Source organism: Komagataeibacter sucrofermentans DSM 15973, from assembly GCF_040581405.1.
Lineage (GTDB): Bacteria > Pseudomonadota > Alphaproteobacteria > Acetobacterales > Acetobacteraceae > Komagataeibacter > Komagataeibacter sucrofermentans.
The window spans coordinates 80,001-192,723 of sequence record NZ_CP137157.1; the positions used below are offsets into that span (position 1 = coordinate 80,001).

At 61.3% G+C, this 112,723-nt stretch carries 105 protein-coding genes, 3 tRNA genes, 2 rRNA genes and 1 pseudogene (2 of these 111 only partly in view); 58 read left to right on the forward strand and 53 right to left on the reverse strand.

Features of this window, described 5'->3' with window-relative positions; translation table 11 throughout:
* The 4 genes from R5N89_RS00375 to R5N89_RS00390 form a co-directional block, all read left to right on the forward strand.
* A 23S ribosomal RNA gene (locus R5N89_RS00375) occupies positions 1–2,611 on the forward strand (it extends 130 nt beyond the left edge of the window).
* A gap of 116 nt (positions 2,612–2,727) precedes the next feature.
* A 5S ribosomal RNA gene (rrf, locus tag R5N89_RS00380) occupies positions 2,728–2,843 on the forward strand.
* Positions 2,844–2,863: 20 nt separating this feature from the next.
* A tRNA-Met gene (locus R5N89_RS00385) sits at positions 2,864–2,940 on the forward strand.
* A 248-nt stretch (positions 2,941–3,188) separates the two neighbouring features.
* Entirely contained in the window at positions 3,189–4,559 is a 1,371-nt protein-coding gene (locus tag R5N89_RS00390; protein ID WP_110570270.1) for a hypothetical protein, read from the forward strand.
* 542 nt (positions 4,560–5,101) lie between these two features.
* On the opposite strand, the gene R5N89_RS00395 is transcribed toward R5N89_RS00390, so the two are convergent.
* Entirely contained in the window at positions 5,102–5,911 is an 810-nt protein-coding gene (locus tag R5N89_RS00395; RefSeq protein ID WP_110570284.1) for an IS5 family transposase, read from the reverse strand.
* A gap of 392 nt (positions 5,912–6,303) precedes the next feature.
* Between R5N89_RS00395 and R5N89_RS00400 the strand changes: the two genes are divergently transcribed.
* The 5 genes from R5N89_RS00400 (at position 6,304) to R5N89_RS00420 (ending at position 11,531) form a co-directional block, all read left to right on the forward strand.
* Positions 6,304–7,185 (forward strand): hypothetical protein, encoded by an 882-nt coding sequence (locus tag R5N89_RS00400; protein WP_146220238.1) that lies wholly within the window; start codon positions 6,304–6,306, stop codon positions 7,183–7,185.
* A gap of 199 nt (positions 7,186–7,384) precedes the next feature.
* The gene (locus tag R5N89_RS00405; protein WP_110570248.1) at positions 7,385–7,804 is read left to right on the forward strand and encodes a hypothetical protein; all 420 of its coding nucleotides are present in this window, start codon (positions 7,385–7,387) and stop codon (positions 7,802–7,804) included.
* A 386-nt stretch (positions 7,805–8,190) separates the two neighbouring features.
* Positions 8,191–8,805, forward strand: coding sequence for a hypothetical protein (locus tag R5N89_RS00410; protein ID WP_110570247.1), 615 nt, complete (start codon positions 8,191–8,193; stop codon positions 8,803–8,805).
* Positions 8,806–9,372: 567 nt separating this feature from the next.
* Positions 9,373–10,203 carry a DUF3825 domain-containing protein gene (locus tag R5N89_RS00415; protein WP_167400925.1) on the forward strand — a complete coding sequence of 277 codons (831 nt, stop codon included), beginning with the start codon at positions 9,373–9,375 and terminating at the stop codon, positions 10,201–10,203.
* Positions 10,204–10,601: 398 nt separating this feature from the next.
* Complete coding sequence (locus tag R5N89_RS00420) at positions 10,602–11,531, forward strand: hypothetical protein (RefSeq protein WP_146220236.1); 930 nt, start codon at positions 10,602–10,604, stop codon at positions 11,529–11,531.
* A 237-nt stretch (positions 11,532–11,768) separates the two neighbouring features.
* On the opposite strand, the gene istB is transcribed toward R5N89_RS00420, so the two are convergent.
* Together istB and istA are read right to left on the reverse strand one after the other, a co-directional pair.
* Positions 11,769–12,548 carry an IS21-like element helper ATPase IstB gene (gene istB / locus R5N89_RS00425; protein ID WP_110570286.1) on the reverse strand — a complete coding sequence of 260 codons (780 nt, stop codon included), beginning with the start codon at positions 12,546–12,548 and terminating at the stop codon, positions 11,769–11,771.
* Entirely contained in the window at positions 12,538–14,061 is a 1,524-nt protein-coding gene (gene istA, locus R5N89_RS00430) for an IS21 family transposase (RefSeq protein ID WP_110570287.1), read from the reverse strand. Before istA ends, istB begins: the two co-directional genes overlap by 11 nt.
* Before the next feature lie 312 nt (positions 14,062–14,373).
* On the opposite strand from istA, the pseudogene R5N89_RS00435 reads away from it, so the two are divergent.
* The 3 genes and pseudogenes from R5N89_RS00435 to R5N89_RS00445 all read left to right on the forward strand — a co-directional run.
* Positions 14,374–14,544: pseudogene (locus R5N89_RS00435) on the forward strand (TrbG/VirB9 family P-type conjugative transfer protein); the annotation flags it as partial.
* On the forward strand, positions 14,541–15,749 hold the full coding sequence (locus R5N89_RS00440) for a TrbI/VirB10 family protein (protein WP_110570229.1): 1,209 nt from the start codon (positions 14,541–14,543) through the stop codon (positions 15,747–15,749). The pseudogene R5N89_RS00435 and the gene R5N89_RS00440, both read left to right, overlap by 4 nt.
* Complete coding sequence (locus tag R5N89_RS00445) at positions 15,746–15,994, forward strand: DUF2274 domain-containing protein (protein ID WP_110570228.1); 249 nt, start codon at positions 15,746–15,748, stop codon at positions 15,992–15,994. The genes R5N89_RS00440 and R5N89_RS00445 overlap by 4 nt, the downstream gene beginning before the upstream one ends.
* 120 nt (positions 15,995–16,114) lie before the next feature.
* Here R5N89_RS00445 and R5N89_RS00450 read toward each other — a convergent pair whose 3' ends face one another.
* Both R5N89_RS00450 and R5N89_RS00455 read right to left on the reverse strand, forming a co-directional pair.
* Positions 16,115–16,543, reverse strand: coding sequence for a hypothetical protein (locus tag R5N89_RS00450; RefSeq protein WP_110570231.1), 429 nt, complete (start codon positions 16,541–16,543; stop codon positions 16,115–16,117).
* Positions 16,544–16,633: 90 nt separating this feature from the next.
* Complete coding sequence (locus R5N89_RS00455) at positions 16,634–17,689, reverse strand: N-acetyltransferase (RefSeq protein ID WP_110570227.1); 1,056 nt, start codon at positions 17,687–17,689, stop codon at positions 16,634–16,636.
* Positions 17,690–17,933: 244 nt separating this feature from the next.
* On the opposite strand from R5N89_RS00455, the gene R5N89_RS00460 reads away from it, so the two are divergent.
* The 3 genes from R5N89_RS00460 to R5N89_RS00470 are packed head-to-tail and all read left to right on the forward strand — an operon-like array spanning position 17,934 to position 20,762.
* Entirely contained in the window at positions 17,934–18,725 is a 792-nt protein-coding gene (locus tag R5N89_RS00460; RefSeq protein WP_208624743.1) for a helix-turn-helix domain-containing protein, read from the forward strand.
* Entirely contained in the window at positions 18,700–20,226 is a 1,527-nt protein-coding gene (locus tag R5N89_RS00465) for a GNAT family N-acetyltransferase (RefSeq protein WP_110570226.1), read from the forward strand. The genes R5N89_RS00460 and R5N89_RS00465 overlap by 26 nt, the downstream gene beginning before the upstream one ends.
* On the forward strand, positions 20,223–20,762 hold the full coding sequence (locus tag R5N89_RS00470; protein WP_110570225.1) for an AAA family ATPase: 540 nt from the start codon (positions 20,223–20,225) through the stop codon (positions 20,760–20,762). The genes R5N89_RS00465 and R5N89_RS00470 overlap by 4 nt, the downstream gene beginning before the upstream one ends.
* A 268-nt stretch (positions 20,763–21,030) precedes the next feature.
* Here the strand turns inward: R5N89_RS00470 and R5N89_RS00475 are convergent, their stop codons facing one another.
* The 3 genes from R5N89_RS00475 to R5N89_RS00485 form a co-directional block, all read right to left on the reverse strand.
* Entirely contained in the window at positions 21,031–22,215 is a 1,185-nt protein-coding gene (locus R5N89_RS00475) for a hypothetical protein (protein WP_208624742.1), read from the reverse strand.
* 425 nt (positions 22,216–22,640) lie between these two features.
* Positions 22,641–23,827, reverse strand: a protein-coding gene (locus tag R5N89_RS00480; RefSeq protein WP_110570281.1) for an IS3 family transposase whose coding sequence is annotated in 2 segments (ribosomal slippage) — positions 22,641–23,557 and positions 23,557–23,827 — 1,188 coding nt in all. Because the reading frame shifts where the segments join, the coding sequence is not laid out codon by codon here.
* Between the two features lie 15 nt (positions 23,828–23,842).
* On the reverse strand, positions 23,843–24,541 hold the full coding sequence (locus R5N89_RS00485; RefSeq protein ID WP_354680688.1) for an integrase arm-type DNA-binding domain-containing protein: 699 nt from the start codon (positions 24,539–24,541) through the stop codon (positions 23,843–23,845).
* 675 nt (positions 24,542–25,216) lie between these two features.
* On the opposite strand from R5N89_RS00485, the gene R5N89_RS00490 reads away from it, so the two are divergent.
* The 4 genes from R5N89_RS00490 to R5N89_RS00505 all read left to right on the forward strand — a co-directional run bounded on the left by R5N89_RS00490 (position 25,217) and on the right by R5N89_RS00505 (position 30,361).
* Positions 25,217–26,854, forward strand: a complete 1,638-nt coding sequence (locus R5N89_RS00490) for an MFS transporter (protein ID WP_110567736.1) — start codon at positions 25,217–25,219, stop codon at positions 26,852–26,854.
* Positions 26,855–26,870: 16 nt separating this feature from the next.
* On the forward strand, positions 26,871–27,947 hold the full coding sequence (locus R5N89_RS00495; RefSeq protein WP_110567738.1) for an HlyD family secretion protein: 1,077 nt from the start codon (positions 26,871–26,873) through the stop codon (positions 27,945–27,947).
* 4 nt (positions 27,948–27,951) lie between these two features.
* Positions 27,952–29,478, forward strand: coding sequence for an efflux transporter outer membrane subunit (locus R5N89_RS00500; protein WP_110567740.1), 1,527 nt, complete (start codon positions 27,952–27,954; stop codon positions 29,476–29,478).
* Between the two features lie 151 nt (positions 29,479–29,629).
* Positions 29,630–30,361 carry a hypothetical protein gene (locus tag R5N89_RS00505; protein WP_110567741.1) on the forward strand — a complete coding sequence of 244 codons (732 nt, stop codon included), beginning with the start codon at positions 29,630–29,632 and terminating at the stop codon, positions 30,359–30,361.
* 21 nt (positions 30,362–30,382) lie between these two features.
* Here R5N89_RS00505 and R5N89_RS00510 read toward each other — a convergent pair whose 3' ends face one another.
* Positions 30,383–30,802, reverse strand: a complete 420-nt coding sequence (locus R5N89_RS00510; RefSeq protein ID WP_110567743.1) for a hypothetical protein — start codon at positions 30,800–30,802, stop codon at positions 30,383–30,385.
* Positions 30,803–31,252: 450 nt separating this feature from the next.
* On the opposite strand from R5N89_RS00510, the gene R5N89_RS00515 reads away from it, so the two are divergent.
* On the forward strand, positions 31,253–32,668 hold the full coding sequence (locus R5N89_RS00515) for a carbohydrate porin (RefSeq protein WP_244192087.1): 1,416 nt from the start codon (positions 31,253–31,255) through the stop codon (positions 32,666–32,668).
* A gap of 107 nt (positions 32,669–32,775) precedes the next feature.
* Here the strand turns inward: R5N89_RS00515 and R5N89_RS00520 are convergent, their stop codons facing one another.
* Both R5N89_RS00520 and R5N89_RS00525 read right to left on the reverse strand, forming a co-directional pair.
* The gene (locus tag R5N89_RS00520) at positions 32,776–32,997 is read right to left on the reverse strand and encodes a hypothetical protein (RefSeq protein ID WP_244192088.1); all 222 of its coding nucleotides are present in this window, start codon (positions 32,995–32,997) and stop codon (positions 32,776–32,778) included.
* A gap of 207 nt (positions 32,998–33,204) precedes the next feature.
* Positions 33,205–34,056 (reverse strand): 23S rRNA (adenine(2030)-N(6))-methyltransferase RlmJ, encoded by an 852-nt coding sequence (locus R5N89_RS00525; RefSeq protein WP_244192089.1) that lies wholly within the window; start codon positions 34,054–34,056, stop codon positions 33,205–33,207.
* A 977-nt stretch (positions 34,057–35,033) separates the two neighbouring features.
* Between R5N89_RS00525 and R5N89_RS00530 the strand changes: the two genes are divergently transcribed.
* The 4 genes from R5N89_RS00530 to R5N89_RS00545 all read left to right on the forward strand — a co-directional run bounded on the left by R5N89_RS00530 (position 35,034) and on the right by R5N89_RS00545 (position 38,235).
* Positions 35,034–36,326, forward strand: coding sequence for a glycoside hydrolase family 68 protein (locus tag R5N89_RS00530; RefSeq protein ID WP_110567746.1), 1,293 nt, complete (start codon positions 35,034–35,036; stop codon positions 36,324–36,326).
* Between the two features lie 57 nt (positions 36,327–36,383).
* Positions 36,384–36,626, forward strand: coding sequence for a hypothetical protein (locus R5N89_RS00535; RefSeq protein ID WP_110567748.1), 243 nt, complete (start codon positions 36,384–36,386; stop codon positions 36,624–36,626).
* Between the two features lie 108 nt (positions 36,627–36,734).
* Positions 36,735–37,541 (forward strand): hypothetical protein, encoded by an 807-nt coding sequence (locus R5N89_RS00540; RefSeq protein ID WP_110567750.1) that lies wholly within the window; start codon positions 36,735–36,737, stop codon positions 37,539–37,541.
* 79 nt (positions 37,542–37,620) lie between these two features.
* Entirely contained in the window at positions 37,621–38,235 is a 615-nt protein-coding gene (locus R5N89_RS00545) for a hypothetical protein (protein WP_110567752.1), read from the forward strand.
* A gap of 137 nt (positions 38,236–38,372) precedes the next feature.
* Here the strand turns inward: R5N89_RS00545 and R5N89_RS00550 are convergent.
* Both R5N89_RS00550 and R5N89_RS00555 read right to left on the reverse strand, forming a co-directional pair.
* A tRNA-Arg gene (locus tag R5N89_RS00550) sits at positions 38,373–38,449 on the reverse strand.
* 55 nt (positions 38,450–38,504) lie between these two features.
* Positions 38,505–39,587, reverse strand: a complete 1,083-nt coding sequence (locus tag R5N89_RS00555; RefSeq protein WP_167400840.1) for an alpha/beta fold hydrolase — start codon at positions 39,585–39,587, stop codon at positions 38,505–38,507.
* Positions 39,588–39,663: 76 nt separating this feature from the next.
* On the opposite strand from R5N89_RS00555, the gene R5N89_RS00560 reads away from it, so the two are divergent.
* The 4 genes from R5N89_RS00560 to R5N89_RS00575 are packed head-to-tail and all read left to right on the forward strand — an operon-like array spanning position 39,664 to position 44,994.
* Positions 39,664–39,879 (forward strand): zinc-finger domain-containing protein, encoded by a 216-nt coding sequence (locus R5N89_RS00560; protein ID WP_078527919.1) that lies wholly within the window; start codon positions 39,664–39,666, stop codon positions 39,877–39,879.
* Positions 39,880–39,893: 14 nt separating this feature from the next.
* The gene (polA, locus tag R5N89_RS00565) at positions 39,894–42,662 is read left to right on the forward strand and encodes a DNA polymerase I (RefSeq protein WP_110567756.1); all 2,769 of its coding nucleotides are present in this window, start codon (positions 39,894–39,896) and stop codon (positions 42,660–42,662) included.
* The gene (locus R5N89_RS00570; protein ID WP_110568028.1) at positions 42,662–43,291 is read left to right on the forward strand and encodes an SCO family protein; all 630 of its coding nucleotides are present in this window, start codon (positions 42,662–42,664) and stop codon (positions 43,289–43,291) included. The genes polA and R5N89_RS00570 overlap by 1 nt, the downstream gene beginning before the upstream one ends.
* 17 nt (positions 43,292–43,308) lie before the next feature.
* Positions 43,309–44,994 carry an ABC transporter substrate-binding protein gene (locus R5N89_RS00575; RefSeq protein ID WP_110568030.1) on the forward strand — a complete coding sequence of 562 codons (1,686 nt, stop codon included), beginning with the start codon at positions 43,309–43,311 and terminating at the stop codon, positions 44,992–44,994.
* Between the two features lie 120 nt (positions 44,995–45,114).
* Here R5N89_RS00575 and R5N89_RS00580 read toward each other — a convergent pair whose 3' ends face one another.
* The gene (locus tag R5N89_RS00580) at positions 45,115–45,564 is read right to left on the reverse strand and encodes a DUF2501 domain-containing protein (protein WP_110567758.1); all 450 of its coding nucleotides are present in this window, start codon (positions 45,562–45,564) and stop codon (positions 45,115–45,117) included.
* Positions 45,565–45,936: 372 nt separating this feature from the next.
* Here R5N89_RS00580 and R5N89_RS00585 point away from each other — a divergent pair, with 372 nt between their 5' ends.
* Complete coding sequence (locus R5N89_RS00585; RefSeq protein ID WP_208624639.1) at positions 45,937–47,700, forward strand: ABC transporter ATP-binding protein/permease; 1,764 nt, start codon at positions 45,937–45,939, stop codon at positions 47,698–47,700.
* Here the strand turns inward: R5N89_RS00585 and R5N89_RS00590 are convergent.
* Genes R5N89_RS00590 through R5N89_RS00605 form a run of 4 tightly spaced genes read right to left on the reverse strand, consistent with a single transcriptional unit; the run spans position 47,678 to position 50,367 of the window.
* Positions 47,678–48,574: a metal ABC transporter solute-binding protein, Zn/Mn family gene (locus tag R5N89_RS00590; RefSeq protein WP_110567760.1), complete on the reverse strand. Its 897-nt coding sequence runs from the start codon at positions 48,572–48,574 to the stop codon at positions 47,678–47,680. The genes R5N89_RS00585 and R5N89_RS00590 overlap by 23 nt on opposite strands.
* Before the next feature lies 1 nt (position 48,575).
* Positions 48,576–49,448, reverse strand: a complete 873-nt coding sequence (locus tag R5N89_RS00595) for a metal ABC transporter permease (RefSeq protein WP_110567762.1) — start codon at positions 49,446–49,448, stop codon at positions 48,576–48,578.
* Entirely contained in the window at positions 49,445–50,263 is an 819-nt protein-coding gene (locus R5N89_RS00600) for a metal ABC transporter ATP-binding protein (RefSeq protein WP_110567764.1), read from the reverse strand. Before R5N89_RS00600 ends, R5N89_RS00595 begins: the two co-directional genes overlap by 4 nt.
* Positions 50,167–50,367, reverse strand: coding sequence for a hypothetical protein (locus tag R5N89_RS00605; RefSeq protein WP_167400830.1), 201 nt, complete (start codon positions 50,365–50,367; stop codon positions 50,167–50,169). Before R5N89_RS00605 ends, R5N89_RS00600 begins: the two co-directional genes overlap by 97 nt.
* A gap of 112 nt (positions 50,368–50,479) precedes the next feature.
* On the opposite strand from R5N89_RS00605, the gene R5N89_RS00610 reads away from it, so the two are divergent.
* The 3 genes from R5N89_RS00610 to fumC all read left to right on the forward strand — a co-directional run bounded on the left by R5N89_RS00610 (position 50,480) and on the right by fumC (position 55,312).
* Positions 50,480–51,109 (forward strand): LysE family translocator, encoded by a 630-nt coding sequence (locus R5N89_RS00610; RefSeq protein ID WP_110568034.1) that lies wholly within the window; start codon positions 50,480–50,482, stop codon positions 51,107–51,109.
* A 297-nt stretch (positions 51,110–51,406) separates the two neighbouring features.
* A complete protein-coding gene (locus R5N89_RS00615) occupies positions 51,407–53,743 on the forward strand; it encodes a TonB-dependent siderophore receptor (RefSeq protein ID WP_244192091.1) in 2,337 nt (778 codons plus the stop codon).
* 114 nt (positions 53,744–53,857) lie between these two features.
* The gene (fumC, locus tag R5N89_RS00620; RefSeq protein WP_110567766.1) at positions 53,858–55,312 is read left to right on the forward strand and encodes a class II fumarate hydratase; all 1,455 of its coding nucleotides are present in this window, start codon (positions 53,858–53,860) and stop codon (positions 55,310–55,312) included.
* Between the two features lie 106 nt (positions 55,313–55,418).
* Here fumC and R5N89_RS00625 read toward each other — a convergent pair whose 3' ends face one another.
* From R5N89_RS00625 to R5N89_RS00650, 6 genes are all read right to left on the reverse strand, one after another.
* Positions 55,419–56,630, reverse strand: coding sequence for an SMP-30/gluconolactonase/LRE family protein (locus R5N89_RS00625; RefSeq protein ID WP_110567769.1), 1,212 nt, complete (start codon positions 56,628–56,630; stop codon positions 55,419–55,421).
* 117 nt (positions 56,631–56,747) lie between these two features.
* Entirely contained in the window at positions 56,748–57,062 is a 315-nt protein-coding gene (locus tag R5N89_RS00630) for an antibiotic biosynthesis monooxygenase (protein ID WP_110567771.1), read from the reverse strand.
* 194 nt (positions 57,063–57,256) lie between these two features.
* Positions 57,257–57,595, reverse strand: coding sequence for a hypothetical protein (locus R5N89_RS00635; protein ID WP_110567773.1), 339 nt, complete (start codon positions 57,593–57,595; stop codon positions 57,257–57,259).
* Between the two features lie 111 nt (positions 57,596–57,706).
* A complete protein-coding gene (locus R5N89_RS00640) occupies positions 57,707–58,681 on the reverse strand; it encodes a TrbI/VirB10 family protein (RefSeq protein ID WP_110567775.1) in 975 nt (324 codons plus the stop codon).
* Entirely contained in the window at positions 58,678–59,571 is an 894-nt protein-coding gene (locus R5N89_RS00645) for a TrbG/VirB9 family P-type conjugative transfer protein (protein WP_110567777.1), read from the reverse strand. The genes R5N89_RS00640 and R5N89_RS00645 overlap by 4 nt, the downstream gene beginning before the upstream one ends.
* A complete protein-coding gene (locus R5N89_RS00650; protein WP_146220184.1) occupies positions 59,568–59,798 on the reverse strand; it encodes a hypothetical protein in 231 nt (76 codons plus the stop codon). The genes R5N89_RS00645 and R5N89_RS00650 overlap by 4 nt, the downstream gene beginning before the upstream one ends.
* 122 nt (positions 59,799–59,920) lie before the next feature.
* Between R5N89_RS00650 and R5N89_RS00655 the strand changes: the two genes are divergently transcribed.
* The 3 genes from R5N89_RS00655 to R5N89_RS00665 all read left to right on the forward strand — a co-directional run bounded on the left by R5N89_RS00655 (position 59,921) and on the right by R5N89_RS00665 (position 62,704).
* Positions 59,921–60,655 (forward strand): lytic transglycosylase domain-containing protein, encoded by a 735-nt coding sequence (locus tag R5N89_RS00655; RefSeq protein ID WP_110567779.1) that lies wholly within the window; start codon positions 59,921–59,923, stop codon positions 60,653–60,655.
* A gap of 133 nt (positions 60,656–60,788) precedes the next feature.
* A complete protein-coding gene (locus R5N89_RS00660; protein WP_110567781.1) occupies positions 60,789–61,325 on the forward strand; it encodes a DUF1269 domain-containing protein in 537 nt (178 codons plus the stop codon).
* Positions 61,326–61,612: 287 nt separating this feature from the next.
* A complete protein-coding gene (locus R5N89_RS00665) occupies positions 61,613–62,704 on the forward strand; it encodes an L-dopachrome tautomerase-related protein (RefSeq protein WP_110567783.1) in 1,092 nt (363 codons plus the stop codon).
* Between the two features lie 62 nt (positions 62,705–62,766).
* Here R5N89_RS00665 and petA read toward each other — a convergent pair whose 3' ends face one another.
* A complete protein-coding gene (gene petA, locus R5N89_RS00670; protein ID WP_110568038.1) occupies positions 62,767–63,402 on the reverse strand; it encodes a ubiquinol-cytochrome c reductase iron-sulfur subunit in 636 nt (211 codons plus the stop codon).
* A gap of 160 nt (positions 63,403–63,562) precedes the next feature.
* On the opposite strand from petA, the gene R5N89_RS00675 reads away from it, so the two are divergent.
* The 3 genes from R5N89_RS00675 to R5N89_RS00685 are packed head-to-tail and all read left to right on the forward strand — an operon-like array spanning position 63,563 to position 64,731.
* Positions 63,563–63,748: a YqaE/Pmp3 family membrane protein gene (locus R5N89_RS00675; protein WP_110567785.1), complete on the forward strand. Its 186-nt coding sequence runs from the start codon at positions 63,563–63,565 to the stop codon at positions 63,746–63,748.
* A gap of 10 nt (positions 63,749–63,758) precedes the next feature.
* Entirely contained in the window at positions 63,759–64,403 is a 645-nt protein-coding gene (grxB, locus tag R5N89_RS00680; protein ID WP_110567787.1) for a glutaredoxin 2, read from the forward strand.
* Positions 64,404–64,449: 46 nt separating this feature from the next.
* Complete coding sequence (locus R5N89_RS00685) at positions 64,450–64,731, forward strand: hypothetical protein (RefSeq protein ID WP_354680953.1); 282 nt, start codon at positions 64,450–64,452, stop codon at positions 64,729–64,731.
* Between the two features lie 276 nt (positions 64,732–65,007).
* Here R5N89_RS00685 and R5N89_RS00690 read toward each other — a convergent pair whose 3' ends face one another.
* The 3 genes from R5N89_RS00690 to R5N89_RS00700 form a co-directional block, all read right to left on the reverse strand.
* Positions 65,008–65,652 (reverse strand): hypothetical protein, encoded by a 645-nt coding sequence (locus R5N89_RS00690; protein ID WP_110567789.1) that lies wholly within the window; start codon positions 65,650–65,652, stop codon positions 65,008–65,010.
* 274 nt (positions 65,653–65,926) lie between these two features.
* A complete protein-coding gene (locus tag R5N89_RS00695; RefSeq protein ID WP_110567791.1) occupies positions 65,927–67,339 on the reverse strand; it encodes a deoxyribodipyrimidine photo-lyase in 1,413 nt (470 codons plus the stop codon).
* 105 nt (positions 67,340–67,444) lie between these two features.
* Positions 67,445–67,756 carry a hypothetical protein gene (locus R5N89_RS00700; RefSeq protein ID WP_110567793.1) on the reverse strand — a complete coding sequence of 104 codons (312 nt, stop codon included), beginning with the start codon at positions 67,754–67,756 and terminating at the stop codon, positions 67,445–67,447.
* A 231-nt stretch (positions 67,757–67,987) separates the two neighbouring features.
* On the opposite strand from R5N89_RS00700, the gene R5N89_RS00705 reads away from it, so the two are divergent.
* Positions 67,988–68,344, forward strand: a complete 357-nt coding sequence (locus R5N89_RS00705; protein WP_110567795.1) for a YidB family protein — start codon at positions 67,988–67,990, stop codon at positions 68,342–68,344.
* A gap of 103 nt (positions 68,345–68,447) precedes the next feature.
* Positions 68,448–69,212 (forward strand): SDR family NAD(P)-dependent oxidoreductase, encoded by a 765-nt coding sequence (locus R5N89_RS00710; RefSeq protein WP_110567797.1) that lies wholly within the window; start codon positions 68,448–68,450, stop codon positions 69,210–69,212.
* Between the two features lie 123 nt (positions 69,213–69,335).
* On the opposite strand, the gene R5N89_RS00715 is transcribed toward R5N89_RS00710, so the two are convergent.
* Positions 69,336–69,545, reverse strand: a complete 210-nt coding sequence (locus R5N89_RS00715; protein ID WP_061274818.1) for a hypothetical protein — start codon at positions 69,543–69,545, stop codon at positions 69,336–69,338.
* Positions 69,546–69,700: 155 nt separating this feature from the next.
* Between R5N89_RS00715 and R5N89_RS00720 the strand changes: the two genes are divergently transcribed.
* A complete protein-coding gene (locus R5N89_RS00720) occupies positions 69,701–70,540 on the forward strand; it encodes a phosphatase PAP2 family protein (RefSeq protein WP_208624640.1) in 840 nt (279 codons plus the stop codon).
* Between the two features lie 98 nt (positions 70,541–70,638).
* Here the strand turns inward: R5N89_RS00720 and sodC are convergent, their stop codons facing one another.
* From sodC to R5N89_RS00735, 3 genes are all read right to left on the reverse strand, one after another.
* Positions 70,639–71,199 (reverse strand): superoxide dismutase[Cu-Zn], encoded by a 561-nt coding sequence (gene sodC / locus R5N89_RS00725; protein ID WP_110567801.1) that lies wholly within the window; start codon positions 71,197–71,199, stop codon positions 70,639–70,641.
* A 345-nt stretch (positions 71,200–71,544) separates the two neighbouring features.
* Positions 71,545–73,539, reverse strand: coding sequence for an AAA family ATPase (locus R5N89_RS00730; protein ID WP_110568040.1), 1,995 nt, complete (start codon positions 73,537–73,539; stop codon positions 71,545–71,547).
* 187 nt (positions 73,540–73,726) lie between these two features.
* A complete protein-coding gene (locus R5N89_RS00735; protein ID WP_110567803.1) occupies positions 73,727–74,722 on the reverse strand; it encodes a hypothetical protein in 996 nt (331 codons plus the stop codon).
* Between the two features lie 427 nt (positions 74,723–75,149).
* Here R5N89_RS00735 and panB point away from each other — a divergent pair, with 427 nt between their 5' ends.
* Entirely contained in the window at positions 75,150–75,980 is an 831-nt protein-coding gene (gene panB / locus R5N89_RS00740) for a 3-methyl-2-oxobutanoate hydroxymethyltransferase (protein WP_110568042.1), read from the forward strand.
* The gene (locus R5N89_RS00745; RefSeq protein WP_110567805.1) at positions 75,977–77,347 is read left to right on the forward strand and encodes an MFS transporter; all 1,371 of its coding nucleotides are present in this window, start codon (positions 75,977–75,979) and stop codon (positions 77,345–77,347) included. The genes panB and R5N89_RS00745 overlap by 4 nt, the downstream gene beginning before the upstream one ends.
* On the opposite strand, the gene R5N89_RS00750 is transcribed toward R5N89_RS00745, so the two are convergent.
* The gene (locus R5N89_RS00750; protein WP_110567807.1) at positions 77,296–79,623 is read right to left on the reverse strand and encodes a TonB-dependent receptor; all 2,328 of its coding nucleotides are present in this window, start codon (positions 79,621–79,623) and stop codon (positions 77,296–77,298) included. The two genes, R5N89_RS00745 and R5N89_RS00750, sit on opposite strands and share 52 nt — an antisense overlap.
* A 181-nt stretch (positions 79,624–79,804) precedes the next feature.
* Here R5N89_RS00750 and phoU point away from each other — a divergent pair, with 181 nt between their 5' ends.
* Complete coding sequence (phoU, locus tag R5N89_RS00755; RefSeq protein ID WP_110568044.1) at positions 79,805–80,509, forward strand: phosphate signaling complex protein PhoU; 705 nt, start codon at positions 79,805–79,807, stop codon at positions 80,507–80,509.
* Positions 80,510–80,578: 69 nt separating this feature from the next.
* A complete protein-coding gene (locus tag R5N89_RS00760; RefSeq protein WP_408887035.1) occupies positions 80,579–81,244 on the forward strand; it encodes a winged helix-turn-helix domain-containing protein in 666 nt (221 codons plus the stop codon).
* A gap of 90 nt (positions 81,245–81,334) precedes the next feature.
* Here R5N89_RS00760 and R5N89_RS00765 read toward each other — a convergent pair whose 3' ends face one another.
* The 17 genes from R5N89_RS00765 to R5N89_RS00845 form a co-directional block, all read right to left on the reverse strand.
* Positions 81,335–81,832 carry a peptide deformylase gene (locus R5N89_RS00765; RefSeq protein WP_110567811.1) on the reverse strand — a complete coding sequence of 166 codons (498 nt, stop codon included), beginning with the start codon at positions 81,830–81,832 and terminating at the stop codon, positions 81,335–81,337.
* 17 nt (positions 81,833–81,849) lie between these two features.
* A complete protein-coding gene (locus tag R5N89_RS00770; protein ID WP_244192093.1) occupies positions 81,850–82,482 on the reverse strand; it encodes a hypothetical protein in 633 nt (210 codons plus the stop codon).
* A gap of 166 nt (positions 82,483–82,648) precedes the next feature.
* Complete coding sequence (locus tag R5N89_RS00775; protein ID WP_110567815.1) at positions 82,649–83,230, reverse strand: hypothetical protein; 582 nt, start codon at positions 83,228–83,230, stop codon at positions 82,649–82,651.
* Between the two features lie 297 nt (positions 83,231–83,527).
* Positions 83,528–84,466 carry a ribokinase gene (locus tag R5N89_RS00780; RefSeq protein WP_110568046.1) on the reverse strand — a complete coding sequence of 313 codons (939 nt, stop codon included), beginning with the start codon at positions 84,464–84,466 and terminating at the stop codon, positions 83,528–83,530.
* A 223-nt stretch (positions 84,467–84,689) separates the two neighbouring features.
* Positions 84,690–87,218 carry an EAL domain-containing protein gene (locus R5N89_RS00785; protein WP_110568048.1) on the reverse strand — a complete coding sequence of 843 codons (2,529 nt, stop codon included), beginning with the start codon at positions 87,216–87,218 and terminating at the stop codon, positions 84,690–84,692.
* A gap of 220 nt (positions 87,219–87,438) precedes the next feature.
* Complete coding sequence (locus R5N89_RS00790) at positions 87,439–87,891, reverse strand: cupin domain-containing protein (RefSeq protein ID WP_110567817.1); 453 nt, start codon at positions 87,889–87,891, stop codon at positions 87,439–87,441.
* Between the two features lie 127 nt (positions 87,892–88,018).
* A complete protein-coding gene (locus R5N89_RS00795; RefSeq protein ID WP_146220186.1) occupies positions 88,019–89,332 on the reverse strand; it encodes a hypothetical protein in 1,314 nt (437 codons plus the stop codon).
* A 5-nt stretch (positions 89,333–89,337) separates the two neighbouring features.
* Positions 89,338–90,681, reverse strand: coding sequence for an NAD(P)/FAD-dependent oxidoreductase (locus R5N89_RS00800; RefSeq protein ID WP_244192094.1), 1,344 nt, complete (start codon positions 90,679–90,681; stop codon positions 89,338–89,340).
* Entirely contained in the window at positions 90,678–91,397 is a 720-nt protein-coding gene (fabG, locus tag R5N89_RS00805; protein ID WP_110567823.1) for a 3-oxoacyl-ACP reductase FabG, read from the reverse strand. The genes R5N89_RS00800 and fabG overlap by 4 nt, the downstream gene beginning before the upstream one ends.
* On the reverse strand, positions 91,394–91,837 hold the full coding sequence (locus R5N89_RS00810; RefSeq protein ID WP_110567825.1) for a phosphotransferase: 444 nt from the start codon (positions 91,835–91,837) through the stop codon (positions 91,394–91,396). The genes fabG and R5N89_RS00810 overlap by 4 nt, the downstream gene beginning before the upstream one ends.
* Positions 91,831–92,640: a beta-ketoacyl synthase chain length factor gene (locus R5N89_RS00815; RefSeq protein ID WP_110567828.1), complete on the reverse strand. Its 810-nt coding sequence runs from the start codon at positions 92,638–92,640 to the stop codon at positions 91,831–91,833. The genes R5N89_RS00810 and R5N89_RS00815 overlap by 7 nt, the downstream gene beginning before the upstream one ends.
* A complete protein-coding gene (locus tag R5N89_RS00820) occupies positions 92,640–93,854 on the reverse strand; it encodes a beta-ketoacyl-[acyl-carrier-protein] synthase family protein (RefSeq protein ID WP_244192095.1) in 1,215 nt (404 codons plus the stop codon). The genes R5N89_RS00815 and R5N89_RS00820 overlap by 1 nt, the downstream gene beginning before the upstream one ends.
* A complete protein-coding gene (locus tag R5N89_RS00825; protein ID WP_110567830.1) occupies positions 93,851–96,184 on the reverse strand; it encodes an MMPL family transporter in 2,334 nt (777 codons plus the stop codon). The genes R5N89_RS00820 and R5N89_RS00825 overlap by 4 nt, the downstream gene beginning before the upstream one ends.
* Complete coding sequence (locus R5N89_RS00830) at positions 96,181–96,786, reverse strand: LolA-related protein (protein WP_146220187.1); 606 nt, start codon at positions 96,784–96,786, stop codon at positions 96,181–96,183. Before R5N89_RS00830 ends, R5N89_RS00825 begins: the two co-directional genes overlap by 4 nt.
* Entirely contained in the window at positions 96,773–97,705 is a 933-nt protein-coding gene (locus R5N89_RS00835) for a lipid A biosynthesis acyltransferase (RefSeq protein WP_110568051.1), read from the reverse strand. The genes R5N89_RS00830 and R5N89_RS00835 overlap by 14 nt, the downstream gene beginning before the upstream one ends.
* Positions 97,698–99,341, reverse strand: coding sequence for an AMP-binding protein (locus tag R5N89_RS00840; RefSeq protein ID WP_110567833.1), 1,644 nt, complete (start codon positions 99,339–99,341; stop codon positions 97,698–97,700). Before R5N89_RS00840 ends, R5N89_RS00835 begins: the two co-directional genes overlap by 8 nt.
* Before the next feature lie 9 nt (positions 99,342–99,350).
* Complete coding sequence (locus R5N89_RS00845) at positions 99,351–99,551, reverse strand: phosphopantetheine-binding protein (protein WP_244192096.1); 201 nt, start codon at positions 99,549–99,551, stop codon at positions 99,351–99,353.
* A 239-nt stretch (positions 99,552–99,790) separates the two neighbouring features.
* Between R5N89_RS00845 and R5N89_RS00850 the strand changes: the two genes are divergently transcribed.
* Complete coding sequence (locus R5N89_RS00850; protein WP_110567837.1) at positions 99,791–100,402, forward strand: hypothetical protein; 612 nt, start codon at positions 99,791–99,793, stop codon at positions 100,400–100,402.
* A 12-nt stretch (positions 100,403–100,414) separates the two neighbouring features.
* Here R5N89_RS00850 and R5N89_RS00855 read toward each other — a convergent pair whose 3' ends face one another.
* From R5N89_RS00855 to R5N89_RS00865, 3 genes are all read right to left on the reverse strand, one after another.
* Positions 100,415–101,179 carry a glycosyltransferase family 2 protein gene (locus R5N89_RS00855; protein ID WP_110567839.1) on the reverse strand — a complete coding sequence of 255 codons (765 nt, stop codon included), beginning with the start codon at positions 101,177–101,179 and terminating at the stop codon, positions 100,415–100,417.
* On the reverse strand, positions 101,176–101,940 hold the full coding sequence (locus R5N89_RS00860; protein ID WP_167400831.1) for a 1-acyl-sn-glycerol-3-phosphate acyltransferase: 765 nt from the start codon (positions 101,938–101,940) through the stop codon (positions 101,176–101,178). The genes R5N89_RS00855 and R5N89_RS00860 overlap by 4 nt, the downstream gene beginning before the upstream one ends.
* Positions 101,941–102,155: 215 nt before the next feature.
* A tRNA-Tyr gene (locus R5N89_RS00865) sits at positions 102,156–102,241 on the reverse strand.
* Positions 102,242–102,358: 117 nt separating this feature from the next.
* Here R5N89_RS00865 and rlmB point away from each other — a divergent pair.
* The 12 genes from rlmB to R5N89_RS00925 all read left to right on the forward strand — a co-directional run.
* Entirely contained in the window at positions 102,359–103,189 is an 831-nt protein-coding gene (rlmB, locus tag R5N89_RS00870) for a 23S rRNA (guanosine(2251)-2'-O)-methyltransferase RlmB (protein ID WP_110567843.1), read from the forward strand.
* Positions 103,190–103,468: 279 nt separating this feature from the next.
* The gene (locus tag R5N89_RS00875) at positions 103,469–105,613 is read left to right on the forward strand and encodes an FUSC family protein (RefSeq protein WP_110568053.1); all 2,145 of its coding nucleotides are present in this window, start codon (positions 103,469–103,471) and stop codon (positions 105,611–105,613) included.
* Between the two features lie 122 nt (positions 105,614–105,735).
* Positions 105,736–106,086 carry a RidA family protein gene (locus R5N89_RS00880; RefSeq protein ID WP_110567845.1) on the forward strand — a complete coding sequence of 117 codons (351 nt, stop codon included), beginning with the start codon at positions 105,736–105,738 and terminating at the stop codon, positions 106,084–106,086.
* A gap of 212 nt (positions 106,087–106,298) precedes the next feature.
* Complete coding sequence (locus tag R5N89_RS00885) at positions 106,299–107,300, forward strand: SDR family oxidoreductase (RefSeq protein WP_279629365.1); 1,002 nt, start codon at positions 106,299–106,301, stop codon at positions 107,298–107,300.
* A 289-nt stretch (positions 107,301–107,589) separates the two neighbouring features.
* Positions 107,590–107,727 carry a hypothetical protein gene (locus R5N89_RS00890; RefSeq protein ID WP_167400832.1) on the forward strand — a complete coding sequence of 46 codons (138 nt, stop codon included), beginning with the start codon at positions 107,590–107,592 and terminating at the stop codon, positions 107,725–107,727.
* Between the two features lie 168 nt (positions 107,728–107,895).
* Positions 107,896–108,333 (forward strand): CHRD domain-containing protein, encoded by a 438-nt coding sequence (locus R5N89_RS00895; RefSeq protein WP_110567847.1) that lies wholly within the window; start codon positions 107,896–107,898, stop codon positions 108,331–108,333.
* A 143-nt stretch (positions 108,334–108,476) separates the two neighbouring features.
* Positions 108,477–109,019: a hypothetical protein gene (locus tag R5N89_RS00900; RefSeq protein ID WP_244192097.1), complete on the forward strand. Its 543-nt coding sequence runs from the start codon at positions 108,477–108,479 to the stop codon at positions 109,017–109,019.
* 60 nt (positions 109,020–109,079) lie between these two features.
* Complete coding sequence (locus R5N89_RS00905) at positions 109,080–109,949, forward strand: aldose 1-epimerase family protein (protein ID WP_110568057.1); 870 nt, start codon at positions 109,080–109,082, stop codon at positions 109,947–109,949.
* Positions 109,950–110,135: 186 nt separating this feature from the next.
* A complete protein-coding gene (locus tag R5N89_RS00910) occupies positions 110,136–110,363 on the forward strand; it encodes a hypothetical protein (RefSeq protein ID WP_208624641.1) in 228 nt (75 codons plus the stop codon).
* A gap of 114 nt (positions 110,364–110,477) precedes the next feature.
* On the forward strand, positions 110,478–111,116 hold the full coding sequence (locus tag R5N89_RS00915) for a hypothetical protein (RefSeq protein ID WP_244192098.1): 639 nt from the start codon (positions 110,478–110,480) through the stop codon (positions 111,114–111,116).
* Between the two features lie 13 nt (positions 111,117–111,129).
* Positions 111,130–111,777 carry a 5,6-dimethylbenzimidazole synthase gene (gene bluB, locus R5N89_RS00920; RefSeq protein ID WP_110567851.1) on the forward strand — a complete coding sequence of 216 codons (648 nt, stop codon included), beginning with the start codon at positions 111,130–111,132 and terminating at the stop codon, positions 111,775–111,777.
* 521 nt (positions 111,778–112,298) lie between these two features.
* A protein-coding gene (locus R5N89_RS00925) for a DedA family protein (protein WP_110567853.1) crosses the window boundary here: on the forward strand, positions 112,299–112,723 show its 5' portion. Its footprint extends 163 nt past the window's final position; only the first 425 of its 588 coding nucleotides appear in the window; the start codon lies at positions 112,299–112,301; the stop codon falls past the right edge of the window.

Below are 112,723 nucleotides of genomic sequence, written 5' to 3' on the forward strand. Positions count from 1 at the left end.
ACCCAGCGATGGGTATCATGTTCTGAATACATAGGGACATGAGGCGAACCCGGGGAACTGAAACATCTAAGTACCCGGAGGAAAAGACATCAATTGAGATTCTGCTAGTAGTGGCGAGCGAACGCGGAACAGGCCAGTGGCTGTTTTTGAAGAAGCAGAACGGAATGGAAAGTCCGGCCATAGCGGGTGATAGCCCCGTATGCGTAGTGTCAGGAACAGTCCTTGAGTAGGGCGGGACACGTGAAATCCTGTCTGAACATGGGGGGACCACCCTCCAAGCCTAAATACTCCCTGGTGACCGATAGTGAACAAGTACCGTGAGGGAAAGGTGAAAAGCACCCCGACGAGGGGAGTGAAATAGACCTGAAACCGAATGCCTACAAGCAGTCGGAGCCTCTTATGGGGTGACGGCGTACCTTTTGTATAATGGGTCAGCGAGTTTCTGTTTGCAGCAAGCTTAAGCCGTTAGGTGTAGGCGCAGCGAAAGCGAGTCTGAATAGGGCGACGAGTTGCTGGCAGAAGACCCGAAACCGAGTGATCTAGCCATGGCCAGGCTGAAGGTGCGGTAACACGCACTGGAGGGCCGAACCCACGCCTGTTGAAAAAGTCGGGGATGAGCTGTGGCTAGGGGTGAAAGGCCAATCAAACTCGGAAATAGCTGGTTCTCCGCGAAATCTATTGAGGTAGACCGTCGAGTATTACCCCGGGGGGTAGAGCACTGGATGGGCTAGGGGGGCCCAAAGCCTTACCAAACCTAACCAAACTCCGAATACCCGGAAGTATGAGCTCGGCAGACAGACAGTGGGTGCTAAGGTCCATTGTCGAGAGGGAAACAGCCCAGACCACCAGCTAAGGCCCCCAAATCGTGGCTAAGTGGGAAAGGATGTGAGGATTCCAAAACAACCAGGAGGTTGGCTTAGAAGCAGCCATCCTTTAAAGAAAGCGTAATAGCTCACTGGTCTAATAGAAACCTTGCGCCGAAAATGTAACGGGGCTCAAGCCACGTGCCGAAGCTGTGGGTGCATTCTATGAATGCGCGGTAGCGGAGCGTTCCGTAGGTCTGTGAAGGAGACGGGGTGACCCTCTCTGGAGATATCGGAAGTGCGAATGCTGACATGAGTAGCGACAAACAGTGCGAGAAACACTGTCGCCGAAAGTCCAAGGGTTCCTGCGCAAGGTTAATCCGCGCAGGGTGAGCCGGCCCCTAAGGCGAGGGCGAAAGCCGTAGTCGATGGAAACCGGGCAAATATTCCCGGGCCTGCCAGAAGTGACGAATACAATATGTTGTCGGGTCTTATCGGATTGATCCGGCTTTTGGAGTATTCCAGGAAATAGCTCTGGCATATAGACCGTACCCGAAACCGACACAGGTGGACTGGTAGAGAATACCAAGGCGCTTGAGAGAACGATGCTGAAGGAACTAGGCAAATTACTTGCGTAACTTCGGGATAAGCAAGACCCGTCAGTGGGCAACCATCGGCGGGTGGCACAGACCAGGGGGTAGCGACTGTTTAGTAAAAACACAGGGCTGTGCGAAGTCGAGAGACGACGTATACGGCCTGACGCCTGCCCGGTGCCGGAAGGTTAAGAGGAGGTGTGCAAGCACCGAATTGAAGCCCCGGTAAACGGCGGCCGTAACTATAACGGTCCTAAGGTAGCGAAATTCCTTGTCGGGTAAGTTCCGACCTGCACGAATGGCGTAACGACTTCCCCGCTGTCTCCAGCATCGGCTCAGCGAAATTGAATTCCCCGTGAAGATGCGGGGTACCCGCGGTCAGACGGAAAGACCCTATGAACCTTTACTGCAGCTTTGCAGTGGCATCAGAGACATTCTGTGTAGGATAGGTGGGAGGCTTTGAAACCGGGGCGCCAGTTCCGGTGGAGCCATCCTTGAAATACCACCCTGACTGTTTCTGATGTCTAACCGAGGCCTGTTAGCCAGGTCCGGGACCCTGCATGGTGGGCAGTTTGACTGGGGCGGTCGCCTCCCAAAGTGTAACGGAGGCGCGCGATGGTGGGCTCAGGCCGGTCGGAAACCGGCTGTCGAGTGCAATGGCATAAGCCCGCCTGACTGTGAGAGTGACAGCTCGATCAGAGACGAAAGTCGGCCATAGTGATCCGGTGGTCCCGCGTGGAAGGGCCATCGCTCAACGGATAAAAGGTACTCTAGGGATAACAGGCTGATCTCCCCCAAGAGTCCACATCGACGGGGAGGTTTGGCACCTCGATGTCGGCTCATCACATCCTGGGGCTGGAGCAGGTCCCAAGGGTTCGGCTGTTCGCCGATTAAAGTGGTACGTGAGCTGGGTTTAGAACGTCGTGAGACAGTTCGGTCCCTATCTGCCGTGGGTGTTGGAGACTTGAGAGGATTTGTCCCTAGTACGAGAGGACCGGGATGAACATACCTCTGGTGCACCGGTTGTCGCGCCAGCGGCACAGCCGGGTAGCTAAGTGTGGACGGGATAACCGCTGAAAGCATCTAAGCGGGAAACCCACCTCAAAACAAGGTCTCCCCAAGGGCCGTGATAGACCATCACGTCAATAGGCCAGGTGTGGAAGCGCAGTAATGCGTGCAGCTGACTGGTCCTAATCGCCCAATAGGCTCATTCCATCGCCACAATCGTGGCAACACACATGCACAGCAGTCATCCACTCTCAATACATAGTCATACAAAAAACACCAACCCATCCACATCAAGTCCAACCCCATACGGGGAGACTCGATGACCTGGTGGCCATGGCGGGGAATGATCCACCCGATCCCATCCCGAACTCGGCCGTGAAAACCCCCAGCGCCCATGATACTGTGCCTTAAGGCACGGGAAAGTCGGTCGCCGCCAGGTCTTCCAGTCTCCCCCACAACCGCGGGGTGGAGCAGCCCGGTAGCTCGTCAGGCTCATAACCTGAAGGTCATAGGTTCAAATCCTATCCCCGCAACCATCTGTATGTGTCTGAAAAGACTAAGAAAAAGCCACCCAATAGGGTGGCTTTTTTTGTGCCTAGAATCTCCCGCAGGAAACACATAGGAAACAGACGGAAAGGTGCCGGGGCGCATTTTTGTCCACTTTCACAAATGCGTGATTGAAGAGCGGGGCACCCTGTCGCCTGTTTCGGGGTATTATCCTTGCCTCATCGAGTCAGGACAGTCTGCCCCTTTGCTGTCCGTATCAGGAGACGCAGGAGCAGCCATGGCCGCAGACGAACTCACGGGACTGATCCGTTATCTCGGTCAGGAGGACTGGCAGGAGTGTTTTGGCGAAGTGCTCGGCGATCACATCGGTCCGGCGCTGGAAGTGGGTAACATCACGTTCGAGGATCTGGCGGAGATGATCGGTCCCGACGTCGCCATGACGCTATGGGGCTGCGCCTTCGAGGATTTTCTCGGGCAGGACTGGGATGACGGCCGGAACTTCGTGGACGTTTACCTCGAGCGTCGGGGCTGGAAGGAAGGGCCGCGTAACAGCGCCTATATGCGTGCCCTCAAGGCTTCGGTCATGAGCCTGTATGAAGTCTCGGACATCAAACCCGGCCAGAGCCTGATGGCGCGAGACCTGCTGCGGGGTGGTGATCCGGTTCTGGTGCATGAAGGCACGGCAACCCGGACACTGGAACAGTGGGACCGGATTGCAGCACGTCTCGTGCCGTCCGATGGAAAGACCATTCTGGCAGGCGGGCTGCTCGCCTATTCACGGGGTGCCTGTGAGGATCTGGCGAAGCACCTTTACAAGGTGCTTCGGAAGCGGCGGGGCACGGCGGAGTTTCCGAAAGTCGATACGCAGACGCTGCGTGAGCTTGCGCCGATGTTCACGCTGACCTGGCTGTTCCGGACACTGGAGGACATGGCCCAGCAGATGGAGGGGCCAGCTTTGTTCAATGGGGACGGGGAGGATCTGGTCTTCCACGAAGTGTGTTTCCCGCTGGCAAAGGGCGTGACGCAGAAGATGGTGGCGGATGTGCTTGACGGGATGGCAGCCCTGCGGGCAGAGAGCCGGTCGTTCTGGAACTGGCTGAAAGAGCCGATGAGCGATCCCGTGCGCAAGGCTGGACGGGATGAAAACGGGCGGTTCCTGCGCACGGAGATGGATGACGGCGCGATCGTGCTGGGCACGCTGGACCTGAAGGGGCGGCAGTTGCGGCTGCAGGTGAACTCGAAAGAGCGCGCCGAACGTGGCCGTGCCATGCTGCAGGTCGGTCTGGGAGATCTCGTGCGCGCTCCGCTCACGCAGATCATGACGCCGGCGCAGGCGACGGAAGACCGGGGGATGCAGGGACGGGAGGTCTCGCCAGAACTGCAGATCCCGCCCGAGGAGGAAGCCCGGATTATCGGGCAGATGCTGGAGCGGCACTATCGGCAGGTGCTTGATGAGCCAGTCCCGGCCTTGGGGGATATGACGCCGCGCCAGGCCGTCCAGACAGCTTCAGGACGGAAAAAGGTGGCCATCTGGTTGAAGGATATCGAAAACACTACGGTCCGCGCCCAAGGGAGTGGCGGTGCCATGGCTGCCTACGATTTCGGGTGGATGTGGCACGAACTCGGAATCATCAGGCTTAGGAAATAGTCCGCTTACGCCCTCATGTCAGACATTAAAGCGGCTGTGACCATTGCCCGAAAGCCGACATTGTCAAGCAGACCGCTATAGACAGAGTTTGGGACAAAGTCGTCGTCTCCGCTTCGCTGCTACGATGACGGTTTTCAGCGAAAGCAGAAGCTTCAGCCTCGTATAAAACTATCGTCGGTTGGCTGCGATTGGAGGCAGGAGTCGCGTGGTGCCTTTGGATCTCACAGTAGCGGATAGCGGTTATTCCTCCTCTCGCTTAATTGCCTTCTGTGTTCGTACGGACGATCAATTCCCACTGGATGGAACCGAGATTGGTCGCATGTTGGTGATGATTCTGAGGCGGGAGAGGATCGCCCTTGTTCGATGTAATCTCTTTCTTGCAGTGTCGGCACTTGTAGATTCCCGATATAGGAACTTCGCTCCCAGGATTGTAATAGTGAGTCCACCAAGTGTTTTGAGGCTTACCTGTCTTGTGAAGATCATTTAGATTTAAATACCAAGCCATCTCATGCTCCGTGGGAACCCAATTTCTCTAGAGGGTGTTATGCACCTTGGGCGAGCATAGCTGCATTTCTAAGCATGAAGCACGCGAACGCAATGACATGGAGACTTGCGAGTGTTGAAGCGTAACGCTCGTAATCTTTGACGAGCCTACGACAACGTGTTGCCCATGCGAAAGATCGCTCGACAACCCATCGGCGCGGCAGCAGCACAAAGCCGCGTTTGGCTTCGGACAACCTGACGACCTCAAGGGCGATCCCCTGGGCCCGTGCTGCCCTGGCAGGCTTCTCGCCGGTATATCCCTGATCGACATAGGCCAGTTCAACGCTCTCGTCCGTCGCGTCCTGAATGGCGGCGGCAAGACGTCCGACTTCGGCGCGATCATCCCGACTGGCTGGTGTGACATGCAGGGCCAGCAGATACCCCAATGTGTCCACGGCCATGTGCAGCTTTGATCCCCTTTTGCGCTTGGCTCCATCATATCCGGCGCGGGAACCGCTTTCCGGCGTCGAACGTAATGTCCGGCTGTCGATAATGGCTGCCGTTGGCTCCGCCCTGCGGCCAGAAGCGATACGCAGCACGGCACGCAGATCAGACACCAACGCGTCAAAACAGCCTGCCTCCATCCAGCGACGGGATTGCTGGTAGACCGCCGACCACGGCGGAAGGTCATTCGGCATGGCGCGCCAGGCAATTCCGTAGCGGATCACGTAACGCAATCCATTGAACAGTTCGCGCAATGCGTGATGTCGTTGGTGCGCATCCTCGCGCATCAGAACCAGATACGGGACAACCAGAGACCATTCTTCATCTGATACATCAGAGGGATACGGTTTGCGTGCAGGCGTCATCCCTCATTACTGCACCAATCAGGCACGAAAATACATAACACCCTCTAGGCATTCTACTACAAGCTACTATCCCGACAAATACTAATTATGCGAAAAAACACTTGTTCATTTTAGGATGGAAAATTATTGTTTTCTTATGGGAATCCAAGAAATTGCGACATTTTATCAATATAAATCATCAAATATAATTAGTATATGAATTTGATTTCGTGTAAAATTATATAAATAACTTACTATAAATTCTATTTTAACAGGGGAATGTCTTATATATTTACTTAATTAACACTTGCGCGGGTCCGAGAGGGCGGCATCAATCCGATTTTAGTGGCCATCGAAGCAGCTTGGTTTCGATGGCATTCCGCGTTTAATATCGACAAAACGGAGAGGATCAAATGTCACTTTCTGGTGTTATGAGTTCGCCTTACCAGCGTAAATTTTTCCTGTTTTCATCGATCTTAATTATCATTGTTTCCTGTTTTATCGTATGGATTCTTTATTGGTTCACATTGGACACTCGCGGCTGGAACCTGCTCATTAGTGTCTTAGTTTCGATTGTCACCAGCGCCATATTCTCCCTTGGGTCTGCGCTCTATCTTGCCTTTTTCTTCGAAGACCCCTTCGAACTTGCCTCTGCCCAAGAGCTGCTGCCTCAAGATGTTGGCCAAGCCCTTAGGCAGATAGCCGAGAATACGGCAGACTATAAGCTGTTCGTGCGCACTGGCCGCCATTTCAGGGCGGAAATTCTCCCTGTACTCGTGAATAGCGCCATAAAGTCCCGCAGGCCTGTCCAAATCGAAGTAGTGCTACTCAATTTTCGTAATGACGCTTTATGCGAGAAATACGCGGCTTACCGGAAAAGTACCTCCTTTGACGCCAAGGTGTGGACAAAGGAATATGTGCAGCAGGAAGTGTTGGCGACGATCTTGCGGCTGATCGATACCGTGGTGACCCACAGCAGCCTAGTGAAGGTTGATCTTTATTTGAGCGATCGACTTTCGATTTTCCGAATTGACGGATCATCAGACGAGCTTATCGTCACCCGGGAAGATCCCAAGGATACAGCGTCACGTTATCGCCGCGATGATAGGGCCTACTCAGCCTTCCTGACCGAATTCAATTGGACGCGCGATGATGCGATAAAGGTTAGGCCTGGAAGCAATGGCTTGTCACTACCGACAACATTGGAGGAAATGTTAGACGGATCTTCTTTGCTAGCAACTGTCGGCGCTGGTGCGGCGAAGGCAAAAACTGCCCCCTCACCATATGCCCGTTAAAATTCCTTTCCCACTCACGCTCGATTACGTCAGATCGGCTTCAACTTCTGCCCTATTTGCAAGCCTCCAGTCGTGGGTGAAGGCGTCAGATCCTACCTGTCTGGTTCACCCGCACGGCTTCGCCGTAGTCCTCCTCAGGTCCGGGTTCGAAGACTGGCGGCTTCATTGGTGGCCGAAAGGACCAAGAATTTTGACTGGCATGCCGGGGATGATCCACACCCACGACAAAATGATTGAGAGCCGAATTCTCACAGGGCAGATCAAGAACGTTCTTTATGACGTTTCGGCAGTAACGGCCGGAGGGCAGCCTGTGTACGAAGTGGCCTACGCTGGCAACAAATATGTTAGAAATACTGCGAACGTTTTGCAAAAAACTGCTGAGCGAGTGCGGGCAAGAGTGAGTAATATCCAAACCCTCAAGGCGGGTGACTGCTACCGCATAGAAAATCATGTTTATCATGAGGCCATCGTTCCAGACGACGCCGTAACGGCAACGATCGTATGTATGCACTCTCCGTCGCCGGGACCTATCAAGGTGATTGGCCTAGATGGTTATCCAGAACACCTCGAGTTTCAACGGATCGAACGCCGAGCAGCTGAGTACATGGGTTTCGTTTGAGCGCCAATCTTCACCTCAATCTATGAAAAGACGAGGCTGTCGCGGCGAACCGCGTTGAGCATCATGAAATGAATGACGGATTTTTGCCTACTATGGCGAATAGGAGACATTCCGCTCCCCCCCCAAAACCGTCTGTCTGCTCAACGGAAACAGAGCAGACAGACAGTAGCCGCCCTCATGGCAGACTTTCAAGCCGCTACATTGCTTTCCACATAGCGGACATAATTTGAACGCACCATTTTCTGCCAAAACCTAGTCAAAACGCTTTTTGAGTCAGGCTCTGAGAGAGCAAACCAGACTGCGATGAGGTAAAACGCCTAAAGGCGATAATTGCGTAATGTATCGAATCATCTAATAGTATCCGGCATAAAATGAGGTGATACCTGATGTCATTGACCGACACCCTTAAGACTGAATATTTAAAAATTCTTTCTGGATACGATATTAATTTCTTTGACCGTACCACGGTGGTTGAGGGTATCGCGGGATACTCCGATATCTTTCTTCCGGGTGCTCCCGCTGAATGGAAGTCTGGCCGAAGAGTTATGATCGTCGGGCGCGAAACGCGGGGGTGGAAACGACCAGCGTCCACCGGCTCTTATGATACGCTTGAGCGCCACATCGATGCGATGGTTGAGTGTCATACGAATTTCTCGGCGCGCCATGGCAGCAAAAAAAAGCAGAACCGAGGAGAAACTTTCTGGAACTTCATGCGGTCTGTAGGAGATATCGTTGGCGATGGGAACGTGGCCTGGTGCAACCTGTTTTGCATGGATTTCAAAGACACAATGCCTCAGCCAGGGCAGCCGCATTATGACACGGTCAAATCCCTGTCCGCGCAGCTACTGAAAGCCGAGATTAACGTTCTCCAGCCCGATGTTATCATCTTTGCCAATGGGGGGCATCTGTACTTGTCCGGCGAGAGTTTTTCCCACTCTCCGGCCCAGAAAGTGTGTGCACTGACTGGCGACCTGTTGGAAAGTTTGACAAGACAAAGCTAGAATGTTTCACTCTATATGGCTCAATTGACTGTTATCGAATCAATCACCCTTCCTCGATAAGCCGGGAAAACCGTGCAGCCCGAACGCTTTTGCTGGAGCATTTACGCTCTACCTTTGCGGCTTCCGTGTAACGTTCAGCCATCAGAAATTGAACCGCCCGAAGATTGGCAGTGACCAATCTTTGCACAGCATGTTGCTATGTCCGTTAATAGGAAGCGCATACCGCTTCACCCACGTTTGACAAGAAAGCGTAAGTGGATCTTCTGCTTACGCCTTCATCTCGGACCAACTTGCATAGATGTGGCTCTCTCGAAAGCAGACATTGCCGCGTGAACCGCGATAGACCTAATTGGTGACTGTCGGGCTCCGGATGAAGAACGGAAGAAAGCAGACGCTCAGGCCGGATTTTTGGTCGCCACAGGCTCTTGTGGAGGCCAATCCGCATGTGAGATCGGCTTTCCGTTACTTGCTGTTAGAGGAAAGTCCGGGACAAACGCGCCTGCCTCTATTAGGTATTTTTTGAATCATCTATTATATCCTATTTCTAACATGGAAGGGGGCAAAGGTATGACAATTAGACAGGAAGAAATACTTTCAGCATGGGGTGACCCCTACACTAACCGCGTAGTTGAGCGGTTAAATAATTTTGCCTTCATCCCACACGAGTTGCTCGATAAGTTAGCTGGTATGGCTCTTAACGAGAATTGGGGCGTTCATAACTATGTTCTGAAAAAATACCTCGCTGTTCAGGTCGCATGGAGCATTGAACAAGGCCAATTTACGCAAGGTGACAGACAGTTCTATGTTACCGCAGGTCATCTGCAAACTCGTTATGGAACGCCAATATATCTAGCATTTCAACGTAACCGGAATGCAGGTCGGGAGCCATTTTATCTAGTCGCGGTCGAATCAAACATGTCGGCACCTACATTGCCCGTTCCACCGGAAATCCCTGCCCCCACGGCTATTCCCAACGGCGTCGAGATTGTCATGATGCATGACCATATTTTAGACGATAACGCTGATCGCGCGCCTTTTCTGCAGAATACACCACGCGTTGCACAAATGTGCGCTGTTTCTGGGGCTATCCAGTGGTCTCTCAATCGTAGGCTCGAACTCCCTTATTGGTACTATGGCCGCATGAGTTACGTGGTTCCTCTTTATTTGAGTAGTCGAGAGGACATCACCCTCGCGCCGGACCTAATTGCACCAATTCAAGTCAATCCACAGAGTCTTTTGGTCAGGACTATTTTAAATCCTGTAATGCCGTTTGCGAACGCACGGGTTGCCGTTCAAAGGCATGACCAACTTCCTCATTGGCTTTTACAAGCGTGGAAAGAACATGCGGCAATTGCAACCGAATCAGAAATTGAGAATCCAGAAGATGCGTCCTCCTAAGTATATGGATCCACGATATTTCCTAATATCTTCGTCATTTCTTTGAAAATCTCGAAAGACTGGCCAAACATGATCGTTTCCGAACAGATATTGCGGGAAAATTATCCGCACGATTACACATTGAATCTTTCTATCAGTAGAATATGCCTAAACCGATATTAGCGTGGCTCACAAGGCGGAGCCAATAGCCTTCTTCTCCTGTCTATCCGTATAGGAAAATTTCTTAAATATTATAATCTAATATCCAGATTCTGTGTAGCCTAGAGCATTTCCACCGAAAACCGGTTCGGTGGAAATGCTCTAGTTTATTGTTTTTACGAGCATCTTTACCTGCTTGAATGCACGCATTCAAACAGGATCTGCTCTAGCCAACGTAAAAATTAGGAAATGTATTTAAAATGAATTTTGCAAACGCTCGAGTAGAAGCACATAATATTTGGCCAGCCAAGACGAGCTTCAAAGCTGAAGAAATGTTCATTCGTCGACTTTCCGAAATAAAGGATAAAGAACTATTCAAGCCTATCTCAATCGCACAAAATAGCAACGCTGATTATCAGCGCTGTGTTGGGCACCTTCTGGATGCTCTTGATCAAGTTCCACACCGTCCTGACTACGCTTTCGATAATTTTTTCCGGATTATCGATATTGCAGCCTCCCCTTGGTTCTCGCGTAGAGGGATCAAAGGAATTGTTCAGGGGACTTCATCACGCTTGTTCACAGCAGATAGTACGTCTTGGGAGCAGATAATTGATTCTCTTTGTCTGGCCATGCCGTTACGCACGTATGAACTTTTAGCAAAACGCTTATTGGCGGCAGCTTTAACCCAAGAAGGTGAGAACGACCCATTATATAAAAGGGCGTTGCACGCATTTGGACCAAAGTTTTATCCTGCTTTCGTTCGTAAATATGCTTTAGACAAGTCGGGAAACCTATGTCCTAATATAGCAGAAACCAATCGTGGCAATGCAGCGAGTCTTTTGAAGCTTTATATGTCTGGAAAGGCTGGAACGCGATCGAAACCCGCGTCTGACCCTGCGCTAGATCTCACTAAAAAGGAAAATTTGGGCAGTCCTAATCAACGATCTGAAGTGCTTCTTTCGCTTCTTCTCTTTACTATTCGCAATGAGCGTGCGCACGGCAATGTGCTTAGTCCTTTCCGAACGAGTAAGTCGACTTTAGAGCGCTATGAAAGCTATTATTTCATTATGCTTTTGTCATATATATACGCTCTCGGTGTATTAAGTCTTCGCTTCCAATGCATTTCTCCAAAGAATATTCTTAATGGATGCACTGAAAATATTCAGGCACAGAAAGCTTTTTTTAGTTAACAATATACAATCAGGAGGTTGGAGGCGAAGAAAATCCCTAACGTGTTGGTGCCGTCCGAAAACGGACATACCGCTTCCCCCCCTTTGCCGACATTTTTCTGCCGGGAAAGGGGAGAGCGTGCTGGCTCGGGTATAGCCTTCAGAGTCAGACTGTTGATTTTCACTGAGAACTGACCCGGGTTTTTCATCAGGAATTGACCCAGCCAGATGCTATTTCAGGCATAGTGAGGCGGGCGGTCAAGAAGAGGATCTGTCCTTTTTGTTTTTTGACGCGGCGGTGCTGGCGCGGAACCTGTAGCTGTCATTTCCTGTCTCGAGGATATGACAGTGATGGGTCAGCCGATCGAGGAGCGCCGTCGTCATCTTCGGGTCACCAAAGACATCACCCCATTCACTGAAGCTGAGATTGGTTGTGATGATGACACTGGTGCGCTCGTAGAGGCGGCTGAGCAGATGGAACAGCAGGGCGCCCCCTGATGCACTGAAGGGGAGATAACCGAGTTCATCAAGGATCACGAGATCCAGGCGGAGCAGCCTGTCGGCAATCTGCCCGGCCCGGTTGGTGATCTTTTCCTGTTCGAGCGCATTGACCAGGTCGACCGTTGACCAGAAGCGCGCCTTCTTGCGGTGATGGGTGATCGCCTGGATGGCCAGCGCGGTCGCCAGGTGGGTTTTCCCGGTTCCCGGGCCACCGATCAGCACGACATTTTCAGCACGCTCGATGAAGTCCCCGCCATGGAGCTGGCGGATCATGGGCTCGTTGACCTGCGTATCGGCAAAGGAGAACCCGGACAGGTCCTTGTAGGCGGGGAACCGGGCGGTCTTTGTCTGGTAGGCGATGGAGCGGACTTCGCGTTCGGCCAGTTCCGCCTTCAGGAGCTGCGAGAGGATGGGGATGGCCGCCTCGAAGGCGGGCGCGCCCTGCTCGATGAGGTCGGCCGTGGCCTGGGCCATGCCATACATCCGCAATCCACGGAGCATGACGACAAGTGAAGCAGCAGCAGGATCATGACGCATGGCGGCTGTCCCTTCGCAGGATGTCATACCGCCCTGTATCGGCGCACGGTTCGTGTGCGAGCACCAGGGCCTGTGGGGCATCAAGCCGGGGAACCACGGTTCTCTTGGCATCGATCAGGCGATGAAGCGTATTGAGAACATGGGTCTTGGTCGCCACGCCGTCTTCAAGTGCCAGTTCAACCGCGCAGAGGACAGCCTGCTCATCATGCTGCAGCACAAGGGCCAGGATTTCAGCCATTTCCCGGTCGCCTCCAGGCCGCCTGAGCAGTTGATCCTGCAGGGTCCGGAAGGCGGCTGGCAATTCGGTAAACGGCGCGCCATTGCGCAGGGCGCCCGGTTTGCGCTGGATGACCGCCAGATAATGCCGCCAGTCATACACCGTGCGGCCTGGCACACCATGCGAACGCGTGATGATCCGGTCATGCACGCACAGAACCTGCCCTTCGGCGATAATGCGTAGCCTGTCGGGATAAACCCGCAGGCTGACCGGACGATTGGCAAAGGAGGCCGGCACGCTGTAGCGATTGCCTTCGAACTGGATCAGGCAGGTTGGTGAGACGCGCTTGGTCTGTTCGACAAACCCGTCAAAGGGCCGCCCCGGGATCATGAGGTGGGGACGTTCGCTGGCATGGACCTCGGAGACGCTGTGCGGCAATTCAGCATGCTGCAGCCGTTCCCAACAGTCCAGGCAGCGGGCTTCCAGCCAGGCGTTCAGCGCCCCCAGATCAGGAAAGGCAGGCAGATCCTGCCAGATCTGGCGCCGGGCATCCTGCACGGTCTTCTCGATCTGCCCTTTCTCCCATCCGGCTGCCGGATTGCAGAAGGTCGCCTCGAACAGATAATGGCTGGCCAGGGCCATGAAGCGCAGATTGACCTGACGTGCCTTGCCCGACCCAATCCGGTCCACGGCGGTCTTCATGTTGTCAAAAATACCCCGCCGCGGCACGCCACCGAGCACGCGGAAGGCCTCGGTAAGCGCATCGAAAAGCATCTCGTGGGTCTGCAGGGGATAGGCCCTGAGTATGAAGGCCCGGCTGAAGGACAGTTTGGTGTGGGCAACCTGCAGCTTGACGCGATGCCCGGCAATCACCGCCCAGTCCTCGCCCCAGTCGAACTGGAAGGCTTCCCCGGGCTGGAAGCACAGGGGCACGAAAACACCCCGACCCGTTGTCTGGCGTGCCTGGCGCTGTTCGTGTTTCCACTGCCGGATGAAAGCGGCCACCCGTCCGTAGGACCCATCATAACCCAGCGCCACAAGGTCTTCATGCAGTCGTCGCGCCGTGCGCCGGTTCTTGCGGGGGCGAGCGGCTTCCAGGACCAGCCATCCCCTCAGCCTGTCAGCAAACGGGTCCAGTCGGCTGGGACGTTCGGGAACCTGAAACCGTGGTTCAATACTCTGTGCCCGGAGATATTTCCGGATCGTATTGCGTGACAGTCCCGTCCGGCGTTCGATCTCGCGGATCGGAAGATGATCCCGGCAGTGCCACCGACGGATCACACTCAGAAGCTCCATGTCAATCACTCCTCAAACCCCCAGCAGATGCTGCCGGGGAGTGTGAAGGCATGGGTCAAATCTCGATGAAAATTTCCGCCCTACCCGGGTCAGTTCTCAGTGAAAATCAACAGGCCAACAGCAACGCCGTCAGAAGGGCGGCATAACAACAACCGGGTATAGCTTATCAAGCCCGCAAAACTGTCCGAACGGACGGGACCACCTCAATCACTCCTCAAACCCCCAGCAGATGCTGCCGGGGAGTGTGAAGGCATGGGTCAAATCTCGATGAAAATTTCCGCCCTACCCGGGTCAGTTCTCAGTGAAAATCAACATCCCCTGTTCGTGCTGGGGGCCGATGGCGGCCCGGAACTGGTCAATTACCGGGTCCGGCAGAACTGGATGATCGTCGATCGCCTGTTTGTCGCTGCGGAACTGCGTCTGGGCGACAAACACTCCGAGCAGCGGGTGCGGATCGTACGCACCGACGGACGGCGGTCATGACGGACGGGCAGGAAGAACACCGGGACGAAAGAGGGGAAGGCGGCACAGAAAACGCATCCCCTGCGGTCCCGCCATCGCCGCCCGATCTGCGTCTGCGGGCGGAACGACCGCGTGTCGTGCGGCTGTCGCGCTATGTTGTCTGGGGGCTGGCGGGCACGGGTATGATCGGGATCGGTTTGGCGCTGGGCTATGCGCTGCAGAATTCCGCCCGGCAGAGACCAGCGTCCGCCATGCAGGATTCTGATGTGCGACCTTCGGCCGATGGGCTGGATGCCCTGCCAAAAGATTATACGGGCGTGCCCAGGCTGGGGCAGCCTTTGCCCGGTGATCTGGGCAAACCGATCCTGAAGGCACAGCAGGAAGGCAGGGCCGGACCGGTTTCGGGCATGGGTGACCAGCGGGCCGAACAGGAAGTCGAAGCAGCCATCGCCAGCAAGCTCTTCGTGCAGACGCAGGATGCCGGGCGGCAGGACAGCGTGCCTGTCCCTGCGTCGCCTTCAACCGGGAATGACGCTCCGGTTGCCCCTACGGGCACAAACGACCGGCAGGCCGCCAACCGTGCCTTTCTGGCGGGACAACCTGATCGCGTCACGGTCAGCCCGGATCGCCTGACGCCGCCTGTTTCCCCATACGTCATTCAGGCGGGAACGGTCGTCGCGGGCGCGCTTAACTCGAAAGTCAGTTCAGACCTGCCGGGGCAATTGATCGGGCACGTGACGCAGAACGTCTATGACAGTCCGACCGGACGCTATCTGCTTGTGCCGCAGGGCAGCACCCTTTTCGGCACCTATAACAGCAGCGTCTCGTTCGGGCAGCAGCGCACGCAGGTGATCTGGACCCGTCTCATCCGTCCCGATGGTGAGAGCATTGTGCTCGACAGGATCCCGGGCGCCGATGCGATCGGCCAGACCGGGCTCAAGGATCTGGTGGACCAGCATTGGGGCCAGCTTTTCAGGGCAGCACTGGTGACAACCATGCTGAGCGTCGGGTCCGAAGCCGGGACATCATGGGGTGAGAACAACCTGCTTCAGGCGATCCGCAGCGGCGCCAGCAACGGGTTTTCCATGGTGGGAAATCGCCTGATCGACCGCAGCATGGATGTTCAGCCCACGCTGACCGACCGGCCCGGCCTGCGGTTCACCCTGATCGTCAATCGCGATCTGGTCCTCAAACCTTGGCATCCGCATGAAGGAGCAGCGCCATGACAAAACTCCGTATCAGCACCATTCCTGACAGTCGACCGGTCAAGCTGACGATCGAACTGCCAGCCGAGATACATCGCGACCTGCTGCTGTATGCTGAACTGGTCTCGGGGAAAGCAGGTGAGGCGGCAGATGCCATCCCCGATGCGGCCAGGCTGGTGCCGCTCATGGTCGGGCGTTTCATGGAAACTGATCGGGCCTTCCAGAAACAGCGGCGCGGCAGACAGCGACCGATCAGAACATTGTAGTTTACGAGATAGCGAATATGGTGAGTTCGATTGCGGTAAGATTGCATCGGGAGGTTGAAGGTGTAGCCGCCAGCCTTGATGCGGCTCGAGTTTTTCCGGCCTCTTGCAATATAAATATACTCATATGAATTGATTTTCATAAATAGTTAATCTTAAAATTCTTTGTGCCAACTTTGCCCACCCTTCCAATTCTTTTTCGTAATTTTCTCCACTGTTTAAAACTTTCTCATCATTTTCCGGGGATGATATATGCACCCACTTATTTCTATATTTTCGTAGATTATGTATTTGATCACGAAGACTCTGATTTATTGGAGATTGATCTATTAAATCGGTAAGACGAATACGGTGATTACAGGCATATTCAGCACGCAGATATGTTTCAATTGCAGCGACGGCGGTTATAATCGTTGCGAGATTTGCGCCTGCTACGAACGCGTAGTCGCACTCACGGACTATAAGGACACACCACTCTGACATAGTTGCGCCGCCTTTTAACAACTCATCATCCAGCTCGTTTATGAACGCCCACTTCTCTGCTGTAGTCAATTTAGTGTTCATCCTATAATTATAAATATAAACTGATTATTGATGATTTTTTTGATAAATTAAAAGCTAAAATATTAATCGCTAAGTCCCTTACTTGATGATCAAGCGCGGATTGACTTCTCCGAGTTCCAAGATACGGTCGAGTTGTGTTTGGCTAAGCTGTTTAATATCGAGATGTTCTCGGTCTGAGATCACTCCCTCTTCGATGAGTCGCCCGCGTGTTGTTCGTTTTGTAAGCGCTACATTATAAGTTAATTTCACTACATAAAGTCGTCTCCATTCGTTCCAGTAATCTCGCAGCACTTGCTCAGGAAAAACGCTTCTTGGCTTAGCGTAATCAAGAAAATCATTAATATTTTTAAAATCTTTTTTTGATTTTACTTCTTCTGCTACACATATCGAACTAATTACCGAACGAAAATATGCCTCACCTTGCCTATCCGTAGTCCGATAAAAAACAACAATATCTCCGGGTGACATCCGGGTTAACGACAGTTTTGCTATGTAAATCTTATGGATTGTATTGGTGTGCGATACGTCTCGCACTAACTCGGCCGGTTCACCGCGCAAAATTGAGTCCGGTAAAAGTTCCGTGTGATAATCTGGGTAAATGGCTAGCAGCCATGCCTTTTGGCCCTTCGTGTGGATAAATGGATAGTCCTTTGTTCTGTCGCCACTAAAATCCCTGAGAGAACGAACTAGTACTAACTCTTTACCATTGTCGGTGACTTTTTTCCCTTTTTCGATAAAGCCATATCGTTTAAAAAGTTTTATAAGCTGGCTATGTAGTTCAAATACAGTAACGTAAATCCCATCGGCATCCAATGAGACTGCGGTATCAAATATCTTCTTGATAACCCGCTCACCGAGTTTTGTTCCTTTCCCCACAATTTTGAGTGTGCCTACCTTGAGCCATTTGCGGTCTGGTAAAGGGGGCTCAATATCGTTCACAGTCCCGTTCTCGCGCTTCAGATATATCATGCCGGTCAATTCACCGGATAAATCGTCCACGACTACATAGACTTCTTCGTCAGATTTTTTAGCAAACCAATTCGGGAATTCCGCATATCCTTGCTTTAGACTGTCAAAAAAAGGATCATCTAGGGATAATTCTTTAAATTTAACGAGCTTTAATCGTCGTGTCACGCTATCACCCTCTTGTCGTTCTTATCGCCCAAAGCTGTAACGTTAGATTACAATACGGAAAAGCTCTTTGCACGGAGATATTATGGCTCATGAGCACAGTTCCTGCCTGCATGGATCACCATGCATATTCAGAGAAATTGGCTTGCGCTTAAATTTATACACTCGACGGCACAATTCATTTGCCTTAATATGACTTACGTGTAATATTATAGGCGCAGATTTTAAAGGTATGCGAGAGGACAATATGAAGGTGGAAGGCAAAGTGTTCGAGCCTCTTTCGAACGGGGTTTCGGAAACAACGCCGCACATCGGCAAACGTCTGCGTGAGCTTCGCAAACTTGCCGGCCTCACTCAAAAAGAATTAGCGCAGCGGTTAAAGATAGGTCAGACGGCCCTTTCTCGAATGGAAGGGCGGCAGGATATTTTAATTTCGACATTGCGTCATTATCTGACCGGTCTGGGTGCCACATTGCGTGTTGATGCCAGATTCGACAATTCTCCACTGATTGTTAGTCACTTGCGGGAAGCCGATTTCCGCTTTCAGCAAGTTGATGAAAACCAGCTCTTACTACCGATTTTGGGTGATGATGTATTTCCGGCTCATCGAGACGTCGTTTTTAGTATAAAACCAGAATATTGTGACAAGATTGTTGAAGGAAAAAAAACAGTCGAACTTCGTCGCCGTTTTCCCATGTCAGTGCCAGCTGGTACAACTGCTCTTATTTACGCAACGAGCCCTACTCGTGCGTTGCTTGGCATTGCCGAGATCGGTGAGGTACATCGCCGAACACCAGGCGAAATATGGGAAAATTTCTCCGATCGTGCGTGCATTGCTCGGAAGGATTTCGATAGCTATTTCGACGGAGTAGAGCGTGGATTTGTCATCGAATTACGATATGCGCGGCGTCTCCGGCGTCCTCTGCACCTCAGTGAGTTACGTGAACGGTTTAGTTTTGAGCCGCCGCAGTCTTTCCTTTACGCAACGCAGCAGATGCTAGAAGCTCTTCGTGATGAGTGCACCGAAATATCTCATTGATACTAACGTTTTTATAGGGCTTGAAGACCATACAGAAGTCTCCCCCAATTTAGCGTCGCTGCAGCAACTCGCCGGGCGCTTTGGCGTGAGCTTGTATGTGCATGCGGCTGCCATAGACGACATAAAGCGTGATCGAAATGAACAGCGGCGTAATATCTCTCTAAGTAAAATTCGAAAATTTCCGACTATTAACAAAGTTATGGGCCTTAGTAAGGCTGAACTTGAAGCAAAGTATGGGACGCTCCGTCGTCCGAATGATGTTGTGGATGTCACTCTGCTTCACACCCTCGAAAGAGGAGTGGTGGACTTTCTTGTAACCGAAGATCAGGGATTACACGAACGAGCACGTCGCATTTCATCGACGCTGGCGGACCGGGTTCTTTTCGTTGCTGATGCAGTCCTTCTCCTGCGCACCAATTTTGAACCTGTTGAAGTCGTTCTTCCAGCAATCCGCGAAGTGGATGCCCATACCATAAGACAAGATGACCCCATTTTCACGAGTTTACGCAAAGATTATCCTCCTTTCGATGAGTGGTGGCGCGAAAAGTGTGTCGCGAAGATGCGTAAATGCTGGGTTGTATTAGATAATAATCAGATCGCTGGTCTCGTGGTTCGGAAAGACGAGCATCAAAGAGACACTGATGCGAAGCTGCCGGGAGAGAAAATCCTTAAGATTTGTACTTTCAAGGTGCGATCTGAAAATCGAGGCGTAAAACTTGGCGAACTTTTGTTAAAACAGGCGCTATGGTATGCTCGTTCCAATAAGTATGATGTCGTCTATCTAACTACTTTCCCTCGTCAAACTACACTGATATCGCTTCTCGAATATTATGGATTTAAACATACCCATGATAACGAGAGGGGAGAGATGATATATGAAAAGGCGCTACCTCGTGAAGAATTGTTACGGGATAATGAAATTTCTCTATTTGACTTAGCTCGCATTAATTATCCACGTTTTGCTACTGGGCAAGAGGTGAAAGCTTATGCCGTGCCGATCCGAGAAGATTTTCATGAAATTCTTTTTCCGGAATTAGCCAGCCGGTCTCAATTAACATTATTTGAAGAGCCTGGTTCGCGGACACCTGGCAATACAATTCGCAAGGTTTATCTTTGTCGAGCACAGGCCGATATTTCACAAGCAGGGTCTATTTTGTTCTTCTATAAAGGGAAATCGAATCTGCTTCCATCTCAAGCAATTACAACTGTAGGTATATTTGAGGAGATGACGATGGCGCACTCGACGGAGGAACTTCGCCAAATGGCAGGAAGCCGCTCAGTCTATACAGATGCACAACTCAAAGCGATGAGTGCGACTGTATCTCGTCCAATTAAAGTTATTAATTTTCTCCTTGCAGGTCATCTAGAGCCGCCGATGTGTCTGAAAATGCTTCAAAAAAATCATGTTTTCGGTACCCACCCGCCGCAGTCAATTATGAGCTTAACGACGATGCAAATGCGATCAATCTTAACTCAATTTGATCTTGGATATTCAATATGAACCGTCGTATTGCACTTCTTGGCCTCTCTGGTGCCGGGAAATCAACACTAATAGAGTCACTAAAAAAAATAACACCATTATGTCATTTGCAGGCAAGTAATCTAATCAAGGCAGAACAATTACTTCGAGTTGGGCAAAAAGCCTCGTCTGAGGAGCTTCGGACCGGGCCAATAGTGGACAACCAACAGTTACTTATTGCGGCCTTTAAAAGAGAAGCAGAAAATAGTAATATACCGATTATACTTGATGCGCACAGTGTAATAGATGGGAAAGATGGCTTGGTAGAAATCCCTAGCACCGTATTTGGGGCTTTGGGGCTTGACGCTATATGTTTCCTCCATGTGAATCCGGCTATAATAGTTCAGCGTCGTCAAGGTGATAAACAACGCGAACGTCCTTTGCGTGACGTAGAAAGCCTGACACGCCAACAACGTATCGCGTATAATGCTGCAAAACGAATTGCTGCTGACATAGGCTGTCCGCTTACGACCATTGAAGATAACAATGTTGAAAAACTTCGTTATTTAATACAATAAAGTGAAGGTGGATTTATTTATTAAAGTATTATTCTAATATACTTGCTTTGCAGAGGGAGTAGATAAAAGATATCTTTTCAAAATTTGACCTTAAGAAATTAACAGAGCAAAGCATCAAATCGTTTTGCGGGACCGCTGAAAAGTGGTTTTTGAACGCCTAACCTGTTGGATGACTTTGCTTATTAGCTTCGGTCTCAGACATAAAAGTGGGATCTACACGAAAGATAAGGTACGTAACCTTGATACCATTCAAAAATGCAGGAAAATATTAGTTTCGGTATTTAATTTTAATTTTTTCTATAAAATCACACAATTTTCTATGAAGAAATGAACTTGCTGTAGGAACGAATGATAGTGTGATAAGTATAATTAATGTATAAATATTATTTAGAACCTGCGACCAAGAACTTCCAGAACTCGGAGACCGCTTTTCGATCAGGGCGAGGATAACATTACATAGAGCACTACCAACCCCACCAACTGCAAACGCTGCAGCTACGTAGACATAAAGGCGAGATTTAGCGATACGAAAACTAGCATATGCTATGAAGTCGTCCATTCCTTTCGGATGGCCGGTATCTTTCTGAGGCTGTGAATCGGCGACTTCACGCCATTGGTAGATGATCATACCGTTCGGCTTAGCTCGAACTTTTTCAGACGCAGTCAAACCTATGTCTAGGTATTCTGCCCAAATGCCATCTTCAAGATTACGTATTTTTCGAAATGTCTGATGCTGGCTGGAGAGCTGATAATCTCGACTCCGGATCAGGAAGTAGTGAACTGATAGTAATCTTAACTCCCCTTTGGCCGCACGTTGAAGTATGGTTTGAGGATAGCTACGCCGCTCGTTAAGGCGGAACTCTGTGGTTTCCAAAAAATCCTGAGACAAAGAAAAGCCGATTCCGGCTGCGGAATCGATTGTTGTAAAAAGGTTGCGCGCATCGCCACGCAAAAAGACACGAATGCGAATATATTGGGATGCCGTCGGATGTTGATCAAATGCGTCGGTGATTCGGTCACAGCAAACGGATTTTACAGCAATAACCGTTCCATTTGGGTGCCCTGGATTTGTAATATGACTGATATCTAGGTCATTTTCTACATCTACGCGGTGGATAAGTTTCTGCTTTTTAGAGACGGTAGTTACGGTGAAATATTCATCTGTTTCCGGGCCAATTATATTAACGTCGTTAAAAACAGCATTCAGGGTATCTTGATCTTTTAGCGCATTGCTTAGATCGTAAATACATTCTCTTTCAATAGATGCCGGTAAATAAAGATATAACCGTCCGAGATTTTGAACGTCGGTTAGCAGGAAACCGAGATCCAAGAAGTTAAAATTTTCGTCTAAATCACGCCATAGGTTAACATGCAGTTGGAGAGTTGGGGTCGGCGGCTCACTCGTTATGTCCGCATTCTTCTCTTCAAACCATAAGGCTAACGTTCCGTCCATCGGTACATTTTATGAGTAAACTGAAAATGACGCTACCCTGAAAGGTCATCAAAAATGGAGAATTTCCTGATTTTGATTTCTGTATGTTGTCTTGACATTATTTTCAATTTTAATTGTTCGATCTCTCGATCAGGCCGCCTTAGAGAGTGTTTTGATTCCTCGTAGTAATTACCGATTTTTCCAATTTTCTTACTCTTAAGGGGGCGGTGATCACAGCGAATAGTGGTTTTATTCCCCGCATATCATGCGGATATAGCCTTGCAGTTTGCGGTGATTAAGCGCCATATTCCCTGCAAGGAGTGCAGGGATTATGGCGCGATATATTCACCAGCGTGAAGACTGGCCCGGCTTCCAGTGGGACAAGGTGAGGTGGTCCCGTCCGTTCGGACAGTTTTGCGGGCTTGATAAGCTATACCCGGTTGTTGTTATGCCGCCCTTCTGACGGCGTTGCTGTTGGCCCTCTGGTCCGGGGTTAACCCCGGACCAGAGGGCGTCGGCACGTTATGATACGCCTCATCGGGCGTTCGTCCAGCCAGCGCCGCATGCAGACGCCTTTCGTTATAATGGGCGATCCATCTGCCAAGCCCGGCCCTCAGTTCTGATCCGGTCTCGAACGCGTGCAGGTAGACGCATTCATATTTCAGCGACCGCCACAGACGCTCGATGAACACGTTATCCAGCCATCGCCCACGCCCGTCCATACTGATGCGGATCTGACGCTCTTCCAGTATCCCGGTGAAACGGGGTGTCGTAAATTGCGACCCCTGGTCAGTATTGAAAATGTCCGGGGCGCCATAGCGCATGAGGGCATCCTGTAGCGCCTCGATACAGAACGCCACGTCCATCGTGTTCGACAGACGCCAGGACAGGACCTTGCGCGTGAACCAGTCCATGATCGCCACAAGATAGAGAAATCCCCGTTTCATGGGAATATATGTGATATCGGAACACCAGACCTGGTCAGGCCGATTGATGACCAGATCCCGTAGCAGATATGGATATTTCCGATGTTCCGGATGGGGCACGGTCGTGCGCGGCTTCTGGTAGATCGCCCGCAGGCCCATGATCGCCATGAGCCGCCGGACCCGCTTGCGGCCCACTTCATGTCCCAGGCGGCGCAGATACCATGTCATCTGCCGTGAGCCATAATACGGCGTTTCCAGGAACTGGGCGTCGATCAGCCGCATCAGCTCCAGATTGGCCTCGCTCTGTGGCACAGGTCGATAGTAGACGCCCGACCGGTTGAGTTGCAGCAGCGTGCATTGCCGGATTATCGGCAGGCGCGCTCGCTTCGGGTCAATCATCTGCCGCCTCTGATCACGCCCAACCGAGCAGAGGCATCCCGCAAAAAATCCCGTTCCACCAGCAACTGGCCGATCTTGGCGTGCAGTTTCTCTACATCAGCAGGGCTGACTGAAGGTTCCGTTACTGACTTACCAGAAAAAAGGCTTGCCATGCCTTCGATCGCCTGGCGCTTCCATTGGGCGATCATCGTCTGATGCACGCCATGTTTCGACGCCAGTTCCGCCAGCGTCAGTTCGCCACGGATCGCCTCCAGGGCAACCCGTGATTTGAACTCCGCCGCATACCGTTTCCGCGTAACCTTGCCCATAAAACCCGTCCTCGTTCAGGTCAGATGATAGCTTATCGCCCTGTCCGAAAAATGGGGACCACTTCTGATACCCCATAGATCGGCAAGGCTGAACATCTTTGACAGAACGCCCAGCGTTCGGTTGGCCTGATAGGGGATATGCCGGAAACTGCCATGGAATTCGACGACTTCAGCCCGCGAAAGGTCAGCCATCCGCCAGCTTCCGAATTTCGGCACAATGAACAGTTCCACCGAGCGCCTGTATTCCCCCCGTGTTCTGGGTTTCAGGTGGACATCGACATATTCGTCGAGAAAGCGTCTGGAGAAACTCGCGACAGTCATGGCCTTGCGGTCATCGGACCGTTTATCCGCCGGATTTTCCCCGGTATGAACCCGCGCGAGGATCCTGATGGCTTCATCACGGGCGAGATCCGCCGTCCACGGGCTTCCATGCTGGCCAATCGTGTAACGCCTCAGCCTTCCGCTAGAGCGGTAGTGAATGACGTAGACCTTGCGGCCCGATGGCCAGACCCGGACCGCAAAGGCCGGGATGCTGTCATCCCACAGGAAGTAATCTTTTGCTTCGGGCGTTGCCGCCGTGACGGTTTTCTTGTTGAGCCGGGCCATTCTCGCCTCCGCCGCAGGAAACACATAGGAAACAGATGAAAGCGCAACCGAGCGTAGTCGGTGAACGAATGACGTATCCCGACGGGGCAATTTTTCAAGGAAAAACAAAGGGTTTTCGTGGTCCGGCGCTATTCTGTCGGCACGGGCGCTGGCCAGCGTAGGCTAAAAAATCTTTCTCATAACCTGAAGGCCGCAGGTTCAAATCCTGCCCCCGCAACCAGACCAAACATCATAATGCCAAACAAAAAACCCGCCCCTCAAAGGCGGGGTTTTTGCGTTCTGAAAATAATCCTCATGCAGGGGGCGTGGTACTTCATTACTGCCTGGAAACAGACGGTATATTTCTGGACGTACTAACAGGAAAATCCAGATCAGAGGCAGCAGGCGCGACCCCTGAATGTGATAATATGAAGACCCCTTGCGCTCAGGTTCATGGGTAATCGGGTTATTACATGCAAACCATGTCTGATCCAGACTGATACTGATTTCTGTAACGCGCACTATCTGTCCGTTACTTGTATAGTGTCGGTCTGTATAGACAAGGTCGCCTGAAAACCATTAAAAGCTTCAAAAAACGCTGCATTTTTCAAAAAGGCAGTACCTAAAAACTTTTATCATTTTTATCAACCTGCATGTGCATGGGGAAACCGTGCAGGGTGGCAGCGGGCATGACAAGGGGGCGGGGCATGAAAACCGCCAGACCCGTCCCTTCCGTAAATCGAAGTCATTACCTGCGGGAAATGGGGGTTGCCCGCCACCTGCGTCTGAGGATCATGTGGCGGCATGAACACTGTCGCTCCTGCACAGGCGGCGGGTGGGCCGGTTATCCATGCCGCGCCGCCACGGCCTTCCTATATTCCGCCTTTTGGCCTGCGCACGGTCATTGGCTGCCTGGGCATGCTGCTGGCCGTGCATGTGGCGGGGTTTAACGAGCATGTGACCGAGATCGGCCTGTCCGACATCCGGGGTGCGATGCATATCGGCCACGATGAGGGCACGTGGGTCATCGCCATCTACGAGGCATTCAACATCGCCGCCATGGCCTTTACGCCATGGTTTTACATGACGTTCTCGATCTACCGCTTTTCCATTTTCATGACGGCGGCGCTCGCCCTGTTTTCCATCCCCGCGCCGTTCATGCCCGATGTGACATCGCTGTGCATCCTGCGTGCCTTTCAGGGGCTGGCAGGGGGGTGCCTGCCGCCGGTGCTCATGACCGTCATGCTCAAATACCTGCCACCCCAGATTCGCGTGTTCGGCATCGGGGGGTATGCCATGAGTGCGACTTTTGGCCCCAATCTGGGCCTGCCGCTCGAGGCCTTCTGGTTCGAGCATGTCGGCTGGCACTGGCTGTACTGGGAGATCATTCCCACCGCCGCCCTGGCCATTGCCATGATGGCCTATGGCCTGCCGCGCGACCCGATGCATTTCGAGCGGTTCGAGAAGTTCAACTGGCTTGGCATTCTCGTGGGGCTGCCAGCCATCTGCTCGCTGGTGATCGTGCTGTACCAGGGAGACCGGCTGGACTGGTTCCGCTCGCCTGTCATTACCGACCTGAGTTTCTGGGGCGGGGCGGCGTTCATCGTGTTCGTCATCAACGAGGCCTATCACCCCAGCCCGTATTTCAGGATTCAGTACTGGCGCTCGCGCAACATTCAGGCGTCGCTTTTGTCGCTGGTGGGTATTCTGGCCATCTGTTCCATCATGGGCAACATTCCCGCCACCTATCTTGAGGCCGTGCGAGGCTACCGGCCCATCCAGGCGGCTCCGGTCTCGCTGGTGGTGGCGCTACCACAACTGATCATGCTGCCGCTGATCGCGGCCATCTGCAACAACCGCCGGGTGGACTGCCGCTTCGTGCTGGCAGGCGGCATGCTGTGCCTGGCCATGGCCGCGTGGCTGGGCACGTGGCTGACGGTGGACTGGGTGCGCGACAATTTTTACCTGATCCAGATCCTGCAGGTCTTTGGCCAGCCCATGACCGTCATCCCCACGCTCATGCTGGCCACCATGGCCATGGGGCCAGCCGATGGTCCGTTCATTTCGGGCATGGTCAACATGCTCAAGGGGTTGGCCAATGCCGTGGCCTTCGCCCTGTTTGGCGCGCTGACCCGGCGGCGCGAGCAGTATCATTCCACCATGCTGCTCGACCACCACGGCACGCACCAGCTTGCCCTGCAGGGCATGGGTGACCCCATAAACGGCCAGCTTGCCACCACTTCGCCCGATAGCGCCCATGTAGCCCGCAACACGCTGCAGGTCTTCCACACTTACGTGCATGAGCAGGCGCTCGTGCTGGCGCTGAACGATATCTACTACATCCTGATCTGGGTCTGCCTTGGCTATGCGGTCATGAATCTCGTGCTGCCGCGCCGCGTCTATCCGCCGCAGGCTCCCTCACCCGATACTCCTGCCCGTTAATCCGGAATTACTGATCATGATTTACAAGAAACCACTGCTTTACGCAGGTTGCGCCGCAGCCGTGCTGGCCTTTGTGGCATGGGGGGGCGCGCGCCTGGTCAATGGCGATGGCATCAACCAGTACACCAACGATGCTTACGTGACGGCGGACTTCCCCACGGTGGCGCCCAAGGTTTCGGGCCGTATCGACCGGGTGATCGCGCAGGATAACGAGCAGGTGCATGCAGGCGAGGAACTCGCCCATATCGAGGATGACGACTACCGCGCTGCCCTTGAGGTGGCACGCGGCAACAGGCAGGCGGCGCAGGGTGATGTCGCCAATCTTGAAGCTGAAATCGCGCGTCAGGAGTCCGTCATTGCACAGGCGCGTGCCGCCGTGCTGGCCGATCAGGCGGACCTGATGTTCGCGCGCCAGAACGCCACGCGCTATCGCAACCTGTCCTCAGGGGGTGCGGGCACGATCGAGCAGAAGCAGCATTCCGAGGCGCAGGAAAAGGAAGAAGAGGCCGCCATTGCCCGCGACCAGGCCGGGGTGGATGCCGCGACAAGGCAGGTGGCGGTGCTGCAGGGTCAGCTTGAACGGGCTCGCGGCGTGCTGGTGCGCACGCAGGGCGAGGAGAAGCAGGCCGAACTCAACCTGTCCTACTGCACCATTCCGGCGCCGATGGATGGCGTGGTGGGCGAGCGTGGCGTGCGCGTGGGTAACTATGTGCATCCGGGCACGGGCATCCTGGCCGTGGTGCCCGTGCACGCAGCCTACGTGCTGGCCAATTTTCAGGAAACGCAGCTGACAAAGGTGCAGGCCGGCCAGCGCGCGACCATCTGGGTCGATACGTTTCCCGGCCACCCGCTCAAGGCGCATGTTGACTCATTGGCTCCCGCCACCGGCGTGGCGTTTGCGCCCATCCAGCCTGATAATGCGACCGGCAACTTCACCAAGGTGGTGCAGCGCATTCCGGTCAAGCTGACATTTGACCCTGACCAGCCTTTAGCTGATAAGGTGCGCGTTGGCATGTCGGTCGAAGCGAATATCGATACGTCTTCAGTACCCGAAGGCCCGCATGCCAATGATGCCCGTTATGTCTGGCAGTAAGGCCATGAAGCGCTTCCTTCTCGTGGGGCTTTCGGCACTGGCGATGGCAGGCTGCACGGTCGGCCCCAACTACCACAAGCCGCAGGTCAAGGCGCCCGCGCAGTGGCGCACGACCCAGCCACCGGCGGAAAGTCAGGTCACCATGGCCATGACCGGTCCGCAGTGGTGGACGCTGTTCAACGACCCTATCCTGACCCGGCTGGAAAACGAGGTGGCCAGCGCCAACCTTGACCTCAGGGCGGCAAGCCTGCGGCTGATGCAGAGCGTTGCCGAGCGGCGCATTGCCAGTGCCGCCCAGCTGCCGCATGCCGAGGCCAATGCCTCCTACGCGCGCGAGCGTGCCTCCACCAACGGCGTGCTGGGGCTGCTGGGCACGATGGAGCGCGAGGGTGCGGGGTCCATCGCATCGGGCACGCAGGGTTTTGGCCCCACGGCAATGCCCGGCAGTGTGGGCAACCCGTCCTTCAACCTGCCGCAATATGGCATGAATGCCTCGTGGGAGGTGGATCTGTGGGGGCATGTGCGCCGACAGGTGGAGGCCGCCACGGCGGCCATGCACGCCACCGAGGAAATGCGGCGTGATACCCTCGTCTCGCTCATGGCCGAGACCGCGCAGGACTATATCGACCTGCGGGCCACGCAGGTGCAGCTTGGCATCCTTGAACATAACATCGCGGTGGCTGAAAACAGCGTGCGGCTGACCACCCTGCGCTTTGAGCAAGGCGCCGCGACCCGGCTGGACGTGGCGGAGGCCACCGGCCAGCTTCATACCTTTACCTCCCGCCTCGCCCCGCTCAAGGCGCAGGTTACGCACCGGCTCAATGCGCTGAGCTTTCTCGTGGCGCGTGAACCCGGCGCGCTTGACGCCGCACTCGGGCCGCCGGGCATGATTCCCGTCGTGCCGTCCACCATTCCCGTGGGGCTGCCCTCCCAGCTTGCCGAGCGCAGGCCCGATATCCGCATGGCCGCCGACCGGCTGCATGCGGCAACGGCCAGCATCGGGGTTGCGATTGCCGATTTTTTCCCCCGCATCACCCTTTCGGGCAGCCTGGACGTGCAGGCCCTGCAGTTCAGCGGGCTGGGGTCATGGGCCTCGCGCCAGTATGGCTTTGGCCCCACCGCAACACTGCCCATCTTTGAAGGTGGCCGCCTGACCGGGCAACTGCACCTGCGCCGCGCCCAGCAGAAGGAGGCGGCCACCATGTTCCAGCGTACGGTGCTCAAGGCGTGGCAGGAGATTGATGATGCCATGGCCGATTTCACCGCAGCGCAGCGCCGCCGCGATGAACTGACCGAAGCCGTGCATGAGAACGAGATCGCGGTCGATACCGCCAAAGCGCAGTACGTGCAGGGATCATCCGACTTCCTCAACGTGCTGACATTGCAGAACGCGCTTCTGTCCTCACAGAGCGCGGAAGCGGATGCCACCGCCCATGTGGCGCTGTCGGTGACCAATCTCTACCGCGCGGTTGGTGGCGGGTGGGAGAGCCTTTATCCTGAAAAACAGAAGAAGACCCGCAAGCATGCCTAATTGATCAAGAACAGGAAAAGTTTTTGGGTGTCGCCTTTTTTCAAAAAGGCGACGTCTTCCGAAGCTTTTTGAAAAAAGCTTCACCAAAAACTTTTATCATTTCAGGGTATTATTGGCCCTGCCGTTTCAAACAATCTTTTAAGGGGCGCACATGATCACGATCCGGCACGCAGCCAGCCTTGGCACGGCCCATGATGGCGGGCAGGTGCTGCGCTGCCATTTCGCCTTTGCCGATTATGCTGACCCGGCGCATGGTCATGAGGGCCGCCTGCGCGCGGTCAATGCCTGCACGCTGCCTGCGGGCGCGGCCTACCGCATTGGCCCGGAAGCGGCGGTGGATATCGTGACATGGGTGGCAGACGGCACGCTCACCACAGCCATGGATGGCTTTGAACCCGATGTGCTCAGTGCAGGCGGACTGCACCTGGCCAGCACTGGCAGGGGCTGTGCGCAACTGGCATGGCGGGCGGGCGGGCAGGGGGCCAGCTGCATCCAGTTCTGGTTCCTGGCGGACACGCAGGGCATGACGCCTGCGCAGGAGATGCGCCCGGCCCTGCCGGAACTGGAGGATGGCGGCTTTCGCATCCTTGCATCGGGCTTCCCCGAAGATGACCCCGAGGAAGGCGAAAGCGTGGAAGATGGCGCGCCCGTCACCCTTGCCGCGCGCGCGCGGCTGCTGCATGCGGCCCTTCCGGCAGGGGAGGGGGCGGCTTACGGCACCGCGCCGGGGCGGGTGCTGTATTTGCTCGTGGTGTCGGGTGCCGTGCGGATTGGCATGCAGGGGGTGCGCGCGGGCGATGCCGCGGCCATCAGCGGGCAGACCGACATTACGGTCATGGCTGATGAAGCGGCCGTGCTGCTGCTCGCGGATGTCGCGGCCTGAGGCCTGTAACCCGAACAGCGTTCACGGCGTGCGGGCCAGTATGTAATGAAAGTCCACATCCGCTACATAATAATCGGTTGTGAGGCGCGGGTTGGTTGGCAGGCGTGTGGACCTGTAGGACATCATGTATGCGTTCGCATCGAGGTAATAAAAGCCGGTCGTTCTGGTCAGCCTGTGGCCTGTCACCACGCCATCGCTGTTGCGCACAACGACATGGACAGAAGCGATGCCCTGTTCTCCAAACCTGAAAGATTCTTCAGGATAATATGTGACCTTGTTAATCGCATTGGCGATTTTACGGTTGAAAGCGGGACCATAAGGCGAGGTCACGGTGACCTGTATATCAGCTTGCAGGTTGCCTGCGATGGCAGTGCGCGGAAGGCTGACCCAGCCTGACATGGCCAGGAACAACGCGGCGCCAATGGGGTGATTGAGCTTCATTCTGTCCTGTGTGGCATCTGTTTTTGCACCGCATGGTACATTTAACCTGTTTGTGGCCTGCTGTCTGCCCGGCCGGGTCTGTTGCGCCATCCTCAAAAAAGACTTCCCCGAAAACTGCCGCACAGGTCCATGCAGGTAGCAGATCGCAACACGGCTGCATGACGGTAAAGCGGTAATAATATTTACGACATTTAAAGTATTCATAAAGTGGCATTTACATAATCCGTATGACTCTATTTTTGATTTTCTTTAGGTCACGAAGGCGTTAATACCAATTTCGTGTGTTGATGTCAGGGAAGAATCAATCTTACAAACCATTTCATGTTCTGCCTTGATAAAATAAAAAGGCATGCCTTTTCCGGTGTATTATATGAAATTTACAAAGCGGGATGGATTTCTATATTTTTCCTGTCCTGTTTTTTTCATCATTCATCGCTGGCACAACAGCCTGTGGCCAATCATGACACGGCGCAGGTAACGCCTGTAGCGGTCACGCGGCCACCCCCGGCGCACAGGCCACAGGTTTCGGTCTCGACGCGGCTCAATACCATTTTCCGCACGGAGGGGCTGTCCATCCTGCTCACCAACCGCGACGACGCGCTGCGCGTGCGTGACCTCTCTGCGGGGTATTATGCGTCATCCGAGGCGCCGGGGCATCTGCTGCCCCAGATCGGCGCTTTCCGCTCCCGCCTTGAGCGCCGGGGGGTGACATTCGCCTTTACCTACAAGGGCGAGGCCATGGCCGATGTGGGCGGCGGCATATCACGTGGCATCGATTACGTGCATGAACTGACATTGCAGATGCAGTTCGATCTTGGCCGCCTGCTGGGGTTGCAGGGGTGGACGGTCCACACCCTGCTGATGGAACGCGTGGGCCGCGAGGTCTCGCATGACCGGGTGGGCGACTACAATATCAGCCTGATGGAGGTGTACAGCCTGTCCGGTCATTCGGTTGCGCACCTGACCGACATGTACGCGCAGAAATCCTTTCTGCACAATACGGTTGACCTCGCCTTCGGGCGTATGGCGCTGACCCATGTGTTCGCCACCTCGCCGCTGCTGTGCAGTTTCATGATGACGTGCTCCGCCCCGGTGGCGCTCAAGCTTGATGCGGGCTTCAGTGTCTACCCCAAGGCCACATGGGGTGGCCGCGTGCGGCTGCGCCCCACGCGCGATACGATCGTGCAGGTGGGCGCCTACAATGTCAGCCCGCTCAATGAGGACATAAGCGGCTGGGCCTGGGCGGGCGAGAAAAGCACCGGGCTCATGCTGCCGGTCGAATTTGCCTGGCAGCCGTTTTTCGGGCGGCGCAGGCTGCCCGGCCATTATGTGCTTGGCTATGCGCATGACACCACCGGCTATGCCGACAATATCGGCACGCTGCCTGCCAGCAGCACCGTGCGCCGCCATGCAGGCGAGGCGCGTGATACCTTCTACCTCGAAGCGGACCAGATGCTGTACCGCAAGGGCGGCCATAACCAGATGGCAGGTGGCTATGTGCTGGGTGGTTATATTCACAATACGCCCGATGTGTCGGTCATATCGGATGAATTCTATATCGGTTCTTCCCTGCTGGGCATCATTCCCCATCGCCCGCATGATCGTTTTGGCGTGATGTATTCCTATTACCGCATGAGCCCGCGCACCGAACTTGGCCAGGAACTGCGCCTGGCGGCAGGCCAGCCGCTAGGCGCGCATGTCAACGGCCCGCAGACCCATGCCGCCGTGTTTGAGGCCTATTATGGCGTGCCGATCTATCCCGGCCTGCTGGTGCAACCGGAATTCCAGTACATGATGCGCCCTGGCGAGACATCCCATATCCCCAATGCCGAGGTGGTGGGGCTGAAGGTCATTGGCACCCTGTAATAAAAAACAGGATTTTCTGATGCAGATGTTTTCAGAAAACCTTGTGAAATCAGGTCTTTTTTAAAAAAGCGTCATGCCCCCGCTCCGATGGCGCGTACGCGGAGGCATTACGGGCGCGCGGAAGCCGGGTGGGTCACAACGGCAGCAGGCACGGCTTTTGACGCATTGCGGTGCTGGAAATGGGTGGCAAGGCCCACCAGTCCCAGCCCGACCAGTGCAAAGCACGCCGAGAGCACCGGCAGCCCGGCATAGGACCACTGCGTTACCACCATATGGCTGCCCGCCCATGCGCCAATGGCGTTGCCGAAGTTGAAGGAACTCTGGTTCATGGCCGCCGCGATATTGGGGGCCGAATCTGTGCACGATCGTCATGCCGATGCCGCACAAAAGTATGATTGTGGCCAGTAACAATTCCCACCGCTGGCGTAAAAGCGCAGGATCATGTCAGATGGGCATATTGGCCACGGAGTGACTGATGGCAGGCAACATGGTGGCGTGATTTCAACCACTGGGTCTGACATTCCACGGCCCGCGGTTTATTCCCCCACGATCCATTCCACGCTGCCTTCAGCCTGCCCGTCACCGAGGTAGGGGCACAGGGCTGCAAGAATGGCCTGCGCCTCGTCTTCGAAGCGGAAAGGTGGGTTGGCGATCAGCAGCCCGCTACCATTGAGGCGGGTCGGGTCAAGCGGAGGGCGCAGGGTCAGCTCAACCGCCAGCAGCTTGCGCTGGCCTGCATCCTTCAGCTCATTCATGAAGGCCCGCACCGGTGCGCGGTGCTTGATGGGATACCACGCGGCCACGATCCCGGCTGAAAAGCGCTGGCGCGCCGTCATGATGGCCCGGGCCAGGCGGGCGAATTCATCCCGGTCCTCAAAGGGCGGGTCCATCAGCACCAGTCCGCGCTTTGCCTGCCGGGGCGGCAGCAGCGCGGTAATGGCCCCGTAGCCATCGCGGCCATGCACCGATACCTGTGGATTATGGCGGAACAGCCGTCGCAGGTCGTGCTGGTCCTCGGGGTGGTGTTCGCAACAGGTCAGTGAATCATCGGGGCGCAGCATGTGGGCGATGAGTTCGGGCGAGCCGGGATAGAACAGCCGCCCCTCATGCGCGCGCATGACTTCATGCACGATGTCGAGCCAGGGGCCGAGGCTGGCCTGCTGCGCAACACTCAGCGGGGCGTCGAGCAGGCGGCCGATGCCATCGCGCCACTCGCCCGTGGCCTGGGCCTGCGGGCCGGACAGGTCATACAGCCCGATACCGGCATGTGTATCGAGCACGGAAAAAGCCGAAGGCTTGCGGCACAGTGCCTTGATGAGCGCCACAAGCAGGGCGTGTTTCATGACATCGGCAAAGTTGCCGGCATGATAGCTGTGTCTGTAATTCAAGTCCGTCCTGCCAGGATGCGCTCACGGGGCCGTTTCCCGGCAAGCGTTATCGTGCTTTTGGCATGGCTGTCCATCCCGGCCGGAAGCCGTGATGGCCTAGCGCAGGAAAAAAGCCACCAGCGCCCATAGGGGCAGGGCCATCAGCAGGCTGAAAAAGATGCCACTCGCAGCGGAATACCGGCGGCGGACAGGGGCAGGCACTGGCTGGGCAACAGGTTGGGAAACCGTCCGGGTCAGAGCGATACCATCAAACGACATGCGCTTAGGGCCTTAAAAAACTGAAGGAAAGGGAAAAAGCACTCCCCAATTGTGGAGCAGGACCACAATCCTGCCTTAAAAATAACATGATCTCCTGTCAATCAATTTCACTTAAAGTACCACCATTATCGCTGCCTGACATCAGTGCAGGAAGCGGAAAAACCTGGCATTAACAGGCGTTTCCACAAAATCCATGGGGTTTGCCACCTGCCCGGCAGCAGCCGGCGCAGCCGGTTTTGTGCCGCAGGGCGCGGACCTGTGACCCGAATGCCCTGTGTTGCGCCACGATTCCTGCCCAACTGGCGGAATAATGACAGAGGACCTGCAATGTGGGCACCATCTGCCACAGGGCCGCGCGCTGCGTTTTGTCGCGGCCATTCAGGACCGGCGGGTTTTCTTCAGCTTCGTATCCGATGTATTTTGACGTAAGGGCACGGGGGTCAATACGAAAGCGCAGCATTCTTTGCCGACATCTATTTATCTTAAATGAATGGCTTACGTTTCCCTGTCGTGCGGATGGGGTTTCGCAAACGATTTCTTTTGCTGCCTGCATGTCTGCGCCCTATATTTCATCATGTCAGGAGCGGAAAGACAGTAAAACTGCTCTGACACGTAAAAGTATAAATGCATAAACATGCATTATACGAAAAGAATACTGTAAATATCCGCATATAAACAGACAGAGGCATGCCCGCATGCCCTGCTGAGAGGATCAGAACATGGTTTCCTCCAATGCACGCCTTCCGTCCGCCTGGACCATCGCCGATGCGCTGAAAGTGCGCGCCGATGACCCCACCACCACCATGCCCGTCATCGCCCAGAATTTTCCGGTCATGGATGATGCCCTGTGGCAGTGGGATACGGGTGCCCTGCGCCGCATCACGGGCGAGACGGTGACCTTCAAGGGTTGGTACGTCATGTGGTCGCTCGTAGCCGAACGCGCCCAGACAGGCGATGACGCTGCCGGCTGGCACAACCGCAATGCTTTCGCCTTTATTGGTTATTACTACAGCCGCAATGGTATTGACTGGACCTTTGGCGGTCGCCTGCTCAACACAAGCGCCGATCTGCGGCCCGATGAATGGTCGGGCAGCCTGATCATGCGCCGCGGCAGCGAGAACGTGGTCGACATGTTCTACACTTCCGTCAACACGGATGTGAACCAGAGCGTGCCGTCCGTTTCTTCCGGCACGATCCATGCCGATGACAGCGGTGTGTGGTTCGAGGGCTTTACGGCCACGACCGAGATGTTCTCGGCCGACGGGCTGCATTACGCCAATGCTTCCCAGGATCCGTATTTCGACTTCCGTGACCCGCATCCCTTCATCAACCCCGCCGATGGGCAGGTCTACTGCCTGTTTGAAGGCAACGTGCCCGGCATGCGTGGCGATTTCGTCATCACCGACCGCGAGGCGGGCCACCTGCCGCCGGGCTACACCGTGGGCGAAGGCGCGGGCTATGGCGCTGCTGCCATCGGCATTGCGCGGCTGGTTTCCTCCTATGCGCAGGGTGATTTCTCGCGCTGGGAAATGCTGCCTGCCCTGGTCACCGCCCTTGGGGTGAACGACCAGACCGAACGGCCGCATGTGGTGTTCAGTAACGGGCTGACCTACCTGTTCACCATCAGCCACCACTCCACCTATACCGGCGGGCTGGCCGGGCCGGACGGGGTGTACGGGTTCGTGTCGCGCCACGGTATTTTTGGCCCTTACACGCCGCTGAACAGCTCGGGGCTGGTGCTGGGCAATCCGTCCTCCGCACCCTACGAGACCTACAGCCACTTTGTTGACCCGCTGGGCTACGTGCAGTCCTTCATCGACACGCTGCCTGCGCCCGGCACCGACCCGCAGGCCCCCGCAACCTACCGCATCGGCGGCACGCTTGCCCCCACCGTGCGCATCGCCCTGGAGGATGATCGCACCTTCCTGACCGAGGTGCATGATTACGGGCAGATCTTCGCCTTTGACGAATGGGCTGCAAGCAACCAGCCCGACCCGCGCCCCGCCACCTGACATCAGCCAGAGGGGAGGCCGCCTGACACGGCGGCCTCCCTGCCGGAACCATCTGTCATGGATACCATGCTCACGACCCAGACCATCCTCTCCCTCCTGCCAGCCCAATATGCCGCGGATGCGGTTGTCATCTTCTCCTTCCTCATTTCAGGCTGCGCGGTGGTCGCGCGTTTCTGGCGGCCGCCCGCAGCAGGGTCGAAATGGATGGTCGTGTGGACCCTCGTTACCGCCATGGCGCAACTGCGTGGCTGGAACAGGCCTGCTGACAGGAAAGGTGATGTAACGGACAAGAAACCGTAAAGAGTTTTTGGTAAAGTCTGTTTAAAAAAAGCTTCAGAAGACTACAGCCTTTTCCAGGGAAAGGCATCATCCGTAAATTTTATCATTTTTCATCAATGCAGGGCGAAAATGATGCTGCGTAAACTTGGCTGCGGCCCCGCCCGGAGGCGTGCGCGCCAGCCCATGCTCGCAACCATGCGGGGCTTCATGACCCGGCGGGCGCCCGCACGCCTGATCCGCGACAGTATCGACCCCGCCCCCCTCATGCTGGGCAATGATGTGCTGGGCAACTGCACGGCGGCGGGCATAGGCAACCATATCCGCGCCACCGCAGCGCTTGCGGGCTATCAGGTGGTGGTGGATACGCCCGATGCCGTGCGGTTCTATGCGCTTTCCACCGGCTATGTGCCGGGCAATCCGGCCACGGATCATGGCGGAGTGGAAGTGGATGTGCTGACCACCGCCCTGCAACAGGGCTACGCGCTGGCACGCCAGACCCTGTTCCCGCTTTGGGGCACACTGGAGCCTGCGGACCTCAATGCAGTCCGTAACGTAACGGCGGGGCTGTCGGCGGCCTATCTGGGCGTGCAGCTTGCCGTGGCGGATATGTGGACCGATACCGCAGGCAATCCGCCGCCGTTATGGGATACGCCCACACCTGTCGGGCGCGGCGACCCCACCCCCGGCAGCGCGGGCGGCCACTGCCTGCTGTTGTGGGACTATACCGGCACAACCGACACCGATGTGGTGACGCTGCTGACATGGGGCACGCGGCAGAAGGCGACGTGGCGCTGGGTGCGCTCGCGCATCATGGAAGCGCATGGCCTGGCGTGGCGGCAACTGCTGCCCGCGGGCGCGCTCAACCCCACCCATCAGGACTGGGATGCGCTGGTCAGCGCCAATGAAGCCTATCTGGCGGGGGCTGATGTGGTGTGAACCAAAAACTTTTATTTGTTAAGTCATGTTTTTTAAATGCTTTCAAAAAGTATTTATAATTTATGGAAACATAAAAATCATGAAATCACTTCCAATTGCACTTCTGGCATTGGTGTGCCTGTGGGGTTGCGCGCATGACAGGCCCGTGCAGACCACCATCCCCGCTGCCATGGCCGGACTTGAAACCACGCTGGGGCAGGCGGGCATTGTGTCCGTCTCGCATCCCGCCGACTGGTCACAGCCGCAGGCCGCGCGCTTTACCGCCGCCATTCGCGCCGCCCAGTGCCGCCAGCACGTGGCAGACCCCGTTATTGGCGCGATTGTGGGGGATGTGACGCTCCAGCTATCAGGCAGTTTTACGCATGGGGGGCAGTTTACCGTGGGCGCGCTGACCACTTCACCCACTTTTGGCCTTGCGGCAGATGCAAGCCGGACGACCACCCAGCAGGTCAGCCTGCCGGTTTCCTACGCGTCGCTTTCATCCATGCCGGAGGTGGAAATGGCGCGGCAGGCGACTTATGAAACCACCCTGCTGGGCCAGAACGACGCCATACGCCACACCGAGGCCACGCGGCTGCTGGCCGGGCGCGATGCCTTGCGGCAAATCACCAACGGACTGATCCAGTCATGGCGCGCGGATGACTGTGCGCCTGCCCCGCAGCCGCTCCGGCCTTTTGCCACGCTGCGGCGATAAAAGGCAGGCTCAGGATTGCCCTGAAAGTATAGAAGGTTCTGGTGAAGCTTTTTGAAAAAAGGCGACACCCGAAAACGTTTATCTGATGGCAGAATGACCGGAACAGGTCACAGCTTTTCATGATTTTATGAAGTAAATGGCGGACTCGAAAGGATTCGAACCTTCGACCTTCGCCTTCGGAGGGCGACGCTCTATCCAGCTGAGCTACGAGTCCACTCACGCCTGCATACATCGCCACAGGGCGGAATGCCAGCCCCAATCGGGAAAAATCATCGCGGCGCGATCGCGTCCATCCGTCCGGGCAGGATGGGCAGCGGGGCGTCGTGGCCAGCGGGTTCGGCCATCCATGCCGCCGCTGCCGCATCCCCGCCCGAGGGCAGGAAGCGCTCGGGGTGCACGATCCAGCCGGTCATGTCCGCTGTCACCTTCTCGCCTGCCCGCCCGCGGGTCAGCAGGTGGTAGCCGTTGGGGATGTAATCCAGCCTTGTGCCCGCTGGCATGTGCCGCCACGCCCGCGCCATGGCGGCAGCGGGCACGATCTGGTCGCACCCGCCATATATCACCAGCACGGGGCCATGCATGTGGGCGCTGGCATGGGTGGCCTGGTGCATGAGGTCGGTCAGCCCGGCCAGGGCGGTGGTTGAGGTGTCGCGCAGGGTCAACGGGTCGTAATACAGGCGGGCCAGGGCCAGTTGGTCGTCGGCTGCGGTCACATGCACGGGCAGTTCGCGCCCGCTCAGCCGCCAGCGCGGGGCCATGGCTGCCATGAGGTGGGTGGTCAGGCGCGTGCCTGCATCCAGATCCCACAGCGCAGGCGCGAGCAGGATCGTGCCCGCCACCGGCGGGGCATCGGGTCGGGCCACCAGCACGGCGGCAAGTGCTCCGCCCATGCTCTCGCCCATGATGTAAAGCGGCACGCCGGGGTGTTCGTGGCCAATGGTGGTGGCCAGAGTGCTGACCGTGCGGCGCAGCACATCCGTGCCCACCCAGCCTCCGCGTGCCTGTGTCTGGCCAAAGCCGGGCAGGTCGGGTGCGATCACGCTCAGCCCCACCGCATTCAGCGTGGGCGCCGGGCGCTCCCACGCATCGCGGCTGTCATTGAAGCCATGCAGTGCCAGAATCACCGCGCGTTCCGGCCCATGGGCGGACCAGATGCGCAGCGGCACCGCGCCCACGCCCTCAACATTCACCACGCGGTCAGGCGGTATGAGGCGGGCCAGTTCCGCATGGCGCGCGGGTGGGGCGGGGGCCGGGGCCTCGTGCGTGGCGCAGGCGGTCAACATCACAAAAAGCGCTGGATAAAGCAGGCGTGACAGGCGAATGTTTGAAAGCACGGCAATCCTGCGTATCATCATGGGCCAGCGCATGGCCCACCCATCGGGCACGCCATGCAAATTCAAGCCGGACAACAACCCGAGGCCGATCAGAATGCAAGCCCTGTCCCCCGATCCCGCACCGCACCCCCGCCTGGGCACGATTGAAACCATCGTGGTCGATTCGCGCACCCTGTCCTGTGATGGCGGCCTCGGCGCGCTTGGCCATCCGCGCGTGTTCCTGCGCATCGGCCATCACCAGACCTTCTGCCCCTACTGCTCCCGCCTGTTCGTGCTCAACCCTGATGCACCGGCGGGTGACGCGCACTGACTGCCTCTAAATCCATGTCCAGCGACACGCCGCTTCACCTGATTCTGGTGGATGGCTCGGGATATATCTTCCGCGCCTTCCACGCCCTGCCACCCATGACCAGCCCTGATGGCACGCCCGTCAACGCGGTCTATGGTTTTACGAACATGCTCTCGCGGCTTTTGCGCGAGCATGCGGGCACCCACCTTGCGGTCATATTCGATGCGGGGCGCCATACCTTCCGCAATGACCTGTATGGTGAATACAAGGCCCACCGCCCCGAACCACCCGAGGAACTGCGCCCGCAGTTCAGCCTCGTGCGTGATGCCACCGCGGCCTTTGGCGTGCCCGCCATCGAGGCGGCAGGGTGGGAAGCCGATGACCTGATCGCCGCCTACGCCCGCAAGGCTACCGATGCGGGCGGGCAGTGCACCATCTATTCGTCGGACAAGGATCTGATGCAGCTCATCCGCCCCGGCGTGATGATGATGGACCCGATCAAGAACCGGCCGATCGGCCCCAGGGAAGTCGAGGCCAAATTCGGCGTCACCCCCGACCGGGTGGCGCAGGTGCAGGCCCTGATCGGCGACCCGGTGGACAATGTGCCCGGCGTGCCCGGAATCGGCCCCAAGACCGCCTCCGCCCTGATGGCGGAATACGGCTCGCTCGATGCCATTCTGGCAGGTGCCGAGGGCATGAAGCCGTCCAAGCGGCGCGAGAACCTGCTGGCCCATGCCGACATGGCCCGCCTGTCCTACAGGCTCGTCACGCTGTGCGAGGATGCACCCTGCCCCGAACCGCTGGCCGATCTGGGCTGTTGCGATGTGGACATGGAGCGGCTGGGCGCATGGCTGTCGGATATGGGGTTTTCATCGCTGCTGCAGCGCATGGGGATCAAGGCAAAGCCGCGCCCGCGCATTTCGGCGCATGACACGCTGGCGGCAGCGCCAGTGGCCGAGCGCCCGCCCTTTCCGCCCGAGCCTTATGGGCCCTACATCACCGTAACCGACCCCGAAGTATTGCGGGAATGGGTCAGCGAGGCCCGCACGGGCGGCGTCTGCGCGGTGGATACGGAAACCGACGGGCTCGACCCGCTCACCGCGCCACTGGTCGGCATCTCGCTTGCGCCGCGTTGCGGGCGGGCGTGCTATATTCCGCTTGCCCACCAGATCGACCTGATGGACAGCGCGGGCACGCCCCAGATGCCGGTGAACACCGCGCTGGAAATTCTTGAGCCGCTTTTTGCCGACCCCACGGTGCTCAAGGTGTTCCAGAACGCCAAGTTCGACCTGCTGGTGCTGACACAGGCAGGTAGCGTGCAGCCTGCGCCCATTGATGACACCATGCTGATCTCCTACGCGCAGTCAGCCGGGCAGCACGGGCAGGGTATGGACGAGCTTTCGCGCCTTACCCTCGACCACACGCCCATTCCCTATGATGAAGTGACCGGCACGGGCCGCAAGCGGGTCGTGTTCTCGCAGGTGGCGATTGACCGCGCCACGCCGTACGCGGCGGAAGACGCGGATGTGACCCTGCGCCTGTGGCAGGTGCTCAGGCCCCAGCTCCGCACCAGCAAGGCCCTGGCATTATATGAGGAAATGGAGCGCCCGCTGGTGCCCATCCTGGCTGATATGGAACGGGCGGGCATCAAGGTCGATGCCGATGACCTGCGCGCCATGTCCACCGAATTCGCAGGCCGCATGGAAGTGATCGAGGCCGAGATTCACAAGCTGGCCGGACGTGACTTCAATGTCGGGTCCCCCAAGCAACTCGGCGAGATCCTGTTTGACGAGATGGGCCTGCCCGGCGGCAAGCGCACCAAGGCGGGTGCGTGGGGCACGGATTCGGCGGTGTTGCAGGATCTGGCCGATCAGGGCCACGACCTGCCCGCGCGCATTCTGGCCTGGCGGCAGCTGGCCAAGCTGAAAAGCACCTATGCCGATGCGCTGCTCAACCAGATCAATCCCGCCACGGGGCGCGTGCACACCTCCTTCCAGATGGCGGTGACGACAACGGGCCGCCTGTCGTCGAACGATCCCAACCTGCAGAACATTCCCATCCGCACGGAGGAAGGCGGGCGCATCCGCCGCGCCTTTGTGGCCGAACCCGGCCGTGTTCTGGTCTCGGCGGATTATTCACAGATCGAACTGCGGCTTCTGGCCGACGTGGCGGATATTCCCGCCCTGCGCGAGGCGTTCGCACTTGGTCAGGACATCCATGCCCGGACGGCCTCCGAAGTGTTCGGCATCCCGCTTGAAGGTATGGACCCGCTTACGCGCAGGCGCGCCAAGGCCATCAATTTCGGCATCATCTACGGCATCAGCGCCTTTGGCCTGAGCCGCCAGCTTGGCATCTCCCCCGGTGAGGCGCGGGGTTATATCGACGCCTATTTCGCCCGTTATCCCGGCATCCGCGATTACATGGAGCGGGTGAAGGCGGAGGCGCGCAGGCACGGCTATGTCACCACGCCCTTCGGTCGCCGCTGCTTTGTGCCGGGCATTGCCGAGAAGAGCGCCGTGCGCCGCAACTATGCCGAGCGGCAGGCCATCAACGCGCCGCTGCAGGGGGGGGCTGCCGACATCATCAAACGCGCCATGGTGCGAATTCCTGCTGCCCTGTCGGATGCGGGGCTTGACGGACGTATGCTCCTTCAGGTCCATGACGAACTTGTGTTCGAGGTGCGCAAGGATGATGCCGATCGTCTGGCAGCCCTCGTCAAACAGGTCATGGAATCCGCGGCGGCCCTGTCTGTGCCTCTGGTCGTGGAAACCGGGACCGGAACGAACTGGGCGGATGCACATTGATAATGCGAAATGAACGGGACCGGTTTTTCGTGCTGGTCGGGTTTGTCATACTGGTGGTCTCCTCCATCGCGGGGTATTTCGGCTACCGTTATTCCGACAGCGCGCCCGTGCCGCTGACCTCCTATGGCAACCCGGTTGGCGGGTCGTTCAGGCTGATCAACGGGGCGGATGGCTCGGTGCTCGATACCGACTTCCGTGGCCGGTGGATGCTGATCTATTTTGGCGATACCCACTGCCCCGATGACGTGTGCGGCGCCACCGTCAAGGCCATGGCCGAGGGCGTGGAGGCGCTGGGCCATGACCGCGCGCGCCTTGCGGTGCCCATTTTCATCACGCTCGATCCCATGCGCGACAACTCTGATGTGCTGCGCACCTATGCCCTGCGCTATGGCTCGCATGTTACGGTCATGACCGGCTCGCCCAAGATGATCCAGGCCGTGGCCAAGGAGTATCATGCCCCATACGTGCGGCGTGATGGCGCCAATGGGGATTACAGCATGGAGCCTGCCAGCCAGATCGTGATCATGTCGCCCACCGGGCGTTATGAGGGCAGCCTGCCCGCGACCGCCACGGCGGCCGACATCACGGCCCGCATGACGGAACTCATGCCGCCTGCGGCGCATAACTGAACCGGGTGGGGCAGCGCATGCGGGCATTGTGCCATCGGCTGGGCCTCACGCTGCTCATGCTCGGTGGCCTGCACGCGCTGCCTGTTGCAGGCTTTGCACAGGGCACGCAAGGCAGCCCCCATCGCGGCGGCACCCTGCGGCTGACGGCGGCGAGTGCGTCTGGCACGCTTGACCCGCAGATCAGTTACGCCAGCCAGTACATGCAGCTTGCCACCGTTATTTATGACGGGCTGCTCACCTACCCCAAGCTGCAGGGACCGGCAGGCAACCAGGTGGTGCCTGACCTGGCCGAGGCCATGCCCGAGCAGCGTGATGGCGGGCGCACATGGGTGTTCACCCTGCGCGAAGGCATCCGCTTTTCCGATGGCGCGCCGGTTACGGTGGAAGATGTGGCGGCGTCGCTGCGGCGCATCTTCAGGGTGGGCACGCCCACGGCAGGCTCGTTTTACGGCACCATACGCGGGGCGGATGCCTGCCTGCGCGATGGTGCGCACTGCACGCTGCAAGGCGGCGTGGAGACCGACCCTGCCACCCGCCGCATCACCATCCACCTGACCCAGCCTGACTCGGAATTCCCGCAAAAACTCGCCTTTGGCCATGCCTCCATCCTGCCAGCTTCCATGCCCGCGCATGATCTGGGCAATGTGGCGGCACCGGGCACGGGGCCGTACCATATCGTGTCATCCGACCCCGAGCGCGGGCTGGTGCTCGAGCGCAATCCCTATTTTCATGAATGGAGCGAGGCGGCCCAGCCCGATGGGTACGTGGATCGCATCGTTTATGATTTTGGCCTGTCGGAAGAAGATGCGGTGACCGCTGTCGAGCGCGGGCAGTATGACTGGATGGCGGGCCTCAAGCCGCTCGACCGGCTGGGCGAGATCGGCAGCCGCTATACGGCGCAGGTGCATGTTTCCCCACTTTATGGCCTGATCTTCCTGCCGATGAACGTCAACATCCCGCCCTTTGACCAGATCAAGGCGCGCGAGGCCGTAAACTACGCGCTTGACCGTCGCGCCATGACCATTCTGTACGGCGGGTCGGGCATTGCCACGCCGCTGTGCCGCATGGTGCCGCCGGGCCTGCTGCCCGGCGATAGCGCGTGCGCCTGGACACGTGGTGCCGACCCTGACCACCCGGCTCCCGTCTGGGCGCACCCCGACCTGCAACGCGCCCGCCAACTCGTGCATGAAAGCGGCACGGAGGGCATGGACGTGACCCTGATCGTGCCCGCTACCGCCATGTATGTGAGCATGGGCACCTATCTGCGCGACATGCTTGATGCGATGGGCTACCACGCGCGCCTGCACCCGCTCTCGCCCGCCATGGAGGGCAATTACGCCGCCAACACCGCCAACCATGTGCAGATCAGCCTGCTGGGGTGGTATGCGGATTACGCCTCGCCCTCCAATTTTCTCGACACATTGTTTGGCTGCGAAAACTTCCATCCCGGTTCCGACAGTTCCATCAACATGTCCGGCCTGTGCGACCCGGTGATGCAGGGGCTTGTGTCGCGTATCCGCAGCGAACCCGACCCGCAGGCGGCCCTGGCCTTGTGGGAGCAGGTTGATGACCGCATCACCCGGCTGGCCCCCGCAGCCCCCCTGATCAGCACGCGGTATGTCGATCTCGTCTCGCCCCGGCTGGGCAATTATTTTGTGACCAGCCTGTACCACATGACGTTTTCACGCGTGTGGGTGCAGTAGCAGGTAATAAAAGGTTTTGGGCGCTGCCTTTTTTCAAAAAGGCGGCGTTCTTCCTTAAAACACAAAACCCCGCCGGATTAACCGGCGGGGCCTGTAAAACGGGGCGTCAGGCCGCGTTGATCAGAGCATGGACTTCGCGCGGGCCTCGACCTTGGCGCATGCCTGCTTGCGGATGTCGCTCGAGGCATCCTCGAGCGAGATGGGGGCCTTGCCACCCACTTTCAGCAGGCCGGTCGAACCATCAGCATAGGACATGTTGCCCTTCTGGTTGGACGGCACGTCGTTGGTCTTTTTGTTGAAGGCGGCCAGCACCGGCCATGCCTCGGCTGCGGTCAGGTAGTTGGACTGGATGCAGTAGTTCATGATGCCGCCAAGATCAGCGGGCTTGGCGGAGGCGACGGCGGCATACACCGTATCCGCCGAGAGCGAACCCGGCTTGATCTGCTCGACCTGGTTGGCAACGCCTGCACCCGTGGGCGGCGAAACTTCAGCGGCATGGGCCGCAAGCGGTGCTGCGGCCAGCAGGGTTGCGAAGGCACTGGCGGACAGAATGCGACCGAACGACACCATTTTCATTATTCCTTGCACTGTTCATCAGGCGGCCACGGCGGGTGCCCACCCAATTGTGAATCTATGTGTCAGGCATAACACGATGCGCGCGCACCACACCCCTGCGGCGGATATGTCAGGCATTCGTCTTTTCGATATATAGCGCCCTTGTCATGCGCTTTATGCGCCATAAACCCCTGTTGTCAGCCGGTATTGCCCGGCCCGCAGGTGGCGTGCGCAAATGGGGCGCGGGGTCAATAAGTTGTGATAACGCTTGATGCTCCCGGCTTTCTCCCCGGAAAACGGGCGCGTGCTGCAATCATGATTGAGTCCGCCCCCACTTCGTGGGAATGCTGTGGGTTCCTGCTTCTCACCCCACTGCACGGGATCAACATGCAGCATTTGCGCCTTCTCCTGAAAGATGTCTGGTACCTGACCCGCCCCTATTTCGTGTCAGAGGACAAAAAATGGGCCTGGGGCCTACTCGTGGCCGTTCTGGTGCTGACCTTCTCCATAGTGGGGATGGACCTGCTCCAGTCCTTCTCGCGCAATGTGTATTACACGGCGCTGCAGCAGCGTGATGCCACCACCTTCCTGCGCGGGCTGTTCTGGTATGTGCATAACGAGAGCGGGTATGTGCCCGGCTTTTTCATCATCACCATCCCGGCCATCCTGTTCAGTGTCTATGCAACCTACCTGCAGCAGATGCTCGGCCTGCGCTGGCGGCGGTGGCTGACCGCGCGCATGACGCGGCAGTGGATGGAGCACCAGACCTATTTCCGCATCGCCATCACCACGTCGGGCCTCGAGGCCGGGGCCGACAACCCCGATCAGCGCATACAGGAAGACCTGAACAAATTCGTAACCGATACCCTCGCGCAGTTCATTGACCTGCTTTCCAATATCGTAACGCTGTTCAGCTATGTCGGGCTGTTGTGGGTGCTGTCCGGCCCGCTGGAAATATGGGGCATGTCCATACCGGGCTATTTCTTCTGGGCGGCGCTGATCTATTCCGTGGTGGCGACATGGGTGACGCATCTGGCAGGGCGCAAGCTGGCGGGGCTGCAGTTCTTCCAGCAGCGCGCCGAGGCCGATTTCCGCTACAGCCTGGTCCATGTGCGCAGCAACACGGAAGGCATCGCGCTCTATCGGGGCGAGGCGGAGGAAAAGGCCGGGCTGGATCGTTCTTTTTCCGCCGTTTACACCAATTTCCTCTCCATCATGCGCCGGACCAAATGGCTGGGCCTGCTGACCACGGGGCTGGATGTGGTATCGGGCAACTTCGCGCTGCTGGTGGGCTCGATCCGCTATTTCGCGGGCAAGATGAGCTTCGGCACGCTCATGCAGCTTGTCATGGCGTTCTCTCGCGTGCAGGGCGCGATGGCGTGGCTGTCGAACTCTTACGGCGCCCTGACCATATGGCACGCGGAGGTGGCGCGTCTGGCCACCTTCCAGCGCGTGATGGACCGCGCGCAGGCCATGAAGAGCGAGGTCAGCCTCATTGCAGCCCCCGCCGGGGCAGGCATGCAGGTCAGCGGGCTGGACGTGTTCCGCCCTGATGGCACGGCGCTGCTCAGGGATGTGAACTTTACGCTGCCCCAGGGGCAGATGACGGTGGTGACCGGCCCCTCGGGCACCGGCAAGTCCACGCTGTTCCGGGTGCTGGCGGGCATCTGGCCTTTTGCCAAAGGCACGATCACGCGCCCTGACGTGCCGATGATGTTCGTGCCCCAGCGCCCCTACATGCCCACTGGCACGCTGCGCCGGGCCGTGGCCTATCCGGTGGACAGCACGGCGTATTCCGCAACGCAGGTGGCGCAGGCGCTGCAGCAGGTGGGCCTTGGCGCGCTGGTGCCGCGCCTTGAAAACGAGGAGCCGTGGGGGCAGATCCTCTCGCCCGGCGAACTCCAGCGCCTCGCCTTTGCCCGCATTCTGCTGGCGCGGCCGGGCTGGGTGTTCCTTGATGAGTCGACCTCGAACCTCGACGCGGCATCCGAGGCCGCCCTTTACGCCCTGCTGGCGCAGGCCTGCCCGGGCATGACGGTGGTGTCGATTACGCACCGGCAGTCGGTGGTGGGCATGCATGAAAATGCCATTGACCTCACCCCCTTTGCCGCCCGCCCGGCAGAAGTGGTCAGTGCGGACGCATCGCCCTGACCATCAGTTCGGTATTGTGGCGCATCATGCTGATGTAGTCAGGCGCGGGGCCGCCCGCGGTGGAGAGGGCCTCGGCATAAAGCTCGCCGCCGGGCTGCGCCCCGGTAGCGTGGGCGACCTGCTGCACAAGGCGCGGGTCGGTCGCGTTTTCAAGGAAATAGGTGGTCATGCCGGTCTCGCGGATCTGCGCGATCAGCCTGCCCACATCGGCGGCGGAGGCTTCGGTCTCGGTAGAGAGGCCCTGCGGCGCCATGAAGGTCACGCCATAGGCGCGGCCAAAATAGCCAAAGGCATCATGGCTGGTCAGCACGCGCCGCCGCGCGGGCGGGATCGTGTCGATCTCGGCGCGGATGTCATGGTCAAGCGCCTGCAACTGCGCGGTATAGGCTGCGGCCGAGGCACGGAAATCATCGGCATCCGCCGGGTCGGCCGCGATCAGTGCATCGCGGATGTTGTTGGTCCAGACAATCACGTTGGGCACGCTGTTCCATACATGCGGGTCGGTTTCCACCTGCGGGCCGTCGTGTTCGGTATGGATGTCGATCCCGTTCGATACGATGACCGGCCTGCCCTGATAGCCCGCCGCGTGGGCAAGGCGGGCAAACCAGCTTTCCAGCCCCTCGCCACTCATGAACACGACATCGGCCTGCCGCAGGGCGCGGGCGTCATCGGGGGCGGGTTCGAATTCATGCGGGTCGCCATCGGGCGGCACCAGCGAGGTGACGGCAACATGCGCGCCGCCCACATGCGACACCACATCGGCCAGCACGGTAAAGCTCGCAACGGCATGCACGACATGCGGCGCAGGCGCGGCACGGGCAGGCAGGATGGACAGGAAACCGCAGAAGCCCAGAAGGCAGGTGAGGCGGCGCATGTCAGTGACTCCGAAAAGGGGATGAACCACCCCCCGCGCGGATGCCGGCGGGGGAGGCGAGAAGGGAAAACAGATAGGCCGCGGAGCAGGTCAGGATGATGCACGGCCCCGCCGCCAGCCTGAAATGGTAGGACACGAGCAGCCCCGTGAAGCCCGCCAGCATGCCCACCGTGGCCGAGAGCGCCATCATGGGCACGAGGCGGCGCGTCCACAGCCGGGCGGTTGCGGCGGGCACCATCATCATGCCGACCGACATGAGCGTGCCCAAAGCTTCAAACCCGGCCACGAGGTTGATGACCACAAGGAACAGGAACACCATGTGGTACAGCGCCCCCCGGCTGCCGGTCATGCGCATGAAGCCGGGATCGACGCATTCCATGACCAGTGGCCGCCAGATGAGCGACAGCAGGAACAGGCTGAGCGTGGTGATGCCCGCCATCAGGTACAGGGCAGGCCCGTCAATGGCGAGAATGGTGCCAAACAGCACGTGCAGCAGGTCGATATTCGACCCCCGCGCCGAAACGATCAGCACGCCAAGCGCCAGCGAGGTCAGGTAGAAACTGGCAAAGCTCGCATCTTCCGCCAGGTGCGTGCGGCGGCTGACCAGCCCCGCCAGCAGCGCCACTCCCAGCCCCGCCGCGATGCCGCCCAGCCCCATGGCCGTAAGCGACAGCCCGCCCGCCGCCAGAAAGCCTACGGCGGCGCCGGGCAGGATGGCATGGCTCATCGCATCGCCAATCAGGCTCATGCGGCGCAGTTGCAGCAGCACGCCCACCGGCCCCGCCCCCATGCCCAGCGTGATGGAGGCCACCAGCGCGCGGCGCATGAAGCCAAAGGTTGCGAACGGCTCCCATAACCCGGCCAGCACGCTCATGCCGGGCCACCTGTCCATGTGGGCTGCGTGTAATAGGCGCGTTGCAGCGTGCCCGGCGTCAGGATGCGCCCGGTCTCGCCCCAGATGGCCTGCCCGCCTGACAGCAGCACGACATGGGGAAAGCAGGTGCGGATCTGGTGCATGTCATGCAGCACGGCGATGATGGTGCGGCCCTGCGCGTGCCATTCACGCACCAGCGCCAGCAGATCCTGCGTGGTGGGGGCATCAAGCGCTGTGAACGGCTCATCAAGCATGATGACGGTGGCATCGGTCATGAGCAGGCGCGCGAACAGCAGGCGCTGGAACTGCCCCGCCGAGAGCGCGTCGATCATGCGCCCGGCCTGTTTCTCCAGCCCCACGCGGCGCAGCGCATCGGCTGCGCGCTGGCGCACGGCAGGGCTGGCGGCGCCAAAGGCCCCGGTCTGGCGCCATGCGCCACTGAGCACCATGTCCGTCACACTGATGGGAAAGGCGCGGTCAATGATGCGGGCTTGCGGCAGGTAGCCAAAATCCTGCGCGCGCAACCCGCCAAGTGTAATTTTGCCCGCCGCAAGCGGCACCTCGCCGAGTATGGCGCGCAACAGGGTGGACTTGCCCGCGCCATTGGCGCCTGCGATGGCGGTCATGCTGCCTGGCGCGAAGCTGCCGGTGACATGCTGCCACACCGGCGTGCCGTTGAGTGCGACACCCGCATCATCCAGCCCGATGGCGCCATGGCTCATGGCTGGGCTACGGCCCAGGCCACCAGCCCCCATAACACGCCACAGGGCAGCGCCATGCACACCAGCCGCTGCCACCCTGCGCGGGCCATCCATGTCAGTGGCAGGGGCGTTGCTGCCCCGGGGGCGGCGGGGTGGGGCATTGTCGTGTTGCTGTCCTGCGGGGCATGGCGGGCGGCAGACGGGGACGGGAATGGCATGGGAACGCCCAAAGTGTTATAATATAACATCCGTTTACAGCACAGACTTGCCATCCGTCAAGCGAAGGCTGCATTGTTACGCCATGCGCATGGCATGATCGGGGTGGAACGGGTGAGCTTTCATACATGGCTGTTGTTTGCCGCCACTGCCTTCCTGCTCTCGGCCATGCCAGGGCCAAACATGATGCATGTCATGTCCATCAGCGTGCGTCAGGGCCTGCTGCGCAGCACGGGGGTCATGGCAGGGTGCATGCTGGCCATCGTGCTCGTGGTGTGCGCATCCCTTGCGGGCATGGCGGGTGTGCTGGCAACGTCGCCCCGGCTGTTTGCGGTGCTGCGCGTGGTGGGGGCGGCGTATCTGGTGTTTCTGGGCGTGCGCGTGTGGATGGCGCGCGACACGGAAGGCGAGGGCGCGCAGGCTGCGGATGAATGCCCGCCCGCTGCATGGCATGACCTGTTTCGTGACGGATTCCTGACCGGCATCAGCAACCCCAAGCTGCTGCTGTTTGCGGCCGCCTTCCTGCCGCAGTTCGTCAACCCTGCCGCCCCGCACATGCCGCAATACGGGCTGCTGGTCACCACCTTCGTGTTTGTGGAGGCGTTCTGGTACCTGGTTTACGCGGGGGGCGGGCGCATGCTGTCGGCCTGGCTGCGCACGCCGGTGGTGCGGCGGGTCTTTGCCATCGTGACCGGGCTGGTGTTCATGGGGTTCGGGGCCATGCTGCTGCTGGCGCGCGTCTAGCAAGCCTGTTTGAAAACAGCTGCGCCAAAAACTTTCTGACTGATGGCGTCCGGGCCGGATGGGCAGGGTCCATGTTCCACCCGGCTGTGCGGGCTATGAAAGCCGGGTCATACAGGGCGATTGGTCAAGCAGGCGTCTTTGACTGACATACACATATAGACATCTGTATCCATAAGGACACAGTCATGCGCTATATGACGATGACGCGATTAATATATTTATACGGATATAGACGCTGCTTCAGGTGGGTTATATACGGCCATGCATGTTCAAAATGGCTAACGAAATGGAATCAGCATGGCCAGAATGACCGCAGGGATGGCGTGGATGCTTTCGGCCAGTCTTGGCGCCCTGCTCATCCCCTCGGCCCATGCACGGGGCACGGATGCGGACAGGGGCAAAAAAGCCCTTTCGACCGCCCAAAGCACCCCTGCCCCCGATGATGCCGTAGGCTCCGCCAATGCGGAGGAAATGACCGTGATCGGCCACCACCGCATGGTGGCGGGTGCCGCGGCCAACTATAATAAAAAGATGGCCAATCTCGGCCCGCTGGGTACGCGCCGCACGCTTGATACGCCCATGTCGATCATGACCGTGCCGCATGACGTGATCGTCAACCAGCAGGCGCGCAACATCAACGACCTGATGCAGTACATCCCCTCGGTGCAGCTTGAAACGCGCGGCGACCCCGGCACCAGCCGCCCGCAGTCGCGCGGGTTCGAGGCGGATGTGATCTCAAACAGCCGCATCGACGGGCTGAACGCCTTTACGGTCACGCCCTACGCCGCCGAGCAGTTCGATAACGTGCAGGTGCTCAACGGCCTTGCGGGCGCCCTGTACGGACCCCAGAACCCGGCGGGCACGTTTGAATACGGCCTCAAGCGCCCGACCGACGAGCGCATCAACCGCCTGGTGGTGGGTGTTGATTCCGTCGGCACGCTGATGGAAAACGTCGATGCATCGGGCCGCGCGGGCAAGCATGGCTGGTTTGGCTACCGCATCAACCTGCTGCATGGCGATGGCACGTCCTATGTGCAGGATAGCTGGGTGCGCCGTAACATGGTCAGCGCCGATTTCGATATCCATTTCGACCGCGATACCGTGCTGGAACTCGATGCCAGCCATTACACCTTCGATGAGCGCGGCATGCCCGCGGGCGTCAACCTCAAGGGCTATAACCTGCCCACGGCCCCTGACCTGGGCAAGCCCCATATGGGGCAGGACTATGCGGGCTACAATTCCGAGAACAACGTCTTCCTCGCCAAGCTCAGGCACCGCATCAATGATGACTGGAGCTTTGTCATTGGCGGGCTGTATCAGGATTCCGGGCGGCAGGTGTTTGAATCAGCCGATTCGCTGACCAATAATTCCGGTGGCTACAGCCAGTCCCTTTCGGCCGCCACCACGGTCAATGACTTCAAGGTTGGCAGTAACATGGCCTATATCAACGGCCATGTGCGTACCGGCTTCATCAAACATGATCTGGTCATTGGCACCAATGGCTACATGGAAGGCGGCTATAACCCGCTGAGCGGGCAGAGCTATACCGCGGTCAAATCAGGCTCGCTGTACAACCCCACCGTGGCGCCCAATGGCCCGCAGCCCTATTACAGCGGCAGGTATCAATCGCAGTACGTGCGCTACCAGTCGATGATTCTGGGTGACACGCTGCATTTCAACAGGCACTGGTCGGTCATGGGCACGCTGGCATGGAGCTGGCTGGATCAGGACAGCACCGCGACGGTCGCGGGCGCTTCAACCAAAAGCATCGAGAACGGCTACACCGTCACCACCACCCATCTGGCCAGGGGCAAGACCACCAACAGCCGGGCCGATGCAGCCTTCAGCCCCATGGCCAGCCTGGTCTACAAGCCGACCGATAACCAGACCGCCTATTTCACCTATGGCCGTTCGCTGCAGGCGGGCACGACCGCCCCGGCCGATGCGCTCAATGCCAATGGCCTCACCTCCCCCGTGCATAGCGAGGAATATGAGGTGGGCTACAAGATGCAGTGGCGCCAGATGCAGTTCAACGTGGCGGGTTTTCGCGCCACGCGCAGCTATGCCTTCTATGAAGGCAGCAACACGCTGTATGGCAATTTCGGCACGCAGCGCAATTATGGCGTGGAGTTTCAGGCCATGGGCCACATCACGCCCCGCCTGTCGGTTATTGGCGGCATGACGTGGATCGATGCCGAAGTGACCCATGCAGCCTTTGCCGCCCTCAACAACAAGGAAGTCGTGGGCGTGGCCCCCCTGCAGGCCAATGCGCTGATGGATTACCGCATTCCGTTCCCGCGTGGCTTCGCGCTCAATGGCCTGGCGGTCAATGCCAATGTGCATTACACGGGCCGCCGCGCGGCGGATATTACGAATTCGACCTATGCCGGTTCCTACGTAACACTGGATATGGGCCTGCGTTATCCGTTCCGTGCGGCAAAGCACCCGTGGATGGCGCGCTTTGGCGTAACGAACGTGGCCAATGAGCGGTACTGGTCCTCGGTCTATAATGGCACGGTCTCGAGTGCGGGTGTCACGACCAGGGACCCGACGGCGAAATCGCTCAACGCTGGCAGCGCCGCCTATGCCGGCATGCCGCGTGCCTTCCACTTCACGCTGGAAGCCGACTTCTGAAAACGCGGCGTTTTTTTGCAAGGTCCCGCGCACCCGCTTGTGATGCCGCGCGGGGGCGCGAAAGGCGGGTGGCAGTCCCATATTTCCTTCAACCATAAGGGAAGGAACGCCACCATGACCGAACCCACGATCCCGACATTGAAGGACTGCCCCATCGGGCTCGATGCCACCGGCACACGGCGCGAGAAGGACTCGATGGGCGAAATCGATGTACCCGCCAGCCATTACTGGGGCGCGCAGACCCAGCGCAGCCTCGTGCATTTCTCGATCGGGCGCGACCATATGCCCATCGAGGTATGCCATGCCTATGGCATCGTGAAAAAGGCGGCGGCCCAGGTGAATGCGGCTGACGGGCGCATGCCGCAATGGAAGGCCGACGCCATCAGCCGCGTGGCCGATGAGGTGATCGCGGGCAGGCTGGATTCCGAATTCCCGCTTTTTGTCTGGCAGACCGGCTCGGGCACCCAGACGAACATGAACGTGAACGAGGTGATCGCCAACCGCGCCATCCAGCTTCTCGGCGGTGTCATCGGCTCCAAAAGCCCCGTCCACCCCAATGATGACGTGAACATGGGCCAGTCGAGCAATGACTCGTTCCCCACGGCCATGCATGTCGCAACCCTGCTGGAAATCGACACCCGCCTGCTGCCACGCGTGCGTGAACTGATTGAAAGCCTGCGCAGCAAGGCGGAGGAGTGGATGCAGGTGGTCAAGATCGGCCGCACCCACCTGCAGGATGCCGTGCCGCTCACGGTGGGGCAGGAGTGGTCAGGCTGGGCCCAGCAGCTTGAAGATGCGCTCGAGGCGGTCGAGGCCGCGCGCCCCGGCCTGCTGCAGCTTGCGGCAGGCGGCACGGCGGTGGGCACGGGGCTGAACGCCCCGCCGGGTTTCAGCCGTGCCATTGCCAAGCGCATTGCCGCGCTGACCGATAAACCCTTTGTCACGGCACCCAACAAATTCGCGGCCCTTGGCGGGCTTGATGCCATGGTGCGGGCCTCGGCGGGGTTGCGCGGGGTTGCGGTCAGCCTGCTCAAGATTGCCAATGACATGCGCCTGCTTGGCTCCGGCCCGCGTTGTGGACTGGGTGAACTACACCTGCCGGAAAACGAACCCGGCTCCTCCATCATGCCCGGCAAGGTCAACCCGACCCAGTGCGAGGCGATGGTGATGATCTGCACGCAGGTGCTGGGCAACGATGCAACGGTGGCGTTTGCGGGCAGTCAGGGCCAGCTTGACCTGAACGTGATGCGCCCGGTGATCGTGGCCAATGTGCTGCATGCCATCCGCATCCTTGCCGATGGATGCCATAATTTCCGTGTGTTTTCGGTGGAGGGCACCACGCTCAACCGCAAGCGCATTGATGCGTATGTGGCAGGCTCGGTCATGCTGGTGACCGCCCTCAGCCCCGAGATTGGCTATGACCGGGCCTCGGCCATCGCCCATCAGGCCATGGAACACGACATCAGCCTGCGCGAGGCGGCGCTGGCATCGGGTTTTGTTGATGGCGCGACCTTTGACCGGCTTGTGCGCCCGCTTGATATGGTGGGCAAGGGCGTGGGCGGGGCCTGAGAAGTTAAAAGTTTCTGGGTGCCGCCTTTTTTCAAAAAGGCGGCGTTCCCTGAAGCTTTCTGAAAAAAGCTTCACCAAAAAAACGTCTGTTTTTTAAGGCAGGTTTTTATGAGGGCGCACCACCCTGCGTATTGACCTGCAACGTGAACAGCGTATCGCCCGCGCACATGAACACCACATCGCGCTTGGGGCCGCCAAAGGTCAGGTTCGACACCCCGCGCGGCAGGCGGATGCGCCCGATCATGTGGCCATGGGGGTTGTACACCACAACGCCACACAGCCCCAGCGGCCCGTTGGCCCCGCACCACAGGTTGCCGAAAATATCGGTGCGCATGCCATCGGGAATCATCGCGTGCCCGTTCAGCATCATATCAGCAAACGGGCGGAGGTTGCGTATTTCGCCGCCTGCCACGTCGGCTGCATGGATGCGCCCGTCGCCGCCCGGGCCATCCTGCCCCGGCCCCGGCCCGCCGGTGATGACATAGACAATCCGGCCATCAGGCGAGAACGCAATGCCGTTGGGGTCGGGCAACTGTTTTTCGGTCAGCACGGCTTTCACCTCGCCGGTTGCCGGGTCGATGCGGAAGACATGGTCCTCCTGCCGCCTGCTGCCGCCAAACTCGGTCATGACCTCGCCATCAAGGGTCCAGCGTTCCACGCCCTCGCGGTTGGCGGGGTTGCCCGGCGCATCGGGGTGGCCTTCCACGATCGTGTCGCCATAGCCGGGATCGGTAAACCAGATGCTGCCATCAGGGTGGATGGCAAGGTCGTTGGGCGAGTTCAGCGGCGCGCCATTGTAGCGGTCGGCCAGCACGTGGCATGAGCCGTCATGCTCCCAGCGCACCACGCGGCGCAGGCCGTGCTCGCAACTGACCAGGCGGCCTTCATTGTCAAAGATGTTGCCGTTGCTGTGGTAGGACGGGCTGCGGAAAAGGGAGACGGCTCCGTTCTCCCACAAATAACGGTACTGCACGCCGCGAATGGTGTCACTGAGCAGTAGGAAGCGCCCTTCGCTGCACCAGGCAGGCCCCTCCAGCCAGCCGCCGCCGCGCCATGCCAGTTTCAGGCCGGCATTGCTGTAGGCCAGATTGCCGAAGCTGGGGTCAAGCACCACAATATCCGGGTCGGGCAGGGGCGTGATGGGGGCATCAGCGCCCCATTGCCGTGGCGGGTTCGACACCACGCTGGGCGGCTGGGGCAGGGCATCGGGGCTGGCAGCCCGGGCGGATTGCCCGATGGTCCAGAGTCCACCTGCGGCCAGCCCTCCGGCAAGCATGGCCCGTCGGCCAGGATTGAACGGCTGGGTGACTGGCGGCATGGAGGCCTCCTTTTGATGATGATGGATCGCGACACGAAAATCCGGCCCCGGAAGGGCCGGATGAATATTGATCCTGAAAGTTTATGAAAAAATAAGGGTTTTTTTAAAAATATGGCTTCAGTTCCGGATGTCCTGAAGCACTTCGAAGCCTTCAAATACCGGCGGCCCCGCCATGAGCGGCTTGCGGTTGCCCGCATGGGCGTGCGCTGCGCGGAACTGCTCGGACTGGGTCCAGCCTACAAACGCCTCATAGGATTCCCATACGGTATGCGAAGCGTAGAGGATGTAATCCTCATGCACGGGGCCCTTGAGGAACTGGAAGCTGACAAAACCGGGCACGGTGCGCAGGTGCACCTCGCGGCCGAGCCAGCGCTCACGGAACTCAGCCTCGTTCTCGGGCGGGATGCGGAAACGGTTCATGGCGATATACATGTCTGGCTTCTCCTCAAAAGCTGTGCTGAAAGCCTGCCTGCGCTCCCGCTGCCGGGGGCCGTAGGGGCAGGGTAGCGCATGGCGCGCGTCTTTTCACCCACCTTGCAGGGCATGACGTGGCAGCGCCTGAAAATAATCACCTGATAAAAAATGATAAAAGTTTTGGGTGCCGCCTTTTTCAAAAAGGTGGCGTTTCAGCGCCGCTCCGAGTCCGCGCCGCTGCCTTCATCGGTAATACCGGCGCGTGAGGGCGCGTCCGCGCCGGGTTCCACCGTCCGGCTCATGCGGGCGACACCTGCATCATCGCCAAATCCCCGGGCCGAGATACGGCGGTGGGGGGCGGGGTTTTCCATCAGCACGTTGGCCAGTGCCTCGGGGTCGGTGCGTTCGGCTTCATCAAACAGTTCATCGGCACGGGCCTGATCGCCCGCGCGTTCGGCGCGCAGGCCCGCCTCGGCCAGATGGCGGGCGGTGGCGTGCTTGTTGCCGCCATCATCATCGGGGCGGTCAGCATCATTCATCGAACGGGGCATGGGCCTGCCTTTCCTGTCATGTTGCGGGCCGGGTGGCCCATGGGCAGACAACACGCGGGGCGGGGTCATGGTTCACCAGGGCTTTCACTCCCTGCCACATGGCAGCCATGGTTACTGCTCGGCCAGGGTATAGACGCTGCTGAAGTCGAGATCGCGCGCCACATAGATCTGCACCATGTTGCCCTGCTGCACATACAGGCTGGGCGGCACGTTGCTGGTCTGGTTGAGGATGATCTTTTCCACCTGGCTGACGACGGAGTTGGTGTCGTCGCTGCTGGTGGTGATGCTGGTGGTGCCGGGCTTGGAGGCGAGGTTGGTGATGGCCTGCACCATCATCTGCCCCACATTGGTGATGATCGACACCATGATCGCATCGCCAAAGCGTGCCCAGAAATGCGTGTTGACCTTGCCCTTCACCCCGCTGCCGCCAAGCGGCGTGGTGCCGGGGCTGAGCAGGTCGATGCTCACGCCCTCGGGGTTGCGCAGGCGCAGCCAGTTCACGAAAATACGGTTCTGGCCATATTGCAGGGCGGATGTCACCTCGCCTTCCGCCACGGCTCCCTTGTCGATCAGGCGCACCTTGCCGTTGATGGAATAGACATCATGGCTGACCCGGCAGGTGACCAGCCCGGGCAGGGTGGTGTTGATCTCGTTGATCGTGCCGCACGGAATCAGCGTGCCCTTGCCCACGATCAGGTTTTGGCCGCGCATCAGGCTGGCATGGGTGGTGGGCGTGCTTTCGGGCTGCAGGCGGGTCAGGAGCGGGTTGTCGGTCTTGGCCGCCGGGGTGGCGGCTGCGGGCGTTGCCGCCGGGGCCGCAGTGGTATCGGCCACGGGGGTGGCGAAGGTAAAGTCATGGCCGAGCCTGCGCTTCATGGCGGCATCTTCCGCGCTGTCCACCGTGGCCGCAGGGGCCGCGACCGGGGCGGGCGGCGTGGCTGACGGGCACGAGGCCTGTCCCTGCCCATCCACCATGACGGTGCTGCCGGGGCATTTCAGGGTCAGGTGGGCTGTATCCTGCGCGCGGGCGGGGCTGGTGGCCAGCGCGCACAGCGCCAGCGCACAGGCGGGGGCCACGCGCTTCATGAGGCCCCATCACGCACGACCCGGCGCACCATGGGCGAGATGGTGCCGCCCGGCGCACTGCCCAGCGAGGGATTGAACCCGTCATTGACCACGCCAATCACCAGGCTCCCGTAGCGGATGCGCCATTGCCGGGCGGTCATCTGGGCGGCGAGGATATTGTGGTCACGCCCCAGCACCACGGCGTTGACCACCGTTTCCTGCCCGCTTTCGTTCATGACATACAGCGTGGGCAGCACCCCGTTTTCAGGGAAGCGGAAATAGGTGAAGCGATAGTCATCCCACACGTTCAGGGGCGCTATGGCCCGGTCCTGCGTGCCATCCGAGCGGCGATAGGCGGTATTGTGCGGCCCGTCGCCATACGGGTCGGCCAGTTTGGCCTCGATGTGGCTGGCACGCGCGGCGGCGGCCTTTTTGCCGTCATCCGCATCGGGGTAGAGATAGGTCAGTTCCACCGTGGCCTGCGCCAGCGCCCACGGCGTGGGGGCAAAGACGGTGCGCATGTGGCCATCCGGCCCCTTTTCCTGCTGGCCGCCCACGTAATGCAGCAGGATATGGTAGGTGCGGCGGTCGGTCACGATGGCCAGGTTGGTGTCGCTTTCCTGCGCCTTGGGGCGGATGAAGCAGTGGTTCTCGCGGCAGGCGAAGGACCAGCCGCCTTCCTCGCCAAAGGCGTGGGTGATGTAATGCTCGTCAGGGGCAAGGGTGATGTCGGTCGCGACTCCCACTACGCCATCGACTTCCACCGTATCACGCGCATTATAGATGACCGATTTGATGCGGTAGTCATAGGGCGAGGCGCTTTTGCGCCCTGTTGCCCCGGCAGGCGGGGGGCACAGGACCGGCGCCATGAGGGCCGCCACCATTGCCATGCGCCATGGGGTGCGGGTCATGGGCGTGCATCCTGCGCGACGGGGGGAGGCGTGGTGGCGGGCGTGGCCACGCGGCCCGAGAGTTCAGGCGGCGGGGTGCGGTTGACCTGCATCAGATGCCACATGTTGGGCTGCGTGACACGGCCCGGCCGGGGCGTGCAGCCCGCGAGCAGCAGGCCCATCGCCACGATGCCCAGACGCGACCCGACAGGCCACAAACCCGAAAACGTGCGGACGGACTGACTCACAGACCGGGTGGCCCGACCCTGAACAGGATTGCTGCTGATTGCTTAAATCCGTCTCTTGACACCGTTCGCATGCGGAAAGGATAAAAAAGCCCCCTGTTATTGGCAAGTCCGGGAAGGAAGAAATGCTGCGCCCGTTCCTTCTCGCGCTTCTGGCGTGGCTTTCGTGCGGCCTGACCGGGCCGGCAGGGGCGGCGGCGCTCCCTCTGGCCACGCTTGCGCAGCGCTGCGCGCCCGATACCGCGCCGCGCACGCTCATGCTGGTTGCGGCCCAGGAATCAGCGGGCGTGCCGTGGGCCATTCATGTCAACGGCCCGTACCGTCTGCCCCGGCCCCCTGCGAACATGGCCGAAGCCACCGCCACCGTGCGCTGGCTGGCAGCTCACGGGCATGATTTTGATACGGGGCTGCTGCAGGTCAACAGCCGCAACGCCACGCGGCTGGGGCTGGACCCCGCCGCCCTGCTCGAGCCATGCCGCAACCTGCGCGTGGCCAGCCTGATCATGCATGAATGCTACCGCGCGGCCCTGCCTGATGCGGCAGGCCCGCAGGCCGCGCTGCGCCATGCGCTGAGCTGTTACAATACCGGCAGCCCCACGCGCGGGCTGCGCAATGGCTATGTTGATGGCCTGCTGGCGCGCGCGGCCCAGCCCACGGCCCCCGCAACGCTGATGATCCCCGCGCTTGAGGCCCCGCCCGCGCCGCCCGCGCCGCCCGAGGGCGCACAGGCCCCCCCGCCGCCGCAGCCACCCCCCGCAAACCCGCCGGGCCATGACCCGCAGGGCAATGGGCAGGGCAATGGCGTGCCGGGGCAGGATGCCTTTACACATGCGCCGCGCGATGTGTTCACTCCACCCTAGAACCCTGGGCACAGACCTGCATCGTGCAGGCGGCGGCCATGCCCAAAACCACCACGGCGGATGGGCAGCTTGCATGTAATATCAAAACCATCATCCGCCACCACCGTGGCGGTAGCATGCAACGGAGTATCCCATGTCCGATCTGATCGTTATCGGCTTTGACACCCAGGACGAAGCCACGGCCGCGCTGACCGAATGCAAGAAGCTGGAAAAGGAATACCTGCTTGACCTCGAGGACGCGGTTGTCGTGGTCCGTGGGGCGGACGGTAAGCTGCACCTGCAGCAGAGCATCAACCTTGAAAAGGTCGGTGCCTCCTATGGCCTGTTCTCGGGCGGGTTCTGGGGCGCGCTGGTCGGCCTTCTGTGCCTGAACCCGCTGGCAGGCTTTGTTGCGGGCAGCATCGTGGGCGCTGGCGCCGGGGCGATTGCGGGCAAGATGTCCGATTACGGCATTGATGACAATTTCATCAAGTCGCTCGGCTCGACCATTCCCGCCAACACGTCTGCCCTGTTCGTGCTGGTGCGCAAGTCGCAGCCCGACAAGGTGCTGGCTGACCTGAGCCAGTTCAAGGGCCACGCCCGCGTGCTCCAGACCTCGCTTTCGCCCGCCAATGAAAGCAAGCTGCGCGAAGCCCTGGGCCAGATGGCCGCAGCCACCCCTGCTGCTTGAAGACCCGTTCCCCGCAGGGCCGTGGCGCCTGCGGGGAACCGCCCTGCCAGAAAGCCTTTGGTAAAGCTTTTTTCAAAAAGCTTTGAAAAAACGCTGCCTTTTGAAAAACGCGGCACCTGGAAGCTCTTATGACTTAATGGTTTTCAGGCACTTTACTGCACGATACCCCAAGTTGAACCCTCACGCGCGGCATGCCTTTTTCACACGCAGCCGTGAACCGTCTGCGCAGTGGAGGGTGATAGGGTGGGGGCATGCACTTTCCCGGTTTTTCCCTTTCCCTGCGCGGCATGGCCGTGGCGGGCGCGGTGTTTGCCCTTGGCCTTGCCAGCCAGCCGGTGCCAGCGCGCGCACGTGCGGCGCTGCACACGGCCTGGACCTCGCAGCGTGTGCTCAATGCCGTAGCCGTGGCGGATGACGGGCGCATGTTCGTCTCGTTCCCATATTGGGGCGGGGGCGGCAGCGGCCCGAGTGTGGCCGAGATCGATGCGCAGGGCGTGCCCCATGCCTTCCCCGATGTGCGCTGGAACCACGTGGACGGCACAAAAGGCGACATGCAGCCCTTCGTGCGGGTCAACGCCCTGCGCATCGGGCCGGACGGGCTGTTATGGGTGGTGGATTCGGGTGATGCCAATGTGGGCGGTCCGCCCAACCCCATGGGGGGCGCGCCCGCGCGGCTTCTGGCCTTTGACATCACGACCGGGCAGCCCGTGCATGTCATCTCGTTGCGGGCCAGCAGCACGCAGCACAGTTATATTGATGACATCCGCTTTCATAACGATACGATCTTCGTCACCGATGCGGGCGATCCGGCCCTGATCGTGGTCAACCTGCGCACGGGCCAGCAGCGCCGCGTGCTGGCCCATGACCGTTCCACCACCGATGAGCGCCCGATGTATGCCGAGGGCCGACTGCTGACCACCGGCGGTCACCCCGCCCGCGTGCATGCCGACCAGCTCGAGGTCTCGCCAGATGGGTCGAAACTCTATTTTCAGCCCAGTTCCGGCCCGCTCTGGGTGGCCCCCACCGCCGCGCTGGAAAACCCGGACCTGCCCGCGCAGGATCTCGCCCGGACCGTGCGGCTGTTCTACAACACGCCCACCACCGGCGGCACGGCCATTGATGGCGATGGCAACCTGTATGTATCGGATGTGAACCGGCTGCGTATCCTGCGCCTGACCCCGCAGGGCAGGGCCACCACGCTGGTGCGCGACAGGCGGCTGGTCTGGGCCGATGCCATGTGGATCGACAGCCACGGCACGTTATGGATTCCCGCAGTCCAGCTCAACCGCACCGCCAGCTTCCAGCCTGATGGAAAATCACGCCTGCGCCTGCCGGTTGCGATCTATACCATGGACCTGCACCTCAAGCCGGTGCGCTGAAGTCATGTGATGAAAGATAAAAGTTTTTGGGTGCCGCCTTTTTTCAAAAAGGCGGCGTTCTTTCAGAGCTGGAGAATGCTCGAGAAGTCAAAATCCTGCCCAACAGGGTTCTCGCCCAGCCGGATGACGCCAGGCGAGGGCATGCTGTACGGCGGCACGGGCAGGTTGTAGGGCGCGGGCGCGCCACGGAATACCCGGCCCGCAAGGTCGAATTTGGAGCCATGGCACGGGCAGGCATAGCCGCCGGGCCAACTGGCCTCGCCCTTGCCTTCCGGCAGGGGCTTATAGGCGGGCACGCAGCCCAGATGGGTGCAGATGCCCACCACCACGCCGTAGCGCGGGTCAAGCGAGCGGTGCCAGTTCGTGGCATAGGGCGGCTGCTGGTTGTCGTGTGATGGCCCGTCGCGCAGGCGGGCGGTCTGGGCTGCATCCTGCAGCACGGCCAGCGCCTCGGGCGTGCGGTGGGTAATGAAAACCGGCTTGCCCTGCCAGGTCACGACAATCTGCTGCCCCGGCGGCAGGGCGGATATGTCCACATCCACCGGCAGGTGAGCGGCGGCGCTGTCACGCGGGGCAAGACTCTGCAGGAACGGCCACAGGCATGCCCCCGCCCCCGCAGCAGCCGTGGCGGTGGTGACAAGCCCGAGGAAATTCCGGCGCCCCCGGGGGGCGGGTTGTATGTCCGACGCGTTTTCCATCATCATGTTTTTACTGCGCTCCCCTGCCAAAAGGAAGAGGATACAGTGCGCATGCGTCATGTTACGCTGGCCGCACCCCACTGGCAGGAATGTGGGGCCAACCCACCCGCGCACGGTGGCATGCCCGCTGCCCTGCCGGACCACAAGAAAGGTATTGTTGATGCGCCTGATCCTGGCCCTCCTGCTGCCCTGGCTACAGTTTTTTACCATCGGGCGGCCCTTCGCGGGCATTGTGTGCCTGATCTTGCAGGTAACCGTCATTGGCTGGATTCCCGCCGCCATCTGGTCGGTCTATGCGCTGAGCCAGTTCACCACGGATCGCAAGATTGCGGCCATGCGACGCTGACGGGGCCGGCATGAAGCTCTATATCTACGATCACTGCCCCTTCTGCGTGAAGCCGCGCATGATTTTTGGCCTCAAGCACATGCCGGTGACCGATGTCGTGCTGCTCAATGATGACGTGGAAACCCCAACCCGCATGATTGGCCGCAAGATGGTGCCGATTCTGGAGCAGGACGGCCATTTCATGGGGGAAAGCATGGACATCGTCGCCCATGTCGATGCCATGGATGGCAGGCCCCTGCTGACCGGCCCCACGCGCCCCGAAATTACCGCATGGATGAAAGAGATCCAGGCCCCCTACCTGAACCTGACATTGCCGCGCGCGGCGGCAACGCCCCTGCCGGAATTCGCCACCACGGCGGCGCGGCTGTATTTCATCCGCAACAAGGAGGAGATGGTCGGCCCGTTTTATCAGCGCCTGGCCGAAAGCCCGGCCCTGATCGCGCGCATCAACGCGGCACTTCCCCGCCTGGCCGAACTGATCCGCAGTCCTGACGCGGTCAATGGCCAGCTTTCAACCGATGACATCCATCTCTTTCCCTTCCTGCGCAACCTGACGCTGGTGGCGGGGCTTGTATGGCCCGCGCCGGTGCGGGCGTATTGCATGGGCATGGCGCAGACCACCGGCATTCCGCTGCTCGACTCCATGGCGGCCTGAGCGGGAACGGCGGGCGCGCGCGCATGGCAGCCCCGCCGGAGCACGGATGGAGGAAACTGTCAGCGTGGCCAGGCCGTTTGCGGTGCATGACACGCCCGGCATCACAGGGAGGGACACCATGCCAGCATTCCACGATACGCCGCTCCTCCCCGCCAGGCGCGGTGGCGGCACGCCATTCGAGGTCTGGGTCCGTCAGTCGCTACATGCGCGATTCGACCGGGTCTTTACCGAAAATCTGCCTCATGAAATTCTGGCTCATCTCGCCCAACCCGACCATGGGCCCCCCGCCCTTGCGGAACATGACGACGCAGCGGGACGCAATGGCTGAGTCCCTGATGGAACGCGGCGGTCAGGTGTGGATTTTTTTCACCGTCATCCAGCCGAGTCCCCTGCACAGGAAACTGCGGACGTAAAGCAGGGCACAAAAAGAATCCTGATTATGGCGGAAAATAGCCATTTATTGTCGCTTTGCCGCAACAGGAAACAGGATTCGCAAGATGGAATCTTTTGCGCAGACCTGTGGATAAGTCTGTTGACGCTTGAGGAGATCAGGCGTCGGAATGCAGAGTCCTCTTTTTTTCGTGATTTGTTCTGACGCCCTTTTTCAGCCCGGCAGGCTCAGGGTTACATGTGGCTGTCCGTCGGCCCGCCACTCACGGCGCAACTGGGGCAGGGGCGTGCCTTCCATGGCCGTGGGGCAGACGATGCGCCACGGGTTGCCATCAAGCCGCAGGGCAACCCAGCCCTCGATGGTGTCGCTGCCGGGTGCCAGCCCGACAAGGGTCATGTCCATCATGGGGTCGTAGGCTGCAAACTGCTGCTCATGCCCTTCAAAAATCAGGTTCAGCGTAGCGTGGGAGTCGCACATGCGCTTGAGGTCAACGAGCAGCTTGCCGCTATTTTTCGTGCTCCTGTCAAACATCAGGGTGCCGCCACCCGCCTGTATGTTCACCGGCAGCAGGGTCACGTTCGTGCTGTGGGCATGGCCCATGATGATCGTGCCCCCATCAAGGTTCAGGGCGCCCGCATTCCATCCGTCAAGCTCGGTCAGGGTCGCGCTCAGCCAGGCGCCGCTACGCGCCACGATGGGGCATGTATTGCCCTGGCAGGTGGACATGTGGCCTTCCCTGCGGTGCTGGGCCATGGCCTGCCGGAGCGAATCCATATCGAAATGACCGGAGACAAGGGCAAACTGTCCGTTCTCACAGGACACTGCCTGTACGGAGCCATATCTGTTTTTGCTACCCATTAAATCCTGCCTCCAGGTGCTGCGTGCATGTCGCCAGCACGGGAGACATGATTAAAATAGGGCCGTTTTTGAGATGTTGATGAGTCTCAAATGAAAAAATGCCGCGATCAGTCGTTGCAAAGGCGTGGTAAGGTCAGGAACTGCACGCCTTTCGGGAAATCGCGGAAATAGTTTCATATAATAATTAATACATAATATTTGTTATCGTGGCGAAAATCCCTAACATCATATGACACGGCTGTCTACTTAAGGGGGATGTGGTTTATAATCGGGGCTACAGCGCTTTCCATGCGGCCAGCGCACGCGCCCGCCCGCCTGCCAGATCCACCATCGGCATGGGGTAGCCTGTGCCCGCGGGCAGATCGGCTTTCCATGGCGTATGGATGGCGCGCCCGGGCAGACGCGCGATTTCGGGCACCCAGTGCCGCACATATGCGCCTTCGGGGTCGAATTTCTCACCTTGCAGCACCGGGTTGAAAATACGGAAATACGGGGCCGCATCCAGCCCGCACCCGGCCACCCACTGCCAGTTGAACGGGTTGCTCGCCACATCGGCATCCACCAGCGTATCGGCAAACCACTGTTCGCCCACCCGCCAGTCCAGCAGCAGGTGCTTGGTCAGGAAAGACGCCACGATCATGCGCACGCGGTTATGCATGCAGCCCGTGTGCCACAATTCGCGCATGCCTGCATCGATGATGGGGTAGCCGGTGCGTCCGCGTTGCCAGGCCCGCAGCCCGGCAGGGTCGGTGCGCCAGGGCATGGCGTCGAATTCAGGCCGCAGGCTGCGCGTTGCCATATCGGGAAACTCGAACAGGGTGGAATGGGCGAAATCCCGCCACCCCAACTCACTCAGGAAGCTCGCGCTGTCGCGGTCGCCCGTGCCGCGCGCCTCAACCGCATGCCAGACCTGCCGGGGCGAGACATGACCAAAGCGCAGGCATGGCGACAGGCCCGATGTGGCGGGCTGGGCGGGCAGGTCGCGCGTGGCGGCATAGCCGGGCAGGCGCTCCGCCACGAATGTATCAAGCCGCTCGCGGGCCGCCGCCTCGCCCGGTTGCCATGTGGCGCGCAGGCCCGCCGCCCAGTCGGGCGTAGTGGAACGGAGCGACAGGTCGGCCAGCTTCACGAGCCGTTCGGTTACGGCATCTGGCACCGGAGCGGCGGCCAGGGCGGCATTCAGCCCATGTGGCACGGGCAGCGGCGGCAGCGGCGTGCCCATGGCCTGCACCGCCCGCCACCACGGCGTGAAAACGCGAAAGGCGCCGCCCTGTTTCGTGCGCACCTGCCACGGCTCATGCAGCATGTTGCCGGGGTGGCTCTGGGCTGTCAGGCCCCCGGCTTTCAGCGCGGTCTTGATCGCGGCATCACGCGTGCGGGCTGGCCCTGCGTAACGGCGGTTCCATTCCACGCCGCGCGCGCCCAGGGCGTGCGCAAGCCATGTAAGGCAGTCCTGTTCGGCTCCCGCCATGAGGCATAGCTGCCCGCCCCGCGCGCGCAGGTCGGCATCAAGGGCTTCAAGCGCGCCATGCAGCCACCATTTCTCGGCCCCGCCGCGCTTCAGCGCGGGGTCATGGATATACACGCACACCACCGGCCCCGCCGCCACCGCGGCAGACAGGGCCGGGTTATCCGCCAGGCGCAGATCATCACGAAACCACATGATGGTGGGAGCATAATCAGGCATGACAACCCTGTTCCAGAAAATACGGGCTGTTTGTGTGGGGTACAAATGGCGGGCCGTCAAATAACCGCCCGCCGTCACCGGCCGGTTTCAGCGCTCGCCATGTCTTCAGCGTGGCGCAGGGGCTGCGGGTGGCGGCGCGGGCGTGCCCGTGGCCTGGGGTGGGTCATCATCCTCGAACATGGCCCGGCATCTGGGCGAGAGCTGATCGAGCTTGCTTTCCAGGCATTCCGTCATCAGCTTTTCGTTCGGAATGTCGAGAAAGCAGAGCCTGAATACATCGCTCTTGCATGCGCTGGCCTGATCGCCGCGTTCGGCCGCATGGGCGGGTGGCGTGGCGCAGGCAACCCCCGTGGCAACACAGACGAGCGTAAGAAGCCCATGCATGGTGGAACGCCGGGCATCGGGCAGGCGTCGCATTATGTTTCTCCTCTGCTTTTCGGGGTTGCGTGGCTCCTGTCTGCATCACAGCGCATTGCAGTTTGCTACAGCTGTCAACCTTTTTTGTCATAACAGGAGCATGAGGCGCGCGCTCCGAAAGTTCCCTGAAAAATACAGGACAGTCTTCATAAATCCGTGATGGCACGAATGGCGGCCTGCGTTCGTTGGCCTGTCATAACCACAACGTCAGATCACAAAGGAGCATATACCATGGCTACCACCCGTACTGATCAGATCGGACAGGCTGCAGGCAAGGTTGCTGATGTGCTGACCGGCGCCCGCACCGATACATCGGGCCTGATGAGCGCGGTCATTGCCTATATGGGCAATGCCAACAGCCCTGGCCGCAAGGATCTGCACGCCCGCGCCCGCAAGGCCGGGCTGGAAGAGCAGGTCATCCGCTGGGAAAACCACCCCACCAACACATCGGTTGATGAAAACGTGGTGACAACCCTGATCCCCGAGCCCGTCATTGGCCGGTTCTCGGATGAAACGGGGCTGTCGCGTCCTGCCACCATCAAGGGGCTGAGCGACCTGCTGCCCCACCTTGCACGGCTGGATGGCTGATATACGCTGCCCGCCTGCAAACGGGCATGTTTTCCTGTTTGCAGGCGGGGGCAGGGGTCTATGATCCCCTTATCGGACACCCCACAGCAGGCAGGACAGCTTCATGAACAGCGCCAGTTCCCCCACCCCGGCCCAGACCCCCGGCGTCGTGATCGTAACGGGGGGCAGCCGGGGCATTGGCCATGCCATCAGCACCCTGCTGGCGCGTGAAGGGCATGCGGTAGCCATCAATTACGCCACCAACGCCGCCCCGGCCGAGGCCCTGGCCCGCGCCATTACCGAACGCGGTGGCCGCGCGATGGCCATCAAAGCCGACCTTTCCCAGCCGGGCGAGATCCGCACCCTGTTCACGCGCGCGCATGAACTCGGGCCGCTATGGGGTCTGGTCAACAACGCTGGCGTAACCGGCACCAAGGTGCGGGTAGACGAGCAGAGCGCGGATACGCTCGATGCGCTGTTCAACATCAATATCCGCGCCACCATGCTGGCCGCGGGCGAGGCGGTGCGCCGCATGTCCACCCGGCATGGCGGCAGGGGCGGCGTGATCGTGAACCTGTCTTCCGTTGCGGCGCGGCTGGGCGGGTTGCCGGGGCTTGTGCCCTATGCCGCCACCAAGGCGGCGGTCGAGACCTTTACGCGCGGCCTGGCCAATGAGGTTGCGCGCGAGGGCATTCGCGTCAATGCGGTGGCACCCGGCCTGACCGCGACCGACATGGTCCCCCCCGAGACCGCGAAACTGGCTGAGACCGTGGTGCCCATGGGCCGCGTGGGCCATGTGGACGAGATTGCGCAGGCGGTGGCGTTCCTGCTTTCGCCCGCATCATCGTACATGACGGGCAGCGTCATGACGGTATCGGGCGGGCGCTGAAAATATAAAGGTTTTGGGTGTCGTCTTTTTTCAAGAAGGCGGCATTCTTCTTTGAAGCTTTTTGCAAATAAGCTTCACTAAAAACTTTTATTATTTTTCAATGATTTACATTGATGGCTTTATTTAAAGCGAAGGTCCCCACATGCCCGCCACGAACACGATGGCGCCAAGGGCCAGCATGGCGATATGGAACATGACCTGACCCGGCATGGCATCGGGGCTGATGTTCAGCCCATGAATGAACTGGACAAGCACCAGCGTCAGCCCGATCACGCACAGCCCGATCCGCACGGGGCTGACGGTGGTGGGCCATATCGGGTTTCTGCGGTTCATCGGGGCGTGCCTCCAGCTTGTCGGGCCAGCATGCCATAAAACCCGCCGAGGCAGAAGATGCGTCTGGCGCGCGCGGCATTTGCCCCTTCCGCGCCCCATGCTATGGGCAGGGTGTGGCCGTGGCCTGCGGCAAAAGGTGAACTGACAGGAACAAGATGCGTCTCGATCGTTCTGCCATGGCGCGCAGGCTGGCCGCCTGTGCCGTAACGGGGCTGCTGGCCATGCCGCCGGTCATAGCCTTTGCGCACCCGCATCATCATGCCGCTCATGCCCATCCTGCCGCGCAGGCCGATGTGCCTGCTGGCCCGCCCTTGCCTGACGGGCAGGTGTTCCTGCCGCCGCCGCCTGGCCCGGACACGGCGCAGCGCGCGGCTGATGCTTCCATCTTTGCCGCGACCCGCGCCCTTGAAGGCACGCCACGGTGGAAACTCGCGCAGGACGATAACCGTGATACGCCCGCGCATATGGTCTCGGCCTTTTCGTGTGCGGCGGGCTTTACCCTGCCGCCCGGGCAGTTGCCCGAACTCGTTGGTCTGGTCGCGCGGATCGAAAAGCGCCTGACACCTGCCGTCAATGCCGAGAAAGCGCTGTGGAATCGCCCCCGCCCCTTTACCGAGGCCGAACTCCCCACCTGCATCCCGCTCCGCGCCGACCTCAAGCGTGATCCGTCCTATCCCTCGCTCCATGCAACCCTGGGCTGGGTCACGGGGTTGATCCTGTCCGATATCTTGCCCGATCGCACGGCTGCGATCATGCAGCGTGCCCGCGTGTTTGGTGAGAGCCGCGTGGTGTGTGGCGTGCAGTGGCAGACCGATGTCGCGGCGGGCTGGCTCAATGGCGGCGTGCTGTATTCGGCCATGGAGCAGGATGATGGCTTCCGGCAGGAAATGGATGCCGCGCGGGCGGAGGTCACGGCGCTGCACGCCACCATGGCAGCCCCCCCTGCCGCCGAATGCGCCATCGAGGCCGATGCCGCTTCCCATCCGCCACAATAACCTGTCATTTCCGGGTGGCGCCTTTTTTATACAAGGCGCCACCCGGAAGCTTTTATTGTCTGATTATGGTGGACTGCGTCCCAACAGTCCCTGATCGGTCACCCGCCCTGATGGATGACGGCGCAGGCCACGCGGTCGCCCGCCCCGCCAATCGGCTGCGTGCGGTAATCATCGGGGTTGGCGTGGATGACAAGGGCGGACCCATCGGAATCGAGCAGCCCCGGGTGGCCGTCCGTGCCGTTAAGGGTCACCAGCGTCGAATACAGTTCGACCGTCGCGTTGCCGTCCTGTCCAACGAAGATGTTGGGCAGGTCTCCCGCATCGTTCGCATTGGCGTTCAGCAGGCCATGAACCACCGGCGTCGCGGCATGGACATGCGCGCCTGCATCGGTGAATTTCGGCGGGCCGCAGATGCCTTTTTCATGGAAATGCACGCCGTGCCAGCCGGGAATCAGCCCGGTGGCCTCGATACGCAGCAGCACCCCCTTTGGCGCCGCTGTTACATGGATCGCCCCCCGCGCCGTGCCGTCCGTGCCCATCAGGGCGCCCGATGCCGTATCGGCCGCCCGGGCAGGGGTGGCGAACGCCGCGTAACCGCTGGCAAGGGAAAGCAGGCCAAGGGAAAACAGGCCAGAAAGTCGGAGACGTCGTGTGGGCATGGAGTGGATTTCCTTTTCGACGGCGGCGCACTGTCGCGCTCGGGCATGGAATGGCGGGGCCACGATGCATCGGCCGGTTTGCCCGGATGCTGCCCCCGCCCGCCATGACCCGGATGCCATGGGACGGGCATGCAGTCTCGACCCATGCGCGGGGAACCGGAATCCAACTCTTTGTGAAGGAGGGGCACCCGCAAGGAAAAACGGCATCGCCGTGTTGCAGGCGAGGCTGGACATGTCCACACTCTTGCAGGACACGACGCCCTTGCCCAACGGCACCTGATGGATGGCGACCTGCGACAGCAGGCGTGCAAAGCAGGTGGTGAAGTTTTTGGGTGCCGCCTTTTTTCAGGAAAGAAAACCGATCTTGCGGTTGCCCTCGCGCCCTGCGGTTTCCGTGCGCAGGCGTTCGAGCAGTTCCTCCGGCGTTGGGTTTTCATCCAGCAGTCGCGCCCGGCGCAGCACCAGCGCGAAGTCCGATGGCACGAGCGTGTGCAGATGCCGCAGGCCCGCAGGTGCCGCCTGCCCGAAAAAACGCGAGAACGCATGGGCCGCCTGCTCTGCGTTCAGGTAGCCAAAGCGCGCGCGGAACAGGAAGCGGCGCATGCTGGCCGGGTCCAGCTTTTCGACAAGGTTGGTGGTGCAGGCAAACGGTAGCGGGTGCTGCTCCATCCAGGTCAGCATCTCGTTGACCTGGCTGATCTCCCATGACCGCTCGGCGGAGCGGCGGTCGCCCAGCAGGCTGTCGGCTTCATCAATGATCAGGAAGGCCCCGCTGTCGCACGCCTCGGCAAAGGCTGCGGCGATCTGCTGCTCGCTCTGGCCTACATATTTGTCCAAAAGGTCGGAGGCCCGCTTCTGCAGCACCGGCATGTCCATCTCGGCCGCGAGGTGGCGGGCATAGGCACTCTTGCCCGAGCCCGGTGGCCCGGACAGCAGCAGCGAGACCGCACGGGGGGCTCCGGGGCGGGCAAGGCGCCGGGTCAGTGCCTGCAGGTCGCAATCGGCGTTGATGAGGGTCGCGTCATAATCCGTTACGTCGGGCTGCGATGGCATGGGCATCTGCCCGCCCGCGGCAGCGCGTGCAATGCCGGTGGCGATCAGGCTGGCCATGGCCGAATCGCCGCCGGCAAGGTGGGTGGAGCGCAGCGCGTTGCGAAAGATGCCGGGTGCGGCCGGTATCGTGCGGGCAAGATCAGCCGCATCCTGCGGGGCGAGGGCTACTTTCTCCTCACGCGCCATGTCCTGCCACAGTCGCGTGCGCACGCCGATGCCGGGCTGGCGCACCTCGATGCACAGCGCCATGCGCCGGGCGATGGCGGGGCCGAGGGTATCGAGGTCGTTGGCGGTCCAGATCACCGGCGTGCCACCCTGCTCGAGCAGGCGGTGGAAGAACACGCGGCTGTAGGATTGCGGCGCGTCGAACAGGCTGGAGGTGAACAGATCCTCCGCCTCATCGAACAGGAGGATGGACTCGGTGTTGCGCAGCAGGCGCGTGCTGCACCGCAGGTCGGCCAGGCGTTCATGGCGCGAGGGTTCATCGCCCGCGCTGTCGGCCTCGCCCACGGGGTAGAGCGTGGCCCCGATATGCCGCGCAAGGGTGGCGGCGAATTCGGTCTTGCCGGTGCCCGGCGGGCCATAAAGCAGGATATTGATGCCGCTGGCATGGGTGGCTACTGCCGCCTTGAGCAGCTTTGCCGCAATCTCGGCCTGCTGGCCCAGATGGGCGAAGGCCTCCCACGGCAGGGTGGCCGTGCGGGGCTGGCCAAGCAGCATGGAGCGGATATCGCCCACCACGCTGGCGCGGCGGTTCATCAGCGCCATAAGCCGGGGCAGGAGCGTGATGTCGCCATCCTCGTCCACGGTCATCAGTCCGCTCATGCGCAGCTGGCCGTCGGGGGCGAGGGCCGTGGCAATCGCGTCCTCCTCCTGGCCGAGCAGCAGGTGCAGCAGCGGAATGTCCTCGCACAGGAACGGCCCGCGCGAGCGGTTTTCGCACAAATCATCCCATAACTGCTCGAAATGCCCGTTCAGGCGGTAGCACATGGCAAGGCCGAGCACCTCGCTGGCAACGCTGCCAAGGCCGGTGGCGTGGCTGAGTTCATCCAGCCAGGCATCCACGTAGCCCCGGTCATTTGCGTGCTGGAGGCGAATTTCCTCAAGCGCGTGGCCAAGGCGCTTCCACTCCGTGGCGGTGGGCGGGTTCTCGCCATCATGGCGGGGGGCGGCGGGCAGGTCCTTGTCGGGCAGGGCCAGATCGGGCTGGGCCTGCACCACGCAGCGCACGAGGGCACCGGCATCACGCGATCCGCGATGGATCGAACCATGCAGTACGCACAGCATTTCCAGCAGGCGGCGGGTCTCGCCGCGTACGCGCGGCGAGCGGGGCTGTACCGTCCTGCGGCGGGGTGCCGGTCGTCTGCTTTTGGCCAATGCCATATATCGGGTCTCCTGCTATTCCTGCTGAATATAGGTATTGCAGGCCCGGATGTCGTGGGGGGAGAAGAATATGTTTTCTTCTCCCCCTGTCTTATCGCCCGTCAGAGAGGGCGAAGCCGGTTTCAACCCGGTTGAGCATGGCCACGAGTTCCGGCTGGCGCAGCGGGTCGGTGCCGGTGGTGACGTGGGCGTGGGCGCGCCTTTTCAGGCTGTCGACCATGTTGGGGCTGACCGGACGCCCGTCGCCCCGGCGCAGGAGTTCGGCAAGGCTCAGGCCCTGCTCATGGGCGGCATGGGCCACGGCAAAGGCCATGTGGTTGACGATGTTCTCGAACGCAGACCGCCCGAAACGCGACTGGCACCGGCTGAACTGCTCAAGGGCCGTGGCATAGCGCGCCACGGGGTCAGCCTGCCCCACGATGTGGAAGTGCCGGGCATGGTGGCGCGTGGCCTGGATGTGCTCCTCGCGCGCCTGGTCCCATTCGCCAATGGCGGCGCATTCCGTCTCGATCAGGCAGTGCAGCGCGCGGGCGTTGAGGCTGGCGGCAATGAAATCCGCGTGGGTGATGTCGTTCCACGCCAGCGGCTGGCCGGGGCGCTGCATGGCGAAGCGGAAGCCCCGATGCCCGTCAATGCCGTACACGATGGTGGTTTTGCCGCGATAGAGCGGATCGGTGCCGGTCACCATGATGTGGCCGCTATCGGCGCGGTGCATGTAATGCTGCCATGTCATGACATCGAGCATCGTTTCATCATCCACGTGCCGCGCGGTATGACGGTGGGCGTGCTCCATGAAATGCGGCGCCGACAGCCCCGTTACGGCGCGGGGCGAGAAATCGACCTGCCACCACACGCATGCCTTGAGCAGGTGAAAGGCCAGCGAATCACGTAGCTGCGCCAGCGCGTCATCCTCGGTGGCGAGGTTGTCGCGCTCGTTGTCGCACAGGGCTTTTACGGCCTGGAAGCGGTTGGCAAGCAGGTCGAGCTGCCGTGCTACGGGCTGCCAGGGGTCAAAGTAGCTTACCAGGCATTCCGGGCGGGAATGCTGCAGATGCCAGGCAGCCAGGGCGGTACGTGTTTCACGCATCGGACGGTCCTTGAAGTATCTGTGGCCAGAACGGGCGGTACTGGTGGTGGAGCGGGCAGAACGGGCCTGCACCGCGCGGAGCCATGCGCCACAGGGATGGGGGCAGGGTCACATGGGAGGGGTGGCATGCGCCTTGTTATGGGGCTGGGGCTTGCATGCAGGATCGTTGAGCGCCGTATTGATGTATATCATAGGCATATTATGTGATAATAGTAATTAATATCACATTAAATCCACGACAGGTTTCCCCTGGCTGAACGGATAGGTCTCTTTCAGTCCTGCAAGACAACGACGTGGCGAGCGCGGTGGTTTCCACCCAATTGCGCCTGCCCGCCTGTTATGGTGGCCAGCGGATTTGCCAAGACCGATGGGCTGCAATATCCAGATATCATCGTAACGCAATGGATATGGCAGGAAAATGGCAGGCATGGGCAAGGGCGAGCAGCCCCGGCGGCGGACCATCCGCGATGTGCGCAAGGGCGCGGAACCCGGTGTATGGCTTACGGCCTATACCGCGCCCATGGCCCGCAGGCTCGATGCGCATGTCGATGTGATGCTGGTGGGGGATTCGCTGGGTATGGTGGTGTACGGCATGCCCGATACGCTGGCCGTGAGCATGGACATGATGATTGCCCATGGCGCGGCCGTGGTCCGGGCCTCGCAGCGTGCGCTGGTGGTGGTGGACATGCCCTTTGGTTCCTATCAGGAATCGCCGCGGCAGGCCTTTCGCAACGCCGCCCGCCTCATGGCTGAAACCGGCTGCGGCGCGGTCAAGCTGGAGGGTGGGGTGGAAATGGCCGAAACCGTGCGCTTTCTGGCCGAGCGCGGCATTCCCGTCTGCGGGCACGTGGGGCTGATGCCGCAGGCGGTCAACGCCACGGGCGGCTTTCGCACGCAGGGGCGTGACGAGGCGCAGGCGCGCAAGGTGCGTGATGATGCCCATGCCATCGCGGATGCGGGTGCCTTTGCCGTGGTGCTCGAGGGCACGGTCGAATCCGTCTCGCGTGAGATCGTGGCCGCCGTGCCGGTGCCGGTGATCGGCATCGGGGCCTCGCCTGCGTGTGATGGGCAGGTGCTGGTTGTTGATGACATGCTGGGCGTGTTCGGCACGGCCACCCCGCGCTTCGTGCGCCGCTATGCCGATGTGGGCGATGTGATTGACGGCGCCGTGGCCCGGTATGCCGAGGATGTGCGCACCCGCCGCTTTCCGGGGCCGGAAGAATGTTTTGGCATCCGCCGCGCGGTCACGCCGGGATGACGCGCCCGCCCGCGCCGGTGCCGCCTCCTTCCCCCCGCGTGGGCCTGAAGGAGATCGTGGCATTTGGCGCGGGTGATGCGGGCTTCAACATCATCTGGGGGCTGATGCTCAGCTACCTGGCGTATTTCTATACCGAAATCTGCTTTTTTCCCGCCCGCATGGTGGGGTTCATGCTGCTTGCCGCCCGCGCGGCCAGCCTCGTGACCGATCCGGCGGTGGGGCTGTGGATCGACCGCAGGCCCGCGGGCCATCAGGCCTTGCCGCTGCTGCGCGGCGGGCTTGTGCCGTTCATGGTGCTGGTGGTGCTGACCTTCGTGCCGCTGCCCCATGGCTGGCCCATCGTGGCGCGCGGGCTGTGCGCGGGCGTGGCCTATATGGGGCTGTGCGTGAGCTATGGGGTGGTCAATACCGCCTATGGGGTCATGACCAGCCTGATTTCATCCGATCCCGCCATCCGCCTGCGCCTGGCCACGAGCCGCATGGTGGGGGCCACGCTTGGCGGGCTTGTGGTCAGCATGGCCACCCTGCCTGCCGTGGATTTTCTGGGTCATGGCAACCGGCAGGCGGGCTTTGCCCTGTTCATGACGGGAGTGGCGTGCGTGGTGGGGCTGCTGGTGTGGCTGCCTGCGCGGCTGTGCCATGAGCGCGTGGCGACGGATGGCGGCAATGTGGCGCCCCGGCAGCTTGTCGTGTCGCTGCTGGCCAACCGGGCATGGCGGCGGCTGACGGGCGCCATGCTGCTGACCATGCTGGGCAGCACCTTCCTGTTCGGCGCGCTGGTGTATGACGTGCGTTACGTTTTGCACGCGGGCGACCACATGGCGGGCTGGCTGCTGGGCATGATGAGCGTGATGGTGCTGGCCGGGTGCGGCCTGTCCCTGCCTTTGTGCGCGCGGTGGGGCCCGGGCGCGGTCATGCGGCGCGGCACGGTTGCGGCGGGGGGCATCCTGCTGCTGGCCTACGGGCTGCCCGCGCGGCTGGATGTGACCGTGGTGGGGCTGGCGCTGTTCGGGCTGTGCGTGGGCGTGTGCAACCCGGCCTGTTTCACCCTGCTGGCCCACGCCATGCGGCATGAAGGGGGTGCGGAGGGCCTGCACGCGGTGGGGCTGGGCTGGGCGCTCAATTCCATGGCGTCAAAAATGGCGTTCGACATTGGCGGCAGCCTGCTGGCGGGCGTGCTGGCGGCGGCGGGCCTGGTCAGTGGCGCGGGCGGGCAGACGGCGCATGCGCAGGCGGGCCTTCATGCAGGTTTCCTGCTGGTGCCCGCCGTGCTGTACCTGCTGGCGGGCGGGGTGGTGCTGCGCGGGCTTGCGGCTCAGAACCCCGTGGCGGCGGTAAACAGAACGGCCAGCCCGCCACCCACGTAATATTGCGGCCCATCGGCCTTGGTGAGCGTGGGTGTGGCCACGCCGGAGAGGTAATGCTGGTTGGTGATGTTGATGAAGTTCATGCGGAATTCGGGGTGCGAGAGGAAGGCATGGTCATCCATGCGGTAACCGATGGCGAGGTTGCCCGTAGTGTGGTCGGGCATGCGCTCGTCATTCATGAAGGTTGAATACTGCCGCCCGGTATAGTGCACCGAGGCCAGCCCGAAGAAATGCCCGTCATCATAGCTCAGCCCTGCCGAGGCCTGGAGTGTCGGGCTTTCCACCGCCATTTTGCCGCGCGTGGCCAGCATGCCGGTGGCGGACGGGATGTCGCTGTCGATGGTGGCGTGCAGGTATTCGCCCGACAGGTAGGGTGCCCAATGGTGCCACGGCTTGAGCCCGATCTCCACATCCACCCCGCGTGAGGTCTGGCCACCACCGTTGATGGTGGAATCGACCTGCGCGCCATTTACGTTGAGCAGGGTCTGGATTTCGCGGTTGGTGAAATTGTAATTGAACAGCGTCAGGCTGCCCACGATCAGGTCGCCATTGTAGCGGTAGCCCAACTCCTCGGACACGGAATATTCGTTTTTAAGCTGCGTTGCGGTGCCGCTGGCCGTTACCCCGCCAAACAGCGCGCTTTCATCAGGCGTGCGGAAATTGGTGGTGGTGTTGAAGAACACCATGTGCCGCGGCGTGATCTGGTAGCGGATGGCGATGCGCGGCAGCGGTGTGGCGCTGTTGCTGCCCGCCGCCGTCTGCACTCCACCCGATGTGGTGGTGCCGGTGCGGTCGAGCATGACCTCCTTGAAGCCCACATCTACCATCAGCTTCTTGCGCAGGAAATGCATCCGGTCGCCGATATAGAGCGCATTGGTCTGCGAGATCATGTGGTAGCTGCCCGCGTCAACCTGCTGGCCGCTGGCATCAAGCAGGGTGCGGCTGATGCGGTCCACCCAGATATCGGGGGCGTAGCCCTGCGCGTTGACCGGGGTGAAGGGCTGGTGCTCGCTGTCGTCGGAGTAGTCGTACCAGTAGCCAAACACGAGGTCATGGTTGCCAAGCTGCCAGTCGAGGGTTGCGTTGAAGCCCGAGCGGTAGCTGGTCTGGGTCCAGTTCGAGCGCACCACCGTGCCCGCATCCGCCCCGCCTGAAAGCCCGGCATCGCCCAGCGTCGTGCCGCCGGGGTCGTTGCCGTAGCTCCACTGGGCATAGGGCGTGACCTTGAGGTGCAGCCCGCGCGCCAGCGTAAAGCGCGCGGGGGCGGCAAGATAGGCAATGCGCTCGGGCTGGCGGTACAGCGCCCAGTAATCGGTGCCGCCTGCGGCGTTGTTCGGGTTGTAGGTGGCGGCAAGGTTGTTGGCCGCGCCATGCACGCCCTGGGCCTGCCAGCCGGACTTGTCGACCGGCGGGTAGTAGCTGGCCACCATGGTGTTCCATGTGCCGATCAGCGAGACCCGGTTGCCCTGCCCCCATTCGCGCAGGAACTTGAAGTCGATATGCTGGCGCTCGTCATGCCCAGGCCCGCGCCAGTTATCGGTATAGCCATGCGAGTAGGACACGAAGCCACGCAGGCCGGTATGCCCGATCTGCCCGGTTTCCAGCCGCAGGAACTGGCGGTTGGTGTTGTAGGAGCCATAAGAGACATCCGCATACCCCCCCGCCCGCATGGACGGGTCGCGGAAGGTCATGCTCATCAGCCCGCCAGCCGCGTTGAGCACGGGGGAGTCGAGATCGGCTGACCCCTGCGCAAGCGAAACGCTCTGGTAATTCTCGGTATCGGCGAACTGGCCGGGATAGCCGTTATAATAGGCAATATCGTTGAGCGGCATGCCCTCGAGCACATAACCCAGCGAATCCCCGCCCAGCCCCCGCACGCTGATATTGCTCTGCGGTGAAAAGCCCAGCGCGTCGGATGAGGAGACATTGGCGCCGGGCAGCAGGCTGACCATGTCGAACGCGGTGGCGCTTGGCGCCTGCTTGCGCATGAAATCCGTGCCGATGGTGCTGACCGATTTTGCCGCATTCTCCACCCGGATCAGCCCGCCACCGGGCTCGGTGCCCACCACGCGCTGGCTGGTTACGGTCAGCGTTTCCACCTTGCCGGTAGCGGGCGGGCGGGGCGGCTTTGCCGGGGTGGGCTGCGTGGTGCTGTCATCGGCCACCGCCATGCCCGGCCCGAGGCCGAGCAGCGTGCTGAGCGCCACCGTGAGTACATGCAGGCGGCCAGCTGATGGTGCGGAGAACACGACGGGGCGGCAGGGCGGGCGCGGCATGGGGGCGTTCCTGAAAAAAAATCTTTTTATTTCATTATTCTGTCTCATCCGGGTGGGATATGACATCGTCTTGAACAAATCGGGGACCGATATAGTATAGCCCCATAAGGCATTGTAAGCCCTGTTATCGGGCGGATCGTGCATAATTGCGCGGGCAGGCAGGCAAAAAAGGGTGCAGGTGGTGGGACAGGAATCAGCACATATCGTACGCAGTTACGAGCAGGACCTCGAACAGTTGCGTTCCATGATGGCGCGCATGGGCGGACTGGTGGAACGCCAGACCTCGCAGGCCATTGCCGCCATCGCCGACCGTGACGAGAACGCCGCCGGCATCGCAGCCGACCTCGACCCGCAGGTTGATGCGCTTGAGCGCGATGTCGAGGCGATGGTGATCCGCATCCTCGCCCTGCGCTCGCCCGTGGCGGGCGACCTGCGCGAGGTGGTTTCGGCACTCAAGATCACCGGCGACATGGAACGCATCGGCGATTGCGCCGCCTCCATCGCACGGCGTTCGCTGCGGGCCGAGCTGCTGGCCTCGCGCATTTCGCTTAGCGGCCTGCGCAGCATGGGCCGCCTGGTGCAGGACAATTTGCGCCGCGCCATCGATGCCATGAGCCAGCGCGACCCCGATCTCGCGCGGGAGGTGTGGCAGTCCGATACGGCGGTGGATGAACTTTACAACGCCATGTTCCGCGAGCTCGTGACCTACATGATGGAAGACCCGCGCAATATCGGGCCATGCACTCACCTGCTGTTCATTGCCAAGAACCTTGAGCGCATCGGCGACCACGCCACCAACATTGCCGAGCGCGTGTATTACACCGCCACCGGCGAGATCCTGCCCGTGGTGCGGCCGCGCGGCGGGTTCTCGGGCCAGGGAGGCTAGACCCTGTCCGTGCAGGCAGATCAACAGCTCCGCATCCTTGTTGCGGAAGACGACGCCGCTCTGTCCGTCATGCTCACCTATAACCTCGAGGCAGCGGGGCATACGGTCATGCCGGTCGATAACGGGCTTGATGCCCTGACCGGCGTGAGCAGCTGGAAACCCGACCTTGTGCTGCTGGACTGGATGATGCCGGGCCTTTCGGGCGTGGATCTGTGCCGCAGGCTGCGCATGGCGGCGGCCACGCGCTACCTGCCCATCATCATGCTCACCGCGCGCGGCGAGGAACAGGATTCCATTCACGCGCTCGATACCGGGGCGGATGACTACCTCGTCAAACCCTGTGGCATGGACGTGCTGCAGGCCCGCGTGCGCGCGGTAATGCGGCGCAGCGCGGGCCGGGCTACGGCTGCCACCGTGGCGGAAGGGGATGTCCTGACCTTTGCCGATGTCACGATCGACCATGGGGGCCGCCGCGTGTCGCGCGCGGGCGGCACCATTGCGCTGGGGCCGACCGAATACCGCATTCTGCTGCATCTCATGCGCCATCCGCGTCGGGTGTTTTCGCGGGCTGAAATTCTGGCCGCCGCGTGGGATGACCGCATCCATGTGGAGGAACGCACGGTGGATGTGCATATCCGCCGCCTGCGCCTTGCGCTCAACGCCACGGGCGGGGCCGACCTGATCCGCACCGTGCGCTCAAGTGGCTACATGCTTGATGATGGCCAGGCAGACTGATGAAGAATGATGCACGTTTTTGGTGAAGCTTTTTTCAAAAAGCTTCATAAAGACGCGGCCTTTTTGAAAAAAGGCCGCGTCTGAAAACGTTTATCCCCGCTCCAGCCTGGCATACCGCCTGAGTGCGCGCTCGCGCCGCAGGCGTGACAGGCGCCGGGTCCAGAACAGGCCATTGGTCTGGTCGATCTCGTGCTGCAGGCACGCACTCAGCAGGCCATCCGCCTCGTCTTCCGCCACGGTGCCGTCGGGGCGGTCGTAGCGCACCCGCACGCGGGCAGGCCGGGTGACGGGCGCGTGGATGCCGGGCATGGACAGGCTGCCTTCCTCCATCGTGGCGGTGTCATCGGAGTGCCAGATGATCTCGGGGTTGGCATAGACATGCGCGCCCGCGCCCTCATGCAGGTCGATCACCACCAGCCGCAGGGGCTGGCCCACATGGCTGGCGGTTATGCCCAGCCCCGGTGCCGCGCGCAGGGTGTCGAGCAGGTCGCGGGCCAGTCGGGCCGTTTCGGCGCTGGTGGCGTCAACGGGGCGGGCGACCTGTTCGAGGCATGCATGCGGGTAGCGGATGATCGGCACGATGGCCATGGCGGGTGTTCCGGGCTTCAGTACAGGAAGGGACCGTTATCATCCGCGTTGAGGTTGGTGTAGTAGGGAATGTAGAAATTCAGGCCGAACGGGCTGTAGGTATGCTCCACGCCCGAGACGGGGCGCAGCGGCTTGACGTTATGCTCGGCAAGGCAGTCATACAGCGTCTCGCGCAGGTGGTCGGTTTCCTTGTCCGATTTCGGGGCGCCATAGAACAGGTCATGCGCGTAGGGCTTGCAGGCCTGCGGCGTGTGTTCATAATAATTGGCGTAACGGTCCTGCTGGTTGCGGGCGATATCGGCATCCGACAGCCACTGGTGGGTTGCGGTCGTGGTGTTCCACAGGGCTTTCCAGTCCGTGTGCATGTGCGACAGGCGGGCGATGGCCACGCCATCCTCGCGCGTGCCATCGCCGCGCACGAGGGCGCCATGGCAGGCCAGCACCTGCACGTGGTCGTTATAGACCGAACTTTTGACCGTGCCCCCCTCGAAACGGATGGCGGGCGAAGCTGCGGGCGTGCCCTGGTTTGCCGTGCGCACGATGGCCGCGCCAATGGCGGGCTGGCTGCAGTAATTGACCATGGGGCGGGGCGAATGCTGCGCGCAGGCGGCCATGGCGAGCGGAAGACAGAGAGCAACAAGACGGCGCAACGGTTTTTTCCTTTTTGGTGGGGCGCGTCAACCCGTCATGCGGCGGGTTGTCCGGGCCGGAGCATCAAGGGTCCATATAATGCAAAAAGAAGGCGTGAAACTGTTTTTTGCCTGATGGCTGCGATGTTTTTTCAAGATAGCTGTGCGCCCGCGCGGGTGGGCGGCATCATGGCGCGTCTTTCATGCCGCTGGCCTTCGGCGGCGTGAAGAACCATTTCACCAGCCCGAGGAAGCCACGGCGCCTGCGCCTGTCTGGCCTGCTGCGTGAATAGGTAGGGTTATAGCGCAGGGTAATGCTGGCGTAGTCATAGACGATGCATACAGGCGTGGGCGGGCGGGCATACAGGTCATATGTTGCGCAGTGGATGATGCTGCACACCTCATAGGCCCGGCCCGGCCGCCGCCCGCGTGAGGGCGCGCCCGCGCCGAGCACTTCATAATCCTCAAGCTCATGCAGCACGAGGTAATCCGGCTGCATGATGTGCGTGATGGCTTTTACGCCAAGCCTGCCTGCAAGTTCATGGATGGAACCATCAAAGGCGTGCAGGGGGTAGCGTTCGGCATCGCCGATGTTCTGGTACAGGGTCGCGCCATCATATTCCAGCTTCAGCTGGATGATGTTGCAGATGTCGAGAAGGATGAAGGTGGTCCTGCCCTTGCGGTCGGTGGGGGAACATTCCAGCCATCGGTTGTTTGCTACCGTGCGCATGATGGTCCGGACATCATCAAATCTGTCGTAGTAAGACATGGATTCCTCCCCTGTTATTTATAGGGCGGGGGGAGGACGTAACAATAATACAAATCTTCAATACGGCCCTGTGCGTTTTTTCCTTTACCGGGGGCATTGTTGCGGGGGTGGAGGCATCAACCCGTCCGGACGCCAGGGGCAGCAGCCCGATAGCGCCCGCGTGCGCGACAGGGGCTGCCGACGCGGTAGGAGAGTAGGCAGTTCCATGGTGGAAACATCCCGTCAGGATGGGTCTGGCCCCACGGGAGCATTGACCTGTCGGGCAGGCCCATAGCGTGCACGGATCAATGCACGGGTTCAGCCCGACCGGGCATCGAGCAGGATGGCGACTTCATCTGCCGTGGGCGCGGCTTCGGCGGCGCCTGCGCGCGTGGTGGCCAGTGCGCCGCAGCCTGCGGCAAAACGCACGGCTTCGGCCATATCCGCCCCGCGCGCCAGCGCCGTGGCCAGACCGGCATTGAAGCAGTCACCCGCCGCCACCGTGTCGATGGCCTTGACGCGGAAGGGAGGTACAAACCCCTGTGCCACCGGCGTGGACCACACCACACCCCGATGCCCCAGCTTGATGATGGCCGTGCGCGTGCCGCGTGCGTGCAGGATGCGCGCGGCGGCAAGGGCCGTGGCCTCATCGGTGGGGGTGATGCCGGTCAGGGCCTGTGTTTCGGTCTCGTTGGGGGTGATGATGTCGGCTACGGCGTACAGCGCCTCGGGCAGGCCGGCATCCGGCACGGGGGCGGGGTCGAGCATGACGGGTATGCCGCGCTCATGGGCCGCGCGGGCCATGGCCAGCACAAGATGCGGGTCCATCTCCAGTTGCAGCATGATCATTGCGGCATTGTCCAGCACCGGGGCAAGGATTGCGGCGCACGGGCCGCCATGTGCCATGTTGGCCCCGCCATCGACCAGGATCTGGTTCTGGCCCGCATGGTTGATGGTAATGAAGGCACGCCCGGTTCCCGCCGTTGCATCGGCCATGAGGTAGCGCGTGTTGACGCCAGCTTCCGCCAGGGTGGCGCGTGCCATGTCCGCCAGCATGTCCTGTCCGGTCCAGCCCGCAAGGGCCACGTCCTGGCCCAGCCGTGCCACGGCAATGGCCTGGTTGGCTCCCTTGCCACCGAGCCCGGTGCTGGAGCCATGCACATGCAGCGTCTCGCCCGGCTGGGCAAAACGCGCGACATGCACGACAAAATCAATATTCGTGCTGCCAATGACGGCAATGGCGGACGGCGTGGACATGCTGGCCCCTGTGGTGGTGAATCCGGGCCACAGACATACCAGCATGCCCATGGGATGTGGGATGAAACATGCGGAAGTTTGGGTGAAGTTTTTGAAAACAGGGCGAAAGACCAGCCAGTCCGCAAGGCTTTCCCCGCGCCATCCATTTCAAGGGAAATACACGGACCCGGCCGGCCGTTTTTAAAACCGCCCGCCCGGAACATCCCTGTGCTTTCAGGCCGTGTCAGGCAACCGGCACGCTTTCGGCCCGGCGTTCTTTTATCCATGTATCAAGGGCTGCGGTATCCATCGGGCGGCCAAAGTAATAGCCCTGTATAACGTCGCAGTCGATGTTGCGCAGCTGGGCGCACTGGGTGGCGTCCTCCACCCCTTCGGCCACCACGGTCATGCCCAGCGTATGGCCGATGCGGATGATGGCGGTCACCACCTGCCGCACGTTGCCGGTGCTGCCAAAGCCGTTCATGAAGCTGCGGTCGATCTTGACCTCGCTTATGGGCAGGCTGGCAAGGTTGGACAGGCTGGAATACCCGGTGCCGAAATCATCCATCGACAGGCCGATGCCCAGTTCGCGGATGGCCCTGGCGGTGGCGACCGTCTGCTCGAAATTCTCGATCATGGCGGTCTCGGTCAGTTCCACGATCAGGCGTTCGGGCGGCACGCCGGTCTCGTGCAGGATGGTGGCAAGCTGTGCCACCAGTTCGGGGTCCTGAAACTGGATGGCCGAGACATTGACCGATACGGTCGGCACGGGAATGCCATGCGCGATCCATTGCGCCATCTGCGCGCACGCCGCCCGCAGCGACCACATGCCGATGGCGCGGATCTGCCCGGTTTCCTCCGCCACGGGAATGAACCGCCCCGGCGAGACCATGCCCAGTACCGCATCGTTCCAGCGTGATAGCGCCTCCACGCCATGCAGTTCGCCCGTGCTCAGGTCAACCTGGGGCTGGTAGACAAGGGTCAGCCGGTTATCGGCAATGGCCTCGCGCAGGGCGGAAGCGAGGATGATGTGGTCCTCGGCCTGCCGGTTCATGGAGGGGTGGAAGAAGCGGTAGCAGCACCGCCCCGCCTTCTTGGCCTGCGCCAGCGCGGTATAGGCCTGGCGCAGCGTTTCTTCCACGGCCTGCCCGTCCTGATGGGTGCTGATGCCAATGCTGCCAGAAATGTTGATGGGAATGCCATCGACCGTAAATGGCTCTTCAAGCGTGTGGAGGATGCGCTCGGCCAGATGCGTGATGTCGGTGGCATCCTGCGTGGTCAGCACCACGAATTCATCGCCCTCCGTGCGCACCAGCACGTCGCGGCCCACAATGCCGTGGCGCAGGCGGCCCGCGAGTTCGAGCAGCATCTGGTCGGCCCGGCCCTGGCCGAGCGCCTGCACGATCTTGCGGAAACGGTCGAGGTCGATGACCATGATGCTCAGCGCTGTGGCAGGCGGCCGGGCCACGAGTTCGTTGAGGCGGCGGTTGAGCCACAGGCGGTTGGGCAGGCTGGTCAGCCGGTCGGTATAGGACAGGCGGATGATGGATTCACGGCTGCGCTGCTGCTCGATGGCCAGCATGGCCAGATGCACGCAGGCCTGCACAATGCGCCGGTGCCACGCCCCCGGCTGGCCAGGCGTGCGGAAATAGAGCGAGAAGCTGCCCGCAACCTCGCCATTGCGCAAAATGATGGGCACCGCCCATTCCGCCGCCAGCGCGTGCTCCGCCACCACCGTGCGCAGGGCAGGCCAGCGGTCTTCCGCCGCAAGGTCGGGCACCACGACTTCCTTCGCCGTGGCGATGGCCGTGCCGCATGCGCCCCCCGCGGTGCTGGCCTCCAGCCCCTCGAACGCCTGCAGCACGGGCAGGGGCATGGCGCCGTGGCCACCGGCATGCAGCACGCCGCCGGTGCTGAGCATGACCACGGCCATGCAGTCCGGCGCGATGAGTTCGATGCGGCGGCACATGAAATCGAGCATCTCGCGCAGCGAGAACTGGTCCGTCAGCGCCTCGACCACGTCACGCTGCAGGTTGCGCAACTGCCGGTCGTGCGTGATGTCGTGAATGATGATGATGATATCATCCAGCGTGCCATCATCCGCATAATGTGGCGTGACCGCGCAGCGCAGCCACAGCGCCACGCCCTGCGGGCCACGGGCCTGCACATCCACCTCGAAGCCGGTGCGGCGCGCAAGGTGCGCGCGGAACTGGCGCAGGGTGCCAATATCGTTTTCCGCTCCCGCCAGCAGCGTGCCAAACGGCGCGCCGTGCAGCGCGTCGCGCTCCACGCCAAGCATGGTGGCGATGGCGGCATTGGCGTGGGTGATGCGGTACTGCGCATCGAGCACCACAATGCCCCGGTCGGTCGCCTGCACGATCATGGCGCTGATCTCGGCCTGTTCGCGCATCAGTTCTTCATGCGTGCGGTCATGCAGGGCGATCAGCTCATAGGGCACGCCATCCCATTCCAGGTTTTCGCGGTACAGGCGCACGGGCAGGCCCAGCCCGTCCCTGCGGCGCAGCGTGGTGGTGCATGATGGCGTGGCCCCGTGTTCTGGCAGGGCCTGCGTGGTTGCTGCATCCACAGCGGGCAGCATGCCCCGGGTAAACAGGCGGCCCATGCGTGTGGCGGCGAGTTCCGCCGCGCTGTAGCCGGTCATGGCGCAGGCGCGCGCGTTGCCATAGAGCACGTGGCCTGCCCTGTCCGCCATCATGAGTGCCAGCGGCAGTTTCTCCAGAAGCGGGGAAGAAATCTGTGTAATGTCTGGCATGATGGCGTCTTTCCACAAGGTCTTGGCCCACCGTTGCAGCACAGGCCCATGAGGGCGGGGCGTAAAGCGCACGGTTTTTTCAGGCGATAAGGGGCATAAGCGTATCTTTAACTCTATTGCGGCAGCTTTATGGCCTGCTGCTGTATTGTGTTTACCGATCCGCTTTTGTGTTTTGACTGTTCCGCCACCTGTGCATACGTGGCCATGGTGCTGCGGTGGATCAGTATTCAGGCTTTTCTCCCCTGGCGGGAACGGAGGTGGGCGTGCCCGGCGTGCCGGCATAGGTCAGCAGCACGATGGTGCGGGTATCGCCCGTTTCCCCGCGATGCGTGTCATTTACGGATTCGGCAAACGCTTCGCCCTGATGGAAAGTTTCCTTTCTGCCACTATCACGATCATGAATCGTCAACTGCCCTTCCAGCACGTAGCCCGCGTTGGGCACGGGGTGGGTGTGCCACGGCAGCGCGGTATGGGCGGGAATGGTCAGGCGGATCATGGTCAGTTCGGGGCGCGTGGTGGGGTAGGGCGCATACGCCACGCCATTCCATGAATGATCGGCCTGCAGCAGGATATCACGATGGCCGGAGGCGACCGTCTGGGCATGGGCTGCTGTCGTGGCAAGGCTGGCAATGCACAGGCAGGCGGCGGCCAGGCGGGCAGGGTGCAGGGGCATGATGGGTCTTTCCGCTTGGGTTCGTTTCTTTCCCTAGCGTTTCATTTCCCGCTGCGTTGCCATGCGGCGCGCTCACATGGCTTTGAGTGCGCGGGCCAGGACCATGTGGTCCTGGCCCGGCGCGGTTTTACCGGCTTGTGGGGGCCTCGGTGGTGTGCAGCAGGTCAAGGGCCTGCTGCACCTTGGCCTGCTGGGCCGCAATATAGTCGTAGTAACGCTGGTAGAACGCCGGGAACGCCCCCGATTCCCGTGCAAGCGCGGGGTGGTGCGCCTGCCACCATGAAAGCGGCTGGCGATCCTGCATGATGCGGGCATAGCGCCCGGCAAAATATTCAAGATTGGTGCGCAGGTCGTAATAATGCGCGTTCTTGAGGTAATGGGCGAAATTGCGGTGATATGACCCCAGCACCGGATCATCGTAGAAGATGAGTGACAGCGAGGTGTTGTAAACCTCGTTGGGTGTATGCACCGGTTCTGATTCCAGCAGCACGCCCGGCTCATCGGCCAGCCAGTCATATTGCATGAAGGTCTGGTAGGTCAGTTTATCGTTGAATATGGCCTGAATGTTGTCCACCGGCACCGCATCCGTGCGGTGGATCAGGTTGACGAGTTCATTCTTGGGCACGGGAAAGCTCAGCGCCGCGAGCACGACAAAGCGGTTGATCGGCCATTCGCTCCAGAACCCCGCCGCCGCCAGCGCATTATGGGTCAGGTGGTTGCAGTTGTCCTGCAACACGTTGGAATCATAGGTTTTGGGCCCGTTGCGATAGACGGCGTTGCGCTCGTTGAGGAAATCCATGATCTTGCGCATCTGTGGCGCGGTCACGGGCAGGCGGGCACAGAAGCGCGCGCGCCCCAGCGTGGTGGCGTAATCGGTGCCGACCGACATTTCATATTTCCAGTCCACGGCGGACATGTTGGCAGGCTTGCCGTTGAACACTTCCTTGTGGAAGATCACGCCATCATAGATGCCGCGCCGCTTGGCCTCATCCTGCGTTGCCACGTAGCCTGCGCGCGTCAGCCCCTGGCCGGGTGCGAGCGTGCCATCAAAGTAAAAGGCGCTGCTTTCCGCTCCGGTCCAGTTGGCGTTGCTGTAATGCGAGTTCATGCTGAAGCCCACGCCATCGGGCCGGTCGGCGGTACGGGTGGCATCGCATTCGGTCAGCACCGGGTAGCCCGCCTTGCGGTCAAGGCACACGCCACCAAGGAACATGACCGCATGCCCGCCCGCGCCGCCGCTGATATCCGCGCCAAAGCCGGGTTTTTTCGATATCTGCGAGACCGCGCACAACTCGGCGTAATACGGAAAGGCCTGGTTGTACACATCGGGCCTGCTCACCTGGCCAGGATGGTTGAAATTGGTCGGCGCGCAGGCGGCCAGCAGGGCGGTGCCCGCCAGCAGGCCCGCACAGGCCATGCGGCGCAAAAGGTGGTGTGTCATGCCCATTACCGCCGCCCCCGCTCAAGCTCGGGGCACGATTGTGGCCTGTCGCGCTCCAGCCACAGCTTGGCCGAGACCAAGTAATACGCCGCCTTGAACACGGCCATCGGCAGGCGCGTTCTGAGCTTGCCCCTGAAGTCGCCCGCGAGCAGCGAGATCACCCCATCGCGCATGCGGAACGCGTTGCGTGGGTTCATGAACAGGTGGCGGATGACCGGCGTGTTGATGCGGTAGATCAGCCACGCGACCCGCTTCATGGCGGCACGGGTTTCCTGCTCCGCCCGGTGGGCCGCCCGCCGCCCTGCCTTGGGGGATTTGAGCCACGCATCCGCAACCGACACGCCCCGCTCGGCGCTGCTCATGGCCAGCAGCACGCCCGAGGAGAACACGGGGTCGAGAAAGCCGAAGGCATCGCCAATCATGTAATAGCCTTCTCCCCATGACTGCCCGGCGTGATAGGAGTAATTGCCCGTGGCCATTATGTCGCGCAGCGGCGTTGCGTTGCGCATGCGCGCGCTTACGCTCGGGCTTGCCCTGACCTTGCTCCAGAACAGGTCGGCCGGGCTGCCCTTGCGGCCTTCAAACGCCACGCGGTCACCCACGAAGCCCACGCTCATCAGCCCGTCGGGCAGGGGGATCATCCAGAACCAGCCATTATCCACCAGATGGATGGAAATATAGCCTTCCCTGTCGCCATCGCGGAATTCGACACCGCTGAAATGACCGAACAGGGCGGCGGTGGAATTGTATTTGTTGCTGGTCTTGTTGCCCGCGCGGCTGGCGAGGAAGGTATCGCGCCCCGAGGCATCGAGTATGAAGCGCGGCGCGAAGGCCTGCTTTATGCCATCCGGCCCCACGGCCTCGACATGGCCGCGCGCGCCGTCCTGCCCCGGTTCCACGCTGGTGACGCGGGTGTTTTCCAGCAGCGTCGCGCCTTCCCTGCCCGCGTGGCGAAACAGCATTTCATCGAATTCGGAGCGCACGACCTGGTAGCTGTTGGTGTAGCTTTTGTCGATGCCATAGGCGAACGGAAAGGCGACGCTGCGCCCGGTCACGTCTGATACGAACTCGGCACCCGGCTTGAACACCCCGAACGCGCGCACCCGGTCCATCAGGCCAAGGCGCTCGAGAATGGGCAGGTTCCAGGCCAGTAGGGATTCACCAATATGAAAACGTGGATGGCTGTCCTTTTCCACCACGATCACCCTGCGCCCCTGCCCGGCCAGCAGGGCGGCGGCGGTTGACCCCGCGGGGCCACCGCCGATGACGAGGACATCGCATTCCTGCGCGGAGCTGCCGTCGGTGGGGGGTGTCATGGGGCGTTCTTTCGTGCTGGGGTCCGGGGTCATGCCATGCCACCATTGATCGAGATGGTCTGGCCGTTGATGTAGGCGGCGCGGCTTGAGGTGAGGAAGGCGACAAGATCGGCCACTTCCTCCGGCTGGCCCGCGCGTTTGGCGGGCACGAGGTCGGCAATCTGGCGCGGGGTCATTACCGCGTCGATGGCCGGCGAGGCAATGACGCCAGGGGCCACGACATTGACCGTAATGCCCCGGCTGGCCACTTCACGCGCAAGCGCGCGCGCGGCCCCGCTCAACCCGGCCTTGGCCGCCGCGTAATTGGCCTGCCCCCGGTTGCCCATGATGGCCGCGACCGAGGAAATGCCGACAATGCGCCCCCATCGCGTGCCGATCATGGGCAGCAGGAGCGGCTGGAGGGTGGCAAAGAACCCGTCAAGCGATACGGACACGACCGAGCGCCACTGCTGCGCGCTCATGCCCGCCATGGGCGCGTCATCATGAATGCCGGCGTTATGCACCACCACCTGTACCACGCCTTCGGCCAGCAGGGTTTCAAGCGCCGTGGCGGTGGCGGCCATGTCCGACAGGTCGCACTGCCACGCCTGCGCCGAGCCACCCGTGGCGCAAATTCCGGCGGCAATGTCGCGCGCCTTGTCGATGGCGTTATGCGCATGGACGATAACGTGCAGCCCATCGCGTGCGAGGCGCTGGCAGATGGCCTGGCCGAGCGGGCTGGCGCCCCCGGTTACGAGTGCGCGTTTCATGCCTGTTGTCCTTGTGGTTGCAGCACGACAAAACCATGGCCCGTGACCAGAGCGGCCCCGGCTTCGCTTTCCACGCGAAAGTGGTAGCGCATGCCCTGTTCATCGGTCTGTTCGCATGTCGCCCTGACCTGCAATGTGCCCCATTGCGGCTGGTCCAGCCGCCCCGGCGCAAGGTGGATCTGGCGCAGGGTGGTCAGGTAGCCGATGCGCGGGGTAGCTCCTTGCGCGTGCAGCCCCCCATGCAGGGCGGCCGCCTGCATGCCGATTTCAACCCCGCACACCATATCGAGCCGCCCGTTGCGGCGCAGCGGGTTGGCGGGATCAAGATGCGCGCGGGTGGTGCAGTGGATCGTCTGCACATCATGCGCGATGACGCGCTCGAGCATGCAGCTTGCCCCGGCATGGGGCATGCGTGCCTCAATATCTGCCCGGGTCAGCATGGCGTTACCTTTATGGCTACATGCCCCACATCGCCTGCCACGCGGATCTCATGCATGCCGCCCTGGGCTATGGCGGCCAGAAGCGGCAGGCAGCGGGCCGCCGGGTTGTCGTGGCACAGCGCGCGCAGCGCTGCCGTGGTCTGCGCATCGGGCAGGGTCAGTGCGGTGTCGGCAGCACCCTCCGGCCCGTATTCCATATCCAGAACGGCAGGCGCATGCGGCACGGGGTGGGGGGAGAGCACGAGCCCCACGCCAAACGTGCCCTGCGTGGGCCGTTTCTGGGCCAGCGGCTGCGGCATGGTCATGTCATAGACACACAGGAGAACGGTCTTTTCTTCCACTACCGCCTCGGCTGCGGCCTGCAGCAGGGAAAAGCCCCAACTCCAGTCATATCCGCCAAAACAGGCCACGGGCTGGTGGGACTGGCTGCCAATGGTCCAGTACCCCGCCGCCGCGTTATGCACGGAATTATGGAACTGCGTGGGCGATACGCCCGCCGTGGGGTCGGCCAGTGCCTGCAGGATGGTGTTGACCACCATGCCATCGCCATTGGAACTGCCAAACACATTATGCACTTTAGCCGGGTCACAGCCTGCCGCGGCACAGGCTTCGCCGGCCACGGTCATGGCCAGGCGCACGATGGGGCTGGTGCGCCGCCGTTCGTTGGGGGCCAGGGTGGCGGGTGGCGGCAGGGCGCACGGCGTGGGCTGCCATGCGGCTTCCCCGCGCAGGATGGCGCGGGCGGGCTCCCATCCCGCCATGCCATCGGCCAGCACGGCCAGGCCCGAAATCCATACGCGCATCAGGCGGCCTTTCCAAAAATCAGGCTGCAGTTTGCCCCGCCAAAGCCAAAGGCGTTGCTCATGACATGGTGCACGGGCCGGGTTACGTTGCCGGTCAGCACATCCGTGCGGAAAGCGGGGTCCACTTCATCCACGCCAAGGCAGCCGGGCATGAACCCGTGCTCGATGGCTAGGGCGCAGATCATCGCCTCCAGCACGCCGCACGCCCCCAGCGTGTGCCCCGTCCAGCCCTTGGTGGAGGAGCACGGAACCTGCGCGCCAAACAGGGTGCCGACGGCCTTGTCCTCCATGGCGTCATTGGCGCGGGTGCCGGTGCCGTGCAGGTTGATGTAATCAATGGCGTCCACCGGCAGGCGCGCGCTTTGCAGCGCACGCTGCATGGCCAGCACCGCGCCCGCGCCGTGGGGGTGCGGGGTGGACATGTGGTGCCCGTCGCTGCTCGCCCCATAGCCGAGCACGGCGGCGCGAAACCCGGCCGGAGGGCCGCTGACAGCGCGGCCATCAGCGCGTTCGAGCAGCACGATGCCCGCAGCCTCCCCGATCGAGATGCCATCGCGCGATGCATCGCACGGGCGGCAGGGTTGGGCCGAGACCAGTTCAAGGGCGGCGAACCCGCGCAGCGTCATGCGGCACAGGCTGTCGGCTCCCCCCACCACCACCGCATCGCAGAGACCCGCGCGGATCAGGTAGGCCGCATCCATGAACGCGCGCGAGGAGGAGGCGCACGCCATCGACACGCAAAGTGCCGGGCCACCAAGATCAAGTGCGGCCCGCACATACCGCGCGAGCGAGAACAGGTCCTGCGTATGTTCATAATCAAAGTGCGCAGGCAGCCTGCCCTGCGCATCCATGGCGCAGAAGGCGTCCTCGCTGGCTAGAACGCCCGATGTGCTGGTGCCCATGACCACGCCAATGCGCCCCGCGCCATAATGCGCGCGGGCGGACATGATGGCATCGGCCACGCCATCGGTGCGCAGGGCCATGTCGATCAGGCGGTTGTTGCGGCAGTCATAGGCCGCCAGCGCCGGGGGCAGGGCATGGGTTTGCACGCCTGCAACGCTGCCCGCATAGCCGTGGGTGATGCCGGCAAAATCGCACCGCTCCAGCCCCGTGCGCCGGTCGCGCAGGGCGGCCAGCGTCTGTGCCACCCCAAGGCCAATGGCGCTTATGCCGGTGCCCGCGGTCACGTGCAGGGCGGTCATGGCGGCGGTCATGAACGGGCCTGCCGCGCGGTGTCGGCTACGGGTGCCGCCATCATGAAACTGAACAGCATGGCCAGAAACGCTCCTATCGCGACGGTTGAGCCAATATCACGCAAAAGCGGGGTGCGGCAGCATGCAAGGATGCCAAAGGTCAGAAGGGTCATTGTATTGCAGGTGAGCAGGGTGCGTAAGGTGCGGGCGCGCTCGGCGCGGTCGATCTGGGGGCGGGCGAAGAACAGGGCATAATCCAGCCCCACCCCCATTACGAACTGGAGCGAAATGACATGGATGAGCGACAGCCTGACCCCCAGCACCGCCATTGCCGCCATGATTACGATGCCCGCGCTCCCCACCGCCACGCACACGCGCGCCAGCCGCCGCCCGTTGCGCAGGCCGAGTGCCAGCACGATTATCGCCATGAGCGTGCCAGCCACCGTCCACCACAGGGCCTGGTGCATGTGGTCAGCCACGATGGCGTTTGTTTCGTTGCGCATGTTCAGCACCATGATGCCGGGCTGCGTTGCGAAGGCCGTGGCAAGGGCTGCCGTATCGCGCACGGTTTCGGGCAGGATGATGCCAAACCACTGGCCCTGGCGTGCAAACAGCAGCGGGGCAAGGCGGGTGGCCACGAGCGGGGATGTCATGTCGCCCGGCTGTAACGGCGCCATGGCGCGTGTCACGGCTACATCATGCACGAAGGGGGCAAAGGCATCGGGCTGGAAAGGCAGGTCGGCGCGGGCTTCATCAAGCCTGCGGGCCAGTTCCGCCGTATCGGGCAGGCGCGCGATCCGGGCGCGTTGCAGGGTCATGCTGGGCAGGAAGCGGGCGGCATATTCCGCATCGCCCATCACGCCGCGTGCCTGCAGCGCGTCGAGCACGGGCATGAGCCGTTCCTCGCGTTCCAGCACGCCCTGCACGCTGGGCGCCTGCACGATAATGGCCTGCCCGGCATCAGGCGCGCCGATTTCGTGGCGCAGTTCCGCATCGAGCGCGCGCAGCGCAGGCGGCACAGGGCTGAGGGAGGCGATATCCGTCTCGCGCTGAGGGGGATGGACCAGCAGCACGCCTGCGCCAATCACCGGCACGATCAGGAACCACAGGCGGTAGCGCCGCCAGGATTCAATGCGCAGGATGCCATCTGCATGGGTTGCGACGCCGGGGGAAAGATCGGCCTTCTCGATCAGGCGCGGCAGGAGCCACAGGGTCGTGGCCGCGGCGCTCACAAGCCCCGCAACCGAAAACACGCCAAGCTGCGCCAGCCCCGGCAGCCCGCAGAACACCATGCCCGTCAGCCCCAGGCACGCGCTGGTCACCGCAAGGCGCAGGCTGGTGCCGATCCGGCGCAGGGGGGCTGCGGCGTCCTCGCCCTGGTCGCGGTGGCCGATGAGCAGCACGGGATAGTCGAGCGAGACGCCAAGCATGGTCATGCCAAAACCGAACGAGATGCCATGCACGTAGCCAAACAGCACCTTTACGACCACCATCGCCACGCTGAGCGAGAGCGCGAACGGAATGCCCATGGCCGCCAGCACCCATGGCGAGCGGAAGCGCCAGATCAGCACCGCCGTAACCAGAATCATCGAGGCGGTGGACAGGAACTCCACATCCGCCTGCATGGCATGCGAGGCCTTGAGCGCAAACACCGCAGGCCCGGACATGAGCAGGCGCATGCCCGGTCGCGCCGCAGCCGCGTAGGCCGCATTGATCGCGGCCTGCACCTGCTTTTGCGCATACAGGTCCATGCCGTTGGCGCGGGTGCGCAGCAAAATCAGCGCGCGGTCGCGCTCGGGCGCGAACCACACGCCATCAATGCTGCGCCCGTGGCTGTGTGGCGCCCACGCCCGCAGCAGCGCCATGAAAGCCCCGGTCGGGTCAGCCAGCCCATAATGCTGGGCCAGTGGCTCGGCGGAGGATTCCATCATGTCCAGCACGGCCTGCATGTCATCATGCAGCGCATCGACCGAAAAATCGCGTGCGGAATCCGGGGGGGCGAGCAGGTAGCGGTGGCTGAACAGAAAGGCCTCGTCCGCGCCATCGGGCGGGCGGCTACCATTGGTCACGGTTACGAACAGCCCGCTGTGGGCAAGGCTGTCGGCCATGGTCTGGCTGGCCTGTGCCAGCACATCGGGCGGCGCACCCTCGATTGCGGCCAGAATGACCGTGGCGGCGCTGCCGGACTGGATCTCGCGCATGATGAAGCGCGTGTTGTCCGTGCGGCCCGCAGGCAGGAAGCCCGCCATGTCGGTGCGCAGCGGTATGGCCATGAACACGCACGCCGCCACCACCAGCGAGACCAGCAGGCCGATGGCCAGCGGCTTTATGGAGCGCGGGCGTGCCGTCATACGGGCGGGTCGATGCGCATGACCTGCGTATCCCCATTGGCCTGCACCACGCGGATCACGGTCATGGCGTTGTTCTGGCCATCAATCGTGATCGTGCGCACGTAGCGCGCCATGGCGGGCTGGGGGGTGAGTTGCAGCGTCCAGTGCGCCACGTCGCCCTGTGCCGCGAGCGTATAGTCATGGCGCAGGGCGGTAATGTCGCCATCAAGCGGTGCGCGGATGGCCTCGACAAGGGCGGCAAGCTGCGCATGGTGCGACAGGTCCACCACGCGGGCCGGTCCCTGCCCTCGCGCCAGGCTCAGCGTCGTGCCCTGCACGATCAGGGTCTCGGGCCGGGGTTCGCGCGTGATCTTCTGCACATGGCCCGGCCGGGCATAGATCAGTTCACCCGATGAATTGAGGTCATGCGTCAGGGCCGCGATATGCTTGCTTTCATGAAAAACATTGTGCCGCGCGGGCACCATGCCGATGCGGGCAATGACGGTGGCGGCCAGGTCGGGCGCGGGCGGCTGCGTGTCCTGCGCGTGTCCGCGCCCAACCCCCCAGCACATGAACAGCGCCAGCGCGGCGGGCGCAAGGCGGGCGCGTTTATGGTCCATCATGGTTCTCCCCGTGTTTTCCCACCTGCGGGGCAACCCATACATCATGGAAATTGAACCAGTTATAGGGATGGGCGCGGCACAGCCTTTCCATCCAGCGGGCGTAATGCCCCATCCACGTGGCCAGCCCCTGCGCGCGCTGCCTGCGCGGGATGGTGATCTGTTCGGCCAGCAGCTCGAAGCGCACCGTATACTGCCTGTAGCCCGTACGCACCCCGCTGAACAGGATGACCGGCACCCCCAGCATGCTGGCCACCAGCAGCGGCCCGGCGGGAAAAGCCGCCATGCCGCCAAGGAACGGCGTGAGCACGGATTTTTCATGCCCCGGCGCCCTGTCGCCCAGCATGCCCACCAGTTCGTTGCGCGCCAGGCTCTCCTGCACGCGGATCATGGCGTCAGGCTCGCCGATATCAATGATATTACGGGCAAATTCCGGGGCAAGCTGCTCCAGCAGGCGCGTGGGCGCACCCGCATTGCGCCGGAACATGAGCACCCTGACCGGAAAGGGCGACATGCGGCCCACGCTGCGCAATGCCTCGAACGAGCCGATATGCGCGCCAAGCAGGATGCACCCGCGCCCGCCCGCCATGGCCGCGTGCACGCAGTCCAGCCCGTCGATGTCGATTTTGTAGCCCTTGTAACGGCCCGAGAGGAAAAAGACCCGGTCCAGTATGGCTGCGGCAAAGGTATGGAAATGCCGCGCCACATCCAGCATGTGCACGGGCCGGTCGAGCACGCGGGCCAGATACTGGCGCGAGGCCCGGCGCGCCTGCCGGGCCGTAAGCAAAAAATACAGCGTGATGAACGGCAGGATGGCCTCGCCAAACGGGCGGCCCACCCGCAGCGTCAGCCAGATCATGAAGCGTGACAGCGAGGCTATGCCGCGCTCGGGCCTGACCCAGCCGGGTTTGGGCTCAGGCATGGGCGCCATTGCGCAAGCGCCCCTTTGCCACCACCTGCGTGCCCACCGTGCAGGTAAATGCCAGCGGCTGCGTTGTATGCGTTACGCGTACGGTATCGCCCGGCCGCACGGGATGCAGGAATTTCACCTGTTCCAGCAGGGCAGGCTCGACCCCCATGAGGCCAAAGGCCTCGCTCAGTACCACCACGCCGGGCACGATGGGGCAGCCGGGAAAATGCCCGGCAAGGGCAGGGTGGTCCGCTGCGATGCTGAAGCACCCCGCATCATGCGCTGTCGTGGCCAAGCCGGCGGGCGCGGTGGCGGGGCGCGGCTCATGCACCAGCGCCTGCAGCGCCGCGCGGGTCAGCTTGCCCGTTTCGTTGCGGGGCAGGCCATCCACGCGCATGACCCGGCGCGGCAGGAAAGCGGGGGGCACACGCGCGCGCAGTTCGGTCAGGATGTCGGGCGCGGTGCGGGTGGGCGCCACCACCACCACCTCCATGCGCCCCACGGGCTGGCCCGGCGCATCGGGTTCGGGGGCGAGGAAGATGCCATCCTCAACGCCCTGTACGCCCAGCAGGATGGCGTTCAGCCCGGCAAGGGAGGTGCGCTGCCCCGCAATCTTGATGATGTCGGTCATGCGGCCTTCCAGCCTGAAGGTATCGGGCGTGAGCGGCGTGATTGCATCGCCCAGAACGTGGCTCGTGGCATCGGGCGCATGAATGCTGGCCGTGCCATCGGGGCGGGGGTGCAGGCTGATGCCGGGGTGCAGGCGCCACGCCTGTGTCGCGGTGGTGCGGCGCGTGGCGATGGAGCCGGTTTCGGTGCTGCCATAAATCTCGAAAACGGGGGCATGCCAGCAGCGTTCCGCCATCTCGGCGGTGGCGCCATCGAGGGGGGCTGTAGCGGAGATGACCCGCGCTATCGGCGGCAGCGGCGTGTGGCCGGTCAGGAACGTGCGGATGTGCAGCGGCGTGGTGAGCAGGATGCACGGCTGCGGCCCCTGCTCGAGGCGGGCGCGGATATCGGCGGGGAACAGGGCAGGCCCCGTGGTGCTGATGCAGCCCGTGACGAGGGGCTGGATGACCGTCGTCTCGAAACCATACATGTGATAGGGCGGCACCGTGCCCACGATGGTGGCAACCCTGCCCGGCACGGGCATGAACAGGTTTATGCTGGCCTGCGCCCGGCGGGCCAGCGCGCCCCATGTCTTGGCATGGGCGACCGGGGTGCCGGTGCTGCCCGATGTCAGGATATGCGCCACGAGCTGCGTTGCGGCAATATCCGGGTTGGCGGGGGTGCCCGCGCCATCGAGTGACAGGGCGGAGAGGTGGATGACCGGCGTGCTCGCTGGCAGTGTGCAGGGCGGCAGGTCGGTATCGGTCACGATGGCCGCATCGGGGTAGCAGGCCAGCAGGTGCGCAAGCGGGCCTGCGGCCCTGCTACCCGGCAGCACGCTGTACTGCCCGCGCAGCACGGCGGCACAGAAGGCGGCGGTAAAGTACAGCCTGTCGCGGCACAGGTTGATGATGGGCCGTGGGGGCAGCGTCGCGGCAAGGGCGTGGGCCGCATGGAGCACGCTATTGCCGGTTATGAGGCGTTCCGGTGTTCTGAACAGGGGGGCTGCCGGATGACCGAGCAGGGGAAACGCATGCATGGTGATGGCTTAGGACGGGGAATGCGCTGCTATGTAATGGGTCAGGCTGCGCACGGAGCGGAAAATATCCACTTTATCGGCATTGTCCGAACGGAGCTCCACTCCATACTGCCGCTTGATCGCCAGCGAGAGTTCCAGCGCATCAATGGAGTCCAGGCCAAGGCCATCGCCAAACAGGGGGGCATCCATCTCGATTGTGGAGACGGGCATGTCCAGTTGCAGGGTCTCTACAATAAGCGCCGCTATTTCGGTTTCTGATGGAGATGGAGGGTTTTCCGCCACTAATTTATGCCTATTACTTACATTAATATCAGAAGGTTTCTGGCCGCGAGCATACCCCGCCCCATGGCCTGTAACAATGCAGAATCATTCTGTAACAGCAGCCGGGGTTTTTGCATCGCGCTTCAGTGTGATGCCGGTATGGTAGATCCTTACGGTCAGGCGGTCATATGCGTTTAGCTGGCATTATCATGCTCTTTGTGGCGAGTGTAGGGGCGCATGTCTTCTCGGCCATGGGGCTTGTGGTCCCTGCCGCGCGCTGGCTGGTAACGGGGCAGGCGCTGGGGGGTGGCCTGCTGCTGGCGGCTTCAGCCATTCGCGGGCGGCTGGCGTGGGGGCTGTGTCTTGCGGCCCTTGCAGCACTCGGATACGGGCTGCCCCCCGGTTTCGTGCTGCTGGCGGATTCCGTGGTGCTGTACGGCGTGATTCAGGGCGCGTTACTGCTACTGTTCGCCCGCACCCTGCGCCCCGGGCATGAGCCGCTTGTCACCATGCTGGCACGCCAGGTGCACGGCACGCTACGGCCCGACGTGTTGCTTTATACCCGCCAGCTGACATGGGCATGGACCCTTTTCTTTGCGGTGCAATTGATCCTGCCCGCCCTCCTTGCGCTGGCGGGGCCTGCGGGGTGGTGGCGCGCGGTGCTGCATGGGGCGAGCATGCCGCTTGTGCTGGTCATGTTCGGGGTTGAAGCGGGGGTGCGGCGCTGGCGCATCCGCAATTTCGATCACGCCTCGATCATGGACTCCGTCAGGGCCTTCAATAACCGCGCGCGGGGGTGAGGGGCGGCCTTTTTACGTCCGTGCGGCGCGCCTGCGCAGGGGCAGCAGGCATAGTCGCGCCAGAAAAATGATCATGAGCCGCACATGCATGCGGATCAGCAGCAGGTTGTCGCGCAGGTAGTGAAAGTGGGAGATGCCCCCTTCATCGTGGCTGAGGTAGCGCACGGGTGAATCAAGATTGACGCAGGCCAGCCCGCGCCAGCACAGGCGCACGGCGGCCTCGGGGTCGAAATCATAACGGCGCATGCCCGATACGCCATCCATGACCGCCAGCAGGTCGGCCGCGGGATAGACCCGGAAGCCGAACAGTGAATCCCCGATGTCGCTGCCCGGCGTTTCCAGTCGCGCCCACCAGTTGGAAACCCGGCGCCCCTGCACCCGCAGGGCAGGTGCATCAGCGGCAAAGACCGGCCGCCCCAGAATCAGGGCCGCCGGCGCGCGGCATGATGCATCGATGAACCGGCCAATCTGCCCGGCAGGGTGCTGCCCGTCGGCATCCATGGTCAGGATATGGGTGTAACCATGCGTGCGCGCCCAGCGCAGCCCGTGATGGATGGCCGCCCCCTTGCCCCGGTTGCGCGGCAGGTGCACCACCGACAGGCCGGGATGCGTGGCGGCAAGGGCGGGCAGGCTGTTGGCGCTGCCATCGGTGCTGCCATCAACCACAACCAGCACGTCGGGCCAGAAGGCCAGCGCCTCGGCCACCGTGCGCGCCAGGACCGGGCCGGTATTGTAGGAGGGAATCACGACAAGATGGCGCGGGGCGGGCGGGTTCATGCCATGCCTCCATGCGGGGCCTGCCGGGCAAGGGCCTCGGTCAGCCAGGCCTGCACCTGCCCGGCCAGTTCGCGTGATGTCATGGCGCGGGTGGCCTGCGGGGGCAGGGTCGCGCCGCGCGTGACGGTATAGGTAATGGGCAGCGCGGGGCAACGCAGCAGGGAGGCGCCTTTGCGCAGATAGGGCGAGCTGGTGGTAATGACCATTGTCTGCACCGTGCAGCCCGCCTGCATGGCAATGGCGGCAAAGGCGGGGTGAAAGGCGTTATCCGCCCGCGCCCGGCCCGAGCGCGTGCCCTCGGGGAACAGCAGGATGGGCTGGCCCGCGCGCGCATGCGCCACCGCGCTGCGGATCAGGCGCAGCGGCGTGTCGTTGCCGGGATATTGCGCAAGCCGCAGCGCCGCGCCGTAAAACGGGTGATCGAGCAGGGACTGCTTGGTTACGCACACAAGATCGGGCAGGTAGGCGGTGAACAGCATGGCATCCATCAGCGATGGATGGTTGGCCACCACCACGGTGTTGCGGATATGGGCCAGCGCCTTGAGGTCGTGCGGGTTGCACCGGATTCCGCCCAGCCCGCGCAGCACGTTGAGCGACAGCCGCGACATGACCCAGATCCATCGCCGCCCGACCATGCCCCGCCACCTGCGCGGCACGACAGGGGCCAGCAGCAGCGCAACAGTATTGAATACCGCAAAGGCCCAGACAGCATAGACAAGGCCGATGCAGAAAATAATTCTATGCCAGCCTCTCCGCGCCATCTTGCGTATCATATCCATAAAACAGAACCGGGCCACCACGACAGGACAGGCGCCTGAGAACCCATTATGGCGGAAGGAGGCGTAACTGCCTAATAGGCCCTGCATCGCCCCGGTTATGGCTGATGCACACACGAATGCCCACAACGGAAAACACAAAAAGCGCCGGACGCGCCAGCGTTGTGATGCAGATTGCAGCCATTATTGAAAAAGGAGAATGGTGGAGGGAGTTGGATTCGAACCAACGTAGGCGTACACCAGCGGATTTACAGTCCGCCCCCTTTAGCCACTCGGGCATCCCTCCAGGTTGGGCGGGTAATTACGGGGTATGAGGGGGTGAGTCAAGGGCGTGGATGAAAAATTTGCGCCAATTTTGGTTTGGGGGAATGACGCCGCTGCCCGTTGGGCTTAAAGAGCAATCATGAACATGCGCACATCCCGCCGCCGTGGGGCCTCGTCCGGGGCTCATTCTGCTTCTTCCGCCCGCGCCACACCCGAAAGGGGCGGCAGGCGGGGTGGCCGTGGGGCCGCATCGGCTCCCGCTGGCACATGCTGGCTGTATGGCCTGCATGCGGTTCAGGCCGCGCTTGAAAACCCGGCCCGCAAGCTGCGCCAGCTTCTGGTCACGGCGGAAGCGCAGGAAACCCTGGTCGCAAAGCTTGAAGGCGGCTTTCCCATCCAGGCCGTCCGCGCCGAGCGTGCCCAGCTTGATGCGCTGTGCGGCCCTGACGCCGTGCATCAGGGCATGGCGCTGCTTGCCGACATGCTAAGCCCGCCCGATCTTGATACGGTGCTTGAACAGCCCGGCCCCGTGCTGGTGCTCGATCAGGTGACCGATCCGCGCAACGTGGGCGCGATCCTGCGCTCGGCGGCAGCCTTTGGCGCGGTGGCGGTGGTGATGCAGGACCGCAATGCCCCTGACGAGACCGGCACGCTTGCGCGCGCGGCCTCGGGCGCGCTCGAGATCGTGCCGCTGATCCGCGTGGTCAACCTCTCGCGCGTGCTCGATGCGCTCAAGGCGCGTGGCCTGTGGGTGGTGGGGCTTGATGCGGGTGGCGGCATTCTGGATGGCGCGGCCTTCCACCAGCGTCGCGTCGCCCTTGTGCTCGGGGCGGAGGGGGCAGGATTGCGGCGGCTGACACGCGAGCATTGCGATGAAATCGCGGGACTTGCCATGAGCAGCCAGATGGAAAGCCTCAACGTATCCAACGCCGCCGCCGTGGCGCTGTACGAGATGTTCCGCCACCGCTAGAGCAGCGCGAAAACAGTTTTGGGTGCTGCTTTTAAACAAGGCGGCACCCGGAAATCTTTATTCTGATTGCCCTGCCATAAGGGCCTGATGGTTTTTTCCGCGCACGCCGCGCATTGGTTGCAACGCCCGGCGAAGGGGTGGAAAACATGAAAAACTATTTATGTTATAACATGTAGCTTTGTTCCCCCATTATTGCCATTGGGGGAGCATGACACGATCACGTGAGAGGGCCATTCCGCCAGGCTGCGGAAAGTGGGGCATGGGGCTGCGGCGCCCGGCATGACGGATGGCTTGCTGCGTCGGTTCCGCTGGCTTTACGCCCCGCGCCTGACGGATTTCGGCTTTGCGCTGCGCACGACCATCGCCGCCCTGCTGGCACTCGTGCTGGCGTTGTGGATGGAGATGGATGACCCGCAATGGGCCCCCATGACCACATGGATCGTGGCCCAGAATTCACGCGGGCAGAGCATGTCCAAGGCGCGGTGGCGGCTTCTGGGCACCTGCCTTGGCGCGGTGGTGGGGGTCGCGCTTATTGCCGCCATGCCACAATCGGCGTGGCTGCTCTTTCCCGTGCTGGCCTTATGGGTGGGGGTGTGCTGCGGGCTGGCCACTTTCCTGCGTAATTTCCACTCCTACGCGCTGGTGCTCATGGCCTTTACCAGCGGGCTGATCGCGCTCAACGCGGCCAATGCGCCGCATCAGGTATTTGACATTGCCCTGTCGCGCTCGACCTACATCTTTCTGGGCATATTGTGCGAGAGCGCACTCGCTGCGGTGTTCGCCCCCAGCCTGATCGACGTGGCCCGGCGCGAGATCGGCCAGAAGGTGGGCGCTGCCATCGGGCAGGCCACGCAGGCCCTTGGCAGCATGATGCAGGGGCGCGAGGAGGCCTTCCTCAAGTCACGCACGCTGCTGGGCTCGGTCTTTTCCGTATCGGACCAGATCGAGTTCAGCGAGGTGGAGATGCAGCACCGCACCCGTGCGGGCGACCATGCGCGCGCGGCCCTCGCCGCGATTGCGGTGGTGATGTCACGCGGGCTGGGGCTGAGTGCGCGCATGCACGCCACGGCTGCCCTGCCGGCCGCCTTCGTCACCCCGCTGGCGCGTGCGCAGGCGCTGTTCGCCAGTATTCAGGCGGCCATGGCGGGGCCGGACCCGCTGGCTGCCATTCCCGCCCTGCGCGCGCAACTGCGCAACCTTGGGGCGGAATGCCGCCAGCAACTGGTCAATGACATCATTGCCGTATCAGGCCCCACGCCGCCGGGCCGGGCTGCGGGGCGGCAGCATCTTGATGGCTATATCCTCAATGCCTCGCTCGGCGTGCTGCTGGTGCGGCTTGATGCGGCGCTGGCGCATCTGGCGGCAACGCAGGTGGCGCCCGTGCATGACCATTTCCATTTCTCCATCCCGCCTTGGCGCGACCGCACGGCGGCGTGGCATAACGGCATCCGCTCGGCTGGCGCTGTGCTGATGGGCGGGCTGGTGTGGGAATGCACCGGCTGGCCCGATGGGGCGACCTTCGCCATGTTCGTGGTGGTGACATGCAGCCGCTTTGCCGCGAATGAAAACCCGGTGCGTGACAGCATCGGCTTTCTGCGCGGGGCGGTATGGGCGGTGCTGGTCGCGGCCATCATCACCTTCATGGTGCTGCCTGACCAGGCGGTGTGGGAGACGCTGGTGCTCTCGCTGTTTTTGCCCATGATGGTGGGCGGCCTCGCGCTGCGCGATGCGCGCACGGCGGGTACGGCGGCGCCCTATAACAACTTTCTGCCGTTCATGGTCTATCCGGGCAACCAGTCGCGGCTGGATGAACTGACCTTTTTCAACACCAACAGCGCGGTGGTGCTGGGCATCGGGTGCAGCGTGCTGGTGTTTCGCCTCGTGCTGCCCTTTGACCCCGATGCCGAGCGGTGGCGCATGCGCCGCCAGATCGTGCGCGACCTGCGCCGCATTGCGCTTGCCCCCGCCATACCCGACCCCGGCGCATGGGTGAACCGGCTCACCACCGGATTTGCGCGGCTGGTGCGGCATGCATCCACCATGTCCGATGCGCAGACCAATGCTTATCTTGATGGCGTGCTGTCGGCCATGACAGTGGGGCTGAACCTGATCCGCCTGCGCAGCCTGCTGGCCCGTGCCGGCCTGCCGCCCGCCGTGAATGCGGCGGTGGAGCGCACGCTTGCGGCTTTTGGCGCGTGGCGGGGCAACCCGCCGGTGGAACTCGCCCGCATCGTGGCGGCATCGCTTGCGCAGATGCGCGATGCGGTGGAGGGGGAAGCCAACCTGTCGCGCCGCCTCGATCTGGGGTGGAGCGTGGCCTATCTGGAAATACTGGCGCGTGAACTACATACCAATGCGCGGTTTTTTGATATTACGCGCCGTTTTCATCTGCCGCCTGATGGTATGAACAGGGAAACCGCATAAATCAGGAATAGAAGTTTCTGGGTGCTGCCTTCCCAAGCTTTTTGAAAAAAGCGTCACCAAAAACTTTTATTATTTCAGCAAGGCGTTACTTTTGAAAATCTTCAAGAACAAGGACCAGTTTCATGACCATCAAACGCCTGCAACCTGAAGAACGCCTCGCCGGGGCTGTCGTGCATGGTGGGCTTGTCTATCTGGCCGGGCAGGTCGCCGATGATGCCGACCTCGATGCCGAGGGCCAGACCGCTGACATCCTGCGCCAGATTGACGCCATCCTTGCCGAGGCTGGCACCAGCAAGGCACGCCTGCTTTCGGTGCAGATTTTCCTGAGTGACATGAACGACATGGCCGCCATGAACCGCGCATGGGATGCCTGGCTCGACCCCGCGAGCAAGCCCGCCCGCGCCACGGTGGAAGCCCGCCTGGCCAACCCGAAATGGAAGGTCGAGATCACGGGCATCGCGGCCCTGACCTGAATAAAAACAAAAGTTTCCGGACGCCGCCTTTTTTCAAAAAGGCGGCGTCTTTACCATGTGCAACATCCTGCCCCGATGGGCTTTTCACGGAGCCCCGCAGGCACCGCATGGCCACAAACCCTGCCGCGCATGCAACCGCGCGGCAGGCGTACTGTTCTGATCTGTAACTGCGGGGCCACAAGCGCCCCTGTTACAGATACGGAGCCTGCGCCATGCCAGATGACAGCCATATTGCCTCCTCCCGCCGCACCGTGCTGGCCGCAGCAGCAGGTCTTGTAACGGCAGCGGCGGCCTCTGGCCGGGCGCAGGCGGCGGAAATGGCCGCGCCCCGCCCGCCGCTGGTCGACCCGGAAAACGCCTATCCCCGCCCGCCTTTTCCCGAGCAGTCGCAGCCCTGGCCCGGCCTTGCGGGCAAGATGAATCCCCGCCCCGACCATGGCGAGACAAGCTACCGTGGCTCAGGCCGGCTGGCCGGGCGCAAGGCGCTGATTACCGGCGGTGATTCCGGCCTTGGCCGTGCCGCCGCCATTGCCTATGCCCGCGAGGGGGCGGATGTGGCCATCGCCTACCTGCCGCAGGAGGAACCCGACGCGCGCGAAGTGATTGCGCTGATCCGCGAGGCCGGGCGCAAGGCGGTTGCCCTGCCCGGTGACCTGCGTGACAGTAAATACTGCGCCCAGCTGGTCCAGCGCGCGCATGATGAACTTGGCGGGCTGGACATACTGGTCAGCAATGCAGGCCGCCAGCGCCATCAGGCCAGTATTCTGGATATTACCGACGAGCAGTTCGACGAGACCTTCCGCACCAATATCTATGCCCTGTTCCACCTGAGCAAGGCCGCCATTCCGCTCATGCCGCGCGGGGCCGCGATCATTGCCACGGCCTCGGTCAATGCGTTCAGCCCGTCGGAGATCCTGCTGGATTATTCCGCGACCAAGGGGGCCATTGTCGCCTTCGTCAAGTCTTTGGCCAAGCAGATGGTGCACAAGGGCATTCGCGTCAACGCCGTGGCCCCCGGCCCGTTCTGGACCGCGCTGCAGATCAGTGGCGGGCAGACGGAGGAGAACATCCACAATTTTGGTGGCGAGACCCCGATGGGCCGTGCGGGCCAACCGGCCGAAATCGCGCCGATCTATGTGCTCCTGGCCTCATCGGAGGCAAGCTATATTACCGGGCAGGTCTATGCGGCCTCGGGCGGCACGGGGGTTGGCTGAAGCCTTGCGCAGTACGGCGCGCGGTGGCACAGGATAGGCATGCGCATGATCCTGCCTGCCCTGCTGATGCTGCTTGGTGTCGCGGCATGTTACTTCGCCATTGGCATGATTACTGATGCCGGGCGTTTCATATCGGATTCCCATCCGTGGTGACATGCTAATGAAAAAGAATAAAAGTTTCTGGTGAAGCCTTTTTGAAAAAGGCGACACCTAAAAACTTTTATCATTCCAAGGGATTATCGGGCCTGTCTTTTCAGGCAATCCCTTGACAGGCAAAGGGGATGACAGGATGGCCGATCAGGATGTCACCACGCCGGGCCTTGCGGGCCTGTTATGGCCCCGTCGCAGCGTGTGTTACCGGCGGCTTGCCGGGTGGCTCATCCCCGACATGCGCTGGATGGAGCGACCCCGCCCGCTGGATATCTGAAAAGCGCGTCACGGCACTGCTTTTTTAAGTATCTGGCAAGGTCAGGGCCCTAGAGGGATTTGTGTTGCGCTGCTTCGGGGTTCATGCATGTGATACGCATTCACGTTACGCATATCATATAAAAACCCGAACAAGACCTGCGGGCCACACCCCGCACTGGAGAGAGACATGATCCGTTTTTCCGCCCTGCCTGCGCTCGTTGTGGCCAGTGTTGCGTTCGCCTCGCCCGCGCTGGCCTCGGTCGTGCGTTTTGAAGGGCATTTCGCGGGGGAACATGGCGCGACATCCCACCCCGAGGGCAAGGTCGAGACCGCGCTGAACACGCGCACCAACCTCGTGAAATATGTCATTACATGGAGCGGCCTGAGCGGCCCGGTCACGGCGGCGCATTTCCATGGCCCGGCCCCGGCAGGCGAGGAAGCGGGCGTGCTCGTGCCCATTCCCAGCCCCTACAAGTCTGGGCAGCATGGCTCGGTCCTGCTCTCGTCCGAGCAGGCGCAGGCACTGCAGAACGGGCAGGTTTACGTCAATCTGCACACCGCAGCCCTGCCCAATGGCGAGGCCCGCGCCCAGATCGAGCGCCAGACCCCGCCTGCCAGGCCGTAAAGCGGGCCTGCGGGGCATAAAGTCCATGATAGGGTTTGCATGGCTGCTCTTTGTGCGGCACTGTTGGTGTTACGGCATGGAAGCCATGTTAATTCTTCATGGAGCCGGGCGACATATCTCGCCACAAGTCAGGGAGTCTGCTTTTGCGCCTAGCACGTGTGGCCGTTACCGCGGCTGTTATATCCCTGTCCGGTTTTGGTCCGTTCTGCGCCCATGCCCGCGCCGCGGATGCGCTTGGTGACCATACGGGCACGATCACCTTCACCATTTCAGCGGCGGATGTCGGGGCGGGTGTGTCATGGGGCAAAGGCGTGCTGACCTTCGAGGGGCATGACTATCCCTTCCGCATCCGTGGTGGCTCGGGGGCTGCCATCGGTTTCTCGCGCACCCATGCGGTTGGCACCGTCTATAACCTGTATCGCGTGTCCGATATCGAGGGCACGTACTGGTCCGTGCAGGGCGAGGCCACCATGGGGGCGGGCAAGGGCGGCGCCGTCATGGAAAACAATAACGGCATCTATATCAAGTTCACCTCGACAAGCAGCGGCGCGCGCCTTGCCTTCTCGGTCGAGCGCCTGACCGTGCGGCTCAACCCCGGCGTCACGCCGCCCGCGCCGCAGCAGCCTGCCACCACGCCCGCGGCCACCAATCCCGCCCCGGCCACCAGCCCTGCATCACACCAATAGGCAGGCGGCACCCTGATCGTGCATGGTAGCTTCATCATGAAAACGGATGGAGCCACCAGCATGACAGAAAACACCCATAGTTTTGGCGATGGCCGCCTGGCCGCCAGCGTGCACGCGAAGGGGGCCGAACTGTGCGCCCTGCGCGCGGGCGGGCGCGATCTGCTGTGGGGCGGTGGCGCGCCGTGGCAGCGGCAGTCACCGGTGCTGTTCCCCATCGTGGGGCGGCTGGTTGATGATACCGCCTGGGTAGAGGGCAGGCCCTACCGCATGACGCAGCATGGCTTCGCGCGCGACTGCACCTTCCGCTGGCTTGCGCGTGACGAGACCGGCTGCCGCCTCGAACTCGTCGACACGGACGAGACGCGTAAAATGTTCCCCTTCGCGTTCAGCCTCGTGATCGAATACCGGATCGAACAGGGCACCCTGTCGGTGCGCTACTGCGTGACCAACCCCGATAGCGCGCGTGTGCTGCCCGCCTCGCTTGGCGCGCACCCGGCCTTCATCTGGCCGCTTGCCCCCGATGTGCCCAAGAACCGGCATGTCATTACCTTTGATGCGCCCGAACCCGCCCCCATCCGCCGCCTGCAAGGGGGCCTGCTGCTGCCCGAGGCCCTGCCCACGCCCATCAAGGGCCACACGCTGGCGCTTGACGAGGCCCTGTTCGCGCCCGACGCGCTGATTCTCGACCAGTTGGCCAGCCATGGCCTGACCTATGGCATCCCCGATGGGCCGGGTCTTAGGCTGGCATGGGAGGGCTTTCCCTATCTGGGCCTGTGGATGAAGCCGGGCGGTGATTTCCTGTGCATCGAGCCCTGGCATGGCATTGCAAGCCCGGTGGGGTTCAGTGGTGAATTTTCTGCTCGTCCAGGCGTGTTTCACCTCCAGCCGGGGCAGGAATGGCGGGCAGGCTGGCAGGTTGGCTGCATCTGAGCGGGGCGGCTTCCGGCGGGTGTATTTTCCGCGCAACACCTGCCGGAATAAGCCTTGCGAAAACAGCATGGATCGACCCGTAAATCTGCGAAAATATCGGATGTGCAAGGCGATGGTTGCGGCGTAGTAGAGCAACAGGAGCAGCATGCGGCAGTATCGCCCGCTAGGCTCACGGGAAACGCCTTGATGCGTAGTTTTTCTCCTGTCCCCGTCGTGGGATTTTCCCCGTCTTCCCCCTCCCTCCCGATCCGCTCCTTCCGCCAGCGCGTAAGTGCGTGGGTGGGTGCGGCCTATCGCAAGCAGGGGATGATGCTGCTCTCTACAGTGCCCAGCGTGGCCGTGCCCTCGGGCTGCCATAGCGGCATGGAGGGCAGCCCCTCGCTGCTCGCGCTGCGCGGCTGGGATCGCGCCTGAACCTGCTGCCTGCGGGCAGGCCAGTTCTGTGATATTGTGTATGGCGGCGCATTCCGGTGCGCCGCCATATTCATGACTGCCGCATGGCGCGGGCGAACAGGAAGGCACAGGGCGATGCACAGGCGCATGTTGAACTGCATGGGGGGACTTGGCCTTGCCATGCTGGCGCATGGGGGCACCGCAGGGGCGGCGACAACCGCCTTCAACAAAATGCCGGATTACGAGAAATTCGGCATTATGGTTTCTTCCGCCTACCATGTGCGGCGCTGCGAAGTGACGGTGCGCGTCAACCCCACCCGTTTTGCCCAGAGCGCCACCGCGCTGGAAAACGAGGGTATTCTCGATAACGCCACGACCGATCTCATCAACAAACGGCCCGAATACTATATCGGCCAGGCCATGCACGAGATCGTGCCGACCATCATCTACCATACCTTCCTGCGCTATACCGATGCGGCGACCTGCCGGTTCACGTTCCGCAACCGGGCGGGGCAGGATGATGCGCTGTACGGCTATACCGCATCCGAGCCGACCTTCCTCAGCTTTGTCGTGCGCAGCCATACCATGACGCAGGTGGACTGGTACAAGGCCAGCTTTGACGAGATCAAGGAAGTCTCGGCCCAGTTCAATGAAGACCCCGCCTACGCTACCCCCGCCACGCAGGAGGAAGGCATCCCCCCGGCCCAGCCCACCGCCGCGGGCCTGCCCGGAGCGGAGGATGAAGCGCCGGGGGTGACAGACGGGCTGCGATGAACCACAAACAGGCATGACCATCACCACCCCGCCGGAATTTTCATCCCAGTTTATGGACCAGTTGCGCGACCTGCTGCGCTGGCGGCGTGATGTGCGCCATTTCCGCCCCGACCCGGTGCCCGAACCCGTGCTTGATGACCTGCTGCGCACCGCCTGCCTTGCCCCCTCGGTCGGGCTGAGCGAGCCGTGGCGCTTCGTGCGCGTTGATGATGCGGCCCGGCGGGCTGCGGTGCGGGCGGATTTTACCCGCTGCAACGAGGCCGCCCTGGCCGATCGTGACGGGCCGGACGCCCTGCGTTACGCGCGGCTGAAACTGGCCGGGCTGGATGATGCCCCCCACCATGTGGCGGTGTTCTCGCACCCCGACCCCGCGCAGGGGCGCGGGCTGGGGCGGGCAACCATGCCGCAGACCACCACCTGGTCCACTGTCATGGCCATCCATACTTTCTGGCTGGCGGCGACGGCGGCGGGCGTGGGAGTGGGCTGGGTCTCGATCATTGATCCCGACCAGGTTGCGGCCGTGCTGGACATGGACCCCGCACTCGAACTCGTGGCCTATCTGTGCGTAGGCTACCCCGCAGCCCCCGCGAGCACGCCTGAACTGGAGCGGCGCGGCTGGGAGCACCGCGCGCCCGAGCGGCGGCAGTGGATCCGGCGCTAGGCGGCGGGCGAGACGGGCGAGACGGGCGAGCAGTCATCCATGCGGGGCAGTTCTGGCTGGCAGCGGATCTGCCCGGTTATGACAATGCGGTGCCTGAACTGACATCACGCGCTGATAATGCAGTGGTAAAGGTGATGCGCCGCGCGCGTGCATAAGGGGCAGGCCCGCCGGGGTATTCCTGCCCGGATTTTGTGTATTCGTGGCGCTGTTACATGGGGTAGTTGCGTATCGGGCATATTGGTATTGTGGCCCATCTTCACGGATGGTTGAAAAAACGGGTGGCAGATATTCGTTAAATCCGGTTTTGCCCGGCGTCTGTTTCAACCATTGTACCGACCGGATTTCAGGCCGGGGGGGCGCGCGCCTTCTGGCTCCGTATCGCGTATCTGGTCCGGGCGTGCCCAGTCTATGTTCCGGTAAGAAATCATGATGACCTGCCCGGCACGGAGGACTGAACGCTGCTGCATCATTTCGAATACCTGTTCCAGCATTATGGCTATGGGGTCATTACCTTTATTGTCATGCTGGAAAGCATGGGCCTGCCGCTGCCTGCCGAGACACTGATCATTTCCGCCTCAGTCTATTGCGCAGCCACCCATCGGCTCGATATCCGCTGGGTGGCCCTTGCTGCCGTGATGGGGGCCGTCATTGGTGATAATATCGGTTACATGATCGGGCGCCGCGTGGGCCTGCCGCTACTGCAGAAATATGGCAGCCGCATCAAGCTCACCCCGCAAAGGCTGCTGCTTGGCCGTTTCCTGTTCCGCCATCATGGCAGCGGCATCGTGTTCTTCGGGCGTTTTGTGGCGCTGCTGCGTGTGTTCGTGGCACTGCTGGCCGGGGCCAATCACATGCCCTGGCCGCGCTTCATGATCTTTAATGCGCTGGGCGGCCTGTGCTGGGCAGGGGGGTACGCCACCGGGGCATATTATCTGGGCCGCAAGGT

Excerpts from the sequence above, each read along its gene's own strand:
- R5N89_RS00490 (WP_110567736.1), top strand. The coding sequence starts at position 25,217 with ATGAACACTGTCGCTCCTGCACAGGCGGCGGGTGGGCCGGTTATCCAT.
- R5N89_RS00780 (WP_110568046.1), bottom strand. The coding sequence starts at position 84,466 with ATGTCCACGCCGTCCGCCATTGCCGTCATTGGCAGCACGAATATTGAT.
- R5N89_RS00645 (WP_110567777.1), bottom strand. The coding sequence starts at position 59,571 with ATGACCCGCACCCCATGGCGCATGGCAATGGTGGCGGCCCTCATGGCG.
- R5N89_RS00715 (WP_061274818.1), bottom strand. The coding sequence starts at position 69,545 with ATGAACCGCAGAAACCCGATATGGCCCACCACCGTCAGCCCCGTGCGG.
- R5N89_RS00410 (WP_110570247.1), top strand. The coding sequence starts at position 8,191 with ATGTCATTGACCGACACCCTTAAGACTGAATATTTAAAAATTCTTTCT.
- R5N89_RS00905 (WP_110568057.1), top strand. The coding sequence starts at position 109,080 with ATGACAGAAAACACCCATAGTTTTGGCGATGGCCGCCTGGCCGCCAGC.
- R5N89_RS00415 (WP_167400925.1), top strand. The coding sequence starts at position 9,373 with ATGACAATTAGACAGGAAGAAATACTTTCAGCATGGGGTGACCCCTAC.
- R5N89_RS00465 (WP_110570226.1), top strand. The coding sequence starts at position 18,700 with ATGAGTGCACCGAAATATCTCATTGATACTAACGTTTTTATAGGGCTT.
- R5N89_RS00510 (WP_110567743.1), bottom strand. The coding sequence starts at position 30,802 with ATGAAGCTCAATCACCCCATTGGCGCCGCGTTGTTCCTGGCCATGTCA.
- R5N89_RS00825 (WP_110567830.1), bottom strand. The coding sequence starts at position 96,184 with ATGACGGCACGCCCGCGCTCCATAAAGCCGCTGGCCATCGGCCTGCTG.
- R5N89_RS00880 (WP_110567845.1), top strand. The coding sequence starts at position 105,736 with ATGACCATCAAACGCCTGCAACCTGAAGAACGCCTCGCCGGGGCTGTC.
- R5N89_RS00910 (WP_208624641.1), top strand. The coding sequence starts at position 110,136 with ATGCGTAGTTTTTCTCCTGTCCCCGTCGTGGGATTTTCCCCGTCTTCC.
- R5N89_RS00625 (WP_110567769.1), bottom strand. The coding sequence starts at position 56,630 with ATGCCGCCAGTCACCCAGCCGTTCAATCCTGGCCGACGGGCCATGCTT.
- R5N89_RS00630 (WP_110567771.1), bottom strand. The coding sequence starts at position 57,062 with ATGTATATCGCCATGAACCGTTTCCGCATCCCGCCCGAGAACGAGGCT.
- R5N89_RS00495 (WP_110567738.1), top strand. The coding sequence starts at position 26,871 with ATGATTTACAAGAAACCACTGCTTTACGCAGGTTGCGCCGCAGCCGTG.
- R5N89_RS00800 (WP_244192094.1), bottom strand. The coding sequence starts at position 90,681 with ATGACCCCGGACCCCAGCACGAAAGAACGCCCCATGACACCCCCCACC.
- R5N89_RS00595 (WP_110567762.1), bottom strand. The coding sequence starts at position 49,448 with ATGAGCGTGCTGGCCGGGTTATGGGAGCCGTTCGCAACCTTTGGCTTC.
- R5N89_RS00830 (WP_146220187.1), bottom strand. The coding sequence starts at position 96,786 with ATGATGGACCATAAACGCGCCCGCCTTGCGCCCGCCGCGCTGGCGCTG.
- R5N89_RS00815 (WP_110567828.1), bottom strand. The coding sequence starts at position 92,640 with ATGCGCGTATGGATTTCGGGCCTGGCCGTGCTGGCCGATGGCATGGCG.
- R5N89_RS00615 (WP_244192091.1), top strand. The coding sequence starts at position 51,407 with ATGGCCAGAATGACCGCAGGGATGGCGTGGATGCTTTCGGCCAGTCTT.
- R5N89_RS00840 (WP_110567833.1), bottom strand. The coding sequence starts at position 99,341 with ATGCATGCGTTTCCCCTGCTCGGTCATCCGGCAGCCCCCCTGTTCAGA.
- R5N89_RS00690 (WP_110567789.1), bottom strand. The coding sequence starts at position 65,652 with ATGGGTAGCAAAAACAGATATGGCTCCGTACAGGCAGTGTCCTGTGAG.
- R5N89_RS00775 (WP_110567815.1), bottom strand. The coding sequence starts at position 83,230 with ATGTCTTACTACGACAGATTTGATGATGTCCGGACCATCATGCGCACG.
- R5N89_RS00720 (WP_208624640.1), top strand. The coding sequence starts at position 69,701 with ATGCGTCTCGATCGTTCTGCCATGGCGCGCAGGCTGGCCGCCTGTGCC.
- R5N89_RS00530 (WP_110567746.1), top strand. The coding sequence starts at position 35,034 with ATGGTTTCCTCCAATGCACGCCTTCCGTCCGCCTGGACCATCGCCGAT.
- rlmB (WP_110567843.1), top strand. The coding sequence starts at position 102,359 with ATGAACATGCGCACATCCCGCCGCCGTGGGGCCTCGTCCGGGGCTCAT.
- R5N89_RS00395 (WP_110570284.1), bottom strand. The coding sequence starts at position 5,911 with ATGACGCCTGCACGCAAACCGTATCCCTCTGATGTATCAGATGAAGAA.
- R5N89_RS00785 (WP_110568048.1), bottom strand. The coding sequence starts at position 87,218 with ATGCCAGACATTACACAGATTTCTTCCCCGCTTCTGGAGAAACTGCCG.
- R5N89_RS00640 (WP_110567775.1), bottom strand. The coding sequence starts at position 58,681 with ATGAAGCGCGTGGCCCCCGCCTGTGCGCTGGCGCTGTGCGCGCTGGCC.
- R5N89_RS00710 (WP_110567797.1), top strand. The coding sequence starts at position 68,448 with ATGAACAGCGCCAGTTCCCCCACCCCGGCCCAGACCCCCGGCGTCGTG.
- R5N89_RS00745 (WP_110567805.1), top strand. The coding sequence starts at position 75,977 with ATGACGCGCCCGCCCGCGCCGGTGCCGCCTCCTTCCCCCCGCGTGGGC.
- panB (WP_110568042.1), top strand. The coding sequence starts at position 75,150 with ATGGGCAAGGGCGAGCAGCCCCGGCGGCGGACCATCCGCGATGTGCGC.
- istB (WP_110570286.1), bottom strand. The coding sequence starts at position 12,548 with ATGCGTCATGATCCTGCTGCTGCTTCACTTGTCGTCATGCTCCGTGGA.
- R5N89_RS00795 (WP_146220186.1), bottom strand. The coding sequence starts at position 89,332 with ATGACACACCACCTTTTGCGCCGCATGGCCTGTGCGGGCCTGCTGGCG.
- R5N89_RS00390 (WP_110570270.1), top strand. The coding sequence starts at position 3,189 with ATGGCCGCAGACGAACTCACGGGACTGATCCGTTATCTCGGTCAGGAG.
- R5N89_RS00765 (WP_110567811.1), bottom strand. The coding sequence starts at position 81,832 with ATGGCCATCGTGCCGATCATCCGCTACCCGCATGCATGCCTCGAACAG.
- R5N89_RS00845 (WP_244192096.1), bottom strand. The coding sequence starts at position 99,551 with ATGCCCGTCTCCACAATCGAGATGGATGCCCCCCTGTTTGGCGATGGC.
- R5N89_RS00585 (WP_208624639.1), top strand. The coding sequence starts at position 45,937 with ATGCAGCATTTGCGCCTTCTCCTGAAAGATGTCTGGTACCTGACCCGC.
- R5N89_RS00475 (WP_208624742.1), bottom strand. The coding sequence starts at position 22,215 with ATGGACGGAACGTTAGCCTTATGGTTTGAAGAGAAGAATGCGGACATA.
- R5N89_RS00470 (WP_110570225.1), top strand. The coding sequence starts at position 20,223 with ATGAACCGTCGTATTGCACTTCTTGGCCTCTCTGGTGCCGGGAAATCA.
- R5N89_RS00405 (WP_110570248.1), top strand. The coding sequence starts at position 7,385 with ATGCCGGGGATGATCCACACCCACGACAAAATGATTGAGAGCCGAATT.
- R5N89_RS00915 (WP_244192098.1), top strand. The coding sequence starts at position 110,478 with ATGCACAGGCGCATGTTGAACTGCATGGGGGGACTTGGCCTTGCCATG.
- istA (WP_110570287.1), bottom strand. The coding sequence starts at position 14,061 with ATGGAGCTTCTGAGTGTGATCCGTCGGTGGCACTGCCGGGATCATCTT.
- R5N89_RS00590 (WP_110567760.1), bottom strand. The coding sequence starts at position 48,574 with ATGCGCCGCCTCACCTGCCTTCTGGGCTTCTGCGGTTTCCTGTCCATC.
- grxB (WP_110567787.1), top strand. The coding sequence starts at position 63,759 with ATGAAGCTCTATATCTACGATCACTGCCCCTTCTGCGTGAAGCCGCGC.
- R5N89_RS00735 (WP_110567803.1), bottom strand. The coding sequence starts at position 74,722 with ATGCGTGAAACACGTACCGCCCTGGCTGCCTGGCATCTGCAGCATTCC.
- R5N89_RS00445 (WP_110570228.1), top strand. The coding sequence starts at position 15,746 with ATGACAAAACTCCGTATCAGCACCATTCCTGACAGTCGACCGGTCAAG.
- R5N89_RS00540 (WP_110567750.1), top strand. The coding sequence starts at position 36,735 with ATGATGCTGCGTAAACTTGGCTGCGGCCCCGCCCGGAGGCGTGCGCGC.
- R5N89_RS00890 (WP_167400832.1), top strand. The coding sequence starts at position 107,590 with ATGGCCGATCAGGATGTCACCACGCCGGGCCTTGCGGGCCTGTTATGG.
- R5N89_RS00705 (WP_110567795.1), top strand. The coding sequence starts at position 67,988 with ATGGCTACCACCCGTACTGATCAGATCGGACAGGCTGCAGGCAAGGTT.
- R5N89_RS00730 (WP_110568040.1), bottom strand. The coding sequence starts at position 73,539 with ATGCTGTGCGTACTGCATGGTTCGATCCATCGCGGATCGCGTGATGCC.
- R5N89_RS00520 (WP_244192088.1), bottom strand. The coding sequence starts at position 32,997 with ATGAACCAGAGTTCCTTCAACTTCGGCAACGCCATTGGCGCATGGGCG.
- fabG (WP_110567823.1), bottom strand. The coding sequence starts at position 91,397 with ATGAAACGCGCACTCGTAACCGGGGGCGCCAGCCCGCTCGGCCAGGCC.
- R5N89_RS00750 (WP_110567807.1), bottom strand. The coding sequence starts at position 79,623 with ATGCCGCGCCCGCCCTGCCGCCCCGTCGTGTTCTCCGCACCATCAGCT.
- R5N89_RS00885 (WP_279629365.1), top strand. The coding sequence starts at position 106,299 with ATGCCAGATGACAGCCATATTGCCTCCTCCCGCCGCACCGTGCTGGCC.
- R5N89_RS00675 (WP_110567785.1), top strand. The coding sequence starts at position 63,563 with ATGCGCCTGATCCTGGCCCTCCTGCTGCCCTGGCTACAGTTTTTTACC.
- fumC (WP_110567766.1), top strand. The coding sequence starts at position 53,858 with ATGACCGAACCCACGATCCCGACATTGAAGGACTGCCCCATCGGGCTC.
- R5N89_RS00810 (WP_110567825.1), bottom strand. The coding sequence starts at position 91,837 with ATGCTGACCCGGGCAGATATTGAGGCACGCATGCCCCATGCCGGGGCA.
- sodC (WP_110567801.1), bottom strand. The coding sequence starts at position 71,199 with ATGCCCACACGACGTCTCCGACTTTCTGGCCTGTTTTCCCTTGGCCTG.
- petA (WP_110568038.1), bottom strand. The coding sequence starts at position 63,402 with ATGGAAAACGCGTCGGACATACAACCCGCCCCCCGGGGGCGCCGGAAT.
- R5N89_RS00440 (WP_110570229.1), top strand. The coding sequence starts at position 14,541 with ATGACGGACGGGCAGGAAGAACACCGGGACGAAAGAGGGGAAGGCGGC.
- R5N89_RS00580 (WP_110567758.1), bottom strand. The coding sequence starts at position 45,564 with ATGGTGTCGTTCGGTCGCATTCTGTCCGCCAGTGCCTTCGCAACCCTG.
- R5N89_RS00605 (WP_167400830.1), bottom strand. The coding sequence starts at position 50,367 with ATGCCATTCCCGTCCCCGTCTGCCGCCCGCCATGCCCCGCAGGACAGC.
- R5N89_RS00850 (WP_110567837.1), top strand. The coding sequence starts at position 99,791 with ATGCGTTTAGCTGGCATTATCATGCTCTTTGTGGCGAGTGTAGGGGCG.
- R5N89_RS00875 (WP_110568053.1), top strand. The coding sequence starts at position 103,469 with ATGACGGATGGCTTGCTGCGTCGGTTCCGCTGGCTTTACGCCCCGCGC.
- R5N89_RS00695 (WP_110567791.1), bottom strand. The coding sequence starts at position 67,339 with ATGCCTGATTATGCTCCCACCATCATGTGGTTTCGTGATGATCTGCGC.
- R5N89_RS00760 (WP_408887035.1), top strand. The coding sequence starts at position 80,579 with ATGCTCACCTATAACCTCGAGGCAGCGGGGCATACGGTCATGCCGGTC.
- R5N89_RS00635 (WP_110567773.1), bottom strand. The coding sequence starts at position 57,595 with ATGCCCCGTTCGATGAATGATGCTGACCGCCCCGATGATGATGGCGGC.
- R5N89_RS00655 (WP_110567779.1), top strand. The coding sequence starts at position 59,921 with ATGCTGCGCCCGTTCCTTCTCGCGCTTCTGGCGTGGCTTTCGTGCGGC.
- polA (WP_110567756.1), top strand. The coding sequence starts at position 39,894 with ATGTCCAGCGACACGCCGCTTCACCTGATTCTGGTGGATGGCTCGGGA.
- R5N89_RS00400 (WP_146220238.1), top strand. The coding sequence starts at position 6,304 with ATGTCACTTTCTGGTGTTATGAGTTCGCCTTACCAGCGTAAATTTTTC.
- R5N89_RS00860 (WP_167400831.1), bottom strand. The coding sequence starts at position 101,940 with ATGGCGCGGAGAGGCTGGCATAGAATTATTTTCTGCATCGGCCTTGTC.
- R5N89_RS00575 (WP_110568030.1), top strand. The coding sequence starts at position 43,309 with ATGCGGGCATTGTGCCATCGGCTGGGCCTCACGCTGCTCATGCTCGGT.
- R5N89_RS00555 (WP_167400840.1), bottom strand. The coding sequence starts at position 39,587 with ATGATACGCAGGATTGCCGTGCTTTCAAACATTCGCCTGTCACGCCTG.
- R5N89_RS00855 (WP_110567839.1), bottom strand. The coding sequence starts at position 101,179 with ATGAACCCGCCCGCCCCGCGCCATCTTGTCGTGATTCCCTCCTACAAT.
- bluB (WP_110567851.1), top strand. The coding sequence starts at position 111,130 with ATGACCATCACCACCCCGCCGGAATTTTCATCCCAGTTTATGGACCAG.
- R5N89_RS00560 (WP_078527919.1), top strand. The coding sequence starts at position 39,664 with ATGCAAGCCCTGTCCCCCGATCCCGCACCGCACCCCCGCCTGGGCACG.
- R5N89_RS00500 (WP_110567740.1), top strand. The coding sequence starts at position 27,952 with ATGAAGCGCTTCCTTCTCGTGGGGCTTTCGGCACTGGCGATGGCAGGC.
- R5N89_RS00460 (WP_208624743.1), top strand. The coding sequence starts at position 17,934 with ATGAAGGTGGAAGGCAAAGTGTTCGAGCCTCTTTCGAACGGGGTTTCG.
- R5N89_RS00600 (WP_110567764.1), bottom strand. The coding sequence starts at position 50,263 with ATGGATGGCCCGCGCAGGGTGGCAGCGGCTGGTGTGCATGGCGCTGCC.
- R5N89_RS00665 (WP_110567783.1), top strand. The coding sequence starts at position 61,613 with ATGGCCGTGGCGGGCGCGGTGTTTGCCCTTGGCCTTGCCAGCCAGCCG.
- R5N89_RS00790 (WP_110567817.1), bottom strand. The coding sequence starts at position 87,891 with ATGCCCCTGCACCCTGCCCGCCTGGCCGCCGCCTGCCTGTGCATTGCC.
- R5N89_RS00820 (WP_244192095.1), bottom strand. The coding sequence starts at position 93,854 with ATGACCGCCGCCATGACCGCCCTGCACGTGACCGCGGGCACCGGCATA.
- R5N89_RS00895 (WP_110567847.1), top strand. The coding sequence starts at position 107,896 with ATGATCCGTTTTTCCGCCCTGCCTGCGCTCGTTGTGGCCAGTGTTGCG.
- R5N89_RS00505 (WP_110567741.1), top strand. The coding sequence starts at position 29,630 with ATGATCACGATCCGGCACGCAGCCAGCCTTGGCACGGCCCATGATGGC.
- R5N89_RS00685 (WP_354680953.1), top strand. The coding sequence starts at position 64,450 with ATGGAGGAAACTGTCAGCGTGGCCAGGCCGTTTGCGGTGCATGACACG.
- R5N89_RS00660 (WP_110567781.1), top strand. The coding sequence starts at position 60,789 with ATGTCCGATCTGATCGTTATCGGCTTTGACACCCAGGACGAAGCCACG.
- R5N89_RS00535 (WP_110567748.1), top strand. The coding sequence starts at position 36,384 with ATGGATACCATGCTCACGACCCAGACCATCCTCTCCCTCCTGCCAGCC.
- R5N89_RS00700 (WP_110567793.1), bottom strand. The coding sequence starts at position 67,756 with ATGCGACGCCTGCCCGATGCCCGGCGTTCCACCATGCATGGGCTTCTT.
- R5N89_RS00420 (WP_146220236.1), top strand. The coding sequence starts at position 10,602 with ATGAATTTTGCAAACGCTCGAGTAGAAGCACATAATATTTGGCCAGCC.
- R5N89_RS00545 (WP_110567752.1), top strand. The coding sequence starts at position 37,621 with ATGAAATCACTTCCAATTGCACTTCTGGCATTGGTGTGCCTGTGGGGT.
- R5N89_RS00835 (WP_110568051.1), bottom strand. The coding sequence starts at position 97,705 with ATGCCTGAGCCCAAACCCGGCTGGGTCAGGCCCGAGCGCGGCATAGCC.